The organism is Mesorhizobium sp. BR1-1-15, assembly GCF_020165475.1.
In the GTDB taxonomy this organism is placed as follows: Bacteria; Pseudomonadota; Alphaproteobacteria; order Rhizobiales; family Rhizobiaceae; genus Mesorhizobium.
In genome coordinates, this window is the sequence record NZ_JAIUIF010000013.1 from 54,274 (window position 1) to 167,920 (window position 113,647).

The following is a 113,647-nucleotide window of genomic DNA, read 5'->3' on the forward strand; positions in this document are numbered from 1 at the left end:
TCTCGAACTTGTCTTCAAGTTCGATTTCCTTGGCGACGGTGACGCCGTCCTTGGTGATGCGCGGTGCGCCGAACGACTTGTCGATGACGACGTTGCGGCCCTTGGGGCCGAGCGTGACCTTCACCGCGTCGGCGAGGATGTTGACGCCGCGCAGCATGCGCTCACGGGCGTCGCGGGAGAATTTTACGTCTTTGGCAGCCATGTTCAACTCCTGGCAGGGGCTCGGATCGAGCCCGAAGATTCAAGATTCAGTTGATGGAAAGGCCGATATTCAGCCGATGATGCCCATAATGTCGGATTCCTTCATGATCAGAAGGTCTTCGCCATTGAGCTTGACTTCGGTGCCCGACCACTTGCCGAACAGGATGCGGTCGCCAGCCTTGACGTCCAGGGGCACGAGCTTGCCAGCTTCGTCGCGGGCGCCGGAGCCGACGGCGATGATCTCGCCTTCCTGCGGCTTTTCCTTCGCCGTGTCGGGGATGATGATCCCGCCGGCGGTCTTGGATTCGGATTCGACCCGGCGTACGACCACGCGGTCATGAAGCGGGCGGAACTTCGACTTTGCCATGTTTTCTTCCTCGATGAGAACGGTGAGAAACAGTTCCTCCGTCCGGCGAAGCCGGACAATCTACAAAGCCCGGCGGTACCGGACCTGTGGTTAGCACTCACCCAGGGCGAGTGCTAACGTGGCGGTGAAATAGGCTGCTGGCTGGCGAGAGTCAAGGCGCGCGCGAGCGGGCAGCGGCGCGAAATTTTGTTTTCCGCGAAAGCCCGCTCGCAGAACGTGCCAGTTGCCGCTGGCCTTTCATGCGAAATGCGCCGGTTCCTCCCGCAATCGACGGCGAAACAGGCGCGAAGGGGTGCTCTGCCGCTATCGGTCAGAGATCCTGCCGCCCGATACTTCGATACGCAAGACGTGTCGATGTCACGGGAGAGGGGCGCGAAAGCCGCCGCCGAAAACTATAGAAACAGTCTCAGCTGCGTGTGGATGATGGACCTGTAGTCGTCGATCGTGCGCCGGCCTTCCTTCTCGTCCTGCGTCAGTGCCAGCCGCACGACGCCGCCGGCAAGCTGGAAGATCAGGAACACCACGCGCGCGAAGTCTTCGCGCCGGTCGGGCCGCAGCATCGGAGCGACGTGGTCGCAGAACATCTTGGCCTGGTGCCTTGTCTCAGCAATGTCGAGGTTCTGCAGCGCCTTGTCAGCCTGTATCGCGTTCTGCAGATCCTGGATGGCCGGGTCGTCGGCCACGCGCCGGTAATAGTCCTCGATCATGCGGTCCGCGGCAGCCGTCACGTCCTCAAGCCCACTTATTTCGGCGATGATCTCGCCGAAGCGTGCGCGGCTTTCCTCCGAGAAGCGCTCATAGAGCATCGCCAGGATCGCCGATTTGTTGGGGAAATAATGGTAGACGGTGGCGATCGGTCCGCCCGCCAGTGCGCCCACTTCCTTCATCGTCACCGCGTCGATGCCTTTTTCGCCGATCAGCCGCATGGTCGTCGAAAGGATCGCGTCGATGCGTTCGCGGCTCCGCTCCTGCTTGGGCCTGCGCCTCGGCGCCGTCGCCATCCGCCTTGCTTCCGCCATGCGCCCAATCTCTCGCGAGAGCTTCAAAATTCCCGGTTGACAAGAAACATGATCAAGTATCAGTTTCGTAATGCTGACAAGTTGTCAGCTTTTTTATCGCACTGCAAGGACGTTGGGAGGCGCCTCGTGACTGCGACGCAAGCCGTACAAGCGGAAAATGGCGATTGGCTGGTCGGCAACCCGACCGGCGTCGAGCTCGGCTCCGCATTATGGATCGGCTCGGTCGGGCTGCTGATCCTCGGGCTTCAGCCCGTGCTGCTTGGCGCGCTCTACACCGAGGGCCATGTCAGCGGCGATGAACTGGCGCTGGTCGCCACGGCGGAGATGATCGCGATCGCCATCGGTTCAGCCGTGGTGGCGATGCTGCTTTCCGCGCGCAACATGCGCTGGAAAAGCGCCGTCCTTTTGATCCTGCTGGCCCTGGCGAATGTATGGACCGCCCATGCCGCAAGCGCCAATGCGTTGATCGCCGCCCGCGCCATCGCCGGGCTGGCTGAAGGTGGTCTGGTCGCGATCGCCACCGAACTGATCGCCCGTTCGCGACGGGCGGAGCGCATCGGCGGCTATTTCGTGACGCTGCAGACCCTGGCGCAATGTGCGCTCGCTCTGCTTTTGGCACTCTATGTCATTCCCAAGGCAGGGTCGTCCGGCGGCTTCATCGTGCTTGCCGTCGTCTGCGTCGTTTCGCTGGCGGCCGCTTTCACCGTACCCGGTGACTACGCCGACCTGCCGAAAGAGGAGAACCTGGCCAATGTGCTGACGGTTCCGTCGATCACCGCGCTATTGTCGGTCTTCTGCTACTTCATATTCTTCGGCGCGATCTGGGCCTTCCTGGAACCGCTCGGTGCGCAATATGGGATTGATAGCTGGACCGTCGGTCTGATCGTCTCGGCCAGCCTGGCGACGCAGGTCCTGGGCGCGATGACGGCGACCGTGTTCGAGGCGCGCATCGATTACCGCATTGCCATTACGGCCATCGGTGCCGTCGCGCTGGTCTCCTCCCTTGTTCTTGCCAGCGCACCTGGCCTGACGACATTCTGGATCGCCGCCTTGGTCATGGGCTTCATCCTGTTGTTCATCGTACCCTATCAGATCCGGCTGGCGATCACGGCCGACGAGACGCGTACCGCCGTGCTGCTGGTGCCGGCCGCACAGCTCTTCGGCTTGGCGATCGGGCCGGTGGCGGCGTCGCTGCTCATCAATGGCAAGGATTTCCGGCCCGTGCCGGAATTCGCCGCGGCAAGCGCGTTTGCCAGCGTGGCCCTGCTTGGCCTGTTCGTGGCCACTATGCGCCGTCGGCGCGTCTGACGGGACGGCTAGATGTCGACGATCACCGCGCGGAACTGGAGCAACTGGTCGGGCTTCGTGCGCGCCGAGCCGAAGCTGGTCGCCACTCCAACCGACGCCGGCGAGCTTGCCGATCTGGTGCGCACGGGACCTGGGCCGCTGCGCGTGGCGGGTGCTGGCCACTCCTTCACGCCGCTGGTGGCATCGCAAGGCTCGATCGTTTCCCTAGAGAAGATCGAGGGGCTGGTCTCGCACGATGTACAAAGCCATCGCGCGCGGGTGCGGGCAGGGACCCGGCTCGGCCCGCTGATGCACATGCTGCAGGGCATCGGCCAGGGGCTTCCCAACATGGGCGACATCGACCGCCAGGCGATCGGCGGCGCGCTGGGCACCGCCACCCATGGTTCCGGGCCGACGCTGGGTGCTTATCACACCCAGTTGGAGACGGTGCAGATCGTGGACGGACGGGGCGAGTTGCGCGAATTCGATCGGACCCGCGACCAGGACATGATCCAGGCGATGGGCGTTGCGCTCGGCTCCTTCGGCATCTTGACCGAAGTCACGCTGAACAACATCGCGACCCACCGGCTGCGCCGCCGCAAATGGGTGCTGCCGATCGCCGACATGCTGCGCGATTTCGAGATGATGATGGCCGCGCACCGGTCGGCCGAATTCTACTACATTCCGTTTTCCGGCTACGCGCAGTTCATCGCCAGCGACCTCAGCGACGCGAACCCGACCACCAGGCCGACCGACGACGACGAGGCTGGCCTGGCGACGCTACGCAAGCTGAGCCGGGGGCTGCGCCGGCTGCCGTGGCTGCGCCGCTCTTTGATCCGCGGCGCCGTGAAGAAGGTGCCGGCCGAGGATTATGTGCAGGACTGGCTCAACGTCTATGCCAGCGACCGCCAGACCAAGTTCAACGAGATGGAGTATCATCTGCCTTTCGAGGAGGGGCCGAAGGTGATCACGCAGATCATCGAGCTGACCGAGAAGCACTTTCCGGAAGTCTATTTTCCGATGGAGGTGCGCTCGGTGGCACCCGACATGTTCTGGCTTTCGCCCTTCTACAAGCGTCTGACCTGCTCGATCGCCATTCATCACGATGCCGCCAACGACCCTGAGCCCTTCATGCGGGCGGCCGAGCCGATCTTCCGCAGGCATGGCGGCCGGCCGCATTGGGGCAAGATGCACAGCCTAAAGGCGGCGGATCTCAAAAAGCTCTATCCGCGCTGGGATGATGCCATGGCCGTTCGGGGAGACATCGATCCCGAGAACCGTTTCGTCTCGCCCTACATGGCCGGCCTGTTCGGCATCGGCCAATGAGCGGCTATTTCACCGCGCTGTCGGATGCGTTGAGGGCGGCCGGCGTCTTTCAGCCTTGTCTCGTGCTCGACCGCGACCGGCTGGACCGCAACATCGACCTGGTGAAGCAGAGACTGGCGCCCGGCCTTGCCGTGCGGCTGGTCGACAAGTCGCTTGCTTGCCTGCCGCTGCTTTCGCACATCGCCGGGGCGCTCGGCACCCATCGCTTCATGACGTTTCATCCGCCGATCACAAGCGCGGTGCTCGACGCTTTTCCCGATGCCGACATGCTCTACGGCAAGCCGATGCCGGTCGGCGCGGCAAAGCAGGCGATTTCAAGCAGTACCGCCGACTGGTCGCGTATCTGCTGGCTGATCGACAGCGAGGAGAGACTGGCGGAATACGGCGCTCTGGCCGCCGAACTGGACATCGGGTTGCGCATCGCTTTCGAGATCGATGTCGGGCTGCATCGGGGCGGGTTCCCGGAACCGCGCGCGCTGTCGAAGGCATTGAACGCGCTGCCCGCCCGGCTGCGCTGCGAAGGCGTCATGGCCTACGAGGCGCACGCGCCGCACATTCCCGGTCTGTTCGGCGGTCCCAAAAAGGCGCTGGCAGAGGCGTCGCAGCGGGCCGCGGCGTTCATCGCGGCTCTCGGCGAGGACCAGCGCCGAATACTGAACATCGGCGGCTCGAAGACGGCACTGCTTCACCATGGCGGCATGGCCAACGAAGTGTCGATCGGGTCGGCCTTCGTGCTGCCCGGGGATTTCGACACGCCCGGCCTCGACGGCTTCCAGCCCGCGGCCTTCATCGCCACGCCTATCCTCAAGGTGGTCGAGCCGATGCTGCCAGGCCCGCCGGCGGTCACCCGCCTGCTGCAGACGGTCGGCCGGTTTCCGCGCAAGGGTTGCTATCTCTATGGCGGCAAATGGATGGCCGAACCGGTGTTTCCCGAAGGCATGGAGACCAATGGCCTGCTTGGCCTTTCCTCGAACCAGCAGTTCATGGGCCTGCCCGGCGATGCCACCACCAGGTCAGGCGACTACGCCTTCCTGCGTCCGACGCAAAGCGAGGCGGTGCTGCAGCAGTTCGGATCGATCGCGGTCTTTTCGGGCGACAGGCTCGTGGACCGCTGGCCCGCGCTGCCGATGGGGTAGGCATGGTGCCTCGTTACGATGAGGTCAAACCAGACGCTTCGATGCAACAGACCGGCCGTCAACCCAAAGCCACGATGCGCCGGCGGCCAGCAGCCGCATGCTTGGAACAGTCAGCGAGCCTATCCGCCTCCAGACGGGGTCATCGTTGACCGGCCTTCTCGGCGAGATATCGAGTAGCCAACGCGATTGAATTGGGGATCGGTGTCGATCCTCTATAGTTGGCAATTTGGCGCCTGGAGATTTCCAACTGGAGCGCCATCCCCTCAAGCGAGAATTTCAGCAGATCGTCCATGATATGGCGGAATTCCCGGTTCTCCATACCAATTGAGGGCAGGGTATCGATCCATTCGGCTGACAACTCGATTCCCCCGTCCCACTCGATTGCATTGCCGTCTTCGTTAACCCGCATGGTTCCAAACAGCTCGTCATCGTCGCGAAGCGGAATGAAGTGTCGATGGCTATTCAACACTGGATTCAGGTCAACCGTATTGGAGCGGCCGTCTCGCCAGGTGATGCGCACGCGGCGGCCATCAATCATGGTGACCGAGGCGATCCTGGGGAGCGGATTGCCGACTGTTACGATATCGTCAACCATTGAGGCGGGTCCATTCATTGCGCAACTCCTCTTCATGCGAGTTAGCCCAAGCGATTACGGCATCGAGGTCTTTGCGACGCATTTGGCCACGCAACACGTTCCATGAGCCAATCCTGATCAGGACTTCATACTTACCCTTCAACGCGTGAAAGTGAGGCGGGTTATGGTCATCCGCAAAGACCTGAATCTTGATGCCGTCGAGAACCTTCAAAGTGGGCATGTGGCTGTTCCAGCGCGCCAAACTTAATGCAGAGGGTGCACTAAATCAAGCGAAAGTGCACTGGGTGCACCAAAGCGTCGCATTTCATCAGTTTGATCGATATTGCGCGTGACGTAAATCGACGACCCCGGCCCTGCGTTCTCGTCCGCGCGGCCGCCGTTGTCGCTACCGGATTGAGCTCGGACGGTCGCGCCGAACGGCCGGCCTTGGGTAGCGTTTCAGCGGTAGCGCGCCTGGTTCCAGCGGTGGCCGAGCAGCGACAGGATGATGATCAGCCCGTTGAAGAACTGCACATAGAAGCCGCTGAGGCCGGCGGCGACGACGCCGGTCTGGATGAACGCCACCGTCAGCGCGCCGATGGCGCCGCCAAACACGGTACCGATGCCGCCCCAGGTCGGCGTGCCGCCGACGAACACCGAAGCCAGCACCGGCAACAGATAGCCGTCGCCGGCGGTTGGCCACCAGGTGAAGTTGATCATCGTCGAGAAGGTGCCGCCGATCGCGGCCCCGATACCGACGAAGACGAACACCTTGACCTTCACCCGCTTGACGTCGATGCCCATCTGCTGGGCGCTGTCGGGATTGTCGCCGACCACCTTCACCTGCGCGCCGAAGCGGTGGCGGTTGTAGAGCAGCGCGGCGAACACGACGAAGGCGAGCGCCCACAGGATCTGTACCGGAATCCCGTAAACCTGGCTGGAGAAGATCGTATAGGTCCAGCTTTGCCCGAGCGTCGGCAGCGCGGTCGACTTGCCTTCGTTGATGATCTGGATCAGCCCGCGCAGCAGGAAGTTCATGCCGAGCGTGGCGATCAGCGACGACAGGCTGCCATAGACGACCAGCACGCCGACCAGGAAGCCGAGCAGCATGCCGGTGGCGAGTGCTGCGACGATGCCGAGGAAGGGATCGTAGCCGGCCTGAACGACCAGCGCGAAAACCCAGGAGGCAAAACCCATCGTCGCCGGAAACGACAGGTCGATTTCGCCGGCGGTAACGACAAAGACCAGCGGCACGACCACGAACAGCGCCACCGGCAGCGTGGTCAGCACCGAGCTGTAGAGGAACCAGGTGGTGAACACCGTCGGATTGGCGATGGTGAAGGCGACCATCATCACCACGAAAACGCCGAGCGTGCCCAGCGCCGCGCGATTGTCGAGAACGAAGCCGCGCAGCAAATGATCCGACGGGTGCTTCCACGCCGCTTCGCCCATTTCGGTATGGGGCGAGGGAGCCTGGCGATTGGGCTCGGCGATGTTGCTCATGGCCTTGTGTCCTCCGCGCGCTGGGCTTCGCCCAAGCCGGGCAGTCCGCCGGGATGCGCGAGGTCTTCCATGAAATTGACGAGCGTGTCGGCCGACTTGATGTCGCGCTTGTCGGCCTGCAGCGCCACAGTGCCACGATCGAGCACGACGAAACGGTCGGCGATGTCGAAGACATGGTGGATGTTGTGGCCGATGAACAGGATCGAGCGCCCGCTCGCCCGCACCTGGCGCACGAAGTGGAAGACCTTGGCGGTTTCGGTCAGCGACAGAGCCGTTGTCGGCTCGTCGAGGATGATCAGGTCGGCCTGCTTGTAGATGGCGCGCGCGATCGCCACGCCCTGGCGCTCGCCGCCGGAAAGCTGGCCGACGACGGACTGCGGCGTGAACACTTTCGAAGTGAAGCCGATCTCGCGCATAAGCCGGCTCGCCTCCCTGATTTCGGTGCCGACCTTCAGCCAGCCGAGGAAGCCGGTGAGTTCGCGTCCCATGAAGATATTGCGCACGATGGTCTGCTGCACGGCCAGCGCCCGGTCCTGGAACACGGTCTCGATGCCGGCGTCGCGCGAGCGTGCCGCGTTCCAGCCGGTGACCGGCTTGCCGCGAACGAGGATCTCGCCGTTGGTCGGCTTGACCGCGCCGGCGAGGATCTTGATCAGCGTCGACTTGCCGGCGCCATTGTCGCCGATCAGTCCGACCACCTCGCCGCGGTCGACGCTGAGATTGACCCCGCCAAGCGCGTAAACCTGGCCGTAGGATTTCGTGATGTCGCGCAGTTCGATGATGCGTTCGGCCATCGGGTCCTCGCTTGCTTGTCGCATGCCGGGCCTCGCCGGCGGTCCCGCCGGCCGGGCCTGAGCCCCCGGCCGGCGGCTTGGGAGGTCAGCGCAGTGCCTGCTTGGCCAGTTCGGCGACGATCTTGTAATTCTCAGGCGTGACGAAGCCGGCGCCGGTATCGACATTCATCGGTGCCAGCCCCAGCACCACTTGCTGGCAGAGGCTGAGGATCGGCAGATAGCCCTGCATGAACGGCTGCTGATCGGCGGTCAGCTGCACCCAGCCGCCCTTGAAGGCCTCGACGATCTGCGGGCTGGTGTCGAAGCCGAAATTGAAGATGTCGCCCGGCTTCCGGCCCGCCGCCGTCATATAGGTCTGGACGTTGCCGAGCATCTGTCCGCCGGGGTAGCCGACGGCCTTTACGCCGGGGTTGTTGAGCAAGGCGGCGGTGATCACCGGGATCGCCAGATTCGGATCGGCCGCCCATTCGGTTGCGGAATTGATTTGAACGACATCGATGCCGGCCTCTTTCAAGGCGGAGACGGTTCCTCGCTCGCGGGCGCCGCGGCTCTCATTCTCGAACGGGCCGATCATGATTGCCTTGTCACCGGCCTTGAGCTTGGCCAGCTTGAAGGCTTCCGCGCCGAGCGCGCGGCCCTGCTGTTCCTGCTGCGCGCCGACATAGCCGCCGCCGAAGGCCGTCACCACCGTCGGCACCGGCACGTTCTGGTACATCATCTTGATGCCGTCCTTATGCGCTTGTTCGGCCAGCGGCATGATGGCGGCGTCGCCGGGGTGGCCCATCATGGCAATACCGTTGGGCTTGACGGCGACCGCCTCGCGCAGCTGCTGGACCATTTTTTCGATGTCCCAGCCTGAGAAGATGTAATCCACTTTCGGTCCGAGATCGGCCGCAGCCTGCTTGGCGCCATTGTAGACAATGGTGCCGAAAGCGTCGCCCTCGGCGCCGCCGACGAAGAAACGGATGTGGACGTCCTTGCACCATTGCGCGTCGAGCGCCTGTGCCGGCAAGGTGGAGATGGCGGCGGCGAGCGCCGTGGCGGTCGCCACCACGGTCGTGCGCAGAAGTGTCGTTCTCTTGGCGATGCTCATGCACGTTCCTCCCTTTTGTCCTCGCGAGCGAGGGTTTCGACATCTGCTTCGGCAATCCCGTCCGGCTCCTCCCGCCGGCCAATCCTCACGTCGGGTTCGGCAGGTAGCTCAGGCCTCCCCTGCATTGCTGGAGGTATTCCAGCGCGCGGACCTGGCCTGTCATTTCAAGATCGTCGCGATAGACCGGGTCGTGCCAACCTTCGATGTCGATGGCGCCCTTGTATCCGGCCAGCCGCAATTCGCTGATCACCCGCGTCCAGTCGCTGTCGCCGAAGCCGGGCGTGCGCATCTGCACGAAGGGCAGGCGGCCGAAGACGCCGTGCTCGCGTATGACATCCCAGCGCACCGTCGCGTCCTTGCCGTGGACATGGAAGATGCGATGCGCCCATTTGCGGATCTGCGGGATCGGGTCGATCAGATAGACCAACTGATGGCAGGGCTCCCATTCCAGACCCAGATTCTCATCCGGCAATTCGTTGAACATCAGTTCCCAGGCGTCCGGATTATGGGCGATGTTCCAGTCGCCGGCGGCCCAGTTGCCATCCATGGCGCAATTCTCGAAGGCGATGCGCACGCCCTTGTCGGCCGCGCGTTTGGCCAATTCGCCCCAGACTTCGCGGTAGCGCGGCAGGCTGTCGGTCAGCGGCTTGCCGCGGATGCGGCCGGTAAAACCGCTGACCAGATTGGTGCCGAACAGATGCGCGCTGTCGATCGCCGTTTCCCAGGCCTTGAGCACGCCGCGGTCGGTGTCGCCGCTCTCGAGTGGATTGCCGAACACGCCGATCGAGCTGACGCTGACATCGGCATCGCCGATCGCGTCGCGGATCTCGCCGGCGAGCCGCCCCAGGTCCTTGCCGCCCAGCGTCTGCCAGAAGAAGGGCTGGACGCTCTCGAAACCGAGCGGCAGGATCTGCCTGATATAGGCGGCCGGATCTTCGAGATTGGCCCGCACCATGGTGCCGATCCTGATGTCGAGAAGCGGGTCCGCCATGGTCATCCTTCCTGCCTGGGGATTTCGATCCGGCGCCCGGTCTCGGCGCTTTCGATGGCCGCGAAAACCATGGCCAGGCTCTTGATATTGTCGGCGCCGCGCGTCTCCGGCTCGGTGCCGGTTTCCACGGCGCGGACGAAATCTTCCATGACGCCGAGATGCCCGCCGATGCGGTCGGCAGGGTCGAGCGGCGGCACCGCTACCGGCACGACCTTGTCGAGCAGGCCTTCGCGTTCCGGCAGCACGGCTTCGGCCTTCAACTCGTCATGCCCATCCCAGGTCAGGCTGCCGCGTTCGCCGACGATGCGCCAGCTGCCTTCCCAACTGGTGCGAAAACCGTCGGCGCACCAGCTGCCGCGGTAAGTGAACATCTTGCCCTGGCCGAGCTCGAAGGTGGCGCTTGCCGACGATCCCTGCCGGTACCAGGAATTGGACGGCTCCCATTCCCGGCAATACACTTCGGTCGGCTCGCCATCGACCATGTAGCGGGCGGCGTCGAATGTATGGATCGCCATGTCGAGCAGCAGCACATGGCGCATGCCTTCGCGGAAACCGCCGAAATGCGGCGCAATGAAAAAATCGGCATGGATGCTGGTCGCAGCGCCGATGGCGCCGGAGCCGAGGAAGCGCCGGATGCGCCGGACGTTGGCGACGTAGCGGCGGTTCTGCACCACGGCATGGACGCGTCGCGCGCGCCGCGCATCGTCGATGATGGCGCGCGCATTGTCCGGGCTGTCGGCCAGCGGCTTTTCCGTCAACAGATGACAGCCATGGGCAAAGGCCGAATTCGCCACGGCGCGACGGGCGGCAGGCACGACCACGTCGAACACCGCATCGGGTCTGGTCTGGGAGAGAACGACGTCGAGATCGGTCCCGATCGCGACCCCGGCGAGGTCGTATTCGCGTGCCCGCTGGCGCGCCCTGTCGGCGTCGAGGTCGACGAGACCGACGATCTTGACGGCAGGGGATTGGCTGATGGCCTCGAGCCAGGTTTTGCTCATGGCTCCGCACCCGACCAGGACGACGTGCATCATCCAGCGCTCCTCCGGCCAACCCCTCCTGGCTGGCACCCACGGCAGTCCGTAAATGACTTCCGTAAACGTTTACGATGACACACCCGATGGCATATATTGTCAATCGGATTTGTACCGTCGGCTCTGAAACGCCTTGGCCGCACGACCGGCTGGTGCTAGCCAGAAGCAGGAGGGGGAGGTCTTGGCGTCCAGCATTCACGATCTTGCGCGGCACCTGAACATTTCGATCGGTACAGTCTCGCGCGCGCTTAACGGGCGCGCCGACGTGAACGCCGAGACACGCCAGCGCGTGCTCGAGGCGGCCCGGAAGCTCAATTATTCACCGAACCACTCGGGCAGGAACCTACGCCGCGGCACCACCCATGCCGTGGCTTTCATGCTGCAGCCGCATCCGGGCGACCAGCAGTATGGCGAGCCGTTCTTCATTCCGTTCCTCACCGGACTGCAAGCGACATTGGCCGAGTGCGGGCTGGACCTGATCATCGTCATGGGCGCGCCGGCGGATTATCAACAGGAGCGGCTGCGCCGCGTCGTCGAGACGCGTCGTGCCGATGCCGTCGTACTGGCCTGGACGCGGCGCGAGGACGATCGCATCGACTATCTGAGCAAGGCCGGCTTTCCCTTCGCGACGCTCGGCCGAAGCCGGTCCGGCGACGACAGCTATCCCTCTCTGGATCTGGATTTCGAGAAGGCGGGCGCCGATGCGGTCGACCGGCTGGTTGCGCGTGGCCACCGCCGCATCGCCGCCATCCGGCCGTCGCTTGACCTGAATTTCGGTTATCTGTTTCTGGAGGGTTATTGCAAGGCGCTGCGGCGGCACGGCATCGAAGTCGATCCCGGCCTGATTGTGGACGGTTTTATCAACGAAGCCGGTGGCTACGCGGTGACACCGCAAGTCATGCGGTCGAAGGATCCGCCGACCGCGATTATCTTCAACAACGACTCGATGGCGCTCGGCGGCTGCAAAGCGCTCGCCGAAATGGGGATCAAGCCCGGGCAGGATGTCGCGGTGATCGTCATCGTCGACACGCCGCTCTGCCGTTATTTCTCGCCGGCGCTGACCGGCTTTCGTCCGAGCCTTGACCCGATGGGGCGGCGGCTCGGCGAAATCCTGCTCGCCTCGCTCCCGGCTTTCGCCGGCGCGAAAGGGCCAGAGATCATTCGCGAGGTCTGGCCGCTGGAACTGGTGGCGCGCGATAGTGATTGACCACACGTTTGTATCGTTATAACAGAACATGCATCGACCTTGCCTCGACGCTGCCTGCATCCTAGGCTGCGACTCGTGATGGTCCCCGCGCCGCAAGGCGAGGGGTGAAAAGGGAACATGGTGAGGCCCGATTTTCGGGTCGAAGCCATGGCTGCCCCCGCAACTGTAAGCGGCGAGCAAAATCCGAGAAGCCACTGGCCGGCAAGGCTGGGAAGGCAGGATGGCGCAACGACCCGCGAGCCAGGAGACCTGCCATCTGCATGGGTTGACCGGACGGGGTGTGCCGGGAGGAGACGCGGGGTTCGGTCTTGTCGACCGGTTCAAGCCAGCTTCCTTCCGTCGCCATTTTTGAAAGTGACGGAAGTTGGACGGCTCCATCGATCGCATTCACTGCATTCCCATGCATCGCATCATCGTGTGCACGCTTTGCCGCGATATCGCCACCGAGGTGAATTCAGGCCAGCGTCCGGCAGGATTGGCAAGCAAGACGCTGGCCCGTATTCCGGCAGGCCCTGCAAGGAATTGCCCATGACCGCGCCGCTTCTCGAGGCCCGCGACCTGGCCGCGGCGGCGGATGGCCTGCATCTGGTGCATCCGGTCAGCCTTTCGGTGGCGGCGGGCGACCGTCTCGCCATCATCGGTCCCAACGGCGCCGGCAAGACGACATTGCTGCGCATGCTGTCGGGCATGCTGCGGCCGAGTTCGGGAGAAGTGAAGCTCACCGGGCGCCTGCTGGACAGGATTTCGACCGCCGAGCGGGCGCTGCACATCGCCGTCGTCGGCCAGACCGATCAACCGGATCCACGGCTGGCGGTGATCGATTATGTCGAGCTCGGCCGGGTTCCGCATACCGGCCGCAGGCACAGGAGCGAGGAACGCGACATTGTCGTCGAGGCGCTGCGCCGGACCGGGCTGTTGCCGCTGCTTGGCCGCACCATCGGCTCGCTGTCGGGCGGCGAGCGCCAGCGCGCCCAGCTTGCCCGCGCCATCGCACAGGAGCCGAAGATCCTGTTCCTCGACGAGCCGACCAACCATCTCGACCCGCGGGCGCGCAGCGAGTTGCTCGAACTGGTTGCAGGCCTCGGCATGACCGTGATCGCGGTGCTGCACGATCTGGCGCTGGTGACGCCTTTCGCCACCAGGGTCGCGGTGATGAGCCATGGCCGGTTGCATGTGCTGGCGCCGCCACGCGAAGCACTCACCCAGCAGCTGATCCGCGAGATCTTCGGTATCGACGTCTTTAGGTTGCGCCACCCGACGGAGGACCGCGAGCTGACGGTGTTCGAGGTTCCGAACCGTGCCGCGCCATCTTCGTGATCGAAGCCATTTCCGGCAGATCCTGTTCAACAAGGAGCAACATCCGTGAAACGCCTTGCCGTGTCTCTTGCCTTCTCCCTGCTCGGCTCTACGGCCTTCGCCTTTCCGGTGACGGTCGACAGCTGCGGCAAGCCGCTGACCTTCGACGCGCCTCCAAAGCGCGCCGTCATTCACGATCTCAACATGGCCGAGATGGCCTTCGCACTGAAGCTGCAGCCGTCGATCGTCGGCCTGACCGGCATCACTGGATGGTACAAGGTCACTCCCGAATTCAAGGCCGAACAGAGCTCGATCCCCGAACTGGCGCCCAAATATCCGACGCTGGAAAACCTGGTCGCTGTCGAGCCCGACTTCTTCTTCGCCGGCTGGTATTACGGCATGAAGCCGGGCGGCGAGGTGACGCCCGATACGCTGGCGCCACACGGCATCAAGACCCTGGTGCTGACGGAAAGCTGCGTCCATCTCGACAAGAACCGGCCTGCCGCTTCGATGGACCTGCTCTATGGCGATGTCGAGAAGCTGGGCAAGATCTTCGGCAAGGAGGCCGAAGCGGATAAGCTCGTCTCCGGCTGGAAGGCGCAGCTCGCCGAAATCACGGCCAAGGTCGGCGACCGCAGGGGAACGCGCGTCTTCCTCTATGATTCCGGCGAGGACAAGCCGTTCACATCAGGCAAGTTCGCCATTCCCAACGCCATGATTTCCGCGGCCGGCGGCGACAACATCATGGCCGACATGGACACCAGCTGGGGCAACACGGATTGGGAGACGGTGGCCTCGCGCAATCCGCAATTCCTCATCCTGCTCGACTATCAGGATGGCGGCGGCTACCGGAAGCTGCTCGATTTCCTGAAAGCGCATCCGGCAATGAAGGAGACGGACGCGGTCAGGAACGAACGCTTCGCGGCGCTTCGCTATGCCGAACTGACCCCCGGACCGGCCAACATCGAAGCGATCGGCAAGATCGCCAGGGCGATGCATCCGGAAGCATTTTAACCGGGAACATGACTTTGCGGCACAAGGCATTCCTATTGGCCATGACGGCGGCGGCGTTGGCAATCGCCGCGTTCGCGCTGCTGTCGATCGCCTATGGCTCGACGATGATTCCGTTGGGCGACGTCGTTGCAGCACTTGGCCATGCGATCGGATTGAAGGGGCATGACGTGTCCGGCCCGGTCGGCAGGATCGTCGTCGACCTCAGATTGCCGCGCATAATCCTGGCCATCTGTGTCGGCGGCGGCCTGGGCGTGGTCGGCGCGCTGTTACAGACGGTGACGCGCAACGATCTTGCCGATCCGTTCCTGTTCGGCCTCTCGTCGGGAGCCGCCGCCGGCGCTGTCTCCGTCATCACCGTCTTCGGCGACAGTTTCGGGATCTGGACGCTACCGATCGCTGCGTTCACCGGCGGTATTCTGGCGGCTTGCGTTGTGCTTTTGCTGGTTGCGCGGGTGAGGGGACAAGGCCCCGAACGGCTGATCCTCGCCGGACTTGCGGTCTCCTTCATGTTCACCGCATTGACCAATTACCTGGTCTTTGCCGGTGACCAGCGCGCCGCCCATTCGGTGCTGTTCTGGACGATGGGCGGGCTCGGCCTTGCGCGGTGGGACAATATCTGGCTGGGTGCGCTTGGGGCCGGCACGATTGCGGCGTACGGGCTGTGGATTCATCGCCGGCTGGACGCTTTCCTGGCCGGCGAAAATGCCGCCGAAAGTCTTGGCGTGCCGGTGGCGCGAATGCGACGGACGACGTTTCTGGTCGCCGCTTTTTCGACCGCGATCCTGGTTTCGGTCGCCGGCGTCATCGGCTTCGTCGGCCTCATGATCCCGCATCTGTCGCGGCCGCTGGCCGGCGCGCTGCATCTGCGCCTGATCGTAAGTTGCGCGCTGTTCGGGGCGGTGCTGTTGCTGGCAAGCGACCTTCTGGCGCGCACATTGCTGCCGCCGCAGGAACTGCCGATCGGCATCATCACCAGCTCGCTCGGCGCCTTCTTCGTTGTCACCATGCTGATCCGCAACCGCTTGTAATGGGTGTCGCGGCGGCCGAAATCATCGGACGCAGCCATGATTGTGCTGCACGGCTGCCATGCACGTTTGCCGGCTTCTGGAACAATGCCGGACTTGAATGATAAGCACGCTTATTATATATGCCACTCATGGTTTCCGAAGGCGTAGACAGATTGGGATTTTTGATCCACGACGTGCAGCGGCTGATGCGAAAGCGCTTCGAAGCGCGCGCCAGCGGCCTTGGCCTGTCCTCGGCGCAATGGCGCCTGATGGTTCGCGTCGCCAAGGAAGCGGGCGTTTCGCAGGCGCGGCTTGCCGAACTGCTTGAAATCGAGCCGATCAGCGTCTCGCGGCTGGTTGACCGGATGGAGGAGGGCGGCTGGATCGAGCGCCGCTCCGACGCCGCCGACCGCCGCGTGCGCATGATCTTCCCAACTCCCAAGGCAAGTGCCGCGTATGCGGAGGTCAAGAGCCTCGCCGGCGAAGTCTATGAGGAGTCGCTGACCGGCGTTTCGCCGGACGATCGCCGCGTCCTGATCAGGGCATTGGATGCGATGGCACAGAATCTCGCGGATGGCGATTCACCGTCCTGCGACAAGGTCAAGAATACGGAAGGCGCAGCAGCATGAACGCGGTAGCCAAGGTCGACGAAAACGCCGCCAAAGTGGAAATGGAAGCGCCGCAGCAGCCGGCCGCGGCCCCTGTTACAATGACACCTCCGGCAGAGCCGGCGCCGGTGCCAAAGAAGAAGCGCCGTCTCGGCCGCTTCTTGTTGATGTTCGCACTGCCGGCGGCGTTGGTCATTGGTGGCGGCTATGTCTGGGTCACTGGAGGGCGCTACCAGGAGACGGAGAACGCCAACCTGCAGCAGGCCAAGGTATCGATCGCCTCGGATACGGCGGGCCGCATCGTTCAGGTCGCCATCTCGGACAATCAGAGGGTGAAGCAAGGCGATCTTCTCTTCGCCATTGACCCCGAGCCTTACCGGATCGCACTTGCGCAGGCCGACGCGGCGGTGGCAGCGGCGCGGCTCAACGTCGAACAGCTGCGCGCCGCCTACAGCCAGGCCATGGCGCAGGAGAAATCCGCCAGCAGCGAAGTTGCCTATGCCCAGTCGCAATACGACCGTGCCGCCGATCTCGCCCAGAAAGGCATCAACGCCAAGTCTTCGCTCGATGAGGCCAGGAACGATCTCGACAAGGCAAAGCAGCAGCTTGCCGTCGCCGAACAGGGCATCGTCAGCGCCAAGGCGGCGCTTGGCGGCAATCCCGATATCGAGACCGACAAACATCCGACCGTGATGTCGGCGCTCGCCGCGCGCGACAAGGCTGCCTACGACCTAGCGCAGACCACCGTGAAGGCGCCCGCCGATGGCGTCGTCTACCAGGCCGCGTCCTTCAAGGTCGGCCAGTATGTCGGCTCCGGCACGCCGCTGTTCTCGCTGGTCGAGACCGGCGATACCTGGATCGACGCCAATTTCAAGGAAACACAGCTGACCAATATGAAGCCGGGCCAGAAGGCAGAAATCGTGGTCGACACCTATCCGGGCAGGACCTTCGAAGCGACCGTCAAGGCCATCGGCGCCGGCACCGGCGCGGACTTCTCGCTGCTGCCCGCCCAGAACGCTACCGGCAACTGGGTCAAGGTCACCCAGCGTATTCCGGTCCGTCTGGAGCTGAGCGATCCCGACGCCAAGATGATGCTGCGCACAGGCATGAGCGCGGCCGTTACCGTCGACACGGGCGTGGCGCGCGGCCTGCCTGGCATTTTCGGCCACGCCACGGCTGGCGAGGTCGCGAAGTAAATCAGCGGAAGCCCGCGGGGATCATGCGGGTGGACGCACTGAGCAGGGGGATTGGTCTGATGGGAGGAGTTGAAGGGTCAGCCTTCGGGGCAAACCGCATCGCGGCTTGATCGAAAGCTGAAATCTTCGACACGGACCCGTCGGTCCTCATGTTTCCGGGCGGCAGGCATCCGCTCAATCGAGACTTTCGGTCGATGTAACCCCCACATCGATAATCGCGTCCCACCGCGATGAGGGTCTCTCAACGGAAGGCTTTGCCGCCCGGAAACCCTGTGTACACGTTTTTGTTACCGGCTGGAAGTTCCGCATCATGAGCACGCCAGAACCTTTCAAAGAAGTGCCGCATCGTGGCCTGATCACGGTTGCGCTCATGCTGGCGACGATCATGCAGGCGCTCGACACCACGATCGCCAACGTCGCGCTGCCGACCATGACCGGCGATCTCGGCGCCTCGCCCGACAACATCAACTGGGTGCTGACCTCCTACATCGTGGCGGCGGCGATCATGACGCCGGTCACCGGCTGGCTTGCAGACCGTTTCGGCCGCAAGGAACTGTTCCTGACGGCGGTGGTCGGCTTCACCATCTTCTCGATGCTGTGCGGCCTGGCCTGGAGCCTTGAAACCATCGTGTTGTTCCGGCTCATGCAAGGCGTGTTCGGCGCCGCGATCGTACCGCTGTCGCAGACCTTCCTGCTCGACATCAACCCGAAGGAACGTCACGGCCAGGCAATGGCCATCTGGGGCGCCGGCATCATGCTGGGGCCGATCCTGGGTCCGACGCTTGGTGGCTGGCTGACCGAGAATTTCAGCTGGCGCTGGGTGTTCTTTATCAACCTGCCGGTCGGCATCGTCGCCTTCCTCGGCATGGCCGCTTATCTGCCGGCCATTGCGCGGCGGGTGCGAAGCTTCGATTTCTTCGGCTTCGCCATGATATCGCTCGGCGTCGGCGCTCTGCAGCTGCTGCTCGATCGTGGTGGCGAGGTCGACTGGTTCTCGTCGGTCGAGATCTGGATCGAGCTTGGCCTTTCGATAACCGGCTTCTGGGTGTTCATCATCCACACGATGACGGCAGAGCATCCCTTCATCGACCCCAAGATCTTCCTCGACCGCAATTTCGTGACCGGGCTGGCGTTCATCTTCGTCATGGGCGTGCTCATCCTGGCGAGCATGTCGCTGCTGCCGCCGATGCTGTCGACCATCTTCGGCTATCCGACCATCACCATCGGCATCGTGATCGGGCCGCGCGGCGTGGGGACGATGATCTCGATGCTCGTCGTCGGCCGGCTCATGAGCAAGGTCGACGCCAGAATCCTCGTCGTCATCGGCTTCCTCCTGACCGCGCAGTCGCTCTACACGATGGCCGGCTTCTCGCCCCAGATGGACAACTGGCTGATCATCACTTCAGGCATCATCCAGGGCCTGGGAATGGGAATGGTATTCGTGCCGCTGTCGACGGTGGCCTTCGCCACGCTTGACGTGCGCTTCCGCACCGATGCCACGGCTTTGTTCAGCCTTGTGCGCAACCTCGGCTCGTCCATCGGCGTATCGGTCGTGACGGTGCTCATGGTGCGCAACACACAGATAAATCACGCCGAGCTTTCCACCTTTATCAATCCGTTCAACCCCAATCTGTGGGCGGTTTCGCCGGCGGCGGCCGGCGGCGACCAGATGGCATTGTCCCAGGTCGACAGGATGGTGAACATCCAGGCGATGATGATCTCCTACGTCAACGACTTCAAAATCCTGATGATAATGACGCTGGCCGCCATTCCGTTCGTGATCCTGCTGCGCAAGCCGAAGACGGCGCCGGCTGGCGGCGCGCCGGCGGCACATATGGATTGATATTCGCCGACGGCTGTCCGCTGCCGGCGATGCCGCTGCCGGCGATGGCTTTGCTACCTTCCGAGCACCAGGGCCCAGTAGCGGAGGCCGGGGTCGCGGCCGTCGCGGACATAGGCAAGCCCGAAACGACTGAAGTCCGGGTCGAGTATGTTGCGCCGGTGGCCGGTCGAATGCATCCAGATATCGAACAGTTTCTGCTGGTCGAAGCGGCCTTCGGCGATGTTCTCGGCCGCAGCGCCGTGCACGCCATTGTCCTTCATGCGCGAGGCGAAATCCTTGCCCCAGCCGGTGGTGTGGCTCATGCGCGTCCGCGACGCCATGTAGCCGGCCTGCTGCAACGCCGCCTGTTCGAGCTGGGTGTCCGCGGTCAGCGGACTCCGCCCGGCCGCGGCGCGCAAGTTGGCCAGGGTGGCCGTGGCGGAGGAAGAGACACCTGCGCCCTCACCGGTGGGCACGGAAACGGTGCTGCAAGCAGCAAGCCCGGCAATGGCCGCAAGGCCGATCAGCAAGGAGCGCCTTGTCCGGCGCGGTTCTGGAGGGAGGTCGATGACAATGCTCATTCCTGCCTGCATAGTCGCGATCATGGCTTTTGACGGGCAAGCCGAAGAAACTGGCGAGGAAATTGATGCCTTGGCCTTCGCTGATCGCACCGCGTAGTCTTCAAGCGTTGCGTTTGGCCATCCAGCTCCGAATGGCCCATCGTCCGGGAAATCCGATGCCGAAGATCGCGCGGCTTCTGCCGGGCAGCGATGACAATCCCGTGATAGCCTGTCCGGAACCATCGATTTGGCGACAGCCCCTGGCAAATCGGGTATGCTGTTACATCTACTAGTGGCAGCTACGGGCGGCCATCACGGTGGTGACCGCCCCCGACAACGGGAGGAAGCTTATGGCCAGCTTTCATGTCATGGCGGACGCGCGTGGTATGCATGTGCAGCCCACGGTGCGCCACATCACCACATCGGACCTCTGGGATGCGCTGCGGCTCGGTGCCGAGGATTTCTGGGCAAAACCGTCTCACTACGTTTTCCTGTGCCTGATCTATCCCATCGTCGGCCTGATCCTGACGCAGTGGACGTCTGGCTCCAACGCCATTCAGCTCGTCTATCCCTTGATGTCGGGTTTCGCCCTTGTCGGCCCTTTCGCCGCGCTCGGCCTCTACGAGATCAGCCGCCGGCGCGAGCTCGGCATGAACACCAACTGGCGACATGCCCTCGATGTCCGCCACTCGCCGGCGGTGCCTTCGATCGCGGTCATCGGCATCATGCTGTTCGTGCTGTTCCTGTTGTGGCTGTTCACCGCGCAGTCGATCTACACCAGCCTGTTCGGCGACCAGCCGCCGGCTTCGATCGGCGCCTTTGTCCGCGACGTGCTGACGACCAGCAAAGGCTGGACGTTGATCCTTCTCGGCAACGCCGCCGGCTTCGTTTTCGCCGTGATCGTGTTGGCCACCACTGTCGTCGCCTTCCCGCTGCTGCTCGACCGTGACGTCGGCGCCGTTTCGGCCATAGAAACCTCGGCGCGGGCGGTGATGGCAAATCCGCTGCAGATGGCTCTTTGGGGCCTGACGGTCGCGGTGCTGCTGGTGATCGGTTCGATCCCGCTGTTTGCCGGGCTCGCGGTCGTTATGCCTATCCTTGGCCATGCCACCTGGCACCTCTACCGCAAGGTGGTGGAACCGGAGCGGACCCAGCAGACAAGGCGGCCGATGTAGACCAACGCCGGGACCGCCGCCCTCAGCGCTGTGCGTCGGTCGCCATCTTCAGCGCCAGCGCCGTCAGCACGCCTCCCATCATCCAGCGCTGGATGACCAGCCACAAAGGCCGCCCGGCGAGAAACGCGGCGATCGAGCCGGCCGTCACCGCGATGATGGCATTCACGGTCAGGCTGATCGAAATCTGCGTCGCGCCGAGCACAAGAAGCTGAGACAGGACATGGCCTTTGCCAATGCTGATGAATTGCGGCAGCAGCGACAAATAGAGCACCGCCACCTTCGGATTGAGCAGATTGGTCATCAGGCCCATGGCGAACAGCTTGCGCGGCCCGTCTTTCGGCAGGTCGCGCACCTGGAATGGCGAGCGTCCGCCCGGCTTCACGGCCTGCCAGGCCAGCCACAGGAGATAGAGCACGCCGGCAAAGCGCAGCGCGTCATAGGCGAAGGGCACGGCCAGCAGCAGCGCCGTGATTCCGAATGCCGCCGACAGCACATAGAAGAGAAAACCGACGGCGACCCCGCCAAGCGAGATCAACCCGGCCTTCGGCCCTTGCGACAGGGAGCGCGAGATCAGGTAGATCATGTTTGGACCCGGCGTCAGCACCATGCCCAGGCAGACCAGCGCGAAGGCGAGGTGGTTGGCGGTATCGGGCATTGTTCGTCCCAGGCGTGCCGCGATGGATGCGATCCAGCGTGCGGCATTATGTGCCTGTTGCGGCAGGCGCCCACAAGGGCTTGGCGGCGTCAGGCGTTGCGCCAGAGTCCAGTTAACCGACCACGCGCAGGTTCGACAATTCGTTGCCGATTTCCTTGAAATCGTTCGACAGGCTGGCGCCCGTCGCATTCCAGAACAGCTTGGCGGGTTTGCTCGGATCCGCCGGGTCCTTGCGGAAGCGCGAGTCCGACGAGCATGATTTCAGCGCATCGATGGCGTTCTTGTCGGTGGTCTTGGTCGTGGACAGGTCGAGAGCCACCGTCATCACCATGATGTCGGCCGCCTTGGCGTTGTTGCAAAGCGTCGTCATCTGCTCGTTGAGCGCGCTGGTGTAATTGCCGTTCGAATAGTCGAACTGGCCGATGGCGCTGGATGTACCCATGAACAGGCGCCCGACCGAGGTGCCGGCATAGCCGGGCTTGAGATAGCCGTAGGACGCGTAGGTCGACTTCGAATCGGCGGGGTCGGAATAACTGAGCGAGGAAGGCGTGTAATAGGTGTTGGCGCCGTCGGTCAGCACGATCACCACCTTGTCGTTGCCTTTTTCTGTTTCCGGGCGCCCCTGCGTGAACGGCTCGCCGCTCGAGACCACCCGCCAGCCCCAGCCCATGCCCTCGGGAACATTGGTGCCGCCATCCGGCTGCATCAGGTCGATCGCGGCTTTGATCGTAGCGAGCCCATCGGCGACGCTGACGTCGGTCAGCGGCGTGATCGGGTTGGTAGTGCAACTGTAGTTCGGGCCGTTGCCTGCGGGCAATACCGGTGCATCGATCGGCCGCGGCTGGAAATACTTGGTCATGTTGCGCAGCCGGGCTTGGCCGCTGCTGCTCGAAGGATCGTCGTTCCACCAGCTGTTGATGGCGCCGTAGGTCTTTGGTGCGGCTTCGTTGGGATCCTGGGTGATCTTCCAGTGATTGCCGGGTTCATCCGGGGCGAACATCGGCACGAACATCGTCGCCGGATCGCCCACGCCTATCCCGGTGTTGGCCGAGCCGCCGGACGGCGGGGCGTCGTTGACATTGTAGGGGTAGGGCCGGGCTTCGACACAGCCTTGCCAGCTGGCGAACGGACCGTAGGAATCGACATAGTCGTATGCGTCGTAACTGCGCTTGCAGGTATTGTTCCAGTTGTATTCAGCACAAACAACGTGCTTGCTGTTTTTAACACGCTCATGGCTGGTGACGACCTTCATGTCGCGGTAGAGCGAAAACCGGGTCAGCATCTGGCCTTCCTCGTCGCCCCAGCCGGTGCCGCGTTTGTACCAGATGCCGTTGGTCTGCTGGGCGTATTTGTTGGCGGCGTTCAGCGTCGACCAGTCGAAATTCTCGTTCGACACCGGTGACAGGCCCTCGGTGTCCATCCAGGACGCATTGCCATTGCCAGGACCGACATTGACCGAGGCGGCAAAGGGTACGAGGCCGAACTGCACCGGCTTGTCGACCTGCTTGATCATCGCGGCCTGCTGGGCAAGCGTGTCGACCAACTGCTTCGCCGCGGTCTTGAGGAGATCGATGCGCTTCTGCCCCGAGCCGGTTCCGGGCGTGACCATCGATCCGGAATTGTCGAGCACCAGCGCCACTTCGAGCGTGTTCTTCAGCCGCACCTCCGAGCACGCGGTGAAGCCGATATTGGTGGCGCCGGTGCCGCCGAGCAGTATCTTCGCCGTTGGCAGGAAGTAAGGATTATAGGTCAAGGTGCCGCAAAGCTTCATTGTTCCGCCGCCAGCGGCGTTGCTGGGCAAAGTGAGGTTGAGCGTCGTGTTGGCGGCATCCACATCGTTCAGATTGGCGTTGAAGAAGTCGAGCGCATAGGCCCTCAGCTGGTCGTCGGTGGCGCCTTCCGTCAGGCGGCGTGCCGTGGCGAAGTTGGCGGCGTCGAGCGCGTTCAACACCGTCTGCTTTTGGCGGTTCATTTCCGTGAAGTCGACCGCGAGCGCCAGCCCGCCCATCAGCGGGACCATCGCGAAGGCCGTCATGAGAGCATAGTTGCCGCGCCTGTCGCGGCGGAACTGACGCCAGATTTCACGCATGTCTTGCAGCGGCCCCCGCCGGCGGATTCTCGATCGACGCCAGCTTTCCACAAAACGCTGAAGGACGGGTTTGGGAAACCGCTCGATTGCTTGGTTCGCGCTTCACCAAGCACTAACCAATCTGGAGCGGCCCCCGGTGCCTCCAAAACACGACACCCCGCCGGATGCAGGGCGTCGACGTGGAATTCGTCGGATCAGCTGACGATGCGCAGGTTGGACAGCTCGTTGCCGATCGCCTTGAAATCGTCGGACAGCGTTGCGCCCGTCGAATTCCAGAACAGCTTCATCGGCTTGCTCGGATCGGTCTTGTCCTTGCTGAAGCGGGAATCCGAAGAACAGGCCTTCAGCGCATCCATCTGCGTTTTCTCCGCCGTCTTGGTGGCGTCCAGATCAAGCGCGATGGTCATGACCATGACCCCGGCGGCCTTGGCGTTGTTACACAGCGCAGTGAAATGCTCGTTCATCGCTTTGGTGTAGTTGGCGTTGCTGTAGTCGTCCTTGGTGACATCCGTTCCGAGGAACATGCGGCCGTAGCTGTAGCCGTTGCTGTAGGGGACGACGTAACCGAGAGCCGAATAGATCGCCTTGCTGCCAGCCAGGTCGTTACCGCCAGAATTCCAATTGGTTCCAGAGTAGGTCTGCGCCGTCACCGAGGTCGGCGTGTAGTAGGTGTTGGCGCCGTCGGTCAGCACGATCAGCACCTTGTCGTTGCCTCTTTCCGTTTCGGGCCGGCCCTCGGTGAAGGGTGCCGTGCTGGAAAGGGTCCGCCAGCCCCAGGCCATGCCTTCCGGCACGTTGGTGGCGCCGTCGTCGGCCATGGCATCGATGGCGTTCTTGATCAAAGTTGCGCCGGCTGTCGTGGAAACATCGGTCAGTGGCGTGATTGCCGTCGTGCTGCAGCTTGTGTTCGGCCCGGCGTCCATGCCGTAGGCCGGCGTGACCTTGTTCACCCAGTCGAAATATTTTGGCATATAGCGCTGGCGTGCGGCATCGGACGCGGTTGAACTCACTGGGGCGTCGACATCCCAATTGTTATTGGCTGGCCTTGAAGAGCTATCGACGCGGTCGGTTTCGTCGGGCGCGAACATAGGCACGAAAAGCGTTGCAGGCAGTGTCGTCGATGCAGCTGTGTCCTGGATATTGTATGGATATGGGCGCGACTCGACGCAGCCACCCCAACTCGCGACCGGCGCATAGGTGAAGGTCGCGTTCGATGCACAGGTACCGTCCCAATTCTTGAGACTGCACGCTGAAATGCGTTTCATCTGTTTGTAGATCGAGAACCGGGTCAGTGGCTGGTCTTTCTGGCTCGCGTCCCAGCCGGTGCCTTTCGCGTACCAGATGCCGGCAATGTTCTCTGCGTATTTGGTCGATCCCCATGGAGATTTCATCTGGGTCATCGTGTTTGTCCAGTCGAAATTCTCATGATGGATCGGCGATATGCCGGTCGTGTCCATCCACGCCGCCGAGCCGTTGCCCGGACCGACATTCACCGAGGCGGCAAAGGGAACGAGGCTGAACTGGACCGGCTTGGTGACCTGCCTCATCTGCTGGGCCTGGCCGGCCAACTGGTCGACCAACTGCTTGGCGGCGCTCTTGAGAAGGTCGAACCGCACCTTGTTCGAGCCTTTGCCGAGCTCCTTCATCGAACCGGAATTATCAAGCACCAGCGACACTTCCAGCGTGTTCTTCAGGCGCACTTCGGAGCAGGTGCTGAAGCCGATATCGGTGCTGCCGACGCTGCCGCCCAGCAGTAGTTTAGCCGTCGGCTCGAAATAGGGCTTGTAGACCAAGGTCGCGCAGAGCTTCAGCGTCCCGCCGCCTGTGTTGTTGTTGGGCAGCGTCACGGCCAGCGTGGTGTTGGCCGGATCGATATGCGCGAGATTGGTTTCGAAGAAATTCTTGGCATAGGCCACCGCGTCGGCGTCGCTGGCGCCGGCAACGATCTGCTGGGCCGTGGCGAAGCCGGCCGCGTCCAAGGCGTTCAAGGCGTTTTGCCTTTGGCCCACCATTTCCGTATAGTCGACGGCGATCGCCACGGCGCCCATCAGCGGCACCATGGCGAGCACGGTCATCAGCGCATAATTGCCACGCCGGTCGCGTCCGAATCTTCGGATCATTGTCACAGCTGCCCCGCCAAATCGATAGTCAGTGGGGACGGTGTCATAAATCGTTAAATTTCAGGTTTCTGGAATATATCCAAGGTCAGCCTGCACTTTCAAAGCTCGTTAACCAACCAGTGAACGGTGGTGGATGCCGGTACAGGCGGGCGAAAGCTGGTGACAGGCTGGGCCGGTTCGGATAATTCCAACCGGCTGCGGCGAACCGTCGGCTGCGGCACCGCAACGATTATGACTGAAGGATACGGCATGGCGGCCTCGCCTGACATCATCGGTTCGCTCGAAGACCTGTCGAAGAACTATTCGGCCATTCTCTGCGATGTCTGGGGCGTGGTGCACAATGGCGAAAGGCATTTTCCCGCGGCTGCGTCGGCGCTGGCGGCAGCACGTGCGACCGGCATTCCCGTCGTCCTGATCACCAATTCGCCGCGCCGCAGCGCCGACGTCGTGGCCCAGATGAACGTCATCGGCGTTCCCCCATCGGCCTACGACCGCGTGGTCACCTCGGGCGACGTGACCCGCGACCTGATCGTGGAAGGCCCGCGAAAGATCTTCCATGTCGGCGCCGAGCGAGACTTGACCCTCTATGACGGGCTCGACGTCGATCTCGTCGAGGAGTTCGAGGCATCCGGCGTCGTCTGCACCGGCCTGTTCGATGACGAAGTGGAGAAGCCCGAAGATTATGCGGGGCTGCTGCGGCGGTTGCGCGCCAGGAACCTGCCTTTCATCTGCGCCAATCCGGATATCATGGTCGAGCGCGGCGAACGCATCATCTGGTGCGCCGGCGCCCTGGCGCGCGACTACGCGCAGCTCGGCGGCCGCACGCTGATAGCCGGAAAGCCTTATGCGCCCGTCTATGATGTGGCGATGAGGGAGGTGGCGGAGATCCTTGGCCGGCCGGTCGAGCGCCGCCAGGTGCTGGCCATCGGCGACGGCATGCTGACCGATATCAAGGGCGCCGCCGACAACGGTTTCGACGTTCTCTATGTCTCAGGCGGCATTCATGCCCGCGACTATGGCGATGCATCGCAACCGGATCCCGCAAGGCTCGCCGCGTTTCTTGACAGGCACGCCTATCATCCAGTGGCCGTCATTCCCAGGCTGCGGTAGATGGCGATGGACGCTTTCCAGCACCTTTCGGCAACCGCTCCGCTGCCCGCCGATTTGCGCGGCGGCGTTGTCGCGATCGGCAATTTCGACGGTGTCCATCGCGGTCATCAGGCGGTGCTCGAACGGGCATTGGCGGAGGCGCGGCGGCGTGGCGTGCCGGCGCTGGTGCTGACTTTCGAACCGCACCCGCGAAAGATATTCAGGCCCGAGATACCGCTGTTCGTGCTGACGCCGCCGCCGATGAAGGCGCGGCTCCTGTCGCTGCTGGGCTTTGCCGCGCTCGTCGAACAGCCTTTCACGCGCGACTTCGCCTCGCTATCGGCGGAAGCCTTCGTGACCGACGTGCTTGAGAGAACGCTTGGCATCACCCATGCCGTGACCGGCTTCGATTTCCATTTCGGCAAGGACCGCCAGGGCGGGCCGGCCTATCTGATGGCGGCTGGCGAGCGCCATGGCTTCGGCGTCACGCTGGTCGATGCATTTCGGGACGAAAGCGCCGAGGTGGTTTCATCGAGCCGCATCCGCGCCTTGCTTTGCGAAGGCGCGGTGGCCGAGGCCGCCGGCCTGCTCGGCTATCGCTTCACGGTGGAGAGCGAAGTCGTGGGCGGCCAGAAACTGGGGCGAACGCTCGGCTTTCCGACCGCCAACATGAGGCTTCCCGCCGAGGCCACCCTCAGGGAAGGCATCTATGCCGTTCGCTTTCGCAGCGCCGACGGAAGGCTGCATGATGGCGTTGCCAGCTTTGGCCGCCGTCCGACCGTCGACGATGATGGCGCGCCGCTTCTGGAAACCTTCGTCTTCGATTTTTCCGGTGACCTCTATGGCGAGATCTGCCAGGTGTCGTTCTTCGGTTACCTGCGCAGCGAGGTGAAGTTCGACGGGCTTGATGCGCTGGTCGCGCAGATGAAGCGCGACGAGGCTGAGGCGAGAGCACTGCTGGCCGGCGTCAAGCCACTTTCGCAACTCGACGCGGCCATGGCTTTTTGAAGCATGGTCCGGTTTTCGGGTTAGATCATGCTCGAATCAGACGTTACTTTTTCAGCGCCAGACCGACGGCGATGAAGGTCCAGCCCTGGAAGATCAGGTCGATTGCCAGGAACAGGCCGAGCACCCATACGCTGTTGACCGGCCAGCCCATGGCTATGATCAATCCTGCGATCGCGCTGATGGCGCCGGCCGCGACGATCCAGCCCCAGCCGCGCTCAGGCCGGTGGCTGTAGCCGACCCAGGCGCGCAGCACGCCGGAAGCGACGAGCGCGACGGCCAGCAGGAAGGTCAGCACCGCCGAGGCCAGCAGCGGGTTGTCGAAGGCGAAAAAGCCCGCGACCGCGTAGAGCAATCCGCTGAGCAGCCAGTAGAAGAAGCGGCCCCACGTCTTGACCCCGAAGGCATGCATGATCTCGATGATGCCGGCCACCAGCATCAGCCACCCCACGACATAGACGGAAGCCACCGTGGCAATGAAGAGGTTGCCGAACGCAATGCCGCCGAGGATCAGCAGCAACACGCCCAGGCCAACAAACCACCCCCACTTTGCTCGCGTCTGTCCGATCGCGTTCTTCAGTGCATCGCCGTGCAAGGTCATGTCGCCACCTCCATCGAGGACCGCCAGCAGGGAATGAAGTTACCCTTGGTGCCGACCCGCGTCCAGCCGACGGCGGCCGGATGGTGAGCAATGCGAGCCGGACGTCTCGACCTTAAATCAAATTTTACCAAAGCCTCTTCAAAGCTGTGACCGAAAGACAGTCGTATCGTGCTAATGGGGTAGTCATGAGTCCGGTCGGGAAAATTTCTGCAGCCTTGGCTACCGTCATGCTGGCTACCTCAGGTGCGGCCGATGCCGGCGAGGGCGCCTTCGGCTGGCTGTCCGGCGATTGGTATCTGACGGTCGGCGCCACTGGCATGGTGGCGCCTAATTTCGAGGGCGGCAAGAAGTACCTGCTCAGCGCCTCGCCGATCATCTCCTTGGGCAAGGCTGGCCCGGCGGCCCGCTTCACCTCACGCAACGACAACATTTCGCTGGCGCTGGTCGATGACGGCGGCGTTCGCGCCGGCCTGACCGGCAAGTTCCTGTTCTCGCGCGACGATGGCGATGCCGACGAGTTGAAGGGCCTCGATCCGGTCCGCTGGGGCGGCGAGGTGGGCGGCTTCTTCGAATTCTATCCGACGGACTGGATACGTGCGCGTGCCGAGTTGCGGCACGGCATCCGCGCCCATAACGGCTTCGTCGCCGACATCGCCGCCGACGCCTTCTACGATGTGACGCCAACCGTCAGGATCTCTGGCGGGCCGCGCGTCTCGTTCGCCTCCGCCAAATATTTCGACGCCTATTACGGCGTCGACGCGCAGGAAGCCGTGGCCTCGGGGTTGAACCAGTATAATCCCGGCGGCGGCCTGAAATCGGTCGGCCTTGGCGGTGCGGTGACGTGGAAGGTGACCGACCCGATGACCGTCAGCCTGTTCGGGGAATATTCACGCCTCGAAGGCCCGGCCGCCGATTCCAGCCTGGTCAAGGAGCGCGGCGACCGCAACCAGTTCATGATCGGCGTATCGACGACCTATCGCTTCGATTTCAAGATGTAGCCGGTATCGGCCTTATTCCAGCAATCGCGTATCGATCTGATGACTTGTGGTGCCGACGATGGCGATGCCTTCGCGTTCCAGCAAGGCGGGATTGAGAATATAGTTTCTGGCGAAGGGAACGATCACGCAAGGAACTTCCATGACTGGATGGCTGGCGGCACTGACAAAATCGCTGCCAATCTCGCGTGTCTTGGCCGGATTGTCTTTCCAGCCCTCGGGCAAATCGGGGACGGCAATGGAGACGCCGTCAGGCACTTCGATTTCCAGGAGCTGGAACGTGGGCGGCAAATCTTCCACGTCGACATGAACGAGAATTTCAAGAAGCGCCGTGGCGGGATGATCCGCACAGTACACAATGGCGGTGCCCTTGATGTTCCAACGGCCGGAGCTGAGCATGCCGCCCCGGCCGGACAGGTCGGCGAAGTTGGAGATACGCCATAGACGCATCGTCAGGCGAAAATGCCATAATCGATGCGATGCAGTTCCTCTTCCACCAGGGAAGCACCGGTTTCCGACTGCAGGAGCGTGATAGGCGCTTCGTTGAGCACCCGGCTGCGTTTGCGCAACCAACGTTGCGCTTTTTCGTGGTCTCCGAAAACACGATCCGCCATTGTGGAAATGCGCTCGATGCGCATGACGCGATCGGACTCGGCAATACTCAGTTTCTCATTGCGTTCTTTCCTGCGCGCCAAAGTGCGCCGCGATCCTACGATCTTGTAGATTTCGTCATTGCTGAACCCACGGTGGCGGAGTTCTTCCACCTTGGTGAAGCTGACCAGGAATTGCCCCGTTGCGGCATCCCGGACCAAGCCATCCTGCGCACGCTCGACCTTCTCCTTACGGGCGGCCCGTCTGGCAGCCGGCACGTGGACCTTGCGATGCGGATTGGACATGACGCGCCTCCGGTGCCATTTGCCCAAACATATATGCGCAATTGGCACAAGCGGCAAGGCGAGTGCCTTGGAGTTCGGGCTTTCCAAGCTGGCCCACCTCGTTTAAAAGCGCGGCCATGACAGTGGTCTCGCGTTCCGTCGCGATTACGATACGAATTACCAGCCCGGTGTTCCGGACGGCCTGAGAGCTGTCGGAGCCGCCGGGAATCTTGCGCGCGACCCCTCGCGCTTTTTCCAGATCATGATAGTTCAGGCCCGAGCTCCCTTGCCGCCGGGCAATCCACAATGGCAGATCAATGACCGATACAGCTGAAACGATCGACTATTCCAAGACGCTTTACCTGCCGCAGACGGACTTCCCGATGCGTGCCGGTTTGCCCGAGAAGGAGCCGGTGCTGGTCCAGCGCTGGCAGGAGATGGATCTCTACCGCAAGTTGCGCGAGGCCTCCGCCGGTCGCCCGAAATACGTGCTGCATGACGGCCCGCCTTATGCCAACGGCAACATCCATATCGGCCATGCGCTGAACAAGATCCTCAAGGACGTCATCAACCGCTCCTTCCAGATGCGCGGCCGCGACGCCAATTACGTGCCCGGCTGGGACTGCCACGGCCTGCCGATCGAATGGAAGATCGAGGAGCAGTACCGCGCCAAGGGCAAGAACAAGGATGAGGTGCCGGTCAACGAATTCCGCAAGGAATGCCGGGATTTCGCCGCTCACTGGATCGGCGTTCAGGGGGCGGAATTCCAGCGCCTTGGCGTCATCGGCGACTTCAAGAATCCGTATACGACCATGGCCTTCCACGCCGAGGCGCGTATCGCCGGCGAACTGTTGAAATTCGCCATGTCGGGCCAGCTCTATCGCGGCTCCAAGCCGGTGATGTGGAGTGTCGTCGAGCGCACCGCGCTCGCCGAGGCCGAGATCGAATACCAGGATTATGAGTCGGATACGATCTGGGCGAAGTTCCCCGTCGCCAGTCTGGTGCGCCCCGTCGCTGACGGAGAGGCCGCACTGACCGAGGGCGCTCTCGATCTGCTGCAGGCCCACGTCGTCATCTGGACGACGACGCCCTGGACGATCCCCGGCAACCGTGCCGTCAACTATTCGCCGCGCATCAACTACGGCCTCTACGAGGTCACGGCAGCCGAGAACGCCTTCGGCCCGCAGCCGGGCGAAAAGCTGATCTTTGCCGATACACTGGCTGAAGAGGCTTCGGTCAAGGCCAAAGTCACCTTGAATCGTCTTCGCAGCGTGTCGGCGCAAGAGCTTGGAAGTCTTACGCTTTCGCATCCCTTCAAGGGTCTTGAAGGCGGCTATGAGTTTCCGGTGCCCATGCTTGCCGGCGACCATGTCACCGATGATGCGGGCACCGGGTTCGTTCACACGGCGCCGGGCCATGGTCGCGAGGATTTCGACGCCTGGATGGACGCGGCCCCGGACCTGCGCGCGCGCGGCGTCGACACCGCGATCCCGTTCACCGTCGACGATGCCGGCTTTTTCACCAAGGACGCGCCGGGCTTCGGTCCGGATCGTGAGGGTGGCGCGGCGCGCGTCCTTGACGACAACGGCAAGAAGGGCAATGCCAACCAAGCGGTCATCGATGAGCTGATCAAGCGCAACGCGTTGTTCGCGCGCGGTCGGCTGAAACACTCCTATCCGCATTCCTGGCGGTCGAAGAAACCGGTCATCTTCCGCAACACGCCGCAATGGTTCGTTTACATGGACAAGGACCTCGGCGACGGCACGACGCTGCGCAGCCGTGCGCTGAAGGCGATCGACGACACCCGTTTCGTGCCGGGGGCGGGGCAGAACCGCATTCGCGCCATGATCGAGGAACGGCCCGACTGGGTGCTGTCGCGCCAGCGCGCCTGGGGCGTGCCGATCGCGGTCTTCGCCGACGCCGACGGCAATGTGCTCCAGGACGAGGCGGTCAACCAGCGCATCATGGACGCTTTCGAGAAAGAGGGCGCCGATGCCTGGTTCGCCGCCGGCGCCAAGGACCGTTTCCTCGGCAATCACGATGCCTCCAGATGGAAACAGGTGACGGACATCCTCGACGTCTGGTTTGATTCAGGCTCGACTCACGTGTTCACGCTGGAGGATCGTCCCGATCTCAAATGGCCGGCCGACGTTTATCTCGAAGGCTCCGACCAGCATCGCGGCTGGTTCCACTCCTCACTGCTCGAAAGCTGCGGCACCAGGGGCAGGGCGCCTTACAACACCGTCGTCACCCATGGTTTCACCATGGACGAGGACGGCCGCAAGATGTCGAAGTCACTCGGCAACACCGTCGTCCCGCAGGACGTGATCAAGCAGTCCGGCGCGGACATCCTGCGCCTGTGGGTGGTGACGACCGACTATTGGGAAGACCAGCGCCTCGGCAAGAACGTGCTGCAAACCAACATCGACGCCTACCGCAAGCTGCGCAACACCATCCGCTGGATGCTGGGCACGCTCGCCCACGACGATGGCGAGGAGGTGCCGCTGGAAGGGATGCCGGAGCTGGAACGGCTGATGCTGCATCGCCTCGCCGAACTCGATGAGGTGGTGCGCCAGGGCTACGATGCCTTCGAGTTCAAGCGCATCACCCGTGCGCTCCTCGATTTCATGGTGGTCGAGCTGTCGGCCTTCTATTTCGATATCCGCAAGGACGCGCTCTACTGCGATGCGCCGTCGAGCGCGAAGCGCAAGGCCTCGGTGCAGGTGGTGCGCCACCTTTTCGACTGTCTGGTGAGATGGCTGGCGCCGATGCTGCCCTTCACCATGGAAGAGGCCTGGCTCGACCGCCACCCCGATGCCGTCTCGGTGCATCTCGACCAGTTCCCGGCGATCCCGGAAAACTGGAAGAACGAGGCGCTGGCGGAAAAATGGCGTAAAGTGCGGCAGGTGCGCCGCGTCGTCACCGGTGCGCTGGAAATCGCGCGTGCCCAGAAGGTGATCGGCTCGTCGCTGGAAGCGGTTCCCGTCGTCACCATCGACGATGCGGCGCTCGAGGCGGCGATATCGGATGTCGACATGGCCGAAATGGCGATCACCAGCGATCTCATCATCGCCCATGGCGAGGTGCAACAAGGCGCCTTCACGCTCGAAGACGTCAAGGGCGTCGCCGTGGTGATCGAAAAAGCCGAGGATCGCGGCCTGGTCAAATGCGCGCGGTCGTGGCGTTACACCGCCGATGTCGGGCAGGATCCTGCCTTTCCCGATGTCTCGGCGCGCGACGCCGCCGTGCTGCATGAGCTTAAGGCGCTCGGTCGGCTTTGAAGGCCAGGCATATCGGTGCACAAATGCCACGCCGGTCGGTGCAAATCCGTCCGCGCGTTGCCCTTAACGAGTGGTTGAGGTAAACACGCGAAACTCCGGAAGACAAATTGTCGCCGGATTTTCGTCGCAAGTGCTTGGACACGGGGACCGGACCTTGGGGCCGGCGGCGATCGAGAGGCTGTCTAGAGTGGGACTTTTTGGCATGACCGAGAGATTTAACGCGCGCCTCGCGCTGTTGGCGCCGCTTGTCGCATCGGGGCTCGCTCTGTCCGGATGTGTCGGTTCTCCGACCTACGGCACCGACAAGACCGCCGGCGAACAATTGGCCGGCGATCTCACGGGCGCTTTTTCGTTCGCGCCGAAGCGGAAGGAACACATCGATTACAAGCCGCGTCCGACCCTGGTGAAGCCGGCGCCTGGTCAGAAGGAAGCGCTGCCGGCGCCACAGGATAGCATCGAGACCGCAAGCGCCGAATGGCCAGAATCGCCCGAGCAGCGCCGTGCCCGCCTGCGCGCCGACGCCACCGCACACCAGGATGATCCGTCCTACCAGTCGCAGATCGTCGACGACGTGCAGACGGATCCGGCCTCGGTGAAGAAGGCGATGGAAGAATCCGGCTCGAGTCACCCGCCGCGTTGGACGCCTGCCGATTCCGACAAGGGCCGCGCCGCCGATATCCAGCGCCGCCTTGCCGAAAGCAAGCAGGGCGATCCGAATACCCGCAAATATCTGAGCGAACCGCCCCTTGCCTATCGCGTCGCATCCGGCACGGCGCCGCAAAACGAACTCGGCGAAGACGAGTACAAAAAGGAACGCCGCCTGAAGAGAGAGGCGGAAGGCAAGAAGGGTGGCTGGTTCGACTGGCTGCCGTCCCTGTAAAAAGCGGGGCGCATTTGCTTTGCTGACGGGTATCGCACCCCGTTCAGTCGCGGCGTTCCCGAAAGAAATCCTTCAGCAGCAGGGCCGATTCGGCCTCCGCGATGCCCGCATAGATGTCGGGCGTGTGATGGCAGGTCGGCGAAGCGAAGAAGCGCACGCCGTTGACCACCGCGCCGCCCTTTTCGTCCGCGGCGCCAAAGTAGAGCCGGCGCAACCTGGCGAAGGAGATGGCGCCGGCGCACATGGCGCAAGGCTCCAGCGTCACATAGAGATCGTGTCCGGTGAGCCGTTCGCTCGACAGCCTTCGGCAGGCTTCGCGGATGGCCAGCATCTCGGCATGGGCCGTCGGATCGGCAAGCTCCCGGGTGCGGTTGCCGGCACTGGCCACGACCGTGCCGGCGCTGGCGATGACGGCGCCGACCGGCACTTCGCCGCGCGAGGCTGCCGCTTGCGCCTCCTCCAGCGCCAGCGCCATGAAATCGGGCCGCTTCACGCGGGTTTCCATTCCGATTATCTCCTCGCCACTCGACGGTGATCCTGTTATTGAGCGCATAACCTCGAAAATCGGGTACGGTTTTCGGAAATGATCATGCGCCAAATCAAAAATGCTACAGCGTTCGTTGCGCGCCCGAAAGGATGCGCCACGCTGTAGCAGCGCAAACGGACAAAGGCCACATGGACGACAACGACAAGAAAACTCCGCGCCAGAAGGGTCCGGGCAAAAGCGGTCCGAAACCGGCGGGCGCGCGTGGGCGCGATGCCGGCAAAGGCGGCAAGCCAGCCTTCGGCGCCAAGAAACCGTTTGCCAAGCGTGGCGACGGCGGCAAGCCCTTCGAAAAGCACGAAGGGCCGCGCAAACCCTACGCGCCGCGCGGTGAGCGGCCGATGGCCGCCGATGGCGAACGGCCCCAGAAGCGTGAGTACAAGCCGCGCGAAGGCGGCGAAGGCGGGCGCCCGGAGCGGCCCTTCAACAAGGGTCCGCGTCCGCAAGGCAAGCCTTATGAAAACCGCGAAGGCCCGCGGAAGCCCTACGCACCGCGCGGCGAGCGTCCAATGGCCGCCGATGGCGAACGGCCACAGAAGCGTGAGTACAAGCCGCGCGAGGGCGGGGAAGGCGGGCGCTCGGAGCGGCCCTTCAACAAGGGTCCGCGTCCGCAAGGCAAGCCTTATGAAAACCGCGAAGGCCCGCGCAAGCCGTATGCACCGCGCGGCGAGCGGCCAATGGCGGCTGAAGGTGCGACGGGTGAAAGACGCTTCGATCGTCCTAAGCGTGATTTTGCCGATCGGCCCAAGCCCGACTTCTCTGACCGTCCGAAGCGCGATTTCGCAGACCGTCCGAAGCGCGATTTCGCTGCCGACCGGCCGCAAGGCGGTTTCAAGTCCCGTCCGCGTCCTGCGGAGGCGCCCGAGGAAGCCGGCGAGCGGATCGCCAAGCGGCTGGCTCGCGCCGGGCTTGCCTCGCGCCGCGACGCCGAGGAGTTGATCGCGGCCGGCCGCGTCAAGGTCAACGGCCGGGTTCTGTCTTCGCCGGCTTTCAATGTGATGCCGGGCGACATCATCCATCTCGACGGCATGGAGATCCCGCCGATCGAGCGCACTCGGCTGTTCCTGTTCCACAAGCCTGCCGGTGTCGTGACCACCAACCGCGACCCCGAGGGCCGCAAGACCGTCTTCGACGTGCTGCCGGCTGAATTGCCCCGGCTGATGACCATCGGCCGGCTCGACATCAACACCGAAGGCCTGCTGCTGCTGACCAATGATGGCGGCCTGTCTCGCGTGCTCGAACTGCCGGCCACCGGCTGGCTGCGCCGTTACCGGGTGCGCGTCCATGGCAAGGTCGAGGAAAGTGCGCTTGCGGGTTTGCGCGAAGGCATTGCCGTGGACGGCGTCTTCTATGGCGCCATCGAGGCGAGCCTCGATCGCGAGCAAGGCTCGAACGCCTGGCTGACGATCGGCTTGCGCGAGGGCAAAAACCGCGAGGTCAAGAACATTCTCGGCGCGCTCGGCCTCGACGTGACGCGGCTGATCCGCATCTCCTACGGCCCGTTCCAGCTCGACGAGCTCCCCGAAGGCCATGTGCTGGAGATCAAGGGCAAGGTGTTGCGCGATCAGCTCGGCGAACGCCTGATAGAGGAATCCGGTGCCAATTTCGATGCCGAGATAACAAAGCCGTTTTCCAACTTGCCGGTGCGGCGGGTCGAGCCGCGGCGTGAGGAGGCCGAGCGGCCGAGATTTTCGCGCGAGGGTGACCACCGGCCGATCGGCGAGGGCGGCCTGATCAAGAACCGCAAGCGCCGCGAAGGCAGCCGTGACGAGGCGCTGGGCAAACTGTCGACCAGCCCCGACAGAGGCGCGAGGCCGGAAAAAAGCTTTGGCGACCGCGGCCCGAGACCCGAACGCGGTAGCTTCGGCGACAAGCCGCGCGGTGGTTTTGGCGGCAAACCGGGCGGCAAGAAATCCGAGCGCGAGCAGCGGCCGATCGAGCCGCCCGGCCAGCGCAAGGCCAATGTCTGGATGGCGCCGGGCGCGCGCCCAATCGGCAAGGGCAGGGCGGAGGCGGATGCTGCCAAAGCCGCTGAGGCCAAGGCCCGTAAGGCGTCTTTCAAGCCGGCCTATGGCAAGCCCGGCGGCAAGCCGGGCGGCCCCAAGCCGTTCGGCAAGCCGCGTGGCGAACGTCCGGGCGGCGGCGGCGAGCGGCCGCGCGGCGGTTTCAAGGGTCCAAGGGCGAAATGAGGATCGTCGGCGGCGAGTTTCGCGGGCGCCCGCTGGCGACGCCCCGCGGCAGCGCCATCCGCCCCACCACTGACCGCACCCGCGAGGCTGTTTTCAATGTGCTGGCGCATCGCTTTGCCGATCGGTTGCAGGGCGCGCGCGTGCTCGACCTGTTCGCAGGCACGGGCGCTCTCGGGCTCGAGGCGCTGTCGCGCGGCGCGTCCTATGGCGTCTTCATTGAGGAGTCGGCCGAAGGCCGCGGCCTGATCCGCGACAATGTCGAGGCCTTCGGCCTGACCGGCCGCACCAAGATATTCCGGCGCGACGCGACGGCTCTGGGCGAGGCCGGCACGCTGGCGCCGTTCGACCTCGTTTTCGCCGATCCACCTTACGGCAAGGGTCTTGGCGAACGCGCGCTGAGGTCGGCCAAGCAAGGCGGCTGGCTGCGTCCCGGCGCGCTGTGCGTGGTCGAGGAGGCAGCGGCGGCGCCTTTCGAGCCGGGACCGGGATTTTCAGTTGTCGACGAGCGCCACTATGGCGAGACGCTGATCCGGCTTGTCGAGGCCGCCTGAGTTAAGCTTCATTTGCGGGCGAAGATGGAATGCGAGCCCTCTTCCCAGGGGAGCAGGTCGTGCCATGCCAGTAATCAACAATTCACTTTCACAACATCGGCTCGCCGCCTATCGTCCGTCATGAGAAACCGGAGCCATTGATGACATTTCAGGCTGAATGGCTGCGCAAGACGCTCTTGGCCACATCGCTGGCTTTGGTCATTGCCGGACTGGCCCCGGCGACCTTCGCCGCCGACAAGCGGCCGGCCGAGTTCAAGGTAACGGATTTTCTGCTCGACAATGGCATGGAAGTGGTCGTCATTCCCGACCATCGCTCACCGATCGTCACCCATATGGTGTGGTATAAGGTGGGCAGCGCCGACGAGCCGCCAGGCAAATCCGGCATCGCCCATTTCTTCGAGCATCTGATGTTCAAGGCGACGGCCAATCACGCCGCCGGCGAGTTCGACCGCGCCGTCTCCGACATAGGCGGCTCCAACAATGCCTTCACCTCCTACGACTACACCGCCTTCCACGAGACGGTGGCGCCGTCGGCGCTCGAGCTGATGATGAGCTTCGAGGCCGACCGCATGCGCAACCTCATCCTCACCGACGATGTCATCAAGACCGAGCGCGACGTCATCCTGGAGGAGCGCCGTTCGCGCATCGACAACAGTCCCGAGGCGGTGCTCGAAGAGGAACTCGACGCCACGCTGTGGCAGAACCAGCCCTACCGAATTCCGGTCATTGGCTGGATGCAGGAGATGGAGCAGTTGAACCGCACCGACGCCATCGCCTTCTACAACAAATACTACCAGCCCAACAACGCGGTGCTGATCGTGGCCGGTGACGTCGAGCCCGACACGGTCAAGGCTCTGGCCGAGAAAACCTACGGCAAGATCGCGCGCGGGCCCGACCTGCCGCCGCGCGTCCGCCCGGTCGAGCCGGAGCAGAACACCAGGCGCACGGTGACGCTGTCCGACGCCCGCGTCAGCGTGCCGAATTTCTCCACCCAATGGGTGGTGCCGTCCTACCACACGGCCAAGCCCGGCGAAGCCGAGGCGCTCGACCTGCTGGCGGAAATACTGGGCGGCGGCAACCGCAGCCGGCTGTATCAGGCGCTGGTGGTCAGGCAAGGCATCGCTTCCAACGCCGGGGCCTATTTCCAGGGCACCATGCTGGACGACACCAACTTCACCGTCTATGGCACGCCGCGCGGCGACGCCAGGCTCGTCGATGTCGAGGCGGCCGTCGACGCGGAGGTCGTGCGCATCGCCAGGGAAGGCGTCACCGTCAAGGAGCTGGACAAGGCCAAGGACCGCTATGTCCGCTCGATGGTTTTCGCCCGCGACAAACAGGATTCGATGGCCAATATCTATGGCGCCGAGCTTGCCACCGGCGGCAATGTGCAGGACATCGAGCAATGGCCGGAGCGCATCCGCAACATCACTCCCGGCGAGATCAAGGCCGTCGCCGCGCGCTATCTGGTGCTGGCCCGGTCGACGACCGGCTATCTCTTGCCGCAGCAACAGGCGGGGAATTGATGATGAAGAGCGAGCAACACGGCTCTTTCCCGTCTCCCAAACGGGGAGAAGGGAGGGCACGCGCAGCGCTTGTCACTTTGCTCCTTTCCATCTTCTTCCTGGTCCTGCCGGCGCTTGCCGCCCGCGCCATGGACATCCAGCAGGTCACCTCGCCCAAGGGCGTCACCGCCTGGTTGGTCGAAGACTATTCGGTGCCGATGGTGGCCATCCGTTTCGTCTTTGGGGGCGGCTCGACGCAGGATCCGCCGGGCAAGGAAGGGCTGGCCAATCTGATGACCGGTCTGTTCGACGAAGGCGCAGGCCCTCTGGACAGCGACGCCTTCCAGGTGAAGCTCGACGACGCCGGCGCCGAGATGAGCTTCGAGGAGACCCGCGACGGCATCTACGGTTCCATGCGCATGTTGGCCGAGCAGCGCGACGAGGCGTTCGACCTGCTGCGGCTGGCGGTCAACGAGCCGCGTTTCGACCAGGCGCCGATCGATCGCATCGGCGCTCAGATCCTGTCCGGCATCATCGCCGGAGAGAACGACCCCGACACGATCGCGCAGGACAGATGGGCGCGCGCGCTCTATGGCGATCATCCTTATTCGCGCTCCGATCAGGGCACCAGGCAGAGCATCGCCGCCATCACGCGGGACGATCTGAAGGCGCTGCACAAGGCGGTCTTCGCGCGGAGCGGGCTGCATGTCGCGGTGGTCGGCGCCATCGACCCGGAAACGCTGAAGAAGAAACTGGACATGGTGTTCGGCGGGCTGCCGCAGAACCAGGCGCTCGCGCCGGTTGCCGACGTCGAGCCGAATCTGGCGCGGCATATCGAGGTCGACTACGACCTGCCGCAGACCTCGCTTCAGCTTGCCTGGCCTGGCGTGAAGCGCAAGGCGGCGGATTTCTTCCCTGCGGTTCTGATGAACGAGATTCTCGGCGGCGGCACCTTCACCTCGCGCCTGTTCCAGGAGGTGCGCGAGAAGCGCGGGCTGGCCTACAGCGTCAATTCCTCGCTGATCAACCAGGACCATGCCGACGCGCTGATCGTCACCACCGGCACACGATCGGACCGGGCCGCCGAAACCCTTGGCATCGTGCGGGACGTGGTCAAGCGGCTTGCCGAGGACGGCCCGACCGACGCGGAACTGGCGGCGACCAAGAAATACATGATCGGCGCCTACGCCATCAACAACCTGGATTCCTCCAGCGCCATCGCCGCGACCCTGGTCGAGCTGCAGCTCGACGACCTCGGCGTCGATTACATTCAGCGCCGCACCGGCCTCATCAACGCGGTGACACTCGACCAGGTCAAGGCCGCGGCGAAGAAGCTTTTGTCGGCCGAGCCGACCATCATGGTCGTCGGACCGCCCTTGGCCGGAGCCAATAAGGGATGAGCCTCACCTTCGGCATCGCCTTTGGCGGCGGCGGCGCGCGCGGTCTGGCGCACATCCATGTCATCGAGGCGCTGGACGAACTGGGCATCAGGCCGGTCGCAATCGCCGGCTCGTCGATCGGCGCCATCATGGGCGCCGGCATGGCCTCCGGCATGACCGGCAAGGACATCCACGATTATGCCCGCTCGATCCTCGGCCGTCGCGCCGAGGTGGCGAGCCGCATGTGGCGGGCGCGGCCCGGCACCATCGCCGAGGCCATGCAGGCCGGCATCCGCGTCAGCCAGTTCAATGTCGAACGCATCCTCAAGGCATTCCTGCCCGAAGCCATTCCCGAAACCTTCGCCGAGCTGAAAATCCCGCTGAAGGTGACGGCGACGGACTATTTCGGCCACAAGCTGGCCGTGTTCGCCGAAGGCGACCTGCATTCGGCGCTCGCGGCGTCAGCGGCCATTCCTGCCGTGTTCCGCCCGGTGATGCGCGACGGCCGGCTGCTGATCGATGGCGGCATCTACAACCCCGTGCCCTTCGACCTTATCGAGGATGATGCCGACATCATCATCGGCGTCGACGTGGTCGGCGCGCCGGAAGAGGCCGACCACAGGCGGCCGACCTCCGTCGACCTGATGTTCGGCGCCACTCAATTGATGATGCAGTCGATCATCGCCAACAAGCTGAAGCAGTGCCAGCCCGACATCCTGATCCGCCCGGCGGTGTCCAAATACCGCGTGCTCGACTTCCTCAAGATCGAGGTCCTGATGACCGAGACGGCGGATATCAAGGACCAGCTGAAGCGCGAGGTGGAGAGGGTTGTGGAGGCTAGGGAAAGTGCTGCTGTCGAGCAAAGACGGGGAAAGCAGACCGGGTGACGCGAGGTCCACACGTTGCCTCACGTCACCGCTATAGTTTTGATCCCGAAAGCCAGGCGCCCTCCAGTCCTCTCTGGAAGAAGGGCACTCTAACCGATTACGATTTCGCCAGCACCGGCGCATACTCCAGCGCCACCACCCCATTGCTGAATGGCTTGGCGGAAATCAACTCAAACGACACCGGATCGCCGGCCGGAAACAGCTTTTTGCCTTGGCCAACGGTGCCGGGGTAGCTCAGCAGCCTGACGCGGTCGACCAGACCATGGCGCAACAGTTCCTGCGCGACGCTGAGGCTGCCATGCACAAAGATGTTGCCGCCGCTACCTAGCTTCAGTGTCCTGACCGCCTCCGGCAGCGGCCCCCTGAGCAGCTCGGCCGGTTTCCAGTCGAGCACCTTCAAACTGCTGGACGCGACGTATTTCGGCAGCGCGTTGAACCGGTCGGCGAAGTCTCCGGTTTCGCTCGGCCACGAGCCGGCGAAAATCTCGTAGGTTGTGCGTCCCAAAAGCATGGCGCCGCTGTCAGCCAGCTCGTCCTCCTTGAACCTGTTCATCTCGTCGTTCCAGGTCACGCCAGGCAGTTTCTCGACTTCGGCGATGCCATCGACGCTGATGAATTCGGTGACGATAAGCTTTCTCATTGGCGTTCTCCTTCTTCACCCAAAGGACGAACTGCGCGAGCCATTTGCGACAGCTCTGTAAAAATCCGGGGAAGTTTATCGGAGAGGGGAGTTTCTCAAGGTAGAGTAAGCTCCCAAGATCGAGTTTTGGTGCTACATCTCCACGGATATCCCCCAAGCTGCAGGAAGATAATGGGATTCGGGGTCTTCATTCACCGGTCAGATTCGATCTACGATGACAGTCCCGCCGAGCGATATCAGTTTCCTAGCCAGTATCTGCGTCGTGTGGAAGCATGCGTCGGTGACTGGATCATCTACTACGAACCTAGCAAAGTAGACGATACCCGTGGCTATTTCGCCGTAGCCAAGGTCCAGCAGGTTCTCCCAGATCCAGTAGCGCCTGGTATGTATCTGGCTCTGATTGAGCCGGGAACCTACCTCGATTTGGCCACTCCTGTTCCCTTCAATGGGACGGATGGTCTCGTTGAGCGCGGCCTGCTTAACGACCAAGGAAGGATTTCTGGTCGCGCCCAATCGGCCGTCCGACCAATCAGTCCAAGCGACTTCAATCGCATTATCGATCTGGGCTTTGACGACCATGAGCCGTTGCTGCCACGTGTGGATCAGATCGGCATTTCATCCGGGTTTCAGGACGAAAAGGCTCCATTCCAGTTCGAGGAGGGCCGTAGTCGTGTAAGCTATATCGGATCGCGAATTGTGCGGGATCGCATTTTTCGTCGCGTTGTCTTGCGCGCCTATGACGAGCGTTGCGCGATCTCAGGTCTCAAGTTGATAAATGGCGGCGGCCGGGCGGAAGTTTCTGCCGCCCACATTCGACCGGTTGAAAAGAACGGACCCGACATCGTCAACAATGGCATCGCGCTATCCGGCACAGCGCATTGGATGTTCGATCGCGGATTGATCAGCCTGTCCGATGATCTGGAAATACTGGTATCAAGGCAGGTTAACGACCTGGAGAGTGTGCAGGGATTCATAAACAGGAGCCGCCGCGCGCTTCCACCCCGTCGGCAGGTCGAGCGCCCACATCCTCGCTTCCTGCAATGGCATCGCGAACACTGTTTCAAACAGTGAGGCGGCGCTGGCTTCCGGGTAGACGTAAGAGTTCGCCTCAGTCCTTCGCGCGCTCCACATAGGACCCATCGGCCGTCATCACCACCACGCGGGTGCCTGGCGCGATATGCGGCGGCACGGCGGTGCGCACGCCGTTGGAGAGCAGGGCGGGCTTGTAGGAAGAGGACGCCGTCTGGCCCTTGGTCGTGGGCTCGGTCTCGACCACTTCGAAGGTGGCCCGCTGCGGCAGCACCAGGGAGATGGCGATGCCGTTGAACTGCGAGACCTGAACCGGCATGCCTTCCTGCAAATAGGGGGCGGCATCGCCGACGACGGCTTCCGACACCGCCACCTGGTCGTAGGTCTCGGGGTTCATGAAGTGATAGCCTTCGCCGTCGGCGTAGAGGAAGGTGTGCTCGCGCTCCTCAACATAGGCGCGCTCCACCTGTTCGGTGGTGCGGTAGCGTTCCGAAACCTTCACCCCGTCGCCGATGCGGCGCATGTCGAGCTGCGTCACGGGCGTGCCCTTGCCTGGGTGGATGTTTTCGGCAAAGAGGATCACATAAAGCTTGCCGTCCTTGTCGACGACATTGCCTTTGCGGAGCGAACTGGCGATGACTTTCACCACGGTTTTTTATCCTGCGAGAGTTGACGGGTCTTTGCCGGCTTGTGCGGCTTTGGATGGGGGCCTAGCGCATCTCGGCGCGAACCGCCAGCCCCCAACGCAAACCAGCGCGCCTTCAAACCGCCCATGACCGCCGCTTCGCCCTGGTGGACGCCGCATGTGCATGCCGATCGCCGTTCGCGCCTGATGCTGCGCAACGGCCTTGCCGCCGCCTTGCGCGACTGGTTCGCCCGTCGCGATTTCATCGAGGTGCAGGCATCGGCCCTGCAGATATCGCCCGGCAACGAGGCGCATCTGGCGGCCTTCGCAACCGAGGCGGTCGCGCCGGACGGGCAGCGCAAGCCGCTCTATCTGCACACGTCGCCGGAATTCGCCTGCAAGAAGCTGCTCGCTGCCGGCGAGACCAGGATCTTCAGCTTCGGCCCGGTCTATCGCAACCGCGAGCGTGGCCCTTTGCACCATCCCGAATTCACCATGCTCGAATGGTACAGGGTCGGCGAAGCCTATGAGAGCCTGATGCGGGATTGCGCGGATCTGCTGGCGCTGGCCGCGACAAGGGCAGGGGCCACGCGCTTCAGCTTTCGCGGCCGCGACTGCGATCCTTTCGCGGAGCCGGAGCGGCTGACGGTGGCGGACGCCTTCGCGCGCCATGCCGGGATCGATCTGCTTGCGACGGTCAGCGCCGACGGCATCACCGACCGCGATTCGCTCCATCAGGCCCTGACCGGTGCCGGCCTGCGTACCGCGCCCGACGACGGCTGGGCCGACCTGTTCAGCCGGGTGATGGTGGAGAAGATCGAGCCCAATCTCGGTATCGGCCGCGCGACCATCCTTTGCGAGTACCCGGTCGCCGAGGCGGCTCTGGCGCGACCGAGCCCACGCGACCCCCGCGTCGCCGAGCGCTTCGAGCTCTATTGCTGCGGCGTCGAACTTGCCAACGGCTTCGGCGAGTTGACGGACGCCGAGGAGCAGCGCCGGCGCTTCATCATGGAAATGGACGAGAAAGAGCGCGTCTATGGCGAGCGCTATCCGCTGGACGAGGATTTTCTCGCGGCACTCGCGGTCATGCCACAGGCCAGCGGCATCGCGCTCGGCTTCGACAGGCTGGCGATGCTGGCCACGGGCGCGCAAAAAATCGAGGATGTGATCTGGACGCCTGTTGCCGGGTCCTGAGTCCGCGCGCCACGGCTTGCACCATGTCAATGCGCGAAAATCTGCTCCAGCGAACGAAAGCCCTTGAATTCCAGCGCGTTGCCCGAGGGATCGCGGATGAACAGCGTCGCCTGTTCGCCGGGCTCTCCCTTGAAGCGGATCATCGGCCGCTCCAGCCAGTCTATGTCGGCGCGTGCTTCCAGCCGCGCGGCAAGCCGCTGCCAGTCATCCATCAAAAGCACGGCGCCGAAATGCGGGATCGGCACCGCCATGCCGTCGACCTTGCCGTCGCTGGCAGCCGGCGCGGCCGGTGGCCGCAGATGCGCCGACATCTGGTGGCCGAACAGGTCGAAATCGACCCAGGTCTCCGAAGAGCGGCCGATGGCGCAACCCAGCACCTCGCCATAGAAAGCGCGTGTTTCATCGAGATCACGGACCGGGAAGGCAAGATGGAAAGGCGTCATTGGAAATGCTCCGTGCTGGCGATGCGGTGCCGCGCTTCGCGATGGGCGGCTGAACCGATGCATTTTGATTGAAGCTTGTGCCATTGCACAAGCCGGACCGGAACAATAGATGGGGGACGGCGGCTCTCGGGCCAGCCGCAACAGCAGGATCACGCGCATGAGCGATATATCGGACGCATCAAGATTGACCGACCGCGTCGCGGCCCTGGTCGAGGCTGCCAAAAAAGCTGGCGCCGATGCCGCGGATGCCGTCGCGGTGCGTGGCCGCTCGACCGGTGTGTCGGTGCGGCTGGGCAAGATCGAAAACACCGAGGCCTCGGAAGGCGACGACGTTTCGCTGCGTGTCTTTGTCGGCCAGCGGGTGGCAAGTGTTTCCGCGACTGCCGCGTCCGACCCGAAGGCGCTTGCCGAACGTGCCGTCGCCATGGCCAGGGTCTCTCCCGAAGATCCCAACCAGGGCCTCGCGGATCCGGCGCTGCTGGCCAGGCTGACGCGCGATCTCGACCTGTTCGATGCAACAGAAGTATCGGCCGACCAGTTGAAGGAAGCGGCACTGGCCGCGGAAGCGGCGGCCCTGGCCGTCAACGGCGTGACCAATTCGGCGGGCAGCAATGCCAGCGCCGGGCTCGGAGGGCTGGTATTGGCCACCTCGCACGGCTTCCTCGGCCATTATGTCGCCTCGCGCTTCTCGCGCTCCACGAGCGTCATCGCCGGCGAGGGTACCGGCATGGAGCGCGATTATGAATTCTCCTCGCGCCAGCATTTTGCCGACCTGGATGCGCCGGAAGACATAGGCCGCAAGGCCGGGGAACGCGCCGTGCGCCGGCTCGGCGCGCGCAAGGCCGCGACCGGACCGGTCGACGTGGTGTTCGATCCGCGCGTGGCGCGCGGCATTGCCGGCCATCTCGCGGGCGCCATCAACGGCGCTGCCGTCGCGCGCAAGACGTCGTTCCTGCGCGACATGATGGGCAAAAAGGTGGCTGCATCGGCCATTACCGTCACCGACGAGCCGCTGAGGCGGCGCGGCCAGGCCTCGCGTCCGTTCGACGGCGAAGGCGTCGAAGGCGACAAGCTTTTGATGATCGAGAACGGTGTGCTCAACCACTGGTTCCTGTCGACCTCGGCGGCGCGGGAACTGGGTCTCGTCACCAATGGACGCGGTTCGCGCAGCGGCTCGTCCGTCTCGCCGTCTTCGACCAATCTTGCCATCGAGCCGGGCGAGCGCTCGCCGGAAGAACTGATCGCCTCGCTCAAGACGGGCTTCTACGTCACCGAGGTGTTCGGGCAAGGTGTCGACATGGTGACCGGCGAATACAGCCGCGGCGCTTCCGGGTTCTGGATCGACAACGGCCAGCTTGCCTACCCCGTCGCCGAAGTCACGATCGCCTCCAACCTGAAGACGATGTTCCTCAACATGGTGCCGGCAAGCGATCTCGATCGCAATTTCGGCACCGCCGCCCCCACGTTGCTGATCGAAGGCATGACCCTTGCCGGAGCATGATCTGACCACGACTGGCGCCACGGAGGATCTGCCGCTGCTGCGCGACGCTGCCCGCGAGGCCGGCGTCATCGCCATGCGTTACTTCGGGAACAGCCCGCAGGTCTGGATGAAGGGCGGGACCTCGCCGGTCAGCGAGGCCGATCACGCCGCCGATGCGTATTTGCGCCAGACCCTGCTTGCGGCGCGGCCGGATTACGGCTGGCTGTCCGAGGAGACGGTCGACGATCCAGTGCGGCTTTCGGCGCGCCGAACCTTTGTCGTCGATCCGATCGACGGCACGCGCGGCTTCCTGGAAGGCCAGCGCACCTGGTGTGTCAGCGTCGCCGTCGTGGAGCATGGCCGTTCGCTTGCCGGCGTGCTCGAGTGTCCGGCGCTTAACGAGACTTACTGGGCGCTGCCTGGCCAGGGCGCCTTCCGCAACGGTAGCCGCATCGCGGTGCGCCAGCCCGGCGACAAGGCCGAAATTTCCGGATTGAAGCAGTTGCTCGACAGGATACCGGCCGGCTGGCAGGAACGGCTGAAGCGGGCGCCCTACAGCCCTTCGCTTGCCTATCGCCTGGCAATGATCGCCAACGGCACGCTCGATGCCACTTTCGTAAAGCCGAACGCGCACGACTGGGATATCGCCGCCGCCGACCTTATCCTGCGCGAGGCGGGCGGCCAGTTGCTCGACCAGCATGGCCGCGCGCCGCTCTATGCCGGCGAGGTGACCCGCCACGGCGCGCTCGCCGCCGGCAGCGGTGAACTGCTGGCGGTGCTCGTGGGCGTCATTGCCGGACTGGATGATTGAAAGCATTATCGAAGGTTCCAAAGTCGGCGGCTTTGGTCTAGACCTGTCACAAACTCACAATATGTGAAGGACCGAAATGGCCGCGGAAGACGGAAAGAAACAGCTTTTGCACCTGGTGTTCGGCGGCGAACTGAAGAAGCTTGGCGGCACCGAATTCCGCGATCTTGACGCGCTCGACATCGTCGGCATCTATCCCGACTATCAATCCGCCCATACGGCATGGAAAGCCAAGGCGCAGGCCAGCGTGGACAATGCCCATATGCGTTATTTCGTCGTGCACCTGCATCGGCTCCTGGACCCCGACCACAAGGCTGTCGGTTGACTTCGATGGATAATGATCTGGCGAAAGCGCCGCCCGGCCAGGCTACGCCGACGGGCAGGGGCCGCAGCCGCGCCACCAAGGCCTTCTGGCGCAGGATCCGCAAGCCGCTGGCGCAGTCGCGATTCGTCAAGAACATCATCGTCGGCCTGCTGGCGCAGTTCGTTCGGCTGGTGCGCCTGACCAACCGCGTCGTCGACGGCTCGGCGAAATTGACCGGCGGTGCCTATGCCCAGTTCGAGCCCGGCATCATTGCGCTCTGGCACGGCCAGCATCTGTTGACGCCGGCCTACTACCCCAACGGCAGGCCGCTCGTCGCCATGGTGTCGCGCAGTGCCGATGCCGAACTCAACGCCCTGATGATCGAGAGATTCGGCATCGAGGCCGTACGTGGCTCCGGCGGGCGCGATAATGCCAAACATCTCGACAAGGGCGGCGCCAAGGCACTGATCGCCCTGAAAAAGTCGCTCGTCGCCGGCAAGAACGTCGCCATGATCGCTGACATCCCCCATGGCACGCCGCGCGATGCGGGGCTTGGCATCGTGCTCCTGGCGCGGCTCTCCGGCCGGCCGATCCTGCCGGCGGCCATTGCCACCAGCCGCCGCAAGGTGCTGGAGAAGAGCTGGGACAAGACGACCATCAACCTGCCGTTCGGCCGCTCGTCCATCATCATCGGTACACCGGTTTTCGTGCCGGCCAATGCCGATGACGCCGAGATGGAGCGCAAGCGCCTCGAAGTGACGGCCTCGCTCAATGCCGCGACCGCCGAGGCCTACCGTCTCGTGGATGCCCCGCGATGAGCGGTCGCTGGGCGCGTACCATGCTGACGGCATATCGTTTGGCGGGCGCTGTCGCCTATCCGCTGGTCGGACCCTATGTTGCCTGGCGCACCTCGCGCGGCAAGGAAGACCGCAACCGCCGCCGCGAACGCTACGGCGTCGCCGGCCGGCCTCGCCCCGATGGGCCTGTTATCTGGATCCACGCCGCGAGCGTCGGCGAAACCATAGCTGTCGTTCCCCTGGTCGAGAGCATACTCGACTACGGGGTCAACATCGTGCTGACGACCGGCACGGTAACGTCGGCCAAGGTCGCCGACGAGAGATTGGGCGACCGCATCATCCACCAGTATGTGCCGCTCGACCTCAAGCCGGCGGTCAGCCGTTTCCTCGACCATTGGAAGCCGGATCTGGCGATCATTGCCGAATCGGAGATCTGGCCGATGACGATTCTCGAGCTTGGCGCCCGCCACGTGCCGCAGGTTCTGGTCAATGGCAGGCTGTCCGACCGCTCCTTCACGTCCTGGAAGAAGCGCCCCAACATCGCCGAGGCGCTGTTCGAGAACCTTGCCCATGTCGTTGCCCAGTCCGATGTCGACGGCGAGCGTTTCCGCGCGCTCGGCGCCCGGCCGGTAACCGTTTCCGGCAATCTCAAGGTCGACACCAACCCGCCGCCCGTCGACGAACGGGCGCTGGCCACCTTGCAGCGGCAGATTGGCGGCCGTCCGACCTGGGCGGCGATCTCGACCCATGACGGCGAGGAAGTGGTTGCCGCCGAGGTTCATGCGATGCTGCACAAGCGTCACCACGGCCTGCTGACGATCGTCGTCCCGCGCCATCCCGACCGCGCCGGGGCCTTGGCCGAGCAGATTTCCGGCATGGGCCTCAAGGTAGCGCGGCGCAGCAAGGCCGACAGGATCGGGCCCGATGTCGACATCCTGCTCGGCGATACTATCGGCGAGATGGGACTCTATCTCAGGATGACCGAGATCGCCTTTGTCGGCCGTTCGCTCACCTCCGAAGGCGGCCAGAACCCGCTCGAGCCAGCCATGCTCGAGACGGCGGTCCTTGCCGGACGCAACGTGCAGAATTTCCGCGAGGCCTACCAGCGCCTGCTCGACAGCGGCGGCGCCAAGCTGGTGCGCGACCGCGACATGCTGGCCGGTGCGGTCAACTTCCTGCTCACCAACGAAGTCGCGCGCCATGAGATGATGGCGGCCGGCGCCGCGACCGTCGATGAGATGCGCGGCGCGCTGGCGCGCACGCTGAAGTCGCTTGAGCCCTATATCCAGCCGCTGGTCGTCAAGGCGCGCCTGAAGGGCGCGAACGGGCGCTAAAATGGCCTCCGAAGCACCGCCATTCTGGTGGGAGGAGCCGGACTGGCGCGTTTTCGCGCTGTCGCCGCTGTCGGCAGTCTATGCATTTGTCGCCGGACGTGGCATGCGGCGGGCCAGGCGCGAGAAGATCGAAGCGCCGGTTCTGTGCATCGGCAATTTCACCGTCGGCGGAACGGGCAAGACGCCGGTGGCGATCGCCATGGCCGAACACGCCAGGCGCATGCGGCTCAAACCCGGTTTCCTCTCGCGCGGCCATGGCGGCTCCTTCGCCGAGCCGCATGTCGTCGACATCAAACACGACAGCGCCAGGCATGTCGGTGACGAGCCACTGCTGCTGGCCGAACACGCGCCCGTGGCAGTGACGCCGCACCGCGCCGCCGGAGCACGGCTGCTCATGGAAAACCATGGCTGCGATTTCCTGATCATGGATGACGGTTTCCAGAGCGCGCGCATCCATATCGACTATGCGCTGGTCGTCGTCGATGCGCGGTACGGCATTGGCAACGGCCGTGTCATCCCGGGCGGGCCGCTCAGGGCCAGGGTCGTCGATCAGCTGGTCTTCACCAGCGGGTTGCTGAAGATGGGTGACGGCACCGCCGCCGACGCGGTGGTGCGCCAGGCGGCGCGCGCCGGCCGGCCGATCTTCGAGGCTCACACCGAGCCGAGCGGCAAGGAACGCCTCGCCGGCAAACGCTATCTTGCCTTCGCCGGCATCGGCCACCCCGAGAAATTCTTCGACACGGTAGAGGAGGCCGGCGGCGAGGTGGCTTTGAAGCGGCCGTTTCCGGATCATCATTTCTACGCCGAGGATGAGCTTGCCGAACTGGCGGCCACCGCGCGCGCCGAAGGGCTCGGCCTCATCACCACGGCCAAGGATGCCGCCCGGCTGCGCCACGGCGCTTCGAAGGACTTTCTCGATCGTCTCGACGTGCTGGAAATCGACGCGGTCTTCGAGCTCGACCACGTTCCCGAACGTATCATCGAGGAGACGCTCGATGCCTGGCGCCAGCGTAAACTTAAGCTTAAGGGCTAAGGCGTTCAGCCTTCGATGGAATCGCCGACCCGCTCTGCTTCTTGGTTTTTACGCAACGGCGGATAGAAACCGCTGCGCATTCCGGGATTTGCTCAGCTTCGCTTGCGCAATTCCGGATGCGCCTCGATCTCGCGGCGCAATGAGGCCGCGGCGTTGATGTAGGGCTCCTGCCTCTCGACGCTCCAGTACTTCAGCTCGTCGAGCGGAATGCTTTCGCCGGTCACGGCGCAGCGCACGAACGCGCCGGGGCTCGTCACCTGGAAGTCGCCGTCGAGATAGCGGATACGGGCTTCCTTGCCGCCGGGGCCTTCGAAACGGTTCATCATGCTTTGGTGCCGAGCTTCATGCCGAGTTCATCGCCACAAATTGCCGGCAAGGTCAAGCATGGGACAAGCTCGAGGCAATGCTGATATCCTATTTGATGAGCCGAAGAGTACCATTGGTGGGGACATCATGGACATTTCTTCCGCTCGGCCGGCTTCCTTGCTCAAGGAGGCGATGACGCCGCAGGCGGTGCCGTCGGCGAAACCCGATGCGCTCAAGGCAGCGCTGGTCAAGATGGCCTTGCGACCGCCGCTGCCGGCCTTGCGCCCGCAACCGGCCTTGGAAGCGTTGGCGGCCCTGCCGCCCGCGTCGGTCGAGACGTCGCAGCAATTGGCCGCACCGCAGATCGTGCGGGCCTATCAGGCGGCGATGGAGCCGGACATGGACACCGCCGGAAAGACCGTTTCCGAGATTGCGGCGCGCAAGCAGACGTCGCCAGGCGACGAGGCTCAGCGCAGCGTGCCAGTGGCGGTCACAAGATCCGAAGACGGTGGGGCTGCACGGCCCGCGCCGCTCTCGTGGCCGGCGTTCGTCTCGCCGCGGGTATCCGTCGTGCAAAAGGCGTCAGCCGACAATGTGGTGCCGGGGCGCATGACCGGCCAGCCAAAGGGAGCCGCACCGGGGAATCGCGAACAAGGCGCGGTCGGCATCGGCCCCATCGCAACGGGCCTGCCGGTTGCCGCGCTCATTGCATTTGTCTGGTTGGCCATTCGCTAAAGCAAGTGTGTACGGTTTTCCCGGGAAAAGCGCGTAGCGCTTTCCCTATGGAATTGCGCAAAACAAAGACATAGAGCGGTTCGCCGTTTCCGTGAAACGATGAACTGCTCTGAAACCTACGTGTCGGCTTCGATGAAGTGTTCGATCTTTTCCGCCGACACACCGGCCTGGGCCGCGATGCGGCGCGACAGGTCGGCGGCAGCGGCGCGGGGCCTTCCGGCGGGACGATCGAGCCAGTAGGAAACGGGATTGAGCACAACACGATCGTCGACGGCCACGACGCGCCCCGACCGTATCTGGTGTTCGGTGAGCGGCGGGCGCGCCAAGGCGATGCCCAGGCCGTGTGCGGCGGCATCGAGCACCAGATTGTAGTCTTCGAAGCGTCGGTCCTGCGGGCGCGGCCGGTAATCCATGTCCTGCGCGGCGAACCAGGCGCGCCAGCCGGATGCGTCGGAATCGTTGATCAGCGGGAATTTGAGCAGCCGGGCCGGGTCGCCGCAGCCGATCTCCGGCGCGAGGCTCGGCGAGGCGATCGGAAACAGATACTCCTCGAACAACTGCATCGAAACGCGGCCCGGGATGCGGCCGCGTCCGCAGCGCACCGACAGATCGATGCCTTCATCGGCGAGATCGGCCTGGCGGTTGTCGACATCCAGCACGATGCGCAGGCGGGTGGGATCATTCTCAAGCGCCGCCATGCGTGGCATCAGCCATAGGCCGCTTACCGAGGGGATCGAGGCCAGCCGCACCACTGCGGTGCCGCGCGGTTCAACCCAGCGGTCCGAATTGACCGAGATCAACGCGAAGGCTTCGGTGGTCCTGAGATGCAGGCGATTGCCTTCGTTCGTCAGCGTCACGCCGCGCGCCCCGCGTTCGAAAACCTTCAGGCCAAGCCAGCCCTCCAGCTTGGCGATCTGCCGGCTGATAGCGCCATGGGTGAGATTGAGCCTCTGCGCGGCTGCCGAAAAACTCCCCGTGCGTGCCGCTGCATCGAAGGCGCGCAGTGTCTCGAGCGGCAAGATGTCGTCTAAGCTGTGATCCATAGTCACAGCTGACCCTCGATTTGGTCGTTTGTCAATTGGTCCGAAAAAGCGTTTTCTCCCCATCGAGAGGCGAAAGAACGGGAGGACGATGAGATGAGGGCGATGACGAGCACGTTGAATCCAGCACAGCGGATGGACACCACCGCGGCCGTAGCGGTGGCGCTGACGGTGATTGGCTGGGCCTCGGCCTTTCCGGCGATCCGGGCTGGCCTCGCCGCGTTCGGGCCGCTCGAACTCGGCGCCCTGCGCTTTGCCATCGCCGCGGTACCTGCGGCGATCTTCCTTGCTGTCAGGCGGCCGACGCTGCCGCGCATAGGCGAGTTGTGGCGCCTGGCCTTTGGCGGCGCCGTTTTCGTCGCGCTCTACACCGCCATGCTCAATTTCGGCGAACTGACGGTTTCGGCCGGCGCCGCCGGCTTCATCATCAATGTCAGCCCGATCTTCACCGCCATCATGGCGATGGCGCTGCTCGGCGAACGATTCTCGACGATGGCCTGGGTCGGTACTGCCATTTCCTTCAGCGGCATCGGCATTATCGCCATGGCCGACGGACAGGGCCTGCATTTCGACACGGGTGCGCTCCTGGTGCTGGGATCGGCGCTCTGTTCGGCGGTCAACACCATCGTCCAGAAGCCGCTGTTCGCCCGCCATCATCCACTGACCATTGCGGCCTCGAATATGGTGCTCGGCGCGCTCTGCCTGGCGCCCTTCCTGCCGGCAGCTTTTTCGCAGGCGGCGGTCGCCGATATGGGGGGGCTGGGCGCCGTCATCTATCTCGGCGTCGTGCCGAGCCTGATCGCCTATGCCGCCTGGGCGACGGCGCTTTCGCGCTTGCCTGCGGCGCGTGCCTCGAACTTCCTTTATCTGGTCTCTCCCATGTCCGCCCTGATCGGCTTCTTCTGGCTGGGCGAAGTCCCGATGCTGCTCGGCCTGCTTGGCGGCGCGCTGGCGCTAGGGGGCGTCATCGTAGTGAATTTGAAACGGTAAATCAGAGAGTTGCGGCTGTTTTCCCACTCAAATCCACAAGTCGCGCTGCTTCAACCGGCAACCCCTGTGATACGGGCATAAGGCGCGCTATCCTGATTTGCGCTGATGGAGGGGATCGGGATGGGAAGAGCGTTCGTGGCCGCGTTTTTCTGCTTGCTGCTGCTGAGCCAAAAGGCCGTCGCCGGCTGGTATCACGTGGAGAACTACGAAGGGTCGATAGGACCCGATCCCGTTCATCTATCGCTTCAGACATATGACAGCTATGGCAGCGGCATAACGGTCGAGGGAAGTTATTTCTACGACGCCAGGCAGAGTCCGATCGCGCTCTACGGCACGGTCAGCGGCACCAGGCTCTCGCTGTGCGCGATTTCGGACGACCAGGAATTTGAACGCATCATGGTGATGGGATCGAAGACACCAGTCGATACCACGAATTGCCCGCTTTCCCTCGACATCGGCGAAAGCGGTGCGACAGGGACCTGGCGCAAAGGCGCGGACAAATTTCCGGTCACGCTGAAGAAGGTTGCAAGCCTGGACGACACGGGCGAGGCGAAACTCGACGGAACTGTCGAAATTCCCTTTTGGGCTGAGACCGCTGCCGACCGGTTTGCCGGACTTTACACAAACACCGGTTCAGGGATTTGCATGACGAAAATGCAGGTCATCAAGAAGACCAGCGGCAAGGTCGTCCAGCAAATCCCTTTCGATGACGATGGTTGCGATGCGGGCATGTTGATGACGCCTATCTACATGAACGTCCAGAAATGGGTGGAGCGTCGCAAGGACATCATCTCCGTGAACTTTCGTGGCGGCGGCAACGGACACACGATGGATTACATTTTCAATCGTTCCGCCAGGAACTACCAGCAAAAGAAGTGACCGATGGCGCCCGGCCTTGCCGACATAGGGCCAAACTTCACCGCCGCCCGAACAGCCTTTCGATGTCCGCCAGCTTGAGTTCGATATAGGTCGGGCGGCCGTGGTTGCAGGTGCCGGAGCCGGGCGTGGCCTCCATCTGGCGCAGCAGCGCGTTCATCTCCTCGGCCTTGAGCAGGCGGCCGGAACGCACTGAACCATGGCAGGCCATGGTCGCCGCGATTTTGTCCAGCCTTTCCTTCAGCGTGTCGACGGTGTCGTTGTCGGCGATCTCGTCGGCGAGGTCGCGCACCAATTGCTGGACGTTGGTCTCGCCCAGCATCGACGGTGTCTCGCGCACGGCCACGGCGCCCGGCCCGAAACGCTCGATGCCGAGCCCGAAGCGGGCGAGCGTTTCGGAATGCGTGGCGAGCCGTTCGGCATCCTCTTCAGGCAGGTCGACGATCTCCGGCAGAAGCAGCATCTGCGACGGCACGGCGCGCGCGTGCAGCGCGTTCTTCAACGCCTCGTAGACCAGCCGCTCATGCGCGGCATGCTGGTCGACGATGACAAGTGAGTCCCTGGTCTGGGCGACGATGTAGTTCTCATGCACCTGCGCCCGTGCCGCACCGAGCACCGTGCCAAGCAGCGTCTCCGCCGCTTCGCCCTGTCCCGCCCGGGCGTCGGCGCTGGCGATCGGGCCGGCATCGAACGCCGCCTGCTCGTTTTCGCCGAACCCGCCGTTTCGTTCGAATCCTGAACCCTGGAACTCCATGTCGAGTGGCCGTTGCGGCGAGCGTGCGCGGTCGAAACCGGCAGAGCCCGAGGCGCGGTAGGCCGCTTCGTGGCTGCGGTGACCATTGGCCGGGCCGCCATGGGCGTATGACGTCGCTCCCGGCCGGAACGCCGCCATCATGCCGGCGGCACCGGAAGTGGCGGCGCGGATGCCGGCTTCGGCAAGCGCCTGACGGATGGCGCCGACGATCAGCCCGCGCACCAGGCCGGGGTCGCGGAAGCGGACATCCGCCTTGGCTGGGTGGACATTGACGTCGACGATCGCCGGGTCGAGTGTCAGGAAAAGCACCGTGACCGCATGGCGGTCGCGTGGCAGGACGTCGGCGAAGGCGCCTCTGATAGCGCCGGCGATCAGCTTGTCGCGCACCGGCCGGCCATTGACATAGGCATATTGCTGCAGCGCGTTGGCGCGGGTGAAGGACGGGATCGACACATGACCGGTCAGGTGCACGCCTTCGCGCATCGCATCGATGGCAATGGAATTGTCGGGAAACTCGACCCCCATCACCTGGGCGATGCGGCGCAGGCGTCCGTCCGCGCTGTCATCGGTCGCCGGCAATTCCAGCGTCGCGCGGTCGGAACCGGTGAGCGTGAAGCGAACGGTCGGAAAGGCGATCGCGATGCGCTTGACCACGTCGCTGGTCGCCGAGCTTTCGGCGCGCTCGCCTTTCATGAATTTCAGCCTTGCCGGGGTGGCGAAGAAAAGGTCGCGCACCTCCACGGTGGTGCCGCAATTGGCCGCCGCCGGCCTGACGGGCGAGATCCTGCCGCCCTCGATGCCGATCTCGGCGGCGCTGTCGCTTGCCGCCGTGCGCGAGCGGATCGACAGCCGCGACACCGAGCCGATCGACGGCAGCGCCTCGCCGCGAAAGCCGAGCGAGCGGATGTCGTGGATGTCTTCGGCAAGCTTGGAGGTGCAATGGCGTGCGATCGCCAGCGATAGCTCCTGTTCGGGGATGCCGAAGCCGTCGTCGGTGACACGGATCAGGTTCAATCCGCCGCCTGACGTGACGACCTCGACCTTTCCTGCACCGGCATCAAGCGCGTTCTCGACCAGTTCCTTCACCACGCTTGCCGGGCGCTCGATGACTTCGCCGGCGGCGATCTGGTTGATCATCGTTTCGGAAAGCTGGCGTATGGGCATGGTGACAGTATAGGCGGATTCGTGGCGAGCGGGCGAGGGTGAAGTACGGTGAAAACAGTGAACGACCTCACGCTTGCGCTGCCAGCCAATCCCGTACCTTGCGGGCATTCTCGCTAAGCTCCCGGTTCCTCGGCCAGATGACATAGAACGCCTTGCCGGTCCTGAGCACATGGTCCGTCACCGGCACCAGCAGTCCCGTCGCGAGCATCCGCTCGGCAAGGTGGCGCCAGCCGAGCGCGATGCCTTGCCCTTCCATGACGCCCTGGATTACCAGCCCGTAATCGTTGATGCGCAGGCCGCGTGCGGTATCGCCGAGACGGGCGCCGGCCGATTCGAACCACTCATTCCAGCTCGCCGCCTCGCGATAGGGCTCCTCGAGATGGATGAGACGGTGCGTGGCCAGTTCCGCGACCGATTTGGGCAGGCCGAACTTCGCCGCGTAGCTGGTGCCGGCGACGGGAAAGATCTCTTCGTCGGCAAGCGGCAGCGAATGATAGTCCTGCCAGTCCCTCGGTTCGCCGCCGCGCACGGCAAGCGGGATGCCCTCTGCGATGATGTCAAGGTCGCGGTCGGCGGTCTGGATGCGCAGATCAATGCCCGGCAGTTCGTCGCGAAACTGCTGCAGCCGCGGCATCATCCAGAAGGAGCCGAACGCAGTTGAGGCGGCAAGCGTCACGTGGCCGCCGGTCGCCTGCAGGCGCAGATCCTCCGCCGACTTGCGGATGTGGGACAGGCCCAGCGAGACGTCGGCGTGGAAACGCTCGCCGGCCTCCGTCAGGCTGACCTGCCGGTGACGGCGCTGGAACAGCTTGGCGCCGAGCTGTTCCTCCAGCCCGCGCACCGCGTAGGAAACGGCGGCCTGGGTCATGCCGAGCTCTCGCCCGGCGGCGGTGAAGCTCGACAGGCGGCCCGCCGCCTCGAAGACGATCAGGCTGCCGGCCGAGGGCAGGAGGTGGCGCAGGTTTCGCATAAGCAGAGCTTATACAAGAGATCAGGATTTTCCAGCGTCACATTCCTGTTTTGTGCGTCTAGGCTGCGAGGTATAAGAGGAATGGAGTTGCCATGAACGCACCGGCCGCTGTGACCGAACACGCCAATCGTCGAGCCGGCGGCCGCCTGGGGCGCAAGGCGCTGCGGGGAGCTCCGGTAACGTCGTTTCCGACACTGGTCCGCCAAATCCCCGTCTATCAGATGGTGCCGGACGAGGCAGTGGAACTCATACACCAGGAATCGCTCGCCATCCTGGAGGACGTCGGATGCGAGTTCCGCGACGATGAGGCCATCGAAATGTGGAAGGCCGCCGGCGCGGACGTCTCCGAGACAAGAGTGCGGATCGACCGCGCCTTGCTGATGGAGCTCGTCTCGAAGGTGCCGTCGGAGTTCACGCTCAACGCGCGCAACCCTGAGCGTACGGTGCGCGTGGGCGGAAAGAATTCCATCTTCGTGCCGATGTATGGCGCGCCTTATGTGCGTGACCTCGACAATGTCAGGCGCTACGGCACGCTCGCCGACCTCAACAATTTCCACAAGCTCGCCTACATGGCGCCGGCCCTGCATTCCTCGAGCTCGATCATCTGTGAGCCGATGGAAATAGCGGTGCCCAAGCGTCACCTCCACATCATCCGTTCGGCGCTGAAGCATTCCGACAAGCCGTTCATGGGCATCGTGACGTCGAAGGATCGGGCGGAAGACACGATGGCGATGGCGGGCATCGTGTTCGGTGAGGATTACGTGCGCGACAACCCTGTGCTGGTGTCGATCACCAACTGCAATTCACCGCTGGTATGGGATGCCACCATGCTGGATGCGATGAAGGTCTATGCCCGTCACAATCAGCCGCTGATCCTGGCGCCCTTCGCGCTCTGCGGCGCCTCGACCTCGGCCTCGGCCGTGGGCGCGGTGGCGCAGGTCAATGCCGAGGCGCTTGCCGGTGTAGCGTTCACCCAGCTCCTGCGTCCCGGCTCGCCTCAAATCTACGGCCAGTTCATGGTCACGGTCGACATGAAGACCGGCGCTCCGATGGGCGGCACGCCGGAGGCCGCGCAGATGATGTATCTGATGGGCGCGCTGGCGCGGAAATACGGGCTGCCGTGGCGCACGTCCGGCTTCCATGTCGGCTCGAAGCTGAACGATGCCCAGGCCGGCTACGAGGCGAACATGCTCATGCATGCCGCCATCCTTGCCGGAGCCAACTACATCTGGCACTCGGCCGGATGGCTCGAGGCGGGTCTCACCTGCGGCTATTCGAAGTTCGCGACCGACTGCGAACAGCTCGTCGGCTGGTACAAATATGCCGGCGGGCTGCCGTTCGACGATTTCAAGGAAGCGATGGCCGCCATCCGCGAGGTGGGGCCGCAGGGCCATTTCCTCGGCACACAGCACACGCTCGAGCATTTCGAGCGAGCCTTCTTCATGCCCAGCATCATGGATTTCAACTCCTACGAACAGTGGAAGGCCGAAGGGGCGAAGGACCATGACACGCGCGGCCGCGAGAAAGCGCGCAACATGCTGGCCGATTATGAGGAGCCGAAGCTCGATGAGGGCATCGCAGACGGTCTCAGGGATTTTATCGCGCTGCGCGAGGAGAAACTGCCGGACAGCGTTAGCTGACAGGACGAAGATCTGACGGGAACCACAAGGGAGGAAAAAAATGACGCTTTTCAAAAGCAATGGTGATCGTGTTCCAAGCGCCATAGAGGCGATGGCAAAGGAGGCGCGTGCGGGTCGGATCGACCGACGCGAATTCCTGGCGCTGGCAAGCGCCTTCGGGGCATCGACGGCTCTGGCCTATGGCATGATCGGTCTTGCCGCGCCGACGAACGCCTTGGCCGAGGAGCCGAAGAAGGGCGGAACGCTGCATGTCTCGATGTCGGTGAAGGCGCAGAAGGATCCGCGCACCTATGACTGGGTTGAGCTTGCCAACATCTCGCGCACCTGGCTGGAGCCGCTTGTGCGCTATACCAGGCAGTTCACCTTCGAGCCGGTGCTGCTCGAAAGCTGGGACATCAACGACGACGCCACCGAATATACGCTGCATGTGCGCAAGGGCATCACCTGGAACAATGGCGATACCTTCAACGCCGATGATGTGGTGCACAATGTGACGCGCTGGTGCGAGAAGGGCGTCGCCGGCAACTCCATGGCCGCGCGTGTCGGCGCGCTGATCGACGCCAAGACCGGCAAGGCGAGGGACGGCGCGATCACCAAGGTCGACGACAACACGGTCAAGCTGAAGCTCTCCGAGCCCGACATTTCGCTGATCCCGAACTTCACCGACTATCCGGCGCTCGTCGTCCACCGCAATTTCGATGCCGATGGCGCCGATCCGATCAAGAAGCCGATCGGCACCGGACCCTTCGAGCTGGTCTCTTACGATGTCGGCCAGAAAGCCGTCGTCAAGCGCCGCGAGAACGGCAAATGGTGGGGCGGCGAAGCTCCGCTCGACGGCGTCGAATTCATCGACTACGGCACCGATTTCAACGCCACGGTGAATGCCTTCGATTCCGGCGAAATCGACCTCAATTTCGAGTCGCCTGCCGATTTTATCGACATCCTCGACAAGATGGGGCTGGAGAAATCGGAGGTGGCGACCGCGACCACCCTGGTTGCGCGCACCAACGTCACGCACAAACCCTACGATGACAAGCGTGTTCGCAACGCGCTCCAGATGGCGGTCGACAACAACGCGGTGCTGCAGCTCGGCTACAGCGGTCGCGGCACGGTCGGCGAAAACCACCATGTCAGCCCCATCCATCCGGAATATTATCCGCTGCCCAAGAAGGAGCGTGATGCCGCCGGCGCCAAGAAGCTGATGGCGGAGGCGGGTCAGGCCGACTTCGAGCATGAGCTGATCACCATCGAGGACGATTGGCAGAAGAACACCGGCGATGCCATCGCGGGCCAGCTGCGCGAGGCCGGAATCAAGGTGAAACGGACGGTGCTGCCGGGCTCGACGTTCTGGAACGACTGGACGAAATATCCCTATTCGATGACGATCTGGTACATGCGCCCGCTCGGCGTCCAGGTGCTGGCGCTCGGCTATCGCACCGGCGAGGCCTGGAATGAATCGGCGTATTCGAATCCCGATTTCGACGCCAAGCTCAAGCAGGCGCTATCGCTGATCGACGTCGCCAAGCGCAAGGAGGTGATGAAGGATGTCGAGCAGATCCTGCAGGATTCCGGCGTCATCATCCAGCCGTTCTGGCAGAAGCTCTACAGTCATACGAGCAAGAAGGTGAAGAACTACGGCGTCCACCAGACTTTTGAAATGGACCTCCAGAACGTCTGGCTGGACGCCTAGCTGCAATGGTTGGCGAATGCCGGCACCCTTTCAGGTGCCGGCTGTCCGGCAAATCGATTATGGCTGCGGGCGCTGGCGCTCGGGTGCTGCCGCTAGGGCTTTTGAGGAGCGGTACATGTCTGGGCAGGTCTTCAACCGGTTGTTCACGCCGATTGCTCTGCGCGGCAAGACCTTACGCAACAGGATCGTGTTCGGAGCCCATACCGCGAACATGGCGGTAGAGGGACTGCCGACAGAACGGCATGTCGGCTATTATGCCGAACGCGCTATCGGCGGCGCGGGCATGATCGTCGTCGAGCCGATGCCGGTGCACCGGGCCGCGATTCTTACCCGCGGCAACTTCCGTCCTTCCGACGACAGCGTGATCCCCCATTTCCGCAAAGTGACGGAAGCGATCCGCGGCAATGGCGCCGTCGCCATCCAGCAGCTCTATCATGTCGGTCAGCACGCGGACGCGGACAACTCGTTCCATGCCGGCTGGTCCCCTTCCGGACTGCCGAGTTATCACGACTCTGACGGTTCGCATCGAATGTCCGAAGCCGAGATCGAAGAAACGATCGACGGTTTCGTGCAGGCGGGGCGCCGTTGCCGCGAGGCCGGTTTCGACGGCGTCGAGGTCTGGGCGGCGTATCATTCGATACTGGACCAGTTCTGGACGCCCTGGTCGAATCGCCGCGACGACCGGTGGGGCGGCAGCCTTCAAAATCGCACCCGGATGAGCCGTGAGGTGATGAGCAGAATTCGCCGGGAATGCGGCGATGATTTCATCATCGGCCTTGCGGTCAACGACGAACCGGAAGTGGAGGTGGCGCTGAAGCGCGAAGCATTGGCCGAGATAATCGACCTCCACGACCGCGATTCTTTGATGGATTATGTGACTTGTGGAACGGGCTCCTACTTCGATTTCTACAAAATCATCCCGACCTTTGTTTATCCGGAAAAGCTCGGCGCCGACCTGGCGTCCGTGCTCAAATCCACCGTGCGCCACGCGTTGGTCACCGCCGAGAGTCACATCCGTACGCCGCAGAATGCCGAAAGTGTGCTGAGCGAAGGCCACGCTGATCTGGTTTCCATCGTGCGGGGGCAGATCGCCGATCCGCACCTGGCCGCAAAGGCCGCCGCCGGACGGCCGGAAGACATTCGCGGGTGCCTGTCCTGCAACCAGATGTGTTGGGGCCGACGCAGCCGCGACTACTGGATCAGCTGCGTCATCAATCCCTCGGCGGGGCGGGAATGGGAATGGGGCGGAGATCGCTTCGCCCCGGCTAGCCAACCCAAGCGCGTACTGGTCGTCGGCGGCGGTCCCGCCGGCCTCGAAGCGGCGCGTGTAGCAGCCGAACGCGGTCACCGTGTCACGCTGGCCGAGGCTTCCGACCGTCTTGGGGGGCAGTTCCGCCTTGCGGGGCTGCAACCGCGCCGCGCCCAGATTCTGGATCTGATCGACTGGTGCCAGCGCCAGCTCAGCCAGCTTCAGGTCGACGTCCGGTACGGACAATATGTCGAGGCGGAGGATGTCGAGCGCGAAGGCGCGGACCACGTCATCATCGCAACCGGCTCGATGCCGTCAGACGGCGCTTTCCAACGGGCATTGCCGCAGTGGGAAAGCATCCCGGGCGGCGGGCTGGTTCTCTCGGCCGAAGCCGTGATGGCCCGTGAGGCGAGACCAGGCAAAAATGTTATCTTGCTCGACGATGGCGGCAATTGGAAAGGGTGCGGCACCGCCTGGAAACTCGCCGAGGACGGTCACAATGTGACGCTTGTGACACCTGACGCCCTGGTTGGCAAAGAGCTTCAGCGAATGGCCGTCGACGCGCCGCTGCGCCGCGCACTCGTCAGGCTGCGGGTGCGGTTTTTGACCGAGAGCGCCATCGTTCATTGGGACGGGAAGGCCGCCAGGGTCGCTTCCCTGCTCGACGGAACCGAGCAGGACGTCGAAGCCGATGCGCTGGTCTTCGCCACGACGAATATGGCAGCCGACATGCTTTCCGTCGAACTCGACAGGCGCAAAATTGCCCACACGTCGATTGGTGATTGCACCGCCTCAAGGCAGGCGGCTTTTGCCATCCATGATGGCCGCAAGGTGGCGCTTGGTCTCTGATCGCAGTCTTGGCACGCACGACTGTCGGATGACCTGCATCGGCCGCGACGCGGCCGCGGGCTTCATGAGCCGCAAAAAAGCCGATATGCAGGATGCGTGCTACTGGATTGCGCCAAGCCATCAAAAGCCGGAGATTCTGCATGAGACTGACAGTGCTCCTTGCCGCCCTTGCGACGGCCTTTCCCGCTGTCGCCCTGGCCGGTCCGGCGTCGGACGCCGTGAAGTTCTTCTATGTTCCGGATGTCAAGTTCGAGGCCGACGCAAAATACCGGGATCGCTTCACCGAGCCGGTGACGAGACTGTTCGACCTCAACGATCAGGCAACGAGGAAGAATCCGGACCAGGTCGCCTGCATCGATTTCGATCCGGGCCTCGATGCGCAGGATTTCGACCAGAAGACCGTCTCCAAGACCCTGAAAGTGTCCGAGATGGTGGATGGCGATACTGCCCAGGTGGTGGCGAGCTTCAGCCTCTTTCCCGAAGGAGACGATGCACAACGCGAAATGCATTGGTCGCTGAAGAAGATCGACGGCAAGTGGAGGATATCGGACATCGCATCGAAGACCAGCGATTGGACGCTGAGCCAGCTCGAATGCCTGGCGGGCCAAGATCCGGAGTGATCCGATGGCCCGCCGCCGGTTCCTGGCACTGTCGGCCGTGTGCATTATGGCGGCGGACTTGAGTGGCGGCGCCGCGCAGGGGCTGCTCGGCGCGCCGCCGGCAAACGCTCCGGCGGCCACCGCGCCCGACGACAACGGGTCGCCGCCAGCGCCTGCACCTCGCGCAGCCGCCGAGCCGGCAACACCACCGGCTGCCTCGCCGAGCGAACCTGCCGCCCCAATTCAGCCGGGCTCGCCGACAGCGGTGGTCCGGCCATTCTACGACCAGGTCGGCTTGGAGGTCGATCCGTCGCAGCGCCGCCATTTCGTCGATCCGGCGAAAACGGTGCTCGACAAGAGCGATGCGCTGCGCAAATCCGGGCAGGGCGAGTGCCTCGACCCCAACATGGCGCTCGACAATGCCGACTATGATAAGGCCGAGATCGACAAGAGCCTGAAGACGCTCGAGGCGATCAATGGCGATCAGGCCAAGGTCATCGTCGCCTTCGTCGTCGCCGGCAACCCGCACCGCCTTGAGTGGAAGTTCAAAAGGGTCGACGGCGAATGGAAGATATCGGACCTGCTATCGGTGACCGGTGAATGGGCGCTCAGCCAGTACCAATGCGAATGATGGTTCGAGCTAGCCTCGCCCGCGATAGGGCGCCACTCCGGTCTCGGGCAGCCAGGCGCCTTCCGGCGGCGCGCCCGTCTGCCAGAACACGTCGATCGGAATGCCGCCGCGTGGATACCAATAGCCGCCGATGCGCAACCATAGCGGGCTCGTTGCCGCCACGATGCGGCGGCCGATCATGACGGTGCAATCCTCATGGAAAGCACCATGATTACGGAACGAGGTCATGAACAGCTTGAGCGACTTCGATTCCACCAGAGCCGCGTCGGGTGCGTAGTCGATGACGATATGGGCGAAATCAGGCTGGCCGGTGACCGGGCACAGCGAGGTGAATTCCGGGCAGGTGAAGCGCACGATGGCCGGCGGGCCGTCGCCGCGCGAAAACGGCACGGTTTCCAGGACCGCCGCTTCCGGGCTCTGTGGCGTCTCGACATGCGCGCCGAGCTGGGTGAGGGTTTTGGTATCGATCATGGACGGCTCCTTGTCTGCCTGTCGCCGGAAGCACGCTTCCATGGCGGTCGGCGCGAACGAAGATTGGAATAAACGCCGCAATCCACTCAGGGGCGGCGCATCTGGCCGCTCAATAACACAATTTGAAACCGCAGGAAGACGATGACCAGCAACGATCCGCTTCTCCAGCCCTATCAGCTCAAGCATCTGACGTTGAAGAACCGGGTGATGTCGACCAGCCACGAGCCTGCCTATTCGGAAGACGGCATGCCCAAGGCGCGGTACCGGCTCTACCACACGGAGAAGGCCAAGGGCGGCATGGCGCTGACAATGACCGCCGGCTCGGCCATCGTTTCACGCGACAGCCCGGCCGCTTTCGGCAATTTGCATCTCTATGATGACGGGATCGTGCCATGGCTCGCGGAACTGGCCGACGCCTGCCACGAGCATGACTGCAAGGTGATGATCCAGATCACCCATCTCGGCCGTCGAACCGGCTGGAACAAGGCCGACTGGCTGCCCGTGCTGTCGGCTTCGCCGGTGCGGGAGCCGGCACATCGCGCCTTTCCCAAGACCATCGAGGATTGGGATATAGAGCGCATCGTTTCCGACTATGCTTCCGCCGCCCAGCGCTGCCAGGCCGCCGGTCTCGACGGCATCGAATTCGAGGCTTACGGCCATCTGATGGACGGCTTCTGGTCTCCGTCCACCAACCATCGCGACGACGAGTTCGGCGGCTCGCTCGACAACCGGCTGCGGTTCACCGACATGGTTCTCGACGCCGTGCGGGCGGCCGTCGGCGAAAAATTCGTCGTCGGCATACGTATGGTCGCCGACGAGGATTTTTCGCAAGGCCTGTCGAAAGAGGAGGGCGTCGAGATCGCCAGGCGGCTGGCCTCATCAGGCAAGGTCGATTTCCTCAACATCATCCGCGGCTCGATCGAGACCGACGCGGCACTGACGAAGGTCATTCCGGTGACCGGCATGCGCTCATCGCCGCATCTCGACTTCGCCGGCGAGGTGAGGGCGGCGACGAAATTCCCGACCTTCCACGCGGCGCGAATTTCCGACGTCGCAACCGCGCGCCACGCCATCGCCGCCGGCAAGCTCGACATGGTCGGCATGACCCGCGCCCACATCGCCGATCCGCACATCGTCCGCAAAGTGATGGAAGGGCGCGAGCACGAAATCCGCCCGTGTGTCGGAGCCACCTACTGCCTCGACCGCATCTACGAAGGCGGCGAGGCGCTCTGCGTCCACAATGCGGCGACCGGCCGCGAGGCGGACATTCCGCATATCATCACCAAGGCCGAGGGACCAAAGCGAAAAGTCGTCGTCATCGGCGCTGGTGCAGGCGGACTGGAAATAGCGCGCGTGGCCGCGGAGCGCGGCCATCAGGTGACGGTGCTGGAGGCATCGGGCCAGGCCGGCGGGCAGGTCAGGCTGGCGACGCAGAACCCGCGCCGCAAGGAATTGATCGGCATCGTCGACTGGCGGCTGGCCGAACTCGACCGGCTCGGCGTCGAGATCCGCTACGACAGTTGGGCCGAGAAGGACGACGTTCTGGCGTTGTCGCCCGATGTCGTGGTGATCGCCACCGGCGGACTGCCGCAGAATCCGCCGCTGACGGCGGGCGACACTCTTGTCACATCGAGCTGGGACATCATGGCTGGCAGCGTCAAGCCGGCTGAAAACGTGCTGCTCTATGACGACAATGGCGGCCATCAGGGAATGGGCGCTGCGGAACTCGTCGCGGCCGCCGGTTCGAAGCTGGAACTGGTTTCGCCGGAGCGATTCTTCGCGCCGGAAATGGGCGGCATGAACCACGTACCCTACATGCGCGCCTTCCAGGAGAAGGGGGTCACCATCACTATCAACACAAGGCTGCGCTCGGTGCGCCGCGAGGGCAATCAACTGGTTGCCGAGCTTGCCTCCGATTTCGCCGACGGCTGGCGCGGCGAGCGGCGGGTCGACCAGGTGGTGGTCGAGCATGGCACGGCGCCGCTAGACGACCTTTATCTCTCGCTGAAGCCATTGGCGACGAACGGCGGCGCCATAGACTATGAGCGGCTGGTGAGTGGCGGCGACATTTTTCCCGACCGCAATCCGCAAGGATCTTTCGTGCTGTTCCGCATCGGCGATGCCGTCGCCTCGCGCAACATCCACGCCGCCATCTATGACGGCATCCGGTTCGGGCTAAGGATTTGAAAGGCTGCTGTCGCTAACAATTTCGAGGAGGCGCGCAACGGAACCTCCGCAAGGAGAGCCATCTGCTGCCTTGGTTCGTTGCGCGCCGCGTACGCCGCCTGCTTGCGCCGGCACCGTACGATCCGTGATCAGAACATTCTGGCGGTGGCCATGCAGAGCACGGTGAGAACCAGCAGCCAGGCGGCGATTCGCTCGCCTTGGGCCATCTTCGCGCGCAGGGCAGGTTCGGTGGCCGCGTCGGCGCCAACAAGCTGCGTGCTGGTGCGGCGGACCATGGTGCTGAGCACTCCAGCCGCAGCGAAGGCGGCAACGATGCCGAGGGCCAGCACCATTTCCATCGGGCCGAAATAGGCACCATGGAAAAAATACCAGAGCAGCGCACCGGTGAGAAACACCATGCCGGCCGCTCCCATTTGCGGTCCAATGAAGCGTTCAGCCCGGATCTCGGGGTCGCGCGCCAGCGTGATGGTGGTGCCGGCCCAGAACACCCCCGCCATGACGTGAAGACCGATGGTGATGATGTAGACATATTGCATACCAGCTCTCCTCTCTTGCCCGCCGTCGCCTAAATAGTTAGAGATCTAACTGTTAGATGTCAATGTATAAATGAGTGCCAGTTCCATCCGTGGAAAACACCGTCTAGTGTCCTGCCATGACGCCCTTTGAACGCCCGCCGGTCGGCATGAATCTCGGCCGCACCGCCAAGCTTGTTGCACAGGCCTTCGACACCGCGTTGGTTGAAGCGGGCGGCACGTTGCCCGTCTGGCTTACTCTGCTGTCGGTCAAATCGAGCAAGCTTGCCAACCAGCGTGAGCTTGCCGGAATGATCGGCATACAGGGAGCGACGCTCACCCATCATCTAAACGCGATGGAGGCGCAGGGATTGCTGACGCGCCGCCGCGACCCCGTCAACCGCCGGGTCCATCTGGTGGAATTGACAGAGGCCGGAGAGGCGATGTTCGAGACACTGCGCAAGGCGGCGCTTGCCTTCGACAAGCGGCTGCGCGTGGGCCTGTCAGACGACAGGCTGGCGGAGTTTGCGCAAGTGCTGGCGACCTTGCGGGCCAATGTGGAAAGCTGACGATGTCCAGGCGCGCCACGTAAATCTCTTTCGACACTACGCGCTCTAGGGATCGCCCGCTCAGTCGTCATAGCTCTGGATTGTCCCAAAAGCATAGCCGCGCTGCTTCAGCGCTGTAATCAGCCTGGTCAGTTTCGTCTTGCCGTCGAAGCCGTCCTGGAACATCTCGTCATGCATGAGCAGGATCATCTTTCCGCGCTTGACGAAGCGGCCATAGCCGAACAGGTGATCGATCTCGCTGACCAAGTGGTCGACGCTCTGCACCGGCTTGCCTGTGTCGTCATGCACCCACTCATGGTCCCAGCCATAGAGATAGAAGCGGGAAGCGGCGACGAATTCATAGTCCGGCTCCTCACGGCCTTCCTGCGCAAGGCCGAGCGAGGTGTCGTTCTTCGACATTGAAGGCAGTCTGAACACGTCGCGCCCAGGCAGCCTCGCATGAACCGCTGGAGCGAGCCGAGCACGGCGTTGGCCCGCAGCATGTCTGCCACCACGCCTTCCGTATCGGCATAGAAATGCTGGTAGCGGTTGTTGGCGTGGCTGTAGCTGTGATTGCCGACCGTCACCAGCGGCCGAGCTTTTGCGCGTCTGACTAATGCCTTGTTGCCCGCGCTCGCCTGCGCATGCATGCCGACCATGAACAACGTCGCCGGCACCTGCTGCGCTTCCAGCACGTCGAGGATGTTGCTGGTGCCGTTCAGCGGTCCGTCATCGAAAGTCAGATAGATGGTGCGATCCACTGCATAAGCGGGAAATGCGGCGAGCATGGTCAGCAAAGCAAGCAGAAGCGGCATCGGAACTACCCGTTTGCACAGGGCGCCATCTCGGTGATGAGTTGTCAAGCGCGGGTGAGGGCTGCCTACGCCAGGCTTCCCTGCAGCACCGTTAGCCTGGCCTTCTTCGGCATGCGGGCGCTCAGCCAGTCACGGGCTTTGTCCTGCGGCATCGGGAAGGCGATGGAGTAGCCCTGCACCTGGTCGCATCCGATGGCCATCAGTGAATCGAGTTCGGCTTCGGTCTCGGCGCCCTCCGCGACGATCGAGATACCAAGGCCGCGCGCGAGCTCGGTGATGGCGCGCACGATCTTGGAGTTGTCACCGTTCTCATGGATGTTCTGGACGAAGCGGCGATCGATCTTCAGCCGGTCGATCTCGTTGGGATTGACGTGGCTGAGCGACGCGTAGCCAGTGCCGAAATCGTCGAGCTCAAGATGGACGCCGGCGGCCCTGATATGGCGTAGCTTTGCCGCGATGCCTGTCTTCTCGTCATCGAGAATGACGGATTCGACGATTTCCAGCGACAGTTTCTGCGGCGGTAGGCCGGCCTTCTCAAGCGTCTCGAACAGGAAAGCATCGAAGTCGTGCTCGCGCAATTCGGTTCCGGATACGTTGACCGCAAGTCGTCCGAAAGCAATGCCGTCGCGGTTCCATTCGGCGGCTTCGTTGATCGCCTTGCTGATGACGATGCGGCCGATATCAGGCATGAAACCGCATTTCTCGGCGACGGGAATGAATTCGCCAGGCGAGATCATGCCGCGCTCGGCATGGTTCCAGCGCACCAGCGCCTCGATGCCACTGATCGTGCCGTCGCTCAGTGAAACCTGCGGCTGGAAATAGACCTGGAATGCCTGCTGTGAAATGGCAACCTTGATGTCGTGCTCGAGTTGCTTGCGATAATCGAGTTCGCGACGCAATTCCTCGGAGAAGAACGAGAAATTGCCGCCGCCCATCTTCTTGGCGGAGTAAAGTGCCAGATCGGCGTGAACCAGCAGGTCCTGGGCGTTGTCGGCGTCGATCGGATAGACGGCGATGCCGCCGCTGGCGCCCGGTAGAATGGTCGTGCCCTGGAAGACGATCGGCTCGTTGATGTGCGCAAGAATGCGCCGTGCCAGCATGTTGATGTCTTCGCTGCCGCCGGCGCCGTTGAGGATCATCACGAACTCGTCGCCACCGAGGCGCACGCACAGATCCGACGCCCGACAGGAATCGCGCATGCGCTGGGCCGTGATGACCAGCACATAGTCGCCGGCGGCGTGGCCGAGCGTGTCGTTGATCTGCTTGAACCGGTCGAGATCAAGCTGCACCACCGCAAGACGTTCGCGCCGACGATGCGCGCTCTTGATCAGCGTGTCGAAATGGTCGGTCAGGAATGTGCGGTTGTGCAGACCTGTCAGCCCGTCATGAACGGCGATGAAGGCCATCGAATTGCGCGCATCGACGAGTTCGCGCGTCTTGCGCAGGATCGCGTTTGACATGGGCCGGAAGATGAACAGCGCCACCAGAACGATGACGCCGATCGTGGCGTAAAACAGCGTGCGGTGCAGATCGAGCATCTTTTCGGATCGTTCGTCGGCGAAAGCGCTGATGCGCTGGCCCAGCGCCGAATAGCCCGACAATGTTGCGTTGGCGACCGAGGCGTCGAGGGTGACGCGCTCGTAACCGCCCTTGTAGCCGCCATTGTCGCCGAGTGCGAGTTGGGACGAGAAGGCCGATACCAGGCGTTCGCCATTGGCGACCAGCCCGACGGAAAAATAGTCGAGATGGAAAGGCTTGCCGAAAAGGACGTTCTCGATCGTCTTCGGATCGAGCCTGGCCGGCGACTTTGGATCGGCGGCCGTCTGCTTGAGCAGCAGGTCATAGTTGGTTTCGAACTCCGCCGTCGCCTGCTTGAGCGCGTTGACGAGCGCCGGCTGCTTGTCGCGCGAAGCAGCACCGGTCGCACCGGCGAGGAAGACGATGCGCTGCGACAGCGTCTTTTGCGTGCTGACGATATCGAGCAGCGTATGGTTGTGCCGTTGGGTGGCCATCACCTGCTGCAGCAGGATGAAGGAAGCCACCACCATGGCGGCGATGATCAGCAGCGCCAGCCAATAACCAGCCTTGATCAGCAGTATGAGCTTGCCTGAAACGGTTTGCACCGGCTGCTGCGACATCTTGGGGGGCGGCCCTCTCGCCAACGGATTCCTGTATGAGCATCATTGAACTGCAAACATTAACAGGACTGGAAATCGACAGCTGGCCGACAAGGGGAAAGGCTTAAAGGTCGCGAAATGGTTATCGGCCTCTTTCGCGGCCGGTCCGCATTTGAACATTCGCCGGCCCATGTGATCCGGATCGTCCCTCGAGCCATGCCTGCGGCATCCGTTCGACATTACCCAGCCACCTGATCCGGTCGCTTTTGCGGTGGATTTTTTGTGCGTGCGGGACGACAGTCGGCCCACGTCAAACGAGGCACGATCATGACCGCAGCATTTCTCTCCCATATCGACGGCGAACTTGAGGGGCTCAGATCGGCCGGACTGTACAAGTCCGAGCGGGTAATTTCCTCCACGCAGTCGGCTGAGATCGAGGTCGGCGGCGAGAAGGTGCTGAATTTCTGCGCCAACAACTATCTCGGCCTCGCCGACAGCCCCGACCTGCGCGAGGCGGCAAAGCACGCGCTCGACCGCTACGGCTACGGCATGGCTTCGGTGCGTTTCATCTGCGGCACGCAGGAGGAGCACAAGCAGTTGGAAGCGACGATATCGTCCTTCCTCGGGATGGACGACACCGTCCTCTACGGCTCCTGCTTCGATGCCAATGGTGGACTGTTCGAGACGCTTCTGGGCGAGGAGGACGCGATCATCTCCGATGCGCTGAACCACGCTTCCATCATCGACGGGGTCAGGCTGTCCAAGACCAAGCGCTTCCGCTACGCCAACAACGATATGGCGGATCTCGAGGCGCGGCTGAAGGAGGCGAAGGATTGCCGGTTCCGGCTGATCGCCACCGACGGCGTGTTCTCGATGGATGGCATCATCGCCAATCTCGCGGGTGTGTGCGATCTGGCCGAAAAATACGATGCCATGGTCATGGTCGACGACAGTCACGCGGTCGGCTTCGTCGGCAGGAACGGCCGCGGCTCGGCTGAGCATTGCGGCGTCGAGGGCAGGGTCGACATCATCACCGGTACGCTCGGCAAGGCGCTGGGCGGCGCTTCCGGCGGCTACACGTCCGGCAAGAAACAGGTGGTCGACTGGCTGCGCCAGCGCTCGCGGCCCTATCTGTTTTCCAACACGCTGATGCCGGCGATCGCCGGCGCCTCGATCAGAGTGTTCGACATGATCCGCAATGGCGATGCCCTGCGCGAGCGCCTATATGCCAATGCGGAACGGTTTCGGACACAGATGGGGAAGCTCGGCTTCACGCTGGCAGGCGCCGGCCATCCGATCATCCCGGTCATGCTGGGCGATGCCAGCTTGGCGCAGGAGATGGCGGCGCGCATGCTGCAACGCGGCATCTATGTCATCGGCTTCTCCTTCCCGGTGGTGCCCAAGGGCCAGGCGCGCATCCGCACGCAGATGTCGGCTGCGCATTCCAGCGCCGACATTGATCGGGCGGTCGAGGCTTTCGGTGCGGTTGGCAAGGAACTAGGTGTGATTTCCTGAGCGACCGGCGCCGCAAACCGCTTCCGGATCAAGAGATTCAAGGGACAAAAGAATGTCGAACATGATGAAGGCGCTGGTGAAGGCCAAGGCCGAGCCGGGCATCTGGATGGAAGAGGTGCCGGTGCCGGAAATCGGCCCCAACGACGTCCTGATCAAGGTGAAGAAGACCGCGATTTGCGGCACCGACGTCCACATCTACAATTGGGACCAGTGGGCGCAGAAGACGGTGCCCGTGCCGATGGTGACCGGCCATGAATTCGTCGGCACCGTCGCGGATTTCGGCGCCGCGGTCACCGAATACAAGGTCGGCCAACGCGTGTCGGGCGAAGGCCACATCGTCTGCGGACATTGCCGCAACTGCCGCGCGGGCAGGGGGCATCTGTGCCGCAACACGCTCGGCGTCGGCGTCAATCGCCCGGGCGCCTTCGGCGAGTACCTGGCGATCCCACAGCACAATGTCGTGCCGATCCCCGACGATGTGCCGGACGAGATCGCCGCGATCTTCGATCCCCTGGGCAATGCGGTTCACACCGCATTGTCATTCGATCTGGTCGGCGAGGACGTGCTGGTCACCGGCGCCGGACCGATCGGCATCATGGGCGCGCTGGTGGCGCAATGCGTCGGCGCCAGGAAGGTCGTTATCACCGATATCAATCCGGTTCGGCTGGATCTTGCGCGCAAGCTTGGCGTCCAGCACGTCGTCGACGCCTCCAAGGAAAAACTGCGCGACGTGATGCCGGCGCTCGGCATGACGGAGGGTTTTGATGTCGGCCTGGAAATGTCGGGGGCAGCCCCCGCCTTCCGCGACATGATCGACACCATGAACAATGGCGGCAAGATCGCCATCCTGGGCATTGCGCCGACCGGGTTCGAGATCGACTGGAACAAGGTCATCTTCAAGATGCTGCATCTCAAGGGCATCTATGGCCGCGAGATGTTCGAGACCTGGTACAAGATGATCGCGCTGGTCCAGGGCCCGCTCGACGTCTCAGGCCTGATCACGCACCGCATCGGCATCGATGATTTCCAGGTTGGATTCGACGCGATGCGCAGCGGCAGTTCGGGCAAGGTGGTGATGGACTGGTAATCGATGCGCCGGGAGTCTAAGGCTTCCAGGCAGGCGATGCTAGGGTCGCCTGGTTTTCAGCCATTGCACCTGTCGCCATGCGCGCTGCAACGCAGTTGCGGCGGCGCCGATGGCAATGGCGGCGAGCGCAAGCGTCAAGACTTCGTTGTGGCCATTCCAAAGGAATTCTCCGGTAGATAGCAGTGCCGCGACGGTTGCGACTGCCATGCGATGTGGCTTGGCCATCGGTCCGGTGAAATCGCTCGGCGTCTCGTTGGCCCGCCCCAATTCCCGCACATAGGCGGTGAGAACCGAAAAACAGGCCGCTGCCCAGCCAAGGCCAGGCATGCCGATGCCGTAACCTATGCCGGCCATGATGGAGATATCGGCGAGCCTGTCCGGGAACTCGTTCCAGAACGGCCCGTCGGCCGACGCCTTGCCGCCCTCGACGGCGACCATGCCATCGAACAGATTGCACAGCAGCCGCAGTTGGCAAAACAGCGCCGCGCCCAGCAACAGCAGCAAACGAGAAGTGCCGCCGCTCTGCCCGCCAAGCCAGAAAGCCGTGCCTGCCAGCGCGCCGGCGAGGATACTGGCCTGCGAAATCTGGTTGGGGGTCACGGAGAGTGCGGCGAGACGTCTGGCCGTCGCTTGTGCCCAGCGCGTGTCGCGGCTTGCAAGTGGTCTGCGATCGCCCGTGTTCATCACTGCCTCATCCCGGTGACCAGAAATAACGAGTGAGATGGAAGAAGATCGGAGCGGAGAAAACCACCGAATCCAGCCGATCTATCAGGCCGCCATGGCCGTCGATCAGATGGCCCCAATCCTTCACGCCGCGGTCACGTTTGATGGCGGACATCACAAGGCCGCCGAAAAAACCCATCAGCGTGATCAGGAAGGCCATCGCGCCCGCCTGAAGCGGAGAGAATGGCGTGATCCACCACAGGCCAGCGCCGATGAGGCTGGCGCTTGCAACGCCTCCGAGGAAACCTTCAAGCGTCTTGGACGGCGAAAGCTTTGGTGCGATCTTCGTATGCCCGATCGCCTTTCCCCAGATATATTGCAGTACGTCGCTCAATTGCACGACGATGACAAGAAAGGCTATCAGAAGCACATTGCGGCCCTCGTAGCCGGGAATATGCAACGTCAGAAGAGCCGGGACGTGGGAGGCGCAGAAAACGCAGATCATCAGCGCCCATTGCACCTCGGCAATTCGAACGAGGAAGTGCTGGGTGTCGCCCCGTATGGCCGAGATGATGGGCATCAACAGGAAGGCGTAGACCGGGATGAAAACAGAAAAGATCTCGTAGTCCTCGATCCAGAGCAGCACATACTGTACCGGCAGCACGACGAAAAACGCCGTGGCCAGCGCCCAGTGGTCGGCACGCCGGGTATTGGTCAGCGTCACGAATTCGCGAAGTGCCGCGAAGGAACAGAAGCCGAAGAGAAGCAGGACGCCGATCCGCCCGGCGATGAATGCTATGGCGATGAGGATCGCCATTACCCACCAGGCATTGATACGGGCGTTGAGGTTCTCGATGGCTGGGTTGGAGCCTTCCGGCGACAGCCGTCGCTCCAGGATATGCCCCACGAAAGAGGCCACGAGCAGGATCCCGCAGACGCCGAGCACGAGAACCATCATATCGAATTGGGTTGAGCTCATTCCGCTGCCTTTTTCGGTGCCAGCGCCAGCAGCGCCCCACGTGCCCGCTCGAGGAACATCTCCTTGCTCTCGCCGTCAGCCAGGTGCATTGCCTCGCCGAACGTCACCGTGCAGATCAGCGGGATAGGCACGAATTCCCCTTTCGGCATCACCCGGTTGAGATTGGCGATCCATACCGGCACCAACTCGAAATCCGGGTGCGATGCCGCCAAATGGAACAGCCCGGACTTGAATGGCTGCAAGGACGCGTCGGATTGGTTGCGCGTGCCTTCCGGGAAGAGAATGAGCGAAGAGCCTTCTCTCATCGCCTCCCCCATGCTCTCGACGGGATCCATCGTGCGTCCATTGCGATTGCGCTCGATCAGGACGGCATTGAAAACGTCGCGGCCGATGAAGGCTCGGACTTTTGATTTCAGCCAGTAGTCGGCACCCGCTACGGGACGCACCCGCCGACGCAGGCGCGGCGGCAGAACAGCCCAGATCAGGATGAAATCGCCATGGCTGGAATGATTGGCAAAGAAGATCGAGCGACGCCGAGGCAATCTGCCTTCATGCCAAAACGGCCGCACAGCGGTGATGACTCTGGCAAACAGCAAGACGACCACGGCCACCGGCCTCGCGAGCAGCGACTTCATCCTTCCCCCCAATTCGCCCGTCGATGATCACTGGCTGACATACAGCGCTGAAAATCCGCCACCGAGCAAGCAGCGATCGAAAATGACCGCCAGACAGTCTCTGCTTCAAGGCGCTGTCGCGTCGAGCCACCGTCTCATATTCTATCTGCCGATAGCCGCTATCTCAGACCCAACACGCTTTCCAATGACGCAACGCCTTTGACGATGGAGGCTTGCTGGTCGGCGCTCAGCTGGGCCAGCAGTTCCCGTTCGAAAGCCTTCGCCAGTGGCACCATCTCGCTATAGGCCGCAAGTCCGGCTCTGGTCAGCGCCAGGTGCTCGACGCGGCGATCGTTCTCGTCAGTGGTTCGGATGAGCCAGCGGCGACGCTCAAGCTCCGCCACGGCACGCGAAACCTTTGTCTTGTGCATCGCCGACTGCGCGCCGAGTTCCGTCGCGGTCATTGTGCCGCGCTGGCCAAGCCCCGAAAGCGTACGCCATTCCGGCCGTGTGAGGCCGTGACGCTCCTTGTAGATCCGAGAGAATTCGCGGCTCAGCGCATCGGCCAGCCGATACAGCCGGTAGGGCAGAAAGCTTTCGAGTTCCAGGATTTCGGATTCCATGACCAGCCATCGAGAAATGCCCGCGCACGGCATTGATAGTTACATTTTGGATGGTTACAAATGAAACCAATTTGGTCAAGCATTCGCGAGGAGGAAGCGATGGCCTTTTCCTACATGCCGGGTTTCGGTAACGATTTCGAAACCGAAAGCCTGCCGGGTTCGCTGCCGCAGGGGCGTAATTCACCGCAGCGGCCGGCCTACGGCCTCTATGCCGAGCAGCTCTCCGGTTCGCCCTTCACCGCGCCGCGCGGCACCAATGAGCGCTCCTGGCTTTACCGCATCAGGCCGAGCGTCAGACATACCGGGCGCTTCAAGTCGGTGAGCTATCCCTTCTGGAAAAGTGCGCCCAATGTCGGCGATCATGAGCTGGCGCTCGGCCAGTATCGCTGGAGCCCGGTGCCGATGCCGAAGGAGCCGACCGACTTCATCGCCGGCATGCGCTCGATCACCACCGCCGGCGACGTGCTTGGGCAGACCGGCATGGCGGCGCATGTCTATGTCGCCAACGGGTCGATGGTCGACGACCATTTCTTCAACGCCGACGGCGAGTTGCTGGTGGTGCCGCAGGTAGGCGCCTTGCGCTTCGTCACCGAGATGGGGGTCATCGAGCTCAGGCCCGGCGAGATCGCGGTCCTGCCGCGCGGCCTCGTGTTCAAGGTCGAACTGGTCGATGCCGAAGTGCGCGGCTATGTCTGCGAGAACTACGGCGCCAAGCTGACGATGCCCGACCGCGGCCCGATCGGCGCCAACTGCCTGGCCAATCCGCGCGATTTCAAGACGCCCTGCGCCTGGTTTGAGGAGAAGGAGACGCCCTGTCGGCTGATCGTCAAATGGTGCGGACATTTTCATGTCACGGAAATCGGCCATTCGCCCCTCGATGTGGTGGCGTGGCACGGCAACTATGCACCCTATAAATATGATCTGGCGGCGTTTTCGCCGGTTGGTGCGATCCTCTTTGACCACCCCGATCCGTCGATTTTCACGGTGCTGACGGCGCCGAGCGGCGAGGAGGGCACCGCCAACATCGATTTCGTCATCTTTCCGCCGCGCTGGCTGGTGGCGGAGGATACGTTCCGCCCGCCCTGGTATCACCGCAACATCATGAGCGAGTTCATGGGGCTGATTCACGGCCAGTACGACGCCAAGGAAGAAGGGTTCGTTCCCGGCGGCATCAGTCTGCACAATCTGATGCTGGCCCATGGCCCGGATGCACCTGGCTTCGAAAAGGCCTCGCGCGCGGATCTGAAACCGGTCAAGCTCGACAACACCATGGCCTTCATGTTCGAGACCCGGTTCTCGCAGATGCTGACCCGCTACGCTGCCGAACTCGACACCAGGCAGGACAATTACATCGACTGCTGGGCCGATCTGAAGAAGCGCTTCAATGGCACGCCCGAGGGCGATTGGTCCTGAAGGATCGCTGCCGCCGGAAAACTGCCTTCAGGAAAGTTGAGCCGGCGGCTTGACGATTGCCCATAACAGCCTTGTTGTGGGCCAAGCGGCGCAAGGCCGCGTCAGGAGAGGAAACCGCATGAAGCTTGCCACATTGAAGAACGGGACGCGCGACGGAAAGCTCGTCGTCGTCTCGCGCGATCTTACACGCTTCACCGATGCCTCCTTCCTGGTGCCGACGCTGCAGGCGGCGCTCGACGATTGGCGGCGGATTTCGCCGCATCTGGCCGCAATGGCGGAGTCGCTCGAGAGCAATGCGGTGCCGTCGGCGCGCTTTCACGAACATAATGCCCATTCGCCGCTGCCGCGCGCCTATCAATGGGCTGACGGTTCGGCCTATGTGAACCATGTCGAGCTGGTGCGGAAGGCGCGCGGGGCCGAGATGCCGGCGAGCTTCTGGACCGACCCGCTGATCTATCAGGGCGGCTCCGACAGCTTCATCCCGCCGCGAGACCCGATCCGCATGGCCGACGAGGCCTCTGGCATCGACATGGAGGCGGAAGTCGCGGTCGTTGTCGATGATGTGCCGATGGGCGCCAGCCTCGAAAAAGCGCGGGAGGCGATTCGCCTGGTGATGCTGGTCAACGACGTGACGCTGCGTGCGATCACCGGACCGGAACTCGCCAAGGGGTTCGGCTTCTTTCAATCCAAGCCGTCCTCGGCCTTCTCGCCGGTCGCGGTGACGCCGGACGAGTTGGGCGAGGCCTGGGACGGCGGCAAGGTCAGCCTGCCGCTGCTTGCCGACCTCAACGGCAAACCTTTCGGCCGGGCGAATGCCGGCGTCGACATGACGTTCGATTTCCCTGCGCTCATCGTGCACGCGGCGAAAACACGGCCGCTGGCGGCCGGCACCATCATCGGCTCCGGCACCGTCTCCAACAAGCTCGGCGGTGAGCCTGGCAAACCTGTCTCGGCCGGCGGCGCTGGCTATTCCTGCATCGCTGAACTGCGCATGATCGAGACCATCGAGAGCGGCGAGCCGAAGACGCCGTTTCTGCGTTTCGGCGACACGGTGCGCATAGAGATGAAGGACAAGGCCGGGCATTCGATCTTCGGCGCCATCGAGCAGACGGTCGAGAAATATGAAGGGTGAGAGCGCAAGAAGTTGAAGGATGAACCTGCTTGATCATCTGCGCCGAATGGCCCGCAACAACCGCTGGTCGAACGACCGGCTCTACCGCGCCGTGCTTATGCTGGGGCCTGGTGAATTCGAAGCCAATCGCATCAGCTTCTTCCCGTCGATAAGGGCGACGCTCAACCACATCCTTGCGGTCGATCTTCTCTATCTCGATTTTCTGGAGCAGGGCGGTATCGGCGCCGCGGTGTACGATGATTTCGTGCCGTTCGATAACGCAGCCGATTTGTCAGTGGCCCAGATCAAGTTCGACCGCAGGCTGATCACCTTCTGCGATGCCTTGTTGGAAGCCGACCTCGACCGCCATGTCATCACTGACCGGCGTGGAGACGGCATGATCCCGGAAAAGATCGGCGATATCCTCGCCCATGTTTTCCTGCATGACATCCACCATCGCGGCCAGGTGCACGCGATGCTGTCCGGCACGTCGGTCGCGCCGCCGCAACTCGACGAGTTCCTGCTCGATTATGATTTGAAGCTGAGGCAGGAGGAGGTTGGACGGCTGGGTTTGTGAGACCACTGCTTATGTCAGGGCGACGTCGTAGCGGGCGAAATGCGGGTCGGATGTCATGATGGTTAGTTTGTCCATTTGCGCCTGCGCAATCAGTAGTCTGTCGAATGGATCGCCATGGTGGTGGGGTAGGCCACCGACAGCGTTCGCATGCTGGAAGGTGACGGCGAGCGGCTGAAATTGCATCCTTGGAAGCAGTGTTGGCAGATCATCCGGCGCATCGAGTTTTCTGATTGAGCGCTTGATGGCAATTTCCCAGACGCTTGCCGCGCTGGCGAACACCACCGCTTCCGAAGCCAGGATGGCGCGGTAGTGCTTGCTGAGACGTCGATCGTCCGAAATCGACCAAAGGATGATATGTGTATCGGCGAGAAACGGGCCGATCATCATTTGACGTACTCGTCCCATTCGGGGCCGAGTTCGTCAAAATCGTCCGCAATCCAGATCTTGCCTTTCAACGCGCCGATACGCGGCAAGGGTTCCGCCGCTGCCGGAGGCACGATACGCGCAGCCACCTTGCCGTGGCGCGTGAGTACAATCTCTTCACCGGCTTCCGCGCGGCTGACGAGTTCCGACAATTTGGCCTTGGCCTCGGCGATGGAAACATTCATGGCTCGATCCTTTGTGACCATAATTTAGGTCATAATTTATCGAACCGCAAGCCGCCTGGTCGGGGTCGATCTACTCCGCGGCCTGCACCTTGATCACGCCGCGCTTGATCTGGTCCTGCTCGATCGATTCGAACAGTGCGCGGAAATTGCCTTCGCCAAAGCCTTCGTCGCCTTTGCGCTGGATGAATTCGAAGAAGATCGGTCCGATCACGGTCTTGGAGAAGATCTGCAAGAGGATCTTCGTCGTGCCGCCGTCGACCACGCCTTCACCGTCGATCAAAATGCCATGCTTCTTCATGCGCTCGATCGGCTCGTCATGGCCGTTCACGCGTGCATGCGACATCTCGTAATAGGTCTCCGGCGGGCCGGGCATGAATTTCAGCCCATTGGCGGCAAGCTTGTCGGTGGCCTCGTAGATCGCGTCGGTGCCCACCGCTATGTGCTGGATGCCCTCGCCATTGTACTTCTTCAGATATTCGGCGATCTGGCTGGTGTCGTCCTTGGACTCGTTGAGCGGAATGCGGATCTTGCCGCAGGGCGAGGTGATCGCCCGGCTGACCAGCCCGGTGATCTTGCCGTCGATGTCGAAGAAATGGATCTGCTTGAAGCCAAACAGGTCGCGGTAGAAACCCCACCATTTGTCCATGTTGCCGCGGTAGACATTATGCGTGAGGTGGTCGAGGAAATAGAAGCCGACGCCTTCCGGCCTGGGGTCGCGTTTGCCCAGCCATTCGAATTCGGCATCATAGGCCGAACCCCTCTCGCCATAGGTTTCGATGAAGTAGAGCAGCGAGCCGCCGATGCCAACGATCGCCGGCACGTCAAGCGTCTTGTCGGCGCCTTCGTAAGGCGTGGCTCCTTTCGATACCGCGTGTTCGAAGGCATGCTTGGCGTCCACGACCCGCCACGCCATCGAGGAGGCGCATGGGCCATGCTTGTCGACGAACTTCATCGCATGCGAGCTGGGCTCGGCGTTGACGACATAGTTGATGTCGCCTTGCCGCCAGACGGTGATGTCCTTGGTGCGATGCCTGGCCACGGCTACGTAGCCCATGCGGGTGAACAACTCGGCCAGCTTCCGCGGCTCCGGATGCGCGAATTCGACGAACTCGAAACCGTCGGTGCCGGCAGGGTTGGTCTTGCTGATCTTGGCGGGCGGGGCGTCGTGCGGGAAGGGACCCATGATAATCCTCCGGAAGCTGGCTTGGCCTGGATGGGCCATCTCAACTCATCATAGCGCGGGCAGGTCGCACGGTGCTTGCATTCAAACGCTTGAAATGTTTATCTGATGCATGAAATGTGCATGGTTTTTGGAAGTATCATGAATGATACGCGTCTTGATCAGTTTGATCGCAAGATATTGGCGCTGTTGCAGTGTGACGCACGGCTCACCAACAACGACCTTTCGGAGCGGGTGAACCTCTCGGCCTCGCAATGCTCGCGCCGCCGCCAGCGGCTTGAGGAGGACGGCTATATCAAGGGCTATCGCGCCGTGCTTGACCGCGACCGGCTGGGCTTTTCGCTGGTCAACGTCATCTCGGTGACCTTGGCCACTCACAACCGCGACAATGCGCGGCGCTTCGGCGAACTGGTGGCGCGGCTGCCCGAAGTGCAGGAGGCGCACGCGCTGACCGGCGAAATGGATTATATCCTGAAGGTGGTTACGCCCGACCTGAAATCATTGTCGGAGTTCGTCAATGGCGTGCTCTTGCCCCACGAATCTGTGCAGCACGTCAAGACGGCGATTGTGCTCGAGACGCTCAAGGAGACGGGCGCGCTGCCAATCTAACCCTTCGACTGCTGAATCAGCCCATAGAGATTGGTGCAGCGGGCGCCGGAACGGCAGTAGGCGAACACCGGGCCTTCCAGCTCGTCGAGCGCTTGTCCCTGGTCCTCGACATTCTCCGCCGTGATCTGGCCGCTGATGACGGGGATGTAGCGGAAGGCAAGCCCGGCAGCCTCGACTGCGGCCTTGAGCGTGTCGGCCGAAGGCTGGCCGGGCTGCTCGTCGTCCGGCCGGTTGCAGATCACGCTCTTGAAGCCGGCTGCCTTGATGGCGGCGACGTCCTCGGGCTGGATCTGGCCCGAGACCGAATAGTCCTCGCTGATCTCGCGGTATTCCATTGTGGTGTCCTCGCAATCTGGTTGGGCAGTCTTGCCACTCCCCGGCACGGCCGGCAATCCACGCCGAGGGATTTCTCTGCCAAATAGCGAGTGCTGACCGGAAAATCCAACCGGGCCGCGAGGGCCCGGTTGGGTCGGAGCGGCTCAACTGCCGAGGATCGCGCCTTTGATCTGCGTGATGTTGTTGTGCATCATGTCGACATAGGTCGAGGCCGGGCCTTCGGGCTGCGACAGCGCGTCGGAATAGAGCGTGCCGCCGACCTTGATGCCGGTCTCGCTGGCGATCTGCTCGATCAGGCGCGGATTGGTGATGTTCTCGACGAAGATCGCCGCCGCTTTGTCCTGCTTGACCTGCTCGACCAGCTTGGCGACGTCGGCGGCCGACGGTTCGGAATCCGTCGAGACGCCCTCCGGCGCTAGGAAGGTCAGGCCGTATTCGTGCTCGAAATAGCCGAACGCGTCATGCGAGGTGATGACAACGCGTTTTGCCTCGGGGATGGACTGGATCGCCGCCTTCACCTCGCTTTCGAGCGCGTCGAGCTTCTTTGTGTAAGCCGCGGCGTTGGTCTGGTAGCTGACGCAGCCATCATTGTCGGCCGCGCAGAACGCTTCGGCAATGTTCTTCACATAGATCTTGGCGTTGGCGATCGACTGGAAGGCATGTGGGTCGGTGACCGTCTTGCCGCCGCCGGTACCCGCGCCCTCCGCCGCGTCCGCATCGGCGAATTCCGGTTTGAAGTCGATCGCCGCCACGCCCTTGGTCAGGGTGACGATCGAGGCCTTAGTGGCGCTGGCATCGACCAGCCGCTGTAGAAAGCCCTCGAAATGCAGGCCGTTGACCAGCACCAGATCGGCGCCCGCCATGGCGACCGCATCAGCCGGGCTCGGCTCGTAGACATGCGCATCGCCGTCGGGTCCCACGATGGTGGTGATGTTGACGCGGTCGCCGCCAACATTCCTGGCGAAATCAGCAATGACGGTAAAACTTGCGACCACTTTCAAGGGCGCCGCAAAGGCCGACGACGCGTCGAGAGCAGTTAATGTTATAACGCTCATCGTAAGGGCGGCGCGGATCGATTTCAACATGGGCGGTCTCCTTGGAGGCTGGGGTGGATCAGGCCGTCCGATGACGGTGATGGATGATGCGGGCGCGCAGCGCGCCGCGTGTGCCGAACAGGATCGAGGCGAAATAGACGACGCCTGCCGACAGGATGATCGCCGGGCCTGAGGGCAGCGAGGCGTGGTAGGACAGAAGCAGTCCGGCGATGCAGGAGGCAAAGCCGATCAGCACGGCCAGCACGCACATCGGTTCGACGCGCACGGTCCAGAAACGGGCCGCGGCGGCCGGCAGCATCATCAGTCCGACCGACAGAAGCGTGCCCAGCGCCTGGAAGCCGCCAACGAGGTTGAGCACGACGAGGCCGAGGAAAATGAAATGCACCGGACTGCCCCACCGGCTGACCGAGCGCAGGAACAGCGGGTCGAGGCATTCGGCGACCAAGGCCCGCCAGAAGACGGCGAGACTGGCAAGCGTCACCAGCACGATGCCGCCGATCAGCGTCAGCGCTTCATCGTTGAGCGCCAGCACCGTACCGAACAGCACATGCATGAGGTCGACGCTGGAGCCACGGACCGAAACCATCAGCACGCCGACGGCGAGCGAAATCAGGTAGAAGGCGGCCATCGAGGCGTCTTCGCGCTGGATGGTGAATCGCGAGACGGCGCCCGCGCCGAGTGCAACGACGATGCCGGCGATCAGGCCGCCAATGGTCATCGGCAGGATTTCCAGCCCGTAAAGCAGGAAGCCGGCGGCGGCGCCCGGCAGGATCGCGTGCGCCATGGCGTCGCCCGAGAGGCTCATGCGCCGCAACATCAGGAACACGCCGACCGGACAGGCGCCGAGCGACAGCATCAGCGAGCCGAACAGCGCCCGCTGCATGAAGGCGAAATCGGCGAAAGGCGCGATGAAGAGTTCGTAGAGGACGTTCATCATGCAGCCCTTGGTCCGGCGCCATGATGGTGGTGACGATCCTGTGCATGGGCAGGCTCATCATGATTGTGATCATGTCCGTCATGGTCATGATCGGGTCCGCCCGGCTCGCACCATGGCGCGTTCTCTTCCCACGCTTCATGGAAGCGCCTGGCCCGCAGGAGATTCTCAGGCCGCAGCGTCTCCTTCGTCTCGCCCCAGGCGACAGGCTGGCGGGCCAGCAGCAGCGTTTCGGGAAAATTCTGCCGGACAAGGTCGAGGTCGTGGACGACGACCATGATTGTACGTTCCTCGCCATGCCAGCGCTTGATCAGCGCAATAAGATCGCCCATCGTCTTTGCATCGACGGCGTTGAACGGCTCGTCGAGCAGGATGAGATCCGCATCCTGCAACAGCACGCGGGCAAACAAGGTGCGCTGCAACTGGCCGCCCGACAGCGTGTCGATCGGGCGGGTCTCGAAGCCGCCAAGGCCGACCGCCATCAACGCCTCGCTGACGGATTGGCGATCCTCCTTGGTATGGCGGCCGAGCAGCCCGCGTTTCGGCCACAGGCCGAGCGAGACCAGATCGACGACCCGGGCCGGAAAGCTGCGGTCGAGTTCCGACTGCTGCGGCAGATAGGCGGCGCGCACGCCAGGCGCCCGCGTCACAGCGCCGGCCATCGGCTTCAGCACGCCAACGATACCCTTCATCAACGTCGACTTGCCCGAACCATTGGCGCCAACGACGGCGGTCAGCGAGCCTTTGCGTATGATGCCGTCCAGATGATGGATCGCCGGATGGCTGTTATAGCCAAGCGTCAGGTCACGGAATGTCAGGCAGGTTTCGGTCATTTGACGGTCCGTGGGGCGGTAGTGCGGCTGCCGGGCAGCGCCGATTGGATATGTGATGTTATTACATTAGTCAACAAGCCAATCGAGCGGAATTGTGGCTGCCGGCTCAACTTGCCGTGACTCTCCGGCGCCGCTGGTCCAAGGGGATTTGGAACGCTCGGCCTTGCCCGAAGCCGGTGCCAACTTTAAAGAGGCGCGACCACAAAGGAAGGAAACTCCCATGAGCATTCGTCGCATCGATGTTGGCCCGCGCATGAGCCAGATCGTCATTCACGGCAATACCGTCTATCTGGCCGGCCAGGTCGGAGAGCCGGGCGGCAATGTCGCCTCGCAGACCCGCGATATTCTGGCGACGATCGACGAATTGCTGGCCAAGGCCGGCACCGACAAGACCAAGATCGTCCAGGCGATCATCTGGCTGGCCGACATGGGCACCTTCGCCGAGATGAACTCGGAATGGGACAAGTGGGTGCCCCAGGGCCACACGCCCGCTCGCGCCACCGGCGAAGCCAAGCTCGCCGGTCCGGAATATCTGGTCGAGATCATTATCACCGCGGCGATCTGAGGCGCTGCGCTTCCCTTCTCCCCTTCCTTGCGAAGGCAAAAAGGGGAGAAGGGAAGAGATGCTATCCGTGTGACGGCGTGAATCTTGCCACCAACGTGTGGCTCTCGGCTGCATAGGTGAAGCGCACATGGGTGACCGGGTGCTCGGCGCTCCATGTTCGGCGCTCGACCACAAGACAGGCCGCACCAAGGCCGATGTCGAGGGCATCGGCAACACGCTCGTCGGCGGCAACAGCACGAATGCGATGCTCGGCCTCGCTCCACGGCACACGGCCGATCAGCCACGGGCCCGGCGCAATATCCAGGAACTCTTCCTCGCCGGCTTCCTTGACGGCGGAGAGATTGATCAGCCGCTCTTCGAGCGCGAACGGCCGTTCTCCGGCGAAATGCAGGCATTCCAGCGATAGCACCGAACCCGAGGCGGAAAGCCCGAGCAGCGACCGGTCTTGCGCGCTGCTGCGCCGCTTCAGGCGCGCCAGCCGCTCATAGCGATAGGGCAGCCCGAGCGCTTCGACCTCGATCCTGATGTCGTGGATTTCCAGTACCGCCGCTTGCGATTGCGGCTGACGCACGAAGCTGCCTGAGCGCCGGCGGCGTTCGATCAGTCCTGACTTGGCAAGCTGCGACAGCGCCTTGTTCACCGTCATGCGCGAGCAATCATATTCGGCCGTCAGCTCGTGCTCGAACGGGATGCGATGCCCCGGCGCCCAGGCGCCGGACAGGATTTTCTCGCTTATGTCCGACAGGATGCGCTGATGCAGCGACACCGTCTCGCCGCCCTCCGTCTCCGCTGTCGCCACCATGCTCATGGGCTGTCCCTGATCAGCCTGCCGAAAGCGCGGTCATGACATTGCGGAAACGCGCCGCGATGGCGTCGCGCCTGGCGTGCCTGCCGCCGCTGACTTGCTTTTGGCCGTGCACCCAGACGCAATCGACCTTGGTGCCGTTGGCGAAGATCCAGGCGTCGAGGATCGTGTCTCCGGTCTTGCCGGCAAGCGAAGCCTGGCTGTGGTCGAGCGATACGAGGTCGGCGGATGCGCCAATGGCGATCCGCGAGGCGCCGGCGCCAAGGGCGACGCTGCCGCCGTCAAGCGCTGCGTCGAACAGCGCGCGGCCGGTCGAGCCGCCGGCGACCGCCAGCACGTTGCGGGCGCGGTGGGCAAGACGCTGCGAATATTCGAGTTGCCGAAGTTCGTCCGGCAGCCCGATCAGCACGTTGGAATCGGAGCCGACGCCGAAGCGGCCGCCATGTTGCGCGAACAGCGGCGCCGCAAAAATGCCATCGCCGAGATTGGCTTCGGTGATCGGGCACAGCCCAGCGATCGCGCCGCTTTTTGCCATCGCCATGGTCTCGGCATCGGTCATATGGGTGGCATGGATCAGGCACCAGCGCCGGTCGACATTGGCATGGCCAAGCAGAAACTCGACCGGACGCGCGCCCGACCAGGCAATGCAGTCCTCGACCTCCTTCACTTGTTCCGCGACGTGGATGTGGATCGGTCCGTCCGGCGCCATCGCAGCGACTTGTCGCAACTCCTCGACCGTCGCGGCACGCAAACTATGGGGGGCGACGCCGATGACCGCTTGATTCAAGGCGCGAACACATTCGCGACTTTTCTCAACCAGGCGTGAGAACCGGTTAACATCATTGAGAAATCTGCGCTGACCTTCGTTGGGAGCCGCGCCGCCGAAAGAAGAGTGTGCATAGAAGACCGGCAGCAGCGTCAAGCCTATGCCGGTTTCTGCGGCGGCGGCCGCGATGCGCTCGGCCATTTCGGCAATGTTGGCGTAGGGCTTTCCGTCGCGGTCGTGATGCAGATAATGAAATTCGCCCACACGCGAAAAGCCGGCCTCCAGCATCTCGACATAGAGCTGGGCGGCGACCGCCTCGACCTGGTCGGGCGTCATCGACAGCGCGAAACGGTACATCACCTCGCGCCAACTCCAGAAACTGTCGGCCGACGGGCCGCGCAACTCGGCAAGTCCGGCCATGCCGCGCTGGAACGCGTGGCTATGCAGGTTGGGCATGCCCGGCAGGACGATGGCGTGGCGTTCGTCGCCGGTGTTCGGCGCAACCCCGGCGTCGATTGCCGCAACGCGGCCTCCGCCCAGGGCGATGCGCACATTGCTTCGCCAGCCTTCCGGCAGAAGCGCCTGTTCCGCAAAGATCGCCGTCACGTTGTTCTCCGAATCCTGGCTTATGATGACAATAGCACTTGCGGTGCTTTTTAATATGTATATACATAACCGCCATCCTTTCAAAGGGAAAATATGATGGCTGGAGAAAGCAGGGGCCGGGCGGCGGCGGTTCGCATATGGCGCAATGCGCGCCTGGCGACTTTTGCCGAAGGGGCAGCAGGGCAGGGCGTCGTCGAAAAGGGCGCCGTCGCCGCGCGTGACGGCACCATCGTCTATGCCGGCGCCGAAGCCGATATTCCGGCGGCGTTCGAGCAGCGTGCCGAGATCGTCGATTGCGAGGGCCGCTGGATCACGCCCGGCCTGATCGACTGCCACACCCATCTCGTCCATGCCGGCGACCGCGCCAACGAGTTCGAGATGCGGCTGGCCGGCGCCACCTATGAGGAGGTCGCCAGGGCCGGCGGCGGCATCGTCTCGTCGGTCAGGGCTTTGCGTGGCGCGGGCGAGGACGAACTGGTCGCTCAGACACTGCCCCGTCTCGATGCGCTGATCGCGGAGGGCGCTACCACCGTCGAGGTCAAGTCCGGCTATGGCCTTGACCTGGAAAACGAGAAAAAGTCGCTGCGCGCGGCGCGCCGTTTGGGCGCCGAGCGCCCGGTGACGATCCGCACGACCTTTCTCGGCGCCCATGCCTTGCCGCCGGAAGCCAAGGGCGACAAGGACGCCTTCATCGATCTCATCACCGCCACGATCCTGCCGGCCATCGCTGCCGACGGGCTTGCCGACGCCGTCGATGGTTTCTGCGAAGGCATCGCGTTTTCGGTCGAGCAGATGGCACGGGTCTTCGAAGCCGCAAAGGCGCTTGGCCTGCCGGTAAAGCTCCATGCCGACCAATTGTCGAACCTGCATGGCGCCGAACTCGCCGCGCGCTATGGCGCGCTGTCGGCCGACCATCTCGAATATACCGATGAGGCAGGCGCGGCGGCAATGGCTGCATCGGGCAGCGTGGCGACGATCCTGCCCGGCGCTTACTATTTTATTCGCGAGACGAAGAAACCTCCGATCGAATTATTCCGCAGGCATGACGTCAAGATGGCCGTCGCCACCGACAACAACCCCGGCACCTCGCCGCTGACGTCGTTGCTCCTGACCATGAACATGGCGGCGACCTTATTTGGCATGACGGTCGATGAATGCCTCGCGGGCGTGACCCGCGAAGCCGCCCGCGCACTGGGTCTGCTCGGACAGACCGGCACGCTGGAGGCGGGGAAATCCGCCGATCTAGCGATCTGGAGCATCGAGCGCCCTGCCGAACTCGTCTACCGCATGGGCTTCAACCCCTTGCACGCGCGCATCTGGAGAGGACAATGACCGAACTCGTACTGAAACCCGGCAACGTGACCCTGGCCGACTGGCGCGCCATCTATCGCGGCGCCGTGCCCAGGCTCGACGATGCCTGCCGGCCAAAGATCAAGGCGAGTGCGGAGGCTGTCGCACGCATCGTCGCCAAGGGCGAGCCGGTCTATGGCATCAACACCGGTTTCGGCAAACTGGCCAGCGTCCGCATTCCTGCCCAGGATCTCGAAACGCTTCAGCGTAACATCGTGCTCTCGCACGCCGCCGGCGTCGGCGAGCCGATGCCGGTCGCTGTTTGCAGGCTTATGATGGCCTTGAAGCTTGCCAGCCTGGCGCAGGGCGCCTCCGGCGTGCGGTCGCGCACCATCGAGCTGCTGGAAGCGATGCTGGCCAACGATGTCATCCCGGTGGTGCCGGCGCAAGGTTCGGTCGGCGCCTCCGGCGACCTCGCGCCGCTGTCACACATGACGGCCGTGATGATCGGCGTCGGCGAATGCTTCACCCCGCATGGCCGCTTCCCGGCCAAGGTCGCCTTCGTGTCGCATGGGCTGGAGCCTGTCATCCTTGGCGCCAAGGAAGGGCTGGCGCTGCTTAACGGCACGCAATTCTCGACCGCCTACGCGCTGGCGGCCCTGTTCGAGGCCGAGGTTCTCTACCAGTCGGCACTGGTCGCGGGTGCATTGTCCACCGACGCAGCGAGGGGCTCGGACGCCCCCTTCGATCCGCGCATCCATCTCTTGAGAAGGCATCGCGGCCAGATCGAGACGGCGGATGCGCTGCGCAATCTGATAGCCGGCAGCGCCATCCGCGAATCGCACCGCGTCGGCGACGAACGCGTACAGGATCCCTATTGCCTGCGCTGCCAGCCGCAGGTGATGGGGGCGGCCCTCGACGTGTTGCGCAAGGCGGCCGACACGCTCGGCACGGAAGCCAATGGCGTCACCGACAATCCCTTGATCTTCGCCGAGGACGACACGGCCTTGTCGGGCGGCAATTTCCATGCCGAACCGGTGGCTTTCGCCGCCGACATGATCGCACTCGCCGTCTGCGAGATCGGCTCGCTGTCGGAGCGTCGCATTGCCATGCTGGTCGACCCGGCGCTGTCGGGCATGCCGGCCTTTTTGACGCCGAAGCCGGGCCTGAATTCCGGTTTTATGATCCCGCAGGTGACGGCGGCAGCGCTGGTTTCCGAAAACAAGCAGAAGGCCTATCCAGCAAGCGTCGATTCGATACCGACCTCGGCCAACCAGGAGGATCACGTTTCGATGGCGGCGCACGGTGCGCGCCGGCTGATCGGCATGGTCGAGAACGCCACGGCCGTCATCGGCATCGAGTTGCTGGCCGCGACCCAGGGCTGCGATTTCCACGCGCCGCTCGCTTCCAGCACCGCACTCGAAGCGGTGCGCAAATTGGTCAGGGCGGAGGTGCCGCATCTCGACAACGACCGGCATTTCCATCCCGACATGGAGAAAGCCATCGCCATGGTGCGCAGCGGTGCAGCGGTGAAGGCGGCGAGCGCGGTGGCGCTGCCGGGAATTGCCTCATGAGAATGCTTGGCATGGTAGGTTGCGTTCCTTCTCATCCCAGCCGTAGAGCTCCAACCTGCGGAGGCCTCGCATGACACCTCCTTGGCTGACGGTAAAACAAGGCACCGCGCCGCTGCTGGTTTCCATGCCGCACACCGGCATCGATCTCGCCGGTCTCGACAACCGGCTGGTCTCGAGCTGGCTTGGCCAGCGCGACTGCGACTGGTGGATCGACAAGCTCTATGATTTCGCCGCAGGTCTTGGCGCCACCGTCGTGCACACCGCCATCTCGCGCACCGTCATCGACGTCAATCGCGATCCGTCAGGCGCCTCGCTCTACCCTGGTCAGGCGACGACCGGGCTGTGCCCGACCGAAACCTTCGACGGCGATCCGCTCTACCGTACAGGCGAGGAACCGGGGCCGTCGGAAATCGACGAGCGCCGCCGAAAATTCTTCATGCCCTATCATGCCGCGCTCCAGGCCGAGATCGACCGGCTGCGCGGATTGCATGGCAAAATCGTCCTCTATGACTGCCACTCGATCCGCTCTGTGCTGCCGCGCCTGTTCGATGGCACGCTGCCGGTCTTCAATCTCGGCACCAATGACGGCAAGAGCACGGATCCGGCGCTGCAGGAAAAGGTCGCCGGGATCCTGGCCGAGACCGGCGAGACCTTCGTGGTCAATGGCCGCTTCAAGGGCGGGTGGATCACGCGCCATTTCGGCCAGCCGCAAAACGGCGTCCATGCGCTGCAGATGGAACTGTCCAACCGCGGCTACATGCGAGAGCCCGAAGGCAAGGGCGCGCCCGACAACTGGCCGGTGCCTTACGACGCCGCCTTCGCCGCGCCGATCCGCGCCACGCTGAGATCCATCCTCGAGACCGCGATTTCGTGGGTCGAGAGCTGACGCCTCGCCGCACTCATCTGAAAGGGAAGTGACGACATGACCGATCCTCGCCACAACATCCGCGAAGTGCGCAGCCCCCGCGGCGACAAGCTCAATGCCAGGTATTGGACGACCGAAGCGCCGCTGCGCATGCTGATGAACAATCTCGATCCCGATGTCGCCGAAAATCCCAACGAACTGGTGGTCTATGGCGGCATCGGCCGGGCGGCGCGCACCTGGAACGATTTCGACCGCATCGCCGCTTCGCTGAAGACGCTTGGCGAGGACGAGACGCTGCTGGTGCAGTCCGGCAAGCCGGTCGGCGTCTTCCGCACCCATCCGGACGCGCCGCGCGTTTTGATCGCCAACTCCAATTTGGTGCCGCATTGGGCGACCTGGGAGAAATTCAACGAGCTCGATAGGAAAGGCCTGATGATGTACGGCCAGATGACGGCCGGCTCGTGGATCTATATCGGCACGCAAGGCATCGTGCAGGGCACCTACGAGACCTTCGTCGAAGCCGGACGCCAGCACTATGGCGGCGATCTCAGGGGCAAATGGATCCTGACTGGCGGCCTCGGCGGCATGGGGGGCGCCCAGCCTCTCGCGGCCGTCATGGCCGGCGCCTGCTGCCTGGCCGTCGAATGCGATCCCGACCGCATCGATTTCCGGCTGCGCACCCGCTATGTCGACGAGCGTGCCGATACGCTTGACGAGGCGCTGGAGAAGATCGCGCGCTGGACCAGGGCAGGCGAGGCGAAGTCGGTCGGCCTGGTCGGCAACACCGCCGATATCGTGCCCGAGCTGGTGCGGCGCGGCGTGCGCCCCGATATGGTCACCGACCAGACTTCGGCGCACGATCCGTTGAACGGCTATCTGCCCAAGGGCTGGACGCTGGCCGAGTGGCGCGAGAAGCGCACGTCCGACCCGAAAGCAGTCGAGAAAGCCGCCCGCGCCTCGATGCGCGAGCATGTCGAGGCGATGGTGGCCTTCTGGAACGCCGGCGTGCCGACGCTCGACTACGGCAACAACATCCGCCAGGTCGCCAAGGAAGAAGGCTTCGAGAACGCCTTTGCCTTCCCAGGCTTCGTGCCGGCCTATATCCGGCCGCTGTTCTGCCGCGGCATCGGCCCCTTCCGCTGGGCGGCCCTTTCCGGCGATCCGCAGGACATCTACAAGACCGACGCCAAGGTGCGCGAACTGACGCCCGGCAACACCCATTTGCACAACTGGCTGGACATGGCGCGCGAGCGCATCGCCTTCCAGGGCTTGCCGGCGCGCATCTGCTGGGTCGGCCTCGGCGACCGCCACCGGCTGGGCCTCGCCTTCAACGAGATGGTCGCCAAAGGCGAACTCAAGGCGCCTGTCGTCATCGGCCGCGACCATCTCGATTCCGGCTCGGTCGCCTCGCCGAACCGCGAGACAGAGGCGATGAAGGACGGCTCGGATGCTGTTTCCGACTGGCCGCTGCTCAACGCTCTGCTCAACACGGCATCGGGCGCTACCTGGGTGTCGCTGCACCATGGCGGCGGTGTCGGCATGGGCTTTTCCCAGCATGCAGGCATGGTCATCGTCGCGGACGGCACGCCTGAGGCAGCCAGGCGCCTGGAGCGGGTGCTGTGGAATGATCCGGCGACCGGCGTCATGAGGCACGCCGACGCCGGCTACGACATCGCCATCGATTGCGCCAGGGAGCATCAGCTCAATTTGCCCGGCATTCTGGGATAGTAGGCCGACCGATGCGCGTCCTGCGGGCAGCCGAATACAAATCGATGCCGTGGAAGAACGGCGGCGGCGTGACGACGGAAATCGCCGTCTCGCCGGCCGATGCCGGGCTCGACACCTTCGATTGGCGTGTCTCGATGGCCCGCGTCGAAGGCAGCGGGCCGTTCTCCAGCTTTGCCGGCATTGACCGCACCCTGTCGGTATTGGAAGGCGAGGGGATCATTCTTGATGTCGCCGGCGAGCCGCCGGCGTGCCTGACCGCCGCTTCAGCGCCGTTTTCCTTTCCAGCCGACCGGCCGACCAGTGCCGAACTGATCGCCGGTCCGATCACCGATCTCAACGTGATGACCCGGCGTGGCCGCATGAGGCATTCCGTCGAACGCCTCGTAATGTCGAACCCTTTGGAAATCGGGATTGAAAGCAGAGCGACCCTCGTCCTGTGCCTGGGTGGGGAAGTCTTGGTTTCCGCCGCAGAGCCTATTCGCCTTAGCCACCTCGACGCACTCCTGACTGCCTCAGCCACAGCTGGCCTGCGCATCAAGCCCATCGACCACCCGACAGTATTCGTGGTCCGGATCGATGGCATTCGACCCAACGATTAACGCTTGTTTCCAAACATGATCGTGATGCCGGCGAAATATAGGGTAAGCTCCAGCCGGGATCACGAAAAAGCCTGAATCCTTTCCGTCGATCGGTCTCGGCGGGAGTGAGGAGTGTTCGTCTTTGAAACTGTCGAAAGACGATGCCTTGTCGTGGTGCGGAAACAATTTTCGGCAGAAGCTGGGCATGCAACCAATTGCATTTGAATCGGTTTTAGGGCCATTGCCGTGGCGGTGACGCCGCTGAGTGCCCGCTTACGGAATTTTCAATGAATATTCAGACGAATCCAGCACAAATCGAAAAGACCAGCGCGAGCTTCCCGCCCATCACGGAAGAACCGATAAGATCCATTTTCCTGCCGGAGGAACGCCTTCGGCTGCTCGGTGAAAGCCTGGCCAAGGGCGATCTCGCGGATCTGTTCGGCCTGACGCCATTCGATTTCCAGGCCCGCATCCGCGACAGCGCCAAGAAGATCCTCGAAGTCTACCGTTCGACCAACGCCGCGCAGGCGAGGGGCGAGACCATCACGCCCGCGGCGCAATGGCTGCTCGACAACAACTATCTGGTCGAGGAAACCATTTTCCAGGTCAAGCGCGACCTGCCGCGCCGCTTCTATCGTCAACTGCCGACGCTGAAGCTGCCGGACGGCGGCGGCGTGCCGCGCGCGCTGGCGCTGGCCTGGACTTATGTGGCGCATTCCGACAGTTCCGTCTCCGCGACCATGTTCAAGGCCATCGTCCAGGGCTTCCAGTCGGTCGAGCCGCTGAAGATCGGCGAACTCTGGGCGCTGCCGTCGCTGTTGCGCTTCGTTCTGATCGAAAATCTTCGCCGCCTTGCGGTCAGGGTCAACCGCACCCGGCAGATGCGCCAGATCGCCAATGATGTCGCCGACAAGGTGCTGGCGACCGACGATACCCGCGACCGGCAAGCGATCCTGGCCAATTTCAGCGCGCACGCCCAGGACACCACCTTTGCCACGCAACTGCTCTACCGCTTGCGCGACGGCTCGCAGAATGCAGGCAAGGCGCTGGAGTGGCTGGAAGGCGAACTCGAGAAGACCGGCTCGGACGCCGAGGAAATCATCATTTCCGAGCATCATACGCTGTCCAGCGGCAATGTGACGACCGGCAACATCATACGCGGCCTGCGTCTCATCAACGATATCGACTGGACGGTGTGGTTCGAGGGCGTCAGCCGTATCGACACGGTGCTGCGCGAGCGCACCGACTTCGCCGCGCTCGATTTCTTCTCGCGTGACCAGTACCGGACCGCGATCGAAGAGCTGGCCCGCCGCTCGAATCTGTCGGAATATCGCGTCGCCGAAAAAGCGATCGAACTGGCCGGCCAGATCACCAACGAAATTGCATCCGCCGCCGACGGCGCAGATGGCCTTGCGGCTCCTTTAGCGCACACGGATGTCGGTTTTTTCCTTGTCGGGCCACGCCGGCTGGAGCTGGAAAAGGCGATCGGCTACCGACCGACCGTCAGTCAGACCGTCAAGCGCACCTTTGCCAAGACCGGATGGCTGGGCATCGTCCTGCCGGTCTTTGCGCTGACCGTGCTGCTGCTGGTGGTGTCCGGCAATGCCCTTGCCAATCTCGGCCTGTCTGTGCCTTCGATCGTCTTGATGCTGGCGCTGTTTGCCGTGCCGGCCAGCGAAGGCGCGCTCGCTTTCTTCAATACCGTTGTCTCGCTGTTCCTCAAGCCGACGCGCCTTATCGGCTATGACTACAGGCACGGCGTGCCGTCCGAGGCACGCACGCTGGTGGTGGTGCCGTCGCTGATCGGCTCGCGCGACGACGTCGAGGAAAACATCCGCAACATCGAAGTGCACTACCTCGCCAATCTGGCGGACGAGATCCACTTCGCCCTGCTGTCGGACTGGCCCGACAGCAAGACCGAGATCGACGCGGCCGACACCGAGATTCTCGAATTCGCCCGTGACGAGATCGCCCGCCTCAACGCCCGCTATCCCGCCGAAGGCGCGCCGCGCTTCTATCTCCTGCACCGGCGCCGGCTCTATAATGCCGCGCAGGGATGCTGGATGGGCTGGGAGCGCAAGCGCGGCAAGCTGCACGAGCTTGACCTGCTGCTGCGCGGCGACAGCGACACCACCTTCCTGCCGCTCGATGTGCCGCTGCCGGAAAAAGTCGTTCACGTAATGACGCTCGACGCCGACACGCGCACCACCCGCGATGCGGTCGCTACGCTTGTCGGCAAGCTCTGCCACCCGCTCAACCGACCGCATTTCGATGCCACCAGGCGCGTCGTCACCTCGGGCTACACGATCCTGCAGCCACGTATCACCGCTTCGCTGACCAGCGGCGACGAGGCGTCGTTCTTCCAACGGGTCTTCTCGGCCAATCGCGGCCTCGATCCTTATGTCTTTGCGGTGTCCGACCTGTACCAGGACGTCTTCGGCGACGGTTCCTTCACCGGCAAGGGCCTCTACCACGTCGATGCCTTCGAGGCCGCGTTGCAGGGCCGCATCGAGGAAAACACCATCCTCAGCCACGATCTGCTCGAAGGCGCGCTGGCGCGTTCTGCGCTCGTCACCGACGTCGAACTGGTCGAGGATTACCCGACCCGCTATTCGGTCGACGCCTCGCGCCACCATCGCTGGGCGCGCGGCGATTGGCAGCTCCTGGGCTTCATCCTCGATCCGCGCTCCGGCGTCCCGGCGCTGTCGCGTTGGAAGATGGTCGACAATCTGCGCCGCTCGCTGACGCCGATCTTCTGGGTGATGGCGGCGATCGCCGGCTGGACGCTGCTGCCCTTCACGCAGGCAGCACAATGGCAGGCATTGCTGATCCTCAGCCTGTTCATGGCGCCCACTTTCGACGTCGTCAACGCCATACTGCCCAAGAGCGGTGACCAGACGCCGCGCGGCCATTTCTCCGCGCTGGCGCGCGACGTGGCCTTCGGCACCGCCATGGTGGCCTTGAAGATCGTGCTGATGGCGCATAACGCCTGGATGATGGGCGACGCCATCGTGCGCACGCTCTACCGGCTGTTCGTCTCCCGGCAGAACCTGCTGGAATGGCGCACCGCCTCGCAGGCGCACAAGGCCGGCGACAACGACATCGGCTCCTACTACGGCATGATGTACGGCGCCGTGATCATCGGCTTCGTCGGCCTCGCCATTCCGGTGCTGGCCGATTCCACCGGCGCCTTCGTCGCCTTTTTCTTCGCTCTGTTCTGGATCGGCTCCCCGGCGATCGCCAGCTGGATCAGCCGCTCGGCCGAGACCGAGGACCGGCTGCGCATCTCGCAGGCCGACATCCATGCGCTGCGCACCGTGGCGCGCCGCACCTGGCACTATTTCGAAACCTTCGTCACGGCGGAGCATCATCACCTGCCGCCGGACAATTTCCAGGAGAGCCCGGCGCCGGTGGTCGCGCCGCGCACCTCCCCGACCAATATCGGCGTCTATCTCCTATCGGTCGTCTCGGCTCGCGATTTCGGCTGGATCAGCCTGTCCGACGCCATCACCCGCATCGATGCCACCATGACGACCATAGAGAGCATGCCGCGCAACCGCGGCCATCTCTTCAACTGGTACGACACCACCACACTGAAGCCGCTCTATCCGCTCTACATCTCGGCTGTCGACAGCGGCAATCTCGCCGGCCATTTGGTGGCGGTGGCGGCGGCCTGCGCCGAATGGGCCGAGGCGCCGTCCGTTCATCTCCAGGGCGATTTCGAGGGCATCCTCGACACAGTGACCATCCTCGGCGAGAGCCTGGATGAGCTGCCCGACGACCGCCGTCAGCTGCGGCCGCTGCGCCAGCGCCTTGCCGACCGCCTCGACGGCATGCGGCGCGCCGTCGACACCATCAAGGCGCAGCCGGAAATGGCCTCGATCCGCACCATCAATTTGGCTGTGCTGGCCGGCGAGATCCGCAAGCTCGCCACCGCCATCCACACCGAGGCGGCATCGCCACAGAGCGATGTCATCGTCGACTGGGCGGCCAGGCTCGAAGCGACCTGCGAGGCGCATGTCCACGACGCCCACAGCGACGACAACGCGGTCGAGGCGCTGCGGGCCAAGCTGCTCACCCTGCGCGAGCGCACGCGCCGCTTCGCCTTCGAGATGGAGTTCTCGTTCCTGATGCGGCCGGAGCGCAAGCTGCTGTCGATCGGCTACCGGGTCGAGGAGCACCAGCTCGACGAGAGCTGCTACGATCTTCTGGCCTCCGAGGCGCGGCTGACCAGCCTGTTCGCCATCGCAAAGGGCGACCTGCCGACTGAGCACTGGTTCCGGCTTGGCCGGCCGATCGTCGAGATCGGCTTCCAGGGCGCGCTGATGTCCTGGTCCGGCTCGATGTTCGAGTATCTGATGCCGCCGCTGGTGATGAAGGAACCGCAAGGTTCGATTCTCAACCAGACCAGCAAGCTGATCATCAAGCGCCAGATCCAGTATGGCCGTCAGAAGAATGTGCCCTGGGGCATTTCGGAAGCGGCCTACAATGCCCGCGACCGCGAGCTGACCTACCAGTACACCAATTTCGGCGTGCCCGGTCTCGGGCTGAAGCGCGGTCTTGGCCAGAACACGGTGATCGCGCCTTACGCCACCGTGCTGGCTGCGCAATTCAACCCGCGCGAAGCGGTGCAGAACCTAGCGCGACTCCGGGAGCTCGGCGCGCTTGGCCGCCATGGTTACTACGACGCCGTCGATTTCACGCCGCAGCGCGTGCCGGAAGGCACCGATCACGTCGTCGTACAGAACTACATGGCCCACCATTCCGGCATGTCGATCGCGGCGGTCGCCGACGCCATTTTCGAGGGTCGCCTGCGCGACCGTTTCCACAGCGATCCGGTCATCGAGTCGGCCGAACTTCTGCTCCAGGAGAGGGCGCCGCGCGACATCCCGACCGCGACCGTCAGGACCGAGGCGGACGAACGGGCGAAGGACGAGACCGAAACCGAGAGTCCCGACACCCGCATCGTGCTCGATCCTGTGCGGGCGCTGCGTTCGACCAACGTGATGTCGAACGGCCGCTATTCGGTGATGGTCACCGCGACAGGCTCCGGCTACAGCCGGTGGGGCGATCTGTCCGTCACGCGCTGGCAGCCGGATCCGACCGAGGACCGGCTTGGCTCCTACATCTTCTTGCGCGACGCAGGCAGCGGCGACTGGTGGTCGGCGACGGCGGAGCCGAAGCGCGCGGCCGAGGAGCGCACCCAGACGCTGTTCTCCGACGACAAGGCGAGCTTCGTCAAACTGGTCGGCACGCTGCGCTCCGAGGTCGAATGCATCGTCATCTCGGAAGGCAATGGCGAAGGCCGCCGCGTGACGCTGTTCAACGAGGGACCGACCGACCGTCACATCGAAGTGACCTCCTTCGCCGAGCTGGTGCTGGGCCTGGAGGTATCCGACAACGCCCATCCCGCCTTCTCGAAAATGTTCGTGGAGACCGAAATTGCCCCCAACAATGGGGCGATCTTCGCCACGCGGCGCAAGCGCGAGACCAGCGAGCCAGACGTGACGATGGTGCATTTCGTCACCGACCCGTCCGGTCCGGCGCGCGACGCCGAAGCCGAGACCGACAGGCGCGCCTTTATCGGCCGTGGCCGCACCATCGTCGACGCTGCGGCTTTCGATCCGGGCGCCCGGCTTGGCGGCCATTCCGGCTTTACCCTCGATCCGGTCGCTTCGCTGCGCCGCCAAGTGCGCGTGCCCGCCAACAAGAAGATATCGCTGACCTTCTGGACCGTCGTCGGTTCCAACCGCGCGGAGCTGGAGGAGGCCATTGCCCGGCTCGACCACCCGGAGAGCTTTGCCCGCCAGGCCATGCTCGCCTGGACGCGCAGCCAGGTGCAGACCCGGCATCTCGGCCTCAGCCTGGCCGACGCCGCCAACGTACAGAAGCTGGCGCGCTACCTGATCTATCCGGATCCATTCCTGCGCCTGCCGGCAGAATCCATCGCTTCGGGACTGGGCAAGCAGTCGAGCCTGTGGCCGACCAGCATCTCGGGCGATTTCCCGATCTTCCTGGTCAGGATCGGCGACGTCGCCGATCTCGAAATCGTCGCGCAGGCACTGCGTTTCCAGGAATACATGCGCACCCGTGGCATGATGATCGATTTCGTCGTCGTCAACGAACAGGCCTCCTCCTATGTGCAGGACCTGCAGCGGGCGGTCGAATCCCTATGCGAGAACAGCCGTTTGCGCGGCAAGGAGCTCGGACCGCGCCAGCACATATTCGCCGTGCGCCGCGACCTGATGGACGAGACCACCTACAAGACGCTGCTTGCGGTTGCCCGCGTGGTTCTGCACACGCGCAACGGCACCATCTTCGATCAGATCGAGCGGGCCGAGGTGGCGGCCTTGCAGGCGCGCGATGCCCAGCAGCCGGCGGCATTGCCTGAATTGGCGTCTATGACACATTCCTTTGGCTCGCAGGCCCTGGCGGCGGACGGGCACGGGCTCAGCCAATGGAACGGGTTCGGTGGTTTCGAGGGCGACGGGCGGCATTATGTCGTGCGCCTGGCCGGCCGCAGCACCACGCCCCAGCCCTGGATCAATGTTATTTCCAACGCCTCGTTCGGCTTCCACGTCTCCGCCGAAGGCGCTGCCTTCACCTGGAGCCGCAACAGCCGCGACTACCAGCTGACGCCGTGGTCGAACGATCCGGTTTCGAACCGGCCCGGTGAGGGCATCTATATCTATGATCACGCCAGTGGCCGGGCATTCTCGCCGCTCGCCGCCGTGGTGCGCGATCCGTCGATGACTTACGAGACGTGGCACGGCCAAGGGTTCTCCACCTTCCGGTCGAAGCGCGGCTCATTGTCGATGGACCTCACCCATGTCGTCGACCCGGTCGACCCGGTGAAGATTTCCCGCCTGCGCATCCAGAATGCCGGCCCGACGCCGGCCAGGCTGCGCGTCTATGCCTATGCCGAATGGGTGCTGGGCGGACATCGCTCGCGCACGGCGGCGACCATCGTTCCGTCGCGCGATGCCGCCACCGGCGCCTTGCTGGCACAGAACCCCTACGGGCTCGATTTCGGGGAGCGCGTCGCCTTCCTCGCCGCCGATGACGGCGTGCATTCGGTGACAGCAGACCGGACTGAATTCCTGGGCCGGCACGGCACCAGCGAGTTTCCGCAGGCGGTGCTGAGCGGCGCGGGACTGTCAGGCCGCGTGGAGGCCGGCGACGATCCCTGCGCTGCAATCGCCCGCGACATCGATGTTCCGGCCGGCGGCGACGTCACGCTGTTCTGGCTGCTCGGGGACGCTGGCTCGGCCGCGGAAGCGAGCGCCCTGGTGCGCAAGCATCGGGGTAGGGATTTCGACCAGCGTCTGGCCGACAACGAGCGCGAGTGGCGCGGCTTCCTCGACACCATCCAGGTCGAAACGCCGGACAAGGCGCTCGACGCCATGGTCAACCACTGGCTGCCCTACCAAAGCCTCGCCTGCCGCATCCGCGCCCGCTCTGCCTTCTATCAGGCCAGCGGCGCCTTCGGCTTCCGCGACCAGTTGCAGGACACGCTGGCTCTGCTGGCGCACGATCCCAAACTGGCGCGAGACCAGATCCTCAACGCGGCGCGTCGGCAGTTCCCTGAAGGCGACGTGCAGCATTGGTGGCTGCCGCGCACCGGGGCGGGCGTGCGTACGCTGATCTCCGACGACGTAGTCTGGCTCGCCCATGCCACCGCGCGCTACCTGCTGGTGACGGGTGACGCCACCATCCTGAAGGAGCAGCTGCCCTTCATCGATGGACAGCCGCTCGGCGAGGGCGAGCACGATGCTTTCTTCACGCCCGAAATTTCGAAAAAGACGGCGTCCCTCTACGAGCATTGCGCGCGTGCGCTCGATCTTGCCATTACGCGCAGCAGTCCCGCCGGGCTGCCGCTGATCCTCGGCGGCGACTGGAACGACGGCATGAACCGCGTCGGCGAGCAAGGCAAGGGCGAGAGCGTCTGGCTCGGATGGTTCCTGCTGCGGACGCTGGGCGACTTCGCCGCCGTGGCCAAGACCGAGGGTGATGCCAAGCACGCGCAGGCCTGGGCAAAGCATGCCGACGCGCTGAAACGCGCGCTGGAGAGCACGGCGTGGGACGGCGAATGGTATCGGCGCGGCAGTTTTGACGATGGCACGCCGCTCGGTTCGCGCTCATCCCAGGAGTGCAGGATCGACTCCATCGCCCAGTCCTGGAGCGTGCTCTCGGGCGAGGGCGATCCGGCGCGTTCGACGACGGCGATGCAGCAGGCGACCAAGCTGCTCGTCGACGACGAACTCAAGATCCTCAAGCTGTTCACGCCGCCCTTTTCGAAGACGAAGAAGGACCCGGGATACATCAAGAGCTACCCGCCGGGCGTTCGCGAGAATGGCGGCCAGTATACTCATGCCGCCACCTGGTTCGTCATCGCGCTGGCCGAAATGGGGCTGAACGACGAAGCCTATCGCTGCTTCTCGATGCTGAACCCGGTCAACCACGCATTGGACGAGGCCTCGGCAGAGCGCTACCGCGTCGAGCCCTACGTGGTTGCGGCCGATATCTACGCCGGCGACGGCAATGCCAGCGACAACAAGGGCGGCCGCGGTGGCTGGACGTGGTACACGGGCTCGGCGGGCTGGCTGTACCGGGCGGCGGTCGAAGGCATTCTCGGCATCGAGCGGCGTGGAAAGCAGATCACGTTTAGGCCGAAACTGCCCAGCCATTGGGATGGCTACGCCGCCACGCTCAAAATGCTGGGGGCCGAAGTCACGGTGCGTGTCGTCCGCGACAAAAAGACCAAGTCGATCTCGCTTGAAGTTGATGGTTCGAAGACGAAATCCGCGTCTTTCCAACCGAAGGCTGGTAGCAAGGTCGAAGTTGTCGTGAAGATACCCTCGTAAAATCAACAGCTTCAACCCTGTCCCGCGCATCCTCCGGAATGCGCGGGATAGTCTTTTGTCTATTTGCAGATCTCCGCTTGGGCAGCCGACGGATCCGGTCGGGCCATGCCGGGCAAGATCGCCGTGATTAAAAATGTGGCAGCGCTCAGCGGCTGCCATGATTTTGCCGCAAGGCTGACATTTCACCTTTTATCTCAACCCGTTAGGTGATCACGTGAGATTTCGCATCGTCGTCATCTTTTGTTCGCTAAACGGGAACGGAAGGGATAGACGGGCATTGTTTTGCGACGCGTTAACCGATACGTGTCAAGAAATGGTGCGGTGCACAATAAATGTTTTGGCGGAGTAGCTGAAGTGTCCCTTCTGCAAATCTACTGGCGAGCGCTCGGTTATTTGGCAGCTGACAGGAAACGCGTGGCGCTGATCTGCTCAGCCAATGTCGCGCTGGCCATCATCGCCATCCTGGAGCCGATCATGTTCGGTCGCGTGATCGACGCGATTTCCGCACACGGCTCCGTCTTTTCGACGCTCGCCCTCTGGGCCGGCCTCGGCGCCTTCAACATCATCGCGTTCGTTCTTGTGGCGCGCGGCGCCGACCGCTTCGCCCACGCCCGGCGCAGCGAAGTGCTCTGCGACTCCTTCGAGCGCGTCATCACCATGCCGCTCGCTTGGCATCATCAGCGCGGCACGTCCAATTCCCTGCACACGCTGCTGCGTGCCGTGGAGACCTTGTTTAGTCTCTGGCTCGAATTCATGCGCCAGCATCTGTCCACGGCCGTCGCGTTGTTCCTGCTGATCCCGACCGCGCTCAGCATGGACGTGCGCATGTCGATGGTGCTGCTGGCTCTCGGCGTGCTCTATGTCGGCATCGGCCGGCTGGTGATGAAGCGGACCAAGGCGGGCCAGGCCGCCGTGGAGCGCCACTATCACACCGTATTCGCCCATGTGACGGACTCGGTCAGCAACGTCGCCGTTTTGCAGAGCTACAACCGCCTCGGCCATGAGGCCGATACGCTGCGCCGCTACGTCAAGAACCTGCTCGATGCGCAGAACCCTGTGCTCGACTGGTGGGCCATGGCCAATGCGCTGCATCGCCTGTCGTCGACGATTTCGATGATGGTGGTGCTTTTGATCGGCGCCTATCTGGTCACCCACGGCCAGCTGCGCATCGGCGACGTCATCGCCTTCACCGGTTTTGCAACGCTGCTGATCGCACGTCTCGACCAGATGTCGGCATTCGCCAACCAGATTTCGGAGGCCCGCGCCAAGCTCGAGGATTTCTACCATCTCGAGGACTCGGCGGCCGACGCCGCCGAACCGGACGGGCTGCGCGATCTCACTAACGTCACCGGCCATGTCCGCTTCGAGAATGTCGGCTTCGAATTCGCCAATTCGGGGCAGGGCATCCACGACGTCTCCTTCGAGGTCCAGGCGGGCCAGACCGTAGCCATCGTTGGGCCGACCGGCGCCGGCAAGACCACGCTCATCAATCTGTTGCAGCGCGTCTTCTCGCCGTCCACCGGCCGTATCCTGATCGACGGCATCGACACCCGCACCGTGACCCGCAAGTCGCTGCGCCATTCGATCGCCACCGTGTTCCAGGATGCGGGCCTGCTCAACCGCTCGATCGAGGAAAACATCCGCGTCGGCCGCTCCGATGCGACCAACGACGAGATCCATGCCGCCGCCGACGCGGCTGCCGCACAGGACTTCATCCTGGCCAAGAGCAATGGCTACGACACGGTGGTCGGCGAACGCGGCGGCCAGTTGTCTGGCGGCGAGCGCCAGCGCATCGCCATTGCCCGCGCCGTGTTGAAGGATGCTCCGATCCTGGTGCTGGATGAGGCGACCAGCGCCCTCGACGTCGAGACAGAGGACCGCGTCAAGGAAGCGATCGACGAATTGCGCCGCGACCGCACCACCTTCATCATCGCCCACCGCCTGACCACCGTCCGCGACGCCGATCTGGTCGTGTTCATGGACAAGGGCAGGGTGGTCGAAATGGGCGGCTTCGCCGAGCTGTCGCTGCGCAACGGCCGTTTCGCCAGCCTGCTGCGCGCCGGCGGCCTGCTCAACGACGAAGAGGTCCGCCGCCTCAGCCGCTCGATACAGGGCGAGGCCGCCTGAGCGGGTTCTTTTACCTCCCCCCGTGGGAGGTCGGACCGAAGGTCCGGTCGGGGAGCGCCGCCGTCCTCACCCCGCTGCTTCGCAGCAACCCCCCAAGGGGAGGTGACAAGGCCTGCGACACTCCCTCGATTGCCCCAGACGCATAGCCGGGCTATTTAAAGCGGCATGAGCGACAGCACTTCACGCCTGAGCGGCTGGACCGATCTTGCCAACCCGACACGGTTCGTGGCGCTTGCCGACCGGGTGGTGCCGTGGCTGGCGACGATTGCGGCGCTGACCCTTGCCGCCGGCCTCTATATGAGCTTCACCGCGCCCGAGGACTTCCAGCAAGGCATCACCGTCCGCATCATGTACATCCATGTGCCTTTCGCCTGGTTGGCCATGATGTGCTACACGCTGATGGCGCTCTCGGCGCTCGGCACATTGGTCTGGCGCCATCCGCTGGCCGATGTCGCACTGAAATCGGCGGCCCCCATAGGTGCCGTCTTCACCGCGCTGGCGCTGGTCACCGGTTCGATTTGGGGCAAGCCGATGTGGGGCACCTGGTGGGTATGGGACGCGCGGCTGACTTCGGTTTTCGTGCTCTTCCTGATGTATCTCGGCATTATCGCGCTGACCCGCGCGCTCGATGACGCCGGCCGCGCCGCCTGGGCCGCCGCCATCATCACGCTGGTCGGCTTCATCAACATCCCGATCATAAAGTTCTCGGTCGATTGGTGGAACACGCTGCACCAGCCGGCCTCGGTATTCCGCATGGGCGGCTCGACCATCGACCCCTCGATGCTGTGGCCGCTGCTGGTGATGGCCATTGGCTTCACGGTGCTGTTCTTCGCGCTGCACCTGATGGCGATGCGCACCGAAATCCGCCGGCGGCGGGTGATTGCGATGCGAAGGGTCGCGGCCCGGCAGGCGGAGCGTCAGCCGGCTTGATTTCACCCGCGCCTGGCGAGAGAAGTCATCCCATCAGCCCGCGCGCTGCCACCGGCAGGGTTTCCAGCACCGTCTCGCCGTCGATCAAATTGACCTCGTTGAACAGGTTGGTGACCACGCAGCAATGATCGGGCACCACGCGCACGCGCTCGCCGATGCGAAGCTTGCCATCACCTGACAGTGTGACCGTGCCGTGTTCCTCGCTCAGGCCGGTCACCCGCGCTCCCGCAACGCCGAGCAACTCGCCGAAATCGGCGAGCCCCAGCGTGTCGCTCGACAGCGCCTTGCTGCCGGCGTCGAGGATGGCACGCGTCCGCGTCGGATGGCTGACCACGGTCGACAACACGCTCAGCGCGCAATCGTCGAGGCTGCCGACGCCCTTGGCGACCTGGTAGCGGTCGAGATAGATGTAGGTGCCGGGCCGGTATTCCGTGATGACGCTGTCTTCGCCCGACCGCCACATGTCGGGCGTGCCGCCGCTGGAGATGCGCGCGCAGGCAAGGCCGCAGGCGGCCAGCGCCTGCCTGGCGCCGGCGAGCCAGGCCTCGGCCTCCGCCGCACGGCCCGCGGCCGGATAGGTCATCAGCCCGCCGAGGGCGAGGCCCTTGGCCGTGTCGATCTGTCTTGCCAGCCCAACCGCTTCACCAGCCGTCTGCACGCCGCAACGCCCCATGCCGGTGTCGCATTCGACCAGGACCGGCAGGGGATTGCCGGCATCGGTGAAGGTGGCGGCCAGCCCGTCGATCGTCTCCACGCTGTCCGCCGTCACCGACAGGGTTACGCGCATGTGCAGCGCCTTCAGCCGCTCCAGCTTGGCGCGGCCAAGAATGTTGTAGGGGAGAAAAATGTCGGTCAGCCCGGCATCGGCCATCACCTCGGCCTCGCCGATCTTCTGGCAGGTGATGCCGACCGCGCCCGCGGCGACCTGCTTCTTCGCCCAATAGGGCAGCTTATGCGTCTTGATGTGCGGCCTGAGCTTCAACCCGTGGCGGTCGGCATGCGCTTGCGCGCGGGCAATATTGGCTTCGGCGCGCGCTGCGTCGATCAGGATCGATGGCGTATCGAGGTCGTGAATGGTCGGCATCATCTGTCACCCTGTGGAATCCGCAGCGGTTATGGCCTTGAAACCGCCTTATGTCACGCGGCCAGCCGAGCGGACCCGTGGTTCCATGCGGCCACGCCGCAAGCCGGGGCGGGCAATACGGATCGACACCGCATCGGCGTTCGGCTATGCGACTTATCGGAAAAGCCGACACGAGGACCACGATCATGAAACGCTCCGTCATCAACGACATCATCCGCGAAGCCGACGCTTTCATCCGCTCGTTCGGCTACATCATGCCGCCCTTCGCCTATTGGTCGCCGGTAGAGATGAAGGCGCGCCAGGTCGATTCCTCTGCGATCTTCACCTCACGGCTCGGCTGGGACATCACCGACTACGGCCAGGAAAAGTTCAAGGAGCTCGGCCTGTTCCTGTTCACCGTGCGCAACGGCCGCTACGAGGACATGAAGAAGGGCATGGGCATGCTCTATGCCGAGAAGATCATGATCTCGCGCAAGGACCAGTTGTCGCCGATGCACCGCCACAACATCAAGGCCGAGGACATCATCAACCGTGGCGGCGGCAAGCTGGTGCTGGAACTGTTCATGCACGATCGCGACGGCGGCATCGATCCCAAGGCCGAGGTGTCGGTGCCTGTCGACGGCACCATCCACCGGTTGCCGGCGGGCGGGCTGCTGAAGCTCGATCCGGGCCAGAGCGTCACGCTGCTGCCCGGCGTCTGGCATGCCTTCTGGGCCGAAGGCAAGGACGTACTGATCGGCGAGGTGTCGACCGTCAATGACGATCTCACCGACAATGTATTTCGCGAGCCGATCGGTCGCTTCTCAAACATCGACGAGGACGTCGCCCCGCTGCACCTGCTGGTGTCCGACTATGAGAAGTGGCTGGGGTAACTTCGCAGTAAACTGAGGCGCCGGCCGGCTAACGGCCAAGGCCGGCAGCGCCTCAATGGCAGCAGCCAAGTGAAAGTGAGTCCCCCGGTTGCCTCTACGGCGATCCCTGGTCGATCGATCCCACCGCTTCGCCGGTGAAGATGACCTTCGTGCCCTCGTGCACTTCGGAGGCGAGGTCTTCGGCGTCCCAATTGGTCAGCCTGATGCAGCCATGCGAGAAGGTTTTCCCGATCTTGCTCGGGTCCGGAGTCCCGTGAATGCCGTAACTTTCGATGGACAAATCAATCCACACCGATCCCACCGGATTGTTTGGCCCGGCGGCGATCGTGAAGGGGCGCTTGGTCCTGACCCCCTTGAAGGCGAAGTCGGGATCGTAGTGATAGGTCGGGTTGTGCACCACGCGTTTGACCTCTGCCTGGCCGCTCGGCGCCGGCTTCTCCTGGCTGCCGATCGAGGCGGGGTACACCGCAAGCACTTTGCCGGACGGGTCGAGCACGCGAAGCTGGCGCGCGCCCTTGTCGACCTCGACCTCAGCAACACCCGCGGGCGGATCGCCTCGGGTGACGGCAGGCACCAGCACCTTTTGCCCGGCCTTCCTGAAGCCGACGCCAGGGTTGAGCCGTTGAAGCAACTGTTGGCTGACGTGGAAGCGCTCCGCTATTTTTTCCGCCGCGTTGTGGTAGCCGAGCCTGCGCAGGCGGGCCATTTTCTCCATGCGCGCCGGAATTCGCCTGGTAAACGGTCCGCGCACATCCTTGCGCGTCAGCTCGTACGTCTCGAGCGCCGGGCTCGGGGAGGTCGCGACCAGCTTGTCCCAGGTCTGGCGGGTGAGCTTACCATCGGCGGGCAGCCCGTTGGCTGCCTGAAACGCCCGGACCGCCTTGGCGAAGTTCTCTGCTGCGCGGCCGTCGATCAGGCCCGGCGAGAAGCGCGCGCGATCCAGAAGGATCTGTGCCTTCAGCACGGTCGCACTGACGCCTTTTGCTTCGCTGTCGTCGAATTGCGCGTTGTTGACGGCTGCGACGTCCAGCTTTGCCGCCGCCGATACGTCACATGCCATGGCGAGCACGACAGCCGCGACGAGAAGGAGCCTGGTCATCGACGTCACACTCCTGCATGAGCACCTGCTTCTATGACGTTGCAGGGCCGATCTGGTTCCATTCCCCCCTGCATTTGAGCCGCGATCACCGACCGCCAGTATGAGGAATACGGATCGGGACGTCCGGCGGTCGCGCGGATGCATGTGATGATAGACTTAACGGCAAGAACTCGGCGCCGGCTGCACGCTCGTCCTGCACAGGCATGACGAGCTGATTGGTACATCCGTCTTGGCCAACCTTGCTTGCAGCGCCGGCAACGCCTCGCTTCGCCGCGCCGTGTCAGGCATTCCACCAGCCCGTGCAGCGCCTATGGCAACGCCGGGCTCACCCGCACCGGTGTCGAACGCCATTAACTGCCAGGCCTGCCCTTGTTTTGTTTGCGGGCATAGACGACGCATGCGTCGACGGCGCTGACACACAGCCCATCGCGGCGGTTTGGAAGGTTGTTGTCGCCCGCATAGGCGACCTCAGCCACACGGCCCTCGACGATGCGAACCTGTGTGTTGCAATAACCTCCCGGAGCGACATTCAACGACCCGCCGACGGAAGGGATGGGGCCCACCGCGAAGGTAGGAAGCACGACATTGACATTGCCCCGCTGCACCGCGCGCTCATAGCTCCAGATTTGCCCCGATGCTCCTTCGTCGGCGGTGGCGGTGGGGAACCCCGCGCACATTCGCAGGTCCGCTTCGCTGAGGCCGACCATTTCCTTTTGGGCGGCAGCCGTTGTGGGATCCTCTTTCGCAAGCTTGGACGTATCGTCGGGAACGACGCAGGACCAGAGCGCGCCCGTGCCGGTGAGAAGAAACAGGATAGCCGGTAGTCGAATCCCGCGAGACGCCAAAACCGCTCTCCGATCTGCTGGATTGTTCGCCCGCCCTTCACCGAGGTAAGAGGCCGATATTTCAACCCGTGATGATCGGGCTGCCTGTTCGATCGCGAGACGGCGGATCAGGCTGGTTGGTCTGGTGCGGACGGTGGGAGTGAAGCTGGCTGGGGTTCTTGGAAGCTTTTCGAACTTTCTGCCATGCTGCACCAGCCGAATTGCGCGTGCTCACTAGCGAGGCCGGGACATGAAAAACTGCCACGACGGGATGGGATCACGCACTCACTGCGGTAAGTCGAAAGAGGTCCGGCGTGGCGCTTTTTGGGTTCCTCGTCATGCTCGTATAGCCCTTGCGACATTTCTGTAAGACGCATGCGCTTTGGTCCTTCCAAGCGACAAGAATCGCGTATGTGCGTGCACTCCTCCACCCACCGTCACTGACGAACCCCTCGCTTGCCCGCATGACTGAAACTTCGCATACCAGACTGCTCTCCCGCAAAATCTCTGATTACTGTCGTATCCGGCTCGACCCTCTGTTCCCCCCTCAAGAAAGCGCGCGCATCAGGGCCTATCTACTCAACCTCATCGCCCGGGCTGAAACACCGCCCCGAAAAATCCGCGGTTATGATTGGCAAGAGATCGGCATTCTTTGCGGTCTCGACGATAAGACGATTCGATCTGCCCGGACCGCAATCGAACCAGCATTGGGTGCGATCGATCGAAATACGAAAACTGCGCCGAAGTGGGCGACCGTCGCGGGCCGCTCCAGCACTAAACCGGAGCGTCGTGCGCGGGAACATCCGCAGCCGCTGGCAGGGAAATCGCCAGCTCCAATTCGTCATAAAAAGCTCGAGAGGTTGCAGCCGGAAGCTGCTGTAGACCGGCAGAAGCCCGGCATAAAACCGCGCACTATTGAGGAATTCCCGGAACCGCTTTTCGAGCAGCAGTCTGATCCACAAACCTTTCACGCAGCACTGGATTTCCAGATGCGCCGTCATGGCGACAGCTATTGGCATCTCCATCGCGCTGTTGTCAGAGACTACGAGAGTCTAGACCGCTCGACAATTCGCCACTGGCTGCAGGGATCAAAATCGCCGCGGAGCGTGGCGAGCATGGAAGTACTCGCTCGGATCGAGCGTCGTTATCGTCTTTCGGTAGGGTATTTCAAAGCGAAACTCCCGCTCCAGACGCGCTCGGCCTCCGGCCACATTCTCGATGATATCGGCCCGGCTGAACGCCGTCGGCTCGCATGGCACTTGCCTGACGACTTCAACACGCGTCGTTCCGAGGAACAGGAAGAGATCCTGGAATGGGTTAAGCGCGTAGTCATAAGCGGGTCAACTGATTACCGGAAATTCCAGGCGGCTGCGCTGAAACAGCGCTACGCCATCCGTTTCCCGGGCATCACATATGGTCAGTCAGATGTTGCGAATGACGGCTATCGCGTCCGGCGCGAGCACCGTGACGATGATGGTGCTCCGTTCACCGACCCCGACTTGATGTCCGGCGTCATAGACGCCCCTTCTGCGCTTGCGATGGAAATGGCGGATCTGATCCGCTTCAAAACCGCGACACTCACTGCGTTCGGTCTACAGCGCAACGGTGTATGGGGCGAGGAAACGGCATCGCAGAAGGTTGAGCATCTCGGTTTGATGTTCGGTGCTTTGGCCGCGCATCCACGCGGCCCGGTACGCGGCTATGGCGTGCCGACGCAGCATTTGACTTTCGGCCTGCTCGTCTTCCCCTCTGTCTGGGATTGGTATGTTCAATGGCGCGAGAGACGGCGCGGGTTCTACACCGCATGGGAGGTGGACATGCTGCGAATTTCGCTCGCGCTCACCCGCAAGGAGACGGGCTGGCTCAGGCAGCAACCTCATCTGGCGTCGCGGGTCCGCCCCATCAATGGACTGGTATCACAGACCGACATTGATCGCGCCCGCAGCGATTGGGAGGACGCGTGCGATGTCTACTTCAAGCATGCCTCCTCCCGCGTGAAGGAGATTCAGCGGATCGCGCGTGTGCATCGTGATCCTTTTGAACCAATCATGCCTGTGCTGGAGGCCGATAGCCCAGTGGGCGAGTATCGAAAGATCACTGAAGAAATTCTCCGGCTCATGCCAGATGAACGCATTCATGGCCGTCCTGCGGCAGAGGCAGTCCGCTCGTTCCTGATGCTTCGGTTCGGGCTGCATCTCGGGTTACGGCAGAAGAATCTGCGTCAGCTGATGGTCAGTGAACGCGGGAGACTGCCGCGGACTGAGCGCCAGCTAGCCGACATGAAGCGGGGCGAACTCCGCTGGAGCGAACGCGAAAGGGGCTGGGAGGTGCTTATTCCATCAGTCGCTTTCAAGAACGCGAACTCAACCTTTTTCGGGAGTAAGCCATTTAGGCTCGTCCTGCCGAACTTAGGCGGTCTGTACGAGCACATCGACGCGTACATCGACCGGCATCGCCGTGTCCTGCTTGGAGGAGCGGAAGACCCCGGCACCTTCTTTATCAAAACGGTGAAGGTGACGAGTAAGGATGCGGCATACGATCGAAACACGTTCTATGAGGCGTGGCGCCTGACCATCCAGCGATATGGCATCTACAATCCCTATACTCAACGCGGCGCGATCGCCGGCCTTCTCCCTCACGGCCCGCACAATGTTCGCGACGTGCTGGCAACGCATATCCTGAAGCAGACCGGGTCATATGAGCAGGCCAGCTACGCAATCCAGGATACACCCGACATGGTGGCGCACCATTACGGGCGTTTTTTGCCGCAAGACAAAGCTGCCCTTGCTGCGCGGATTTTGAATCAGGTCTGGCAGGCGGCCTAAAAGGCATCAAACAGGGCGACTATGCGCCTCCGTCGATTTGGCCATCCTGATGGGGCCTGATATGTCAATGAATCAGCTAGTTGCGAGATGTTGTGTGCAAAAATCGCGCACGAAAGTTCTGCTCCCTTCTCTTTCGTTCCCACGACGATGCCGCCGACAGCACTTTTGGACACTCTTCTTCCGTCGATACTAACTGCCTGGGGTTCTTCGAATCTGTTCCGCTGTGGTGCAACCTTGATCCAAGTACCGAAGGGGTTGGAGTCGGTAGAGGGACACCGCCAATACAGTGCGGCCACTGAATTCGTTTGCTAACTCGACTCCTTTGCAAGTTATGGGGCGGTTTGCAGCCTTAAATCGCGTCCCGCAACCACTTTCGTCATAATACCCTAACCGTCCGGTCACCAGGGGGCGGGTTGCGTTTCGGGG

At 63.3% G+C, this 113,647-nt stretch carries 101 protein-coding genes, 1 pseudogene and 1 riboswitch (1 of these 103 cut by a window edge); of the genes and pseudogenes, 56 read left to right on the top strand and 46 right to left on the bottom strand.

What is annotated here, in order from left to right; all coding sequences use genetic code 11:
• From groL to LB541_RS21015, 3 genes are all read right to left on the bottom strand, one after another.
• On the bottom strand, nt 1–202 hold the start of the coding sequence (groL, locus tag LB541_RS21005; protein WP_140494274.1) for a chaperonin GroEL. Its footprint begins 1,454 nt before the window's first position; the window shows 202 of its 1,656 coding nt (coding positions 1–202); its start codon is at nt 200–202; the stop codon falls past the left edge of the window.
• Nucleotides 203–271: 69 nt separating this feature from the next.
• The gene (groES, locus tag LB541_RS21010) at nt 272–568 is read right to left on the bottom strand and encodes a co-chaperone GroES (protein WP_006203049.1); all 297 of its coding nucleotides are present in this window, start codon (nt 566–568) and stop codon (nt 272–274) included.
• Nucleotides 569–960: 392 nt separating this feature from the next.
• On the bottom strand, nt 961–1,587 hold the full coding sequence (locus LB541_RS21015) for a TetR/AcrR family transcriptional regulator (RefSeq protein ID WP_181165128.1): 627 nt from the start codon (nt 1,585–1,587) through the stop codon (nt 961–963).
• Nucleotides 1,588–1,713: 126 nt separating this feature from the next.
• On the opposite strand from LB541_RS21015, the gene LB541_RS21020 reads away from it, so the two are divergent.
• The 3 genes from LB541_RS21020 to LB541_RS21030 are packed head-to-tail and all read left to right on the top strand — an operon-like array spanning nt 1,714 to nt 5,336.
• Entirely contained in the window at nt 1,714–2,895 is a 1,182-nt protein-coding gene (locus LB541_RS21020) for an MFS transporter (protein WP_224619498.1), read from the top strand.
• 12 nt (nt 2,896–2,907) lie between these two features.
• A complete protein-coding gene (locus tag LB541_RS21025; protein ID WP_224619500.1) occupies nt 2,908–4,200 on the top strand; it encodes a D-arabinono-1,4-lactone oxidase in 1,293 nt (430 codons plus the stop codon).
• On the top strand, nt 4,197–5,336 hold the full coding sequence (locus LB541_RS21030; protein WP_224619502.1) for a DSD1 family PLP-dependent enzyme: 1,140 nt from the start codon (nt 4,197–4,199) through the stop codon (nt 5,334–5,336). Before LB541_RS21025 ends, LB541_RS21030 begins: the two co-directional genes overlap by 4 nt.
• Nucleotides 5,337–5,475: 139 nt before the next feature.
• Here LB541_RS21030 and LB541_RS21035 read toward each other — a convergent pair whose 3' ends face one another.
• From LB541_RS21035 to LB541_RS21065, 7 genes are all read right to left on the bottom strand, one after another.
• Nucleotides 5,476–5,931 (bottom strand): DUF2442 domain-containing protein, encoded by a 456-nt coding sequence (locus LB541_RS21035; protein ID WP_181165127.1) that lies wholly within the window; start codon nt 5,929–5,931, stop codon nt 5,476–5,478.
• Nucleotides 5,924–6,151 (bottom strand): DUF4160 domain-containing protein, encoded by a 228-nt coding sequence (locus LB541_RS21040; protein ID WP_140728229.1) that lies wholly within the window; start codon nt 6,149–6,151, stop codon nt 5,924–5,926. The genes LB541_RS21035 and LB541_RS21040 overlap by 8 nt, the downstream gene beginning before the upstream one ends.
• A 218-nt stretch (nt 6,152–6,369) precedes the next feature.
• Entirely contained in the window at nt 6,370–7,413 is a 1,044-nt protein-coding gene (locus tag LB541_RS21045; protein WP_140565109.1) for an ABC transporter permease, read from the bottom strand.
• Entirely contained in the window at nt 7,410–8,207 is a 798-nt protein-coding gene (locus tag LB541_RS21050) for an ATP-binding cassette domain-containing protein (protein ID WP_140560600.1), read from the bottom strand. The genes LB541_RS21045 and LB541_RS21050 overlap by 4 nt, the downstream gene beginning before the upstream one ends.
• Before the next feature lie 85 nt (nt 8,208–8,292).
• Nucleotides 8,293–9,300 (bottom strand): substrate-binding domain-containing protein, encoded by a 1,008-nt coding sequence (locus tag LB541_RS21055; protein WP_140565111.1) that lies wholly within the window; start codon nt 9,298–9,300, stop codon nt 8,293–8,295.
• Nucleotides 9,301–9,385: 85 nt separating this feature from the next.
• Complete coding sequence (locus tag LB541_RS21060; RefSeq protein WP_224619503.1) at nt 9,386–10,291, bottom strand: sugar phosphate isomerase/epimerase family protein; 906 nt, start codon at nt 10,289–10,291, stop codon at nt 9,386–9,388.
• 2 nt (nt 10,292–10,293) lie between these two features.
• Nucleotides 10,294–11,325 (bottom strand): Gfo/Idh/MocA family protein, encoded by a 1,032-nt coding sequence (locus tag LB541_RS21065; RefSeq protein ID WP_140521639.1) that lies wholly within the window; start codon nt 11,323–11,325, stop codon nt 10,294–10,296.
• Nucleotides 11,326–11,506: 181 nt separating this feature from the next.
• Here LB541_RS21065 and LB541_RS21070 point away from each other — a divergent pair, with 181 nt between their 5' ends.
• The 7 genes from LB541_RS21070 (at nt 11,507) to LB541_RS21100 (ending at nt 19,496) form a co-directional block, all read left to right on the top strand.
• Nucleotides 11,507–12,532 carry a LacI family DNA-binding transcriptional regulator gene (locus LB541_RS21070; protein ID WP_140494255.1) on the top strand — a complete coding sequence of 342 codons (1,026 nt, stop codon included), beginning with the start codon at nt 11,507–11,509 and terminating at the stop codon, nt 12,530–12,532.
• A 62-nt stretch (nt 12,533–12,594) separates the two neighbouring features.
• A riboswitch (cobalamin riboswitch) is annotated at nt 12,595–12,804 on the top strand.
• Nucleotides 12,805–13,060: 256 nt separating this feature from the next.
• Nucleotides 13,061–13,849, top strand: coding sequence for an ABC transporter ATP-binding protein (locus LB541_RS21075; protein ID WP_140880471.1), 789 nt, complete (start codon nt 13,061–13,063; stop codon nt 13,847–13,849).
• Between the two features lie 45 nt (nt 13,850–13,894).
• Nucleotides 13,895–14,842, top strand: a complete 948-nt coding sequence (locus LB541_RS21080) for an ABC transporter substrate-binding protein (RefSeq protein WP_224619504.1) — start codon at nt 13,895–13,897, stop codon at nt 14,840–14,842.
• 8 nt (nt 14,843–14,850) lie between these two features.
• Nucleotides 14,851–15,870, top strand: a complete 1,020-nt coding sequence (locus tag LB541_RS21085; protein WP_224619505.1) for a FecCD family ABC transporter permease — start codon at nt 14,851–14,853, stop codon at nt 15,868–15,870.
• A gap of 128 nt (nt 15,871–15,998) precedes the next feature.
• Nucleotides 15,999–16,478 (top strand): MarR family winged helix-turn-helix transcriptional regulator, encoded by a 480-nt coding sequence (locus LB541_RS21090; protein ID WP_140495025.1) that lies wholly within the window; start codon nt 15,999–16,001, stop codon nt 16,476–16,478.
• Nucleotides 16,475–17,653 (top strand): HlyD family secretion protein, encoded by a 1,179-nt coding sequence (locus LB541_RS21095; RefSeq protein WP_140565119.1) that lies wholly within the window; start codon nt 16,475–16,477, stop codon nt 17,651–17,653. The genes LB541_RS21090 and LB541_RS21095 overlap by 4 nt, the downstream gene beginning before the upstream one ends.
• 310 nt (nt 17,654–17,963) lie before the next feature.
• A complete protein-coding gene (locus LB541_RS21100) occupies nt 17,964–19,496 on the top strand; it encodes a DHA2 family efflux MFS transporter permease subunit (protein ID WP_140494247.1) in 1,533 nt (510 codons plus the stop codon).
• A gap of 53 nt (nt 19,497–19,549) precedes the next feature.
• On the opposite strand, the gene LB541_RS21105 is transcribed toward LB541_RS21100, so the two are convergent.
• Nucleotides 19,550–20,056: a CAP domain-containing protein gene (locus LB541_RS21105; RefSeq protein WP_140557109.1), complete on the bottom strand. Its 507-nt coding sequence runs from the start codon at nt 20,054–20,056 to the stop codon at nt 19,550–19,552.
• Nucleotides 20,057–20,385: 329 nt separating this feature from the next.
• Between LB541_RS21105 and LB541_RS21110 the strand changes: the two genes are divergently transcribed.
• On the top strand, nt 20,386–21,210 hold the full coding sequence (locus tag LB541_RS21110; RefSeq protein WP_140515546.1) for a DUF2189 domain-containing protein: 825 nt from the start codon (nt 20,386–20,388) through the stop codon (nt 21,208–21,210).
• Between the two features lie 22 nt (nt 21,211–21,232).
• Here the strand turns inward: LB541_RS21110 and LB541_RS21115 are convergent, their stop codons facing one another.
• The 3 genes from LB541_RS21115 to LB541_RS21125 all read right to left on the bottom strand — a co-directional run bounded on the left by LB541_RS21115 (nt 21,233) and on the right by LB541_RS21125 (nt 26,074).
• A complete protein-coding gene (locus LB541_RS21115; protein ID WP_140494241.1) occupies nt 21,233–21,865 on the bottom strand; it encodes a LysE family translocator in 633 nt (210 codons plus the stop codon).
• A gap of 112 nt (nt 21,866–21,977) precedes the next feature.
• The gene (locus LB541_RS21120) at nt 21,978–23,954 is read right to left on the bottom strand and encodes a TadE/TadG family type IV pilus assembly protein (RefSeq protein WP_224619506.1); all 1,977 of its coding nucleotides are present in this window, start codon (nt 23,952–23,954) and stop codon (nt 21,978–21,980) included.
• A gap of 194 nt (nt 23,955–24,148) precedes the next feature.
• Complete coding sequence (locus LB541_RS21125; protein ID WP_224619507.1) at nt 24,149–26,074, bottom strand: pilus assembly protein; 1,926 nt, start codon at nt 26,072–26,074, stop codon at nt 24,149–24,151.
• Nucleotides 26,075–26,323: 249 nt separating this feature from the next.
• Between LB541_RS21125 and LB541_RS21130 the strand changes: the two genes are divergently transcribed.
• On the top strand, nt 26,324–27,184 hold the full coding sequence (locus tag LB541_RS21130; protein ID WP_224619546.1) for a TIGR01459 family HAD-type hydrolase: 861 nt from the start codon (nt 26,324–26,326) through the stop codon (nt 27,182–27,184).
• A 6-nt stretch (nt 27,185–27,190) separates the two neighbouring features.
• A complete protein-coding gene (locus tag LB541_RS21135; RefSeq protein WP_224619547.1) occupies nt 27,191–28,171 on the top strand; it encodes a bifunctional riboflavin kinase/FAD synthetase in 981 nt (326 codons plus the stop codon).
• Nucleotides 28,172–28,214: 43 nt separating this feature from the next.
• Here LB541_RS21135 and LB541_RS21140 read toward each other — a convergent pair whose 3' ends face one another.
• Nucleotides 28,215–28,769 carry an HdeD family acid-resistance protein gene (locus LB541_RS21140; protein WP_140494237.1) on the bottom strand — a complete coding sequence of 185 codons (555 nt, stop codon included), beginning with the start codon at nt 28,767–28,769 and terminating at the stop codon, nt 28,215–28,217.
• Between the two features lie 227 nt (nt 28,770–28,996).
• On the opposite strand from LB541_RS21140, the gene LB541_RS21145 reads away from it, so the two are divergent.
• Nucleotides 28,997–29,767, top strand: a complete 771-nt coding sequence (locus LB541_RS21145; protein ID WP_224619508.1) for a MipA/OmpV family protein — start codon at nt 28,997–28,999, stop codon at nt 29,765–29,767.
• A gap of 12 nt (nt 29,768–29,779) precedes the next feature.
• Here LB541_RS21145 and LB541_RS21150 read toward each other — a convergent pair whose 3' ends face one another.
• On the bottom strand, nt 29,780–30,214 hold the full coding sequence (locus LB541_RS21150; RefSeq protein WP_140494233.1) for an RES family NAD+ phosphorylase: 435 nt from the start codon (nt 30,212–30,214) through the stop codon (nt 29,780–29,782).
• Between the two features lie 2 nt (nt 30,215–30,216).
• Nucleotides 30,217–30,660 carry an antitoxin Xre/MbcA/ParS toxin-binding domain-containing protein gene (locus LB541_RS21155; RefSeq protein ID WP_140494231.1) on the bottom strand — a complete coding sequence of 148 codons (444 nt, stop codon included), beginning with the start codon at nt 30,658–30,660 and terminating at the stop codon, nt 30,217–30,219.
• 296 nt (nt 30,661–30,956) lie between these two features.
• On the opposite strand from LB541_RS21155, the gene ileS reads away from it, so the two are divergent.
• A complete protein-coding gene (ileS, locus tag LB541_RS21160) occupies nt 30,957–33,920 on the top strand; it encodes an isoleucine--tRNA ligase (RefSeq protein ID WP_224619509.1) in 2,964 nt (987 codons plus the stop codon).
• 202 nt (nt 33,921–34,122) lie between these two features.
• Nucleotides 34,123–34,800 (top strand): hypothetical protein, encoded by a 678-nt coding sequence (locus tag LB541_RS21165; protein ID WP_140494227.1) that lies wholly within the window; start codon nt 34,123–34,125, stop codon nt 34,798–34,800.
• Between the two features lie 43 nt (nt 34,801–34,843).
• Here LB541_RS21165 and LB541_RS21170 read toward each other — a convergent pair whose 3' ends face one another.
• On the bottom strand, nt 34,844–35,293 hold the full coding sequence (locus tag LB541_RS21170; RefSeq protein ID WP_140522168.1) for a nucleoside deaminase: 450 nt from the start codon (nt 35,291–35,293) through the stop codon (nt 34,844–34,846).
• 182 nt (nt 35,294–35,475) lie between these two features.
• Between LB541_RS21170 and LB541_RS21175 the strand changes: the two genes are divergently transcribed.
• The 5 genes from LB541_RS21175 to LB541_RS21195 all read left to right on the top strand — a co-directional run bounded on the left by LB541_RS21175 (nt 35,476) and on the right by LB541_RS21195 (nt 41,852).
• A complete protein-coding gene (locus LB541_RS21175) occupies nt 35,476–37,533 on the top strand; it encodes a pseudouridine synthase (RefSeq protein WP_224619510.1) in 2,058 nt (685 codons plus the stop codon).
• Nucleotides 37,530–38,084 (top strand): 16S rRNA (guanine(966)-N(2))-methyltransferase RsmD, encoded by a 555-nt coding sequence (gene rsmD / locus LB541_RS21180; protein WP_140624605.1) that lies wholly within the window; start codon nt 37,530–37,532, stop codon nt 38,082–38,084. Before LB541_RS21175 ends, rsmD begins: the two co-directional genes overlap by 4 nt.
• A 140-nt stretch (nt 38,085–38,224) precedes the next feature.
• On the top strand, nt 38,225–39,607 hold the full coding sequence (locus tag LB541_RS21185) for a M16 family metallopeptidase (RefSeq protein ID WP_140557097.1): 1,383 nt from the start codon (nt 38,225–38,227) through the stop codon (nt 39,605–39,607).
• Nucleotides 39,608–39,609: 2 nt separating this feature from the next.
• Nucleotides 39,610–40,986 (top strand): M16 family metallopeptidase, encoded by a 1,377-nt coding sequence (locus LB541_RS21190; RefSeq protein ID WP_181167395.1) that lies wholly within the window; start codon nt 39,610–39,612, stop codon nt 40,984–40,986.
• Nucleotides 40,983–41,852 carry a patatin-like phospholipase family protein gene (locus LB541_RS21195; protein ID WP_140494217.1) on the top strand — a complete coding sequence of 290 codons (870 nt, stop codon included), beginning with the start codon at nt 40,983–40,985 and terminating at the stop codon, nt 41,850–41,852. The genes LB541_RS21190 and LB541_RS21195 overlap by 4 nt, the downstream gene beginning before the upstream one ends.
• A gap of 97 nt (nt 41,853–41,949) precedes the next feature.
• Here LB541_RS21195 and LB541_RS21200 read toward each other — a convergent pair whose 3' ends face one another.
• Nucleotides 41,950–42,492 carry a dihydrofolate reductase family protein gene (locus tag LB541_RS21200; protein WP_140560523.1) on the bottom strand — a complete coding sequence of 181 codons (543 nt, stop codon included), beginning with the start codon at nt 42,490–42,492 and terminating at the stop codon, nt 41,950–41,952.
• A 171-nt stretch (nt 42,493–42,663) separates the two neighbouring features.
• Between LB541_RS21200 and LB541_RS21205 the strand changes: the two genes are divergently transcribed.
• On the top strand, nt 42,664–43,563 hold the full coding sequence (locus LB541_RS21205; RefSeq protein WP_140515558.1) for an HNH endonuclease: 900 nt from the start codon (nt 42,664–42,666) through the stop codon (nt 43,561–43,563).
• Between the two features lie 37 nt (nt 43,564–43,600).
• Here LB541_RS21205 and efp read toward each other — a convergent pair whose 3' ends face one another.
• Entirely contained in the window at nt 43,601–44,170 is a 570-nt protein-coding gene (gene efp / locus LB541_RS21210; protein WP_140494213.1) for an elongation factor P, read from the bottom strand.
• A gap of 123 nt (nt 44,171–44,293) precedes the next feature.
• Here efp and epmA point away from each other — a divergent pair, with 123 nt between their 5' ends.
• Complete coding sequence (gene epmA / locus LB541_RS21215) at nt 44,294–45,340, top strand: EF-P lysine aminoacylase EpmA (RefSeq protein WP_140565133.1); 1,047 nt, start codon at nt 44,294–44,296, stop codon at nt 45,338–45,340.
• Between the two features lie 26 nt (nt 45,341–45,366).
• Here the strand turns inward: epmA and LB541_RS21220 are convergent, their stop codons facing one another.
• A complete protein-coding gene (locus LB541_RS21220) occupies nt 45,367–45,783 on the bottom strand; it encodes a VOC family protein (RefSeq protein WP_140494209.1) in 417 nt (138 codons plus the stop codon).
• 157 nt (nt 45,784–45,940) lie between these two features.
• Here LB541_RS21220 and LB541_RS21225 point away from each other — a divergent pair, with 157 nt between their 5' ends.
• From LB541_RS21225 to lpxK, 6 genes are all read left to right on the top strand, one after another.
• The gene (locus tag LB541_RS21225) at nt 45,941–47,284 is read left to right on the top strand and encodes a TldD/PmbA family protein (protein ID WP_224619511.1); all 1,344 of its coding nucleotides are present in this window, start codon (nt 45,941–45,943) and stop codon (nt 47,282–47,284) included.
• A complete protein-coding gene (locus LB541_RS21230) occupies nt 47,271–48,074 on the top strand; it encodes a 3'(2'),5'-bisphosphate nucleotidase CysQ (RefSeq protein WP_224619514.1) in 804 nt (267 codons plus the stop codon). The genes LB541_RS21225 and LB541_RS21230 overlap by 14 nt, the downstream gene beginning before the upstream one ends.
• 76 nt (nt 48,075–48,150) lie before the next feature.
• Entirely contained in the window at nt 48,151–48,396 is a 246-nt protein-coding gene (locus LB541_RS21235; protein ID WP_140494203.1) for a DUF4170 domain-containing protein, read from the top strand.
• A 5-nt stretch (nt 48,397–48,401) separates the two neighbouring features.
• Complete coding sequence (locus LB541_RS21240; protein WP_224619515.1) at nt 48,402–49,193, top strand: lysophospholipid acyltransferase family protein; 792 nt, start codon at nt 48,402–48,404, stop codon at nt 49,191–49,193.
• On the top strand, nt 49,190–50,506 hold the full coding sequence (waaA, locus tag LB541_RS21245) for a lipid IV(A) 3-deoxy-D-manno-octulosonic acid transferase (RefSeq protein ID WP_140494199.1): 1,317 nt from the start codon (nt 49,190–49,192) through the stop codon (nt 50,504–50,506). Before LB541_RS21240 ends, waaA begins: the two co-directional genes overlap by 4 nt.
• A 1-nt stretch (nt 50,507) precedes the next feature.
• Nucleotides 50,508–51,539 carry a tetraacyldisaccharide 4'-kinase gene (lpxK, locus tag LB541_RS21250; RefSeq protein ID WP_224619518.1) on the top strand — a complete coding sequence of 344 codons (1,032 nt, stop codon included), beginning with the start codon at nt 50,508–50,510 and terminating at the stop codon, nt 51,537–51,539.
• A gap of 92 nt (nt 51,540–51,631) precedes the next feature.
• Here the strand turns inward: lpxK and LB541_RS21255 are convergent, their stop codons facing one another.
• Nucleotides 51,632–51,865, bottom strand: coding sequence for a DUF2093 domain-containing protein (locus LB541_RS21255; protein WP_140494196.1), 234 nt, complete (start codon nt 51,863–51,865; stop codon nt 51,632–51,634).
• A gap of 127 nt (nt 51,866–51,992) precedes the next feature.
• Here LB541_RS21255 and LB541_RS21260 point away from each other — a divergent pair, with 127 nt between their 5' ends.
• Nucleotides 51,993–52,580, top strand: coding sequence for a hypothetical protein (locus LB541_RS21260; protein WP_224619520.1), 588 nt, complete (start codon nt 51,993–51,995; stop codon nt 52,578–52,580).
• A 116-nt stretch (nt 52,581–52,696) separates the two neighbouring features.
• Here the strand turns inward: LB541_RS21260 and LB541_RS21265 are convergent, their stop codons facing one another.
• A complete protein-coding gene (locus LB541_RS21265; protein ID WP_140673241.1) occupies nt 52,697–53,623 on the bottom strand; it encodes a LysR substrate-binding domain-containing protein in 927 nt (308 codons plus the stop codon).
• Between the two features lie 93 nt (nt 53,624–53,716).
• Between LB541_RS21265 and LB541_RS21270 the strand changes: the two genes are divergently transcribed.
• Together LB541_RS21270 and LB541_RS21275 are read left to right on the top strand one after the other, a co-directional pair.
• Nucleotides 53,717–54,610: a DMT family transporter gene (locus tag LB541_RS21270; protein ID WP_140665393.1), complete on the top strand. Its 894-nt coding sequence runs from the start codon at nt 53,717–53,719 to the stop codon at nt 54,608–54,610.
• Between the two features lie 135 nt (nt 54,611–54,745).
• Entirely contained in the window at nt 54,746–55,489 is a 744-nt protein-coding gene (locus LB541_RS21275) for a hypothetical protein (protein WP_224619522.1), read from the top strand.
• A gap of 37 nt (nt 55,490–55,526) precedes the next feature.
• Here the strand turns inward: LB541_RS21275 and mutL are convergent, their stop codons facing one another.
• Together mutL and LB541_RS21285 are read right to left on the bottom strand one after the other, a co-directional pair.
• A complete protein-coding gene (gene mutL / locus LB541_RS21280) occupies nt 55,527–57,404 on the bottom strand; it encodes a DNA mismatch repair endonuclease MutL (protein ID WP_224619549.1) in 1,878 nt (625 codons plus the stop codon).
• A 67-nt stretch (nt 57,405–57,471) separates the two neighbouring features.
• On the bottom strand, nt 57,472–58,374 hold the full coding sequence (locus LB541_RS21285) for a LysR substrate-binding domain-containing protein (protein ID WP_140515572.1): 903 nt from the start codon (nt 58,372–58,374) through the stop codon (nt 57,472–57,474).
• Between the two features lie 92 nt (nt 58,375–58,466).
• Between LB541_RS21285 and LB541_RS21290 the strand changes: the two genes are divergently transcribed.
• From LB541_RS21290 to LB541_RS21310, 5 genes are all read left to right on the top strand, one after another.
• Complete coding sequence (locus tag LB541_RS21290; RefSeq protein ID WP_224619523.1) at nt 58,467–60,014, top strand: trimethylamine methyltransferase family protein; 1,548 nt, start codon at nt 58,467–58,469, stop codon at nt 60,012–60,014.
• 40 nt (nt 60,015–60,054) lie between these two features.
• Entirely contained in the window at nt 60,055–61,704 is a 1,650-nt protein-coding gene (locus tag LB541_RS21295) for an ABC transporter substrate-binding protein (RefSeq protein ID WP_140728241.1), read from the top strand.
• Nucleotides 61,705–61,819: 115 nt separating this feature from the next.
• The gene (locus tag LB541_RS21300; RefSeq protein WP_224619551.1) at nt 61,820–63,802 is read left to right on the top strand and encodes an FAD-dependent oxidoreductase; all 1,983 of its coding nucleotides are present in this window, start codon (nt 61,820–61,822) and stop codon (nt 63,800–63,802) included.
• Between the two features lie 140 nt (nt 63,803–63,942).
• The gene (locus LB541_RS21305) at nt 63,943–64,422 is read left to right on the top strand and encodes a DUF3828 domain-containing protein (RefSeq protein ID WP_140565146.1); all 480 of its coding nucleotides are present in this window, start codon (nt 63,943–63,945) and stop codon (nt 64,420–64,422) included.
• 4 nt (nt 64,423–64,426) lie between these two features.
• Nucleotides 64,427–65,032, top strand: a complete 606-nt coding sequence (locus tag LB541_RS21310; protein WP_140560535.1) for a hypothetical protein — start codon at nt 64,427–64,429, stop codon at nt 65,030–65,032.
• 9 nt (nt 65,033–65,041) lie between these two features.
• Here LB541_RS21310 and queF read toward each other — a convergent pair whose 3' ends face one another.
• Nucleotides 65,042–65,503, bottom strand: a complete 462-nt coding sequence (gene queF, locus LB541_RS21315) for a preQ(1) synthase (protein ID WP_140515582.1) — start codon at nt 65,501–65,503, stop codon at nt 65,042–65,044.
• A gap of 141 nt (nt 65,504–65,644) precedes the next feature.
• On the opposite strand from queF, the gene LB541_RS21320 reads away from it, so the two are divergent.
• Nucleotides 65,645–67,690 (top strand): NADH:flavin oxidoreductase, encoded by a 2,046-nt coding sequence (locus LB541_RS21320; protein ID WP_224619524.1) that lies wholly within the window; start codon nt 65,645–65,647, stop codon nt 67,688–67,690.
• A 128-nt stretch (nt 67,691–67,818) separates the two neighbouring features.
• On the opposite strand, the gene LB541_RS21325 is transcribed toward LB541_RS21320, so the two are convergent.
• Complete coding sequence (locus LB541_RS21325) at nt 67,819–68,226, bottom strand: hypothetical protein (protein WP_140494186.1); 408 nt, start codon at nt 68,224–68,226, stop codon at nt 67,819–67,821.
• 146 nt (nt 68,227–68,372) lie between these two features.
• Between LB541_RS21325 and LB541_RS21330 the strand changes: the two genes are divergently transcribed.
• Entirely contained in the window at nt 68,373–68,771 is a 399-nt protein-coding gene (locus LB541_RS21330; RefSeq protein ID WP_224619525.1) for a MarR family winged helix-turn-helix transcriptional regulator, read from the top strand.
• 60 nt (nt 68,772–68,831) lie between these two features.
• On the opposite strand, the gene LB541_RS21335 is transcribed toward LB541_RS21330, so the two are convergent.
• The 3 genes and pseudogenes from LB541_RS21335 to LB541_RS21345 all read right to left on the bottom strand — a co-directional run bounded on the left by LB541_RS21335 (nt 68,832) and on the right by LB541_RS21345 (nt 71,703).
• On the bottom strand, nt 68,832–69,170 hold the full coding sequence (locus tag LB541_RS21335; protein WP_224619555.1) for a hypothetical protein: 339 nt from the start codon (nt 69,168–69,170) through the stop codon (nt 68,832–68,834).
• 119 nt (nt 69,171–69,289) lie between these two features.
• Nucleotides 69,290–69,565, bottom strand: a pseudogene (locus tag LB541_RS21340) (polysaccharide deacetylase family protein); the annotation flags it as partial.
• 65 nt (nt 69,566–69,630) lie between these two features.
• The gene (locus tag LB541_RS21345; RefSeq protein WP_140494180.1) at nt 69,631–71,703 is read right to left on the bottom strand and encodes a putative bifunctional diguanylate cyclase/phosphodiesterase; all 2,073 of its coding nucleotides are present in this window, start codon (nt 71,701–71,703) and stop codon (nt 69,631–69,633) included.
• A 306-nt stretch (nt 71,704–72,009) separates the two neighbouring features.
• Here LB541_RS21345 and LB541_RS21350 point away from each other — a divergent pair, with 306 nt between their 5' ends.
• Nucleotides 72,010–73,197, top strand: a complete 1,188-nt coding sequence (locus LB541_RS21350; RefSeq protein WP_140565147.1) for a glycine C-acetyltransferase — start codon at nt 72,010–72,012, stop codon at nt 73,195–73,197.
• A 52-nt stretch (nt 73,198–73,249) separates the two neighbouring features.
• Entirely contained in the window at nt 73,250–74,284 is a 1,035-nt protein-coding gene (gene tdh / locus LB541_RS21355) for an L-threonine 3-dehydrogenase (RefSeq protein WP_140549151.1), read from the top strand.
• A 39-nt stretch (nt 74,285–74,323) separates the two neighbouring features.
• Here tdh and LB541_RS21360 read toward each other — a convergent pair whose 3' ends face one another.
• The 4 genes from LB541_RS21360 to LB541_RS21375 form a co-directional block, all read right to left on the bottom strand.
• Nucleotides 74,324–74,971 carry a CDP-alcohol phosphatidyltransferase family protein gene (locus LB541_RS21360; RefSeq protein ID WP_224619527.1) on the bottom strand — a complete coding sequence of 216 codons (648 nt, stop codon included), beginning with the start codon at nt 74,969–74,971 and terminating at the stop codon, nt 74,324–74,326.
• A 4-nt stretch (nt 74,972–74,975) separates the two neighbouring features.
• A complete protein-coding gene (locus tag LB541_RS21365; RefSeq protein ID WP_140624624.1) occupies nt 74,976–75,926 on the bottom strand; it encodes a phosphatidate cytidylyltransferase in 951 nt (316 codons plus the stop codon).
• Nucleotides 75,923–76,561 carry a lysophospholipid acyltransferase family protein gene (locus tag LB541_RS21370; protein WP_140515597.1) on the bottom strand — a complete coding sequence of 213 codons (639 nt, stop codon included), beginning with the start codon at nt 76,559–76,561 and terminating at the stop codon, nt 75,923–75,925. Before LB541_RS21370 ends, LB541_RS21365 begins: the two co-directional genes overlap by 4 nt.
• A 158-nt stretch (nt 76,562–76,719) precedes the next feature.
• Nucleotides 76,720–77,163 carry a MarR family winged helix-turn-helix transcriptional regulator gene (locus LB541_RS21375; protein WP_224619528.1) on the bottom strand — a complete coding sequence of 148 codons (444 nt, stop codon included), beginning with the start codon at nt 77,161–77,163 and terminating at the stop codon, nt 76,720–76,722.
• A gap of 99 nt (nt 77,164–77,262) precedes the next feature.
• Between LB541_RS21375 and hmgA the strand changes: the two genes are divergently transcribed.
• From hmgA to LB541_RS21390, 3 genes are all read left to right on the top strand, one after another.
• Complete coding sequence (gene hmgA, locus LB541_RS21380; protein ID WP_224619529.1) at nt 77,263–78,576, top strand: homogentisate 1,2-dioxygenase; 1,314 nt, start codon at nt 77,263–77,265, stop codon at nt 78,574–78,576.
• A gap of 118 nt (nt 78,577–78,694) precedes the next feature.
• Nucleotides 78,695–79,708 (top strand): fumarylacetoacetate hydrolase family protein, encoded by a 1,014-nt coding sequence (locus tag LB541_RS21385; protein ID WP_140521711.1) that lies wholly within the window; start codon nt 78,695–78,697, stop codon nt 79,706–79,708.
• Between the two features lie 19 nt (nt 79,709–79,727).
• Complete coding sequence (locus LB541_RS21390) at nt 79,728–80,264, top strand: DinB family protein (protein ID WP_140494164.1); 537 nt, start codon at nt 79,728–79,730, stop codon at nt 80,262–80,264.
• Between the two features lie 9 nt (nt 80,265–80,273).
• Here the strand turns inward: LB541_RS21390 and LB541_RS21395 are convergent, their stop codons facing one another.
• From LB541_RS21395 to hppD, 3 genes are all read right to left on the bottom strand, one after another.
• The gene (locus tag LB541_RS21395) at nt 80,274–80,651 is read right to left on the bottom strand and encodes a type II toxin-antitoxin system VapC family toxin (RefSeq protein WP_224619530.1); all 378 of its coding nucleotides are present in this window, start codon (nt 80,649–80,651) and stop codon (nt 80,274–80,276) included.
• A complete protein-coding gene (locus LB541_RS21400; protein WP_023813589.1) occupies nt 80,648–80,872 on the bottom strand; it encodes a type II toxin-antitoxin system Phd/YefM family antitoxin in 225 nt (74 codons plus the stop codon). The genes LB541_RS21395 and LB541_RS21400 overlap by 4 nt, the downstream gene beginning before the upstream one ends.
• A 70-nt stretch (nt 80,873–80,942) precedes the next feature.
• Nucleotides 80,943–82,055, bottom strand: coding sequence for a 4-hydroxyphenylpyruvate dioxygenase (gene hppD / locus LB541_RS21405; RefSeq protein ID WP_140761668.1), 1,113 nt, complete (start codon nt 82,053–82,055; stop codon nt 80,943–80,945).
• A 138-nt stretch (nt 82,056–82,193) separates the two neighbouring features.
• On the opposite strand from hppD, the gene LB541_RS21410 reads away from it, so the two are divergent.
• A complete protein-coding gene (locus LB541_RS21410) occupies nt 82,194–82,661 on the top strand; it encodes an Lrp/AsnC family transcriptional regulator (protein ID WP_140494158.1) in 468 nt (155 codons plus the stop codon).
• On the opposite strand, the gene LB541_RS21415 is transcribed toward LB541_RS21410, so the two are convergent.
• From LB541_RS21415 to aztA, 4 genes are all read right to left on the bottom strand, one after another.
• Nucleotides 82,658–82,996, bottom strand: a complete 339-nt coding sequence (locus LB541_RS21415; RefSeq protein WP_140494156.1) for a TIGR01244 family sulfur transferase — start codon at nt 82,994–82,996, stop codon at nt 82,658–82,660. The two genes, LB541_RS21410 and LB541_RS21415, sit on opposite strands and share 4 nt — an antisense overlap.
• A 144-nt stretch (nt 82,997–83,140) precedes the next feature.
• On the bottom strand, nt 83,141–84,082 hold the full coding sequence (aztC, locus tag LB541_RS21420) for a zinc ABC transporter substrate-binding protein AztC (protein WP_140494154.1): 942 nt from the start codon (nt 84,080–84,082) through the stop codon (nt 83,141–83,143).
• A 28-nt stretch (nt 84,083–84,110) separates the two neighbouring features.
• On the bottom strand, nt 84,111–84,986 hold the full coding sequence (gene aztB, locus LB541_RS21425; protein WP_224619552.1) for a zinc ABC transporter permease AztB: 876 nt from the start codon (nt 84,984–84,986) through the stop codon (nt 84,111–84,113).
• Entirely contained in the window at nt 84,986–85,819 is an 834-nt protein-coding gene (gene aztA / locus LB541_RS21430; protein WP_140494152.1) for a zinc ABC transporter ATP-binding protein AztA, read from the bottom strand. The genes aztB and aztA overlap by 1 nt, the downstream gene beginning before the upstream one ends.
• A 220-nt stretch (nt 85,820–86,039) precedes the next feature.
• Between aztA and LB541_RS21435 the strand changes: the two genes are divergently transcribed.
• Nucleotides 86,040–86,384, top strand: coding sequence for a RidA family protein (locus tag LB541_RS21435; protein ID WP_056562755.1), 345 nt, complete (start codon nt 86,040–86,042; stop codon nt 86,382–86,384).
• A gap of 61 nt (nt 86,385–86,445) precedes the next feature.
• Here LB541_RS21435 and hutC read toward each other — a convergent pair whose 3' ends face one another.
• The gene (hutC, locus tag LB541_RS21440; protein WP_224619533.1) at nt 86,446–87,192 is read right to left on the bottom strand and encodes a histidine utilization repressor; all 747 of its coding nucleotides are present in this window, start codon (nt 87,190–87,192) and stop codon (nt 86,446–86,448) included.
• Nucleotides 87,193–87,205: 13 nt separating this feature from the next.
• Nucleotides 87,206–88,561, bottom strand: coding sequence for a formimidoylglutamate deiminase (locus tag LB541_RS21445; protein WP_224619535.1), 1,356 nt, complete (start codon nt 88,559–88,561; stop codon nt 87,206–87,208).
• A 96-nt stretch (nt 88,562–88,657) separates the two neighbouring features.
• Between LB541_RS21445 and hutI the strand changes: the two genes are divergently transcribed.
• The 8 genes from hutI (at nt 88,658) to LB541_RS21485 (ending at nt 106,517) form a co-directional block, all read left to right on the top strand.
• Nucleotides 88,658–89,893 carry an imidazolonepropionase gene (hutI, locus tag LB541_RS21450; RefSeq protein WP_224619537.1) on the top strand — a complete coding sequence of 412 codons (1,236 nt, stop codon included), beginning with the start codon at nt 88,658–88,660 and terminating at the stop codon, nt 89,891–89,893.
• Nucleotides 89,890–91,425 carry a histidine ammonia-lyase gene (hutH, locus tag LB541_RS21455; RefSeq protein WP_224619539.1) on the top strand — a complete coding sequence of 512 codons (1,536 nt, stop codon included), beginning with the start codon at nt 89,890–89,892 and terminating at the stop codon, nt 91,423–91,425. Before hutI ends, hutH begins: the two co-directional genes overlap by 4 nt.
• A 70-nt stretch (nt 91,426–91,495) precedes the next feature.
• Nucleotides 91,496–92,311, top strand: coding sequence for an N-formylglutamate deformylase (gene hutG / locus LB541_RS21460; RefSeq protein ID WP_224619540.1), 816 nt, complete (start codon nt 91,496–91,498; stop codon nt 92,309–92,311).
• A gap of 36 nt (nt 92,312–92,347) precedes the next feature.
• Entirely contained in the window at nt 92,348–94,018 is a 1,671-nt protein-coding gene (hutU, locus tag LB541_RS21465; RefSeq protein WP_140521725.1) for a urocanate hydratase, read from the top strand.
• Nucleotides 94,019–94,029: 11 nt separating this feature from the next.
• Nucleotides 94,030–94,617 (top strand): HutD family protein, encoded by a 588-nt coding sequence (locus tag LB541_RS21470; RefSeq protein ID WP_140521727.1) that lies wholly within the window; start codon nt 94,030–94,032, stop codon nt 94,615–94,617.
• A gap of 266 nt (nt 94,618–94,883) precedes the next feature.
• Nucleotides 94,884–103,460: a GH36-type glycosyl hydrolase domain-containing protein gene (locus LB541_RS21475; protein ID WP_140817038.1), complete on the top strand. Its 8,577-nt coding sequence runs from the start codon at nt 94,884–94,886 to the stop codon at nt 103,458–103,460.
• A gap of 354 nt (nt 103,461–103,814) precedes the next feature.
• The gene (locus LB541_RS21480) at nt 103,815–105,587 is read left to right on the top strand and encodes a glucan ABC transporter ATP-binding protein/ permease (RefSeq protein ID WP_140817041.1); all 1,773 of its coding nucleotides are present in this window, start codon (nt 103,815–103,817) and stop codon (nt 105,585–105,587) included.
• A 165-nt stretch (nt 105,588–105,752) separates the two neighbouring features.
• On the top strand, nt 105,753–106,517 hold the full coding sequence (locus tag LB541_RS21485) for a heme ABC transporter permease (protein ID WP_224619541.1): 765 nt from the start codon (nt 105,753–105,755) through the stop codon (nt 106,515–106,517).
• A gap of 25 nt (nt 106,518–106,542) precedes the next feature.
• Here the strand turns inward: LB541_RS21485 and LB541_RS21490 are convergent, their stop codons facing one another.
• On the bottom strand, nt 106,543–107,601 hold the full coding sequence (locus tag LB541_RS21490; RefSeq protein ID WP_224619554.1) for a D-TA family PLP-dependent enzyme: 1,059 nt from the start codon (nt 107,599–107,601) through the stop codon (nt 106,543–106,545).
• A gap of 185 nt (nt 107,602–107,786) precedes the next feature.
• Between LB541_RS21490 and LB541_RS21495 the strand changes: the two genes are divergently transcribed.
• Nucleotides 107,787–108,473 (top strand): D-lyxose/D-mannose family sugar isomerase, encoded by a 687-nt coding sequence (locus tag LB541_RS21495; RefSeq protein WP_224619542.1) that lies wholly within the window; start codon nt 107,787–107,789, stop codon nt 108,471–108,473.
• Between the two features lie 94 nt (nt 108,474–108,567).
• On the opposite strand, the gene LB541_RS21500 is transcribed toward LB541_RS21495, so the two are convergent.
• Together LB541_RS21500 and LB541_RS21505 are read right to left on the bottom strand one after the other, a co-directional pair.
• Complete coding sequence (locus tag LB541_RS21500) at nt 108,568–109,572, bottom strand: L,D-transpeptidase (protein ID WP_140673368.1); 1,005 nt, start codon at nt 109,570–109,572, stop codon at nt 108,568–108,570.
• A 350-nt stretch (nt 109,573–109,922) separates the two neighbouring features.
• Nucleotides 109,923–110,417 (bottom strand): hypothetical protein, encoded by a 495-nt coding sequence (locus tag LB541_RS21505; RefSeq protein WP_224619543.1) that lies wholly within the window; start codon nt 110,415–110,417, stop codon nt 109,923–109,925.
• Nucleotides 110,418–110,860: 443 nt separating this feature from the next.
• Here LB541_RS21505 and LB541_RS21510 point away from each other — a divergent pair, with 443 nt between their 5' ends.
• On the top strand, nt 110,861–113,221 hold the full coding sequence (locus tag LB541_RS21510) for a hypothetical protein (RefSeq protein ID WP_224619544.1): 2,361 nt from the start codon (nt 110,861–110,863) through the stop codon (nt 113,219–113,221).
• Nucleotides 113,222–113,647: the final 426 nt, after the last annotated feature.

Coding starts and splice junctions, on each gene's coding strand:
- groES (WP_006203049.1), bottom strand. CDS start 568: ATGGCAAAGTCGAAGTTCCGCCCGCTTCATGACCGCGTGGTCGTACGC.
- LB541_RS21015 (WP_181165128.1), bottom strand. CDS start 1,587: ATGGCGGAAGCAAGGCGGATGGCGACGGCGCCGAGGCGCAGGCCCAAG.
- LB541_RS21025 (WP_224619500.1), top strand. CDS start 2,908: ATGTCGACGATCACCGCGCGGAACTGGAGCAACTGGTCGGGCTTCGTG.
- LB541_RS21030 (WP_224619502.1), top strand. CDS start 4,197: ATGAGCGGCTATTTCACCGCGCTGTCGGATGCGTTGAGGGCGGCCGGC.
- LB541_RS21035 (WP_181165127.1), bottom strand. CDS start 5,931: ATGGTTGACGATATCGTAACAGTCGGCAATCCGCTCCCCAGGATCGCC.
- LB541_RS21040 (WP_140728229.1), bottom strand. CDS start 6,151: ATGCCCACTTTGAAGGTTCTCGACGGCATCAAGATTCAGGTCTTTGCG.
- LB541_RS21045 (WP_140565109.1), bottom strand. CDS start 7,413: ATGAGCAACATCGCCGAGCCCAATCGCCAGGCTCCCTCGCCCCATACC.
- LB541_RS21050 (WP_140560600.1), bottom strand. CDS start 8,207: ATGGCCGAACGCATCATCGAACTGCGCGACATCACGAAATCCTACGGC.
- LB541_RS21055 (WP_140565111.1), bottom strand. CDS start 9,300: ATGAGCATCGCCAAGAGAACGACACTTCTGCGCACGACCGTGGTGGCG.
- LB541_RS21060 (WP_224619503.1), bottom strand. CDS start 10,291: ATGGCGGACCCGCTTCTCGACATCAGGATCGGCACCATGGTGCGGGCC.
- LB541_RS21065 (WP_140521639.1), bottom strand. CDS start 11,325: ATGATGCACGTCGTCCTGGTCGGGTGCGGAGCCATGAGCAAAACCTGG.
- LB541_RS21075 (WP_140880471.1), top strand. CDS start 13,061: ATGACCGCGCCGCTTCTCGAGGCCCGCGACCTGGCCGCGGCGGCGGAT.
- LB541_RS21085 (WP_224619505.1), top strand. CDS start 14,851: ATGACTTTGCGGCACAAGGCATTCCTATTGGCCATGACGGCGGCGGCG.
- LB541_RS21090 (WP_140495025.1), top strand. CDS start 15,999: ATGGTTTCCGAAGGCGTAGACAGATTGGGATTTTTGATCCACGACGTG.
- LB541_RS21095 (WP_140565119.1), top strand. CDS start 16,475: ATGAACGCGGTAGCCAAGGTCGACGAAAACGCCGCCAAAGTGGAAATG.
- LB541_RS21100 (WP_140494247.1), top strand. CDS start 17,964: ATGAGCACGCCAGAACCTTTCAAAGAAGTGCCGCATCGTGGCCTGATC.
- LB541_RS21105 (WP_140557109.1), bottom strand. CDS start 20,056: ATGAGCATTGTCATCGACCTCCCTCCAGAACCGCGCCGGACAAGGCGC.
- LB541_RS21110 (WP_140515546.1), top strand. CDS start 20,386: ATGGCCAGCTTTCATGTCATGGCGGACGCGCGTGGTATGCATGTGCAG.
- LB541_RS21115 (WP_140494241.1), bottom strand. CDS start 21,865: ATGCCCGATACCGCCAACCACCTCGCCTTCGCGCTGGTCTGCCTGGGC.
- LB541_RS21120 (WP_224619506.1), bottom strand. CDS start 23,954: ATGCGTGAAATCTGGCGTCAGTTCCGCCGCGACAGGCGCGGCAACTAT.
- LB541_RS21125 (WP_224619507.1), bottom strand. CDS start 26,074: ATGATCCGAAGATTCGGACGCGACCGGCGTGGCAATTATGCGCTGATG.
- LB541_RS21130 (WP_224619546.1), top strand. CDS start 26,324: ATGGCGGCCTCGCCTGACATCATCGGTTCGCTCGAAGACCTGTCGAAG.
- LB541_RS21135 (WP_224619547.1), top strand. CDS start 27,191: ATGGACGCTTTCCAGCACCTTTCGGCAACCGCTCCGCTGCCCGCCGAT.
- LB541_RS21140 (WP_140494237.1), bottom strand. CDS start 28,769: ATGACCTTGCACGGCGATGCACTGAAGAACGCGATCGGACAGACGCGA.
- LB541_RS21145 (WP_224619508.1), top strand. CDS start 28,997: ATGCTGGCTACCTCAGGTGCGGCCGATGCCGGCGAGGGCGCCTTCGGC.
- LB541_RS21150 (WP_140494233.1), bottom strand. CDS start 30,214: ATGCGTCTATGGCGTATCTCCAACTTCGCCGACCTGTCCGGCCGGGGC.
- LB541_RS21155 (WP_140494231.1), bottom strand. CDS start 30,660: ATGTCCAATCCGCATCGCAAGGTCCACGTGCCGGCTGCCAGACGGGCC.
- ileS (WP_224619509.1), top strand. CDS start 30,957: ATGACCGATACAGCTGAAACGATCGACTATTCCAAGACGCTTTACCTG.
- LB541_RS21165 (WP_140494227.1), top strand. CDS start 34,123: ATGACCGAGAGATTTAACGCGCGCCTCGCGCTGTTGGCGCCGCTTGTC.
- LB541_RS21175 (WP_224619510.1), top strand. CDS start 35,476: ATGGACGACAACGACAAGAAAACTCCGCGCCAGAAGGGTCCGGGCAAA.
- rsmD (WP_140624605.1), top strand. CDS start 37,530: ATGAGGATCGTCGGCGGCGAGTTTCGCGGGCGCCCGCTGGCGACGCCC.
- LB541_RS21185 (WP_140557097.1), top strand. CDS start 38,225: ATGACATTTCAGGCTGAATGGCTGCGCAAGACGCTCTTGGCCACATCG.
- LB541_RS21190 (WP_181167395.1), top strand. CDS start 39,610: ATGAAGAGCGAGCAACACGGCTCTTTCCCGTCTCCCAAACGGGGAGAA.
- LB541_RS21195 (WP_140494217.1), top strand. CDS start 40,983: ATGAGCCTCACCTTCGGCATCGCCTTTGGCGGCGGCGGCGCGCGCGGT.
- LB541_RS21200 (WP_140560523.1), bottom strand. CDS start 42,492: ATGAGAAAGCTTATCGTCACCGAATTCATCAGCGTCGATGGCATCGCC.
- LB541_RS21205 (WP_140515558.1), top strand. CDS start 42,664: ATGGGATTCGGGGTCTTCATTCACCGGTCAGATTCGATCTACGATGAC.
- epmA (WP_140565133.1), top strand. CDS start 44,294: ATGACCGCCGCTTCGCCCTGGTGGACGCCGCATGTGCATGCCGATCGC.
- LB541_RS21220 (WP_140494209.1), bottom strand. CDS start 45,783: ATGACGCCTTTCCATCTTGCCTTCCCGGTCCGTGATCTCGATGAAACA.
- LB541_RS21225 (WP_224619511.1), top strand. CDS start 45,941: ATGAGCGATATATCGGACGCATCAAGATTGACCGACCGCGTCGCGGCC.
- LB541_RS21235 (WP_140494203.1), top strand. CDS start 48,151: ATGGCCGCGGAAGACGGAAAGAAACAGCTTTTGCACCTGGTGTTCGGC.
- LB541_RS21240 (WP_224619515.1), top strand. CDS start 48,402: ATGGATAATGATCTGGCGAAAGCGCCGCCCGGCCAGGCTACGCCGACG.
- waaA (WP_140494199.1), top strand. CDS start 49,190: ATGAGCGGTCGCTGGGCGCGTACCATGCTGACGGCATATCGTTTGGCG.
- lpxK (WP_224619518.1), top strand. CDS start 50,508: ATGGCCTCCGAAGCACCGCCATTCTGGTGGGAGGAGCCGGACTGGCGC.
- LB541_RS21255 (WP_140494196.1), bottom strand. CDS start 51,865: ATGATGAACCGTTTCGAAGGCCCCGGCGGCAAGGAAGCCCGTATCCGC.
- LB541_RS21260 (WP_224619520.1), top strand. CDS start 51,993: ATGGACATTTCTTCCGCTCGGCCGGCTTCCTTGCTCAAGGAGGCGATG.
- LB541_RS21265 (WP_140673241.1), bottom strand. CDS start 53,623: ATGGATCACAGCTTAGACGACATCTTGCCGCTCGAGACACTGCGCGCC.
- LB541_RS21270 (WP_140665393.1), top strand. CDS start 53,717: ATGAGGGCGATGACGAGCACGTTGAATCCAGCACAGCGGATGGACACC.
- mutL (WP_224619549.1), bottom strand. CDS start 57,404: ATGCCCATACGCCAGCTTTCCGAAACGATGATCAACCAGATCGCCGCC.
- LB541_RS21285 (WP_140515572.1), bottom strand. CDS start 58,374: ATGCGAAACCTGCGCCACCTCCTGCCCTCGGCCGGCAGCCTGATCGTC.
- LB541_RS21290 (WP_224619523.1), top strand. CDS start 58,467: ATGAACGCACCGGCCGCTGTGACCGAACACGCCAATCGTCGAGCCGGC.
- LB541_RS21295 (WP_140728241.1), top strand. CDS start 60,055: ATGACGCTTTTCAAAAGCAATGGTGATCGTGTTCCAAGCGCCATAGAG.
- LB541_RS21300 (WP_224619551.1), top strand. CDS start 61,820: ATGTCTGGGCAGGTCTTCAACCGGTTGTTCACGCCGATTGCTCTGCGC.
- LB541_RS21305 (WP_140565146.1), top strand. CDS start 63,943: ATGAGACTGACAGTGCTCCTTGCCGCCCTTGCGACGGCCTTTCCCGCT.
- LB541_RS21310 (WP_140560535.1), top strand. CDS start 64,427: ATGGCCCGCCGCCGGTTCCTGGCACTGTCGGCCGTGTGCATTATGGCG.
- queF (WP_140515582.1), bottom strand. CDS start 65,503: ATGATCGATACCAAAACCCTCACCCAGCTCGGCGCGCATGTCGAGACG.
- LB541_RS21320 (WP_224619524.1), top strand. CDS start 65,645: ATGACCAGCAACGATCCGCTTCTCCAGCCCTATCAGCTCAAGCATCTG.
- LB541_RS21325 (WP_140494186.1), bottom strand. CDS start 68,226: ATGCAATATGTCTACATCATCACCATCGGTCTTCACGTCATGGCGGGG.
- LB541_RS21330 (WP_224619525.1), top strand. CDS start 68,373: ATGAATCTCGGCCGCACCGCCAAGCTTGTTGCACAGGCCTTCGACACC.
- LB541_RS21335 (WP_224619555.1), bottom strand. CDS start 69,170: ATGTCGAAGAACGACACCTCGCTCGGCCTTGCGCAGGAAGGCCGTGAG.
- LB541_RS21345 (WP_140494180.1), bottom strand. CDS start 71,703: ATGTCGCAGCAGCCGGTGCAAACCGTTTCAGGCAAGCTCATACTGCTG.
- LB541_RS21350 (WP_140565147.1), top strand. CDS start 72,010: ATGACCGCAGCATTTCTCTCCCATATCGACGGCGAACTTGAGGGGCTC.
- tdh (WP_140549151.1), top strand. CDS start 73,250: ATGTCGAACATGATGAAGGCGCTGGTGAAGGCCAAGGCCGAGCCGGGC.
- LB541_RS21365 (WP_140624624.1), bottom strand. CDS start 75,926: ATGAGCTCAACCCAATTCGATATGATGGTTCTCGTGCTCGGCGTCTGC.
- LB541_RS21370 (WP_140515597.1), bottom strand. CDS start 76,561: ATGAAGTCGCTGCTCGCGAGGCCGGTGGCCGTGGTCGTCTTGCTGTTT.
- LB541_RS21375 (WP_224619528.1), bottom strand. CDS start 77,163: ATGGAATCCGAAATCCTGGAACTCGAAAGCTTTCTGCCCTACCGGCTG.
- hmgA (WP_224619529.1), top strand. CDS start 77,263: ATGGCCTTTTCCTACATGCCGGGTTTCGGTAACGATTTCGAAACCGAA.
- LB541_RS21385 (WP_140521711.1), top strand. CDS start 78,695: ATGAAGCTTGCCACATTGAAGAACGGGACGCGCGACGGAAAGCTCGTC.
- LB541_RS21390 (WP_140494164.1), top strand. CDS start 79,728: ATGAACCTGCTTGATCATCTGCGCCGAATGGCCCGCAACAACCGCTGG.
- LB541_RS21395 (WP_224619530.1), bottom strand. CDS start 80,651: ATGATGATCGGCCCGTTTCTCGCCGATACACATATCATCCTTTGGTCG.
- LB541_RS21400 (WP_023813589.1), bottom strand. CDS start 80,872: ATGAATGTTTCCATCGCCGAGGCCAAGGCCAAATTGTCGGAACTCGTC.
- hppD (WP_140761668.1), bottom strand. CDS start 82,055: ATGGGTCCCTTCCCGCACGACGCCCCGCCCGCCAAGATCAGCAAGACC.
- LB541_RS21410 (WP_140494158.1), top strand. CDS start 82,194: ATGAATGATACGCGTCTTGATCAGTTTGATCGCAAGATATTGGCGCTG.
- LB541_RS21415 (WP_140494156.1), bottom strand. CDS start 82,996: ATGGAATACCGCGAGATCAGCGAGGACTATTCGGTCTCGGGCCAGATC.
- aztC (WP_140494154.1), bottom strand. CDS start 84,082: ATGTTGAAATCGATCCGCGCCGCCCTTACGATGAGCGTTATAACATTA.
- aztB (WP_224619552.1), bottom strand. CDS start 84,986: ATGAACGTCCTCTACGAACTCTTCATCGCGCCTTTCGCCGATTTCGCC.
- aztA (WP_140494152.1), bottom strand. CDS start 85,819: ATGACCGAAACCTGCCTGACATTCCGTGACCTGACGCTTGGCTATAAC.
- LB541_RS21435 (WP_056562755.1), top strand. CDS start 86,040: ATGAGCATTCGTCGCATCGATGTTGGCCCGCGCATGAGCCAGATCGTC.
- hutC (WP_224619533.1), bottom strand. CDS start 87,192: ATGAGCATGGTGGCGACAGCGGAGACGGAGGGCGGCGAGACGGTGTCG.
- hutI (WP_224619537.1), top strand. CDS start 88,658: ATGGCTGGAGAAAGCAGGGGCCGGGCGGCGGCGGTTCGCATATGGCGC.
- hutH (WP_224619539.1), top strand. CDS start 89,890: ATGACCGAACTCGTACTGAAACCCGGCAACGTGACCCTGGCCGACTGG.
- hutG (WP_224619540.1), top strand. CDS start 91,496: ATGACACCTCCTTGGCTGACGGTAAAACAAGGCACCGCGCCGCTGCTG.
- hutU (WP_140521725.1), top strand. CDS start 92,348: ATGACCGATCCTCGCCACAACATCCGCGAAGTGCGCAGCCCCCGCGGC.
- LB541_RS21470 (WP_140521727.1), top strand. CDS start 94,030: ATGCGCGTCCTGCGGGCAGCCGAATACAAATCGATGCCGTGGAAGAAC.
- LB541_RS21475 (WP_140817038.1), top strand. CDS start 94,884: ATGAATATTCAGACGAATCCAGCACAAATCGAAAAGACCAGCGCGAGC.
- LB541_RS21485 (WP_224619541.1), top strand. CDS start 105,753: ATGAGCGACAGCACTTCACGCCTGAGCGGCTGGACCGATCTTGCCAAC.
- LB541_RS21490 (WP_224619554.1), bottom strand. CDS start 107,601: ATGCCGACCATTCACGACCTCGATACGCCATCGATCCTGATCGACGCA.
- LB541_RS21495 (WP_224619542.1), top strand. CDS start 107,787: ATGAAACGCTCCGTCATCAACGACATCATCCGCGAAGCCGACGCTTTC.
- LB541_RS21500 (WP_140673368.1), bottom strand. CDS start 109,572: ATGACCAGGCTCCTTCTCGTCGCGGCTGTCGTGCTCGCCATGGCATGT.
- LB541_RS21510 (WP_224619544.1), top strand. CDS start 110,861: ATGACTGAAACTTCGCATACCAGACTGCTCTCCCGCAAAATCTCTGAT.